At 68.1% G+C, this 115,343-nt stretch carries 105 protein-coding genes and 1 pseudogene (1 of these 106 running past the window's edge); 67 read left to right on the top strand and 39 right to left on the bottom strand.

Features of this window, described 5'->3' with window-relative positions:
* Window positions 1–331, bottom strand: partial view of an NAD-dependent epimerase/dehydratase family protein gene (locus GVY39_RS00525; protein WP_159919328.1) — the beginning only. The gene continues 674 nt to the left of window position 1, outside the view; the window shows 331 of its 1,005 coding nt (coding positions 1–331); it begins with the start codon at window positions 329–331; its stop codon lies off the left edge, out of view.
* A gap of 211 nt (window positions 332–542) precedes the next feature.
* Between GVY39_RS00525 and GVY39_RS00520 the strand changes: the two genes are divergently transcribed.
* Together GVY39_RS00520 and GVY39_RS00515 are read left to right on the top strand one after the other, a co-directional pair.
* Window positions 543–872 (top strand): type VII secretion target, encoded by a 330-nt coding sequence (locus tag GVY39_RS00520; protein WP_195071721.1) that lies wholly within the window; start codon window positions 543–545, stop codon window positions 870–872.
* Window positions 869–2,488, top strand: a complete 1,620-nt coding sequence (locus GVY39_RS00515; RefSeq protein WP_159919326.1) for a hypothetical protein — start codon at window positions 869–871, stop codon at window positions 2,486–2,488. The genes GVY39_RS00520 and GVY39_RS00515 overlap by 4 nt, the downstream gene beginning before the upstream one ends.
* 66 nt (window positions 2,489–2,554) lie before the next feature.
* Here the strand turns inward: GVY39_RS00515 and GVY39_RS00510 are convergent, their stop codons facing one another.
* Together GVY39_RS00510 and GVY39_RS00505 are read right to left on the bottom strand one after the other, a co-directional pair.
* On the bottom strand, window positions 2,555–3,091 hold the full coding sequence (locus GVY39_RS00510; RefSeq protein WP_159919324.1) for a hypothetical protein: 537 nt from the start codon (window positions 3,089–3,091) through the stop codon (window positions 2,555–2,557).
* A gap of 117 nt (window positions 3,092–3,208) precedes the next feature.
* On the bottom strand, window positions 3,209–4,132 hold the full coding sequence (locus GVY39_RS00505; RefSeq protein WP_159919322.1) for a neutral zinc metallopeptidase: 924 nt from the start codon (window positions 4,130–4,132) through the stop codon (window positions 3,209–3,211).
* A 192-nt stretch (window positions 4,133–4,324) separates the two neighbouring features.
* Here GVY39_RS00505 and aspS point away from each other — a divergent pair, with 192 nt between their 5' ends.
* Complete coding sequence (gene aspS, locus GVY39_RS00500; protein ID WP_159919320.1) at window positions 4,325–6,118, top strand: aspartate--tRNA ligase; 1,794 nt, start codon at window positions 4,325–4,327, stop codon at window positions 6,116–6,118.
* Window positions 6,119–6,192: 74 nt separating this feature from the next.
* Complete coding sequence (locus tag GVY39_RS00495; RefSeq protein WP_201295122.1) at window positions 6,193–7,161, top strand: DUF389 domain-containing protein; 969 nt, start codon at window positions 6,193–6,195, stop codon at window positions 7,159–7,161.
* A gap of 8 nt (window positions 7,162–7,169) precedes the next feature.
* Here GVY39_RS00495 and GVY39_RS00490 read toward each other — a convergent pair whose 3' ends face one another.
* Window positions 7,170–8,135 (bottom strand): hypothetical protein, encoded by a 966-nt coding sequence (locus GVY39_RS00490; RefSeq protein ID WP_195071724.1) that lies wholly within the window; start codon window positions 8,133–8,135, stop codon window positions 7,170–7,172.
* A 190-nt stretch (window positions 8,136–8,325) separates the two neighbouring features.
* On the opposite strand from GVY39_RS00490, the gene GVY39_RS00485 reads away from it, so the two are divergent.
* On the top strand, window positions 8,326–9,495 hold the full coding sequence (locus tag GVY39_RS00485; protein WP_159919318.1) for a phosphotransferase family protein: 1,170 nt from the start codon (window positions 8,326–8,328) through the stop codon (window positions 9,493–9,495).
* Between the two features lie 678 nt (window positions 9,496–10,173).
* Here GVY39_RS00485 and GVY39_RS00480 read toward each other — a convergent pair.
* Entirely contained in the window at window positions 10,174–11,844 is a 1,671-nt protein-coding gene (locus GVY39_RS00480) for an alkaline phosphatase (RefSeq protein WP_159919316.1), read from the bottom strand.
* 74 nt (window positions 11,845–11,918) lie between these two features.
* On the opposite strand from GVY39_RS00480, the gene GVY39_RS00475 reads away from it, so the two are divergent.
* The 6 genes from GVY39_RS00475 (at window position 11,919) to GVY39_RS00450 (ending at window position 20,050) form a co-directional block, all read left to right on the top strand.
* Entirely contained in the window at window positions 11,919–13,301 is a 1,383-nt protein-coding gene (locus tag GVY39_RS00475; RefSeq protein ID WP_370523744.1) for a replication-associated recombination protein A, read from the top strand.
* A 95-nt stretch (window positions 13,302–13,396) separates the two neighbouring features.
* A complete protein-coding gene (alaS, locus tag GVY39_RS00470; RefSeq protein ID WP_159919312.1) occupies window positions 13,397–16,066 on the top strand; it encodes an alanine--tRNA ligase in 2,670 nt (889 codons plus the stop codon).
* On the top strand, window positions 16,066–16,629 hold the full coding sequence (gene ruvX / locus GVY39_RS00465) for a Holliday junction resolvase RuvX (protein WP_159919310.1): 564 nt from the start codon (window positions 16,066–16,068) through the stop codon (window positions 16,627–16,629). The genes alaS and ruvX overlap by 1 nt, the downstream gene beginning before the upstream one ends.
* Window positions 16,626–18,128, top strand: a complete 1,503-nt coding sequence (mltG, locus tag GVY39_RS00460) for an endolytic transglycosylase MltG (RefSeq protein ID WP_159919308.1) — start codon at window positions 16,626–16,628, stop codon at window positions 18,126–18,128. Before ruvX ends, mltG begins: the two co-directional genes overlap by 4 nt.
* The gene (locus GVY39_RS00455; protein ID WP_159919306.1) at window positions 18,118–18,945 is read left to right on the top strand and encodes a shikimate dehydrogenase; all 828 of its coding nucleotides are present in this window, start codon (window positions 18,118–18,120) and stop codon (window positions 18,943–18,945) included. The genes mltG and GVY39_RS00455 overlap by 11 nt, the downstream gene beginning before the upstream one ends.
* 625 nt (window positions 18,946–19,570) lie before the next feature.
* On the top strand, window positions 19,571–20,050 hold the full coding sequence (locus GVY39_RS00450; protein WP_236565230.1) for a B-4DMT family transporter: 480 nt from the start codon (window positions 19,571–19,573) through the stop codon (window positions 20,048–20,050).
* 67 nt (window positions 20,051–20,117) lie between these two features.
* Here the strand turns inward: GVY39_RS00450 and aroB are convergent, their stop codons facing one another.
* The 5 genes and pseudogenes from aroB to GVY39_RS00425 all read right to left on the bottom strand — a co-directional run bounded on the left by aroB (window position 20,118) and on the right by GVY39_RS00425 (window position 24,976).
* Window positions 20,118–21,239: a 3-dehydroquinate synthase gene (gene aroB, locus GVY39_RS00445; RefSeq protein WP_159919302.1), complete on the bottom strand. Its 1,122-nt coding sequence runs from the start codon at window positions 21,237–21,239 to the stop codon at window positions 20,118–20,120.
* Window positions 21,240–21,601: 362 nt separating this feature from the next.
* Window positions 21,602–22,120 (bottom strand): annotated as a pseudogene (locus GVY39_RS34185) (shikimate kinase); the annotation flags it as partial.
* Window positions 22,117–23,325 (bottom strand): chorismate synthase, encoded by a 1,209-nt coding sequence (gene aroC, locus GVY39_RS00435; RefSeq protein ID WP_159920207.1) that lies wholly within the window; start codon window positions 23,323–23,325, stop codon window positions 22,117–22,119. The gene aroC and the pseudogene GVY39_RS34185, both read right to left, overlap by 4 nt.
* Window positions 23,326–23,423: 98 nt before the next feature.
* A complete protein-coding gene (locus GVY39_RS00430) occupies window positions 23,424–24,305 on the bottom strand; it encodes a universal stress protein (protein ID WP_159919298.1) in 882 nt (293 codons plus the stop codon).
* 203 nt (window positions 24,306–24,508) lie between these two features.
* Window positions 24,509–24,976 carry an A24 family peptidase gene (locus GVY39_RS00425; protein WP_159919296.1) on the bottom strand — a complete coding sequence of 156 codons (468 nt, stop codon included), beginning with the start codon at window positions 24,974–24,976 and terminating at the stop codon, window positions 24,509–24,511.
* Between the two features lie 225 nt (window positions 24,977–25,201).
* Here GVY39_RS00425 and GVY39_RS00420 point away from each other — a divergent pair, with 225 nt between their 5' ends.
* The 4 genes from GVY39_RS00420 to GVY39_RS00405 are packed head-to-tail and all read left to right on the top strand — an operon-like array spanning window position 25,202 to window position 27,745.
* Window positions 25,202–26,329, top strand: coding sequence for a Xaa-Pro peptidase family protein (locus tag GVY39_RS00420; protein WP_159919294.1), 1,128 nt, complete (start codon window positions 25,202–25,204; stop codon window positions 26,327–26,329).
* 48 nt (window positions 26,330–26,377) lie between these two features.
* Window positions 26,378–26,941, top strand: a complete 564-nt coding sequence (gene efp, locus GVY39_RS00415; RefSeq protein WP_039798939.1) for an elongation factor P — start codon at window positions 26,378–26,380, stop codon at window positions 26,939–26,941.
* Between the two features lie 34 nt (window positions 26,942–26,975).
* A complete protein-coding gene (gene nusB, locus GVY39_RS00410) occupies window positions 26,976–27,485 on the top strand; it encodes a transcription antitermination factor NusB (RefSeq protein ID WP_159919292.1) in 510 nt (169 codons plus the stop codon).
* On the top strand, window positions 27,482–27,745 hold the full coding sequence (locus GVY39_RS00405) for a YciI family protein (RefSeq protein WP_201295121.1): 264 nt from the start codon (window positions 27,482–27,484) through the stop codon (window positions 27,743–27,745). Before nusB ends, GVY39_RS00405 begins: the two co-directional genes overlap by 4 nt.
* A gap of 266 nt (window positions 27,746–28,011) precedes the next feature.
* Here GVY39_RS00405 and GVY39_RS00400 read toward each other — a convergent pair whose 3' ends face one another.
* Entirely contained in the window at window positions 28,012–29,286 is a 1,275-nt protein-coding gene (locus GVY39_RS00400; RefSeq protein WP_236565229.1) for an SLC13 family permease, read from the bottom strand.
* Between the two features lie 225 nt (window positions 29,287–29,511).
* Between GVY39_RS00400 and GVY39_RS00395 the strand changes: the two genes are divergently transcribed.
* From GVY39_RS00395 to GVY39_RS00380, 4 genes are all read left to right on the top strand, one after another.
* Window positions 29,512–30,000, top strand: a complete 489-nt coding sequence (locus tag GVY39_RS00395) for a DMT family transporter (RefSeq protein ID WP_159919290.1) — start codon at window positions 29,512–29,514, stop codon at window positions 29,998–30,000.
* 64 nt (window positions 30,001–30,064) lie between these two features.
* The gene (locus GVY39_RS00390) at window positions 30,065–30,568 is read left to right on the top strand and encodes a DMT family transporter (RefSeq protein WP_159919289.1); all 504 of its coding nucleotides are present in this window, start codon (window positions 30,065–30,067) and stop codon (window positions 30,566–30,568) included.
* A 99-nt stretch (window positions 30,569–30,667) separates the two neighbouring features.
* Complete coding sequence (locus GVY39_RS00385) at window positions 30,668–31,201, top strand: DUF4334 domain-containing protein (protein WP_159919287.1); 534 nt, start codon at window positions 30,668–30,670, stop codon at window positions 31,199–31,201.
* Between the two features lie 120 nt (window positions 31,202–31,321).
* Window positions 31,322–32,548: an FAD-dependent oxidoreductase gene (locus GVY39_RS00380; protein ID WP_159919285.1), complete on the top strand. Its 1,227-nt coding sequence runs from the start codon at window positions 31,322–31,324 to the stop codon at window positions 32,546–32,548.
* Window positions 32,549–32,586: 38 nt separating this feature from the next.
* On the opposite strand, the gene GVY39_RS00375 is transcribed toward GVY39_RS00380, so the two are convergent.
* Both GVY39_RS00375 and GVY39_RS00370 read right to left on the bottom strand, forming a co-directional pair.
* Complete coding sequence (locus GVY39_RS00375; protein ID WP_159919283.1) at window positions 32,587–33,753, bottom strand: serpin family protein; 1,167 nt, start codon at window positions 33,751–33,753, stop codon at window positions 32,587–32,589.
* Window positions 33,754–33,793: 40 nt separating this feature from the next.
* A complete protein-coding gene (locus tag GVY39_RS00370) occupies window positions 33,794–34,777 on the bottom strand; it encodes a zinc-binding dehydrogenase (protein ID WP_236565228.1) in 984 nt (327 codons plus the stop codon).
* Between the two features lie 84 nt (window positions 34,778–34,861).
* Here GVY39_RS00370 and GVY39_RS00365 point away from each other — a divergent pair, with 84 nt between their 5' ends.
* Window positions 34,862–35,437 carry a TetR/AcrR family transcriptional regulator gene (locus tag GVY39_RS00365; protein ID WP_159919279.1) on the top strand — a complete coding sequence of 192 codons (576 nt, stop codon included), beginning with the start codon at window positions 34,862–34,864 and terminating at the stop codon, window positions 35,435–35,437.
* 85 nt (window positions 35,438–35,522) lie between these two features.
* On the opposite strand, the gene GVY39_RS00360 is transcribed toward GVY39_RS00365, so the two are convergent.
* The 3 genes from GVY39_RS00360 to GVY39_RS00350 form a co-directional block, all read right to left on the bottom strand.
* Window positions 35,523–36,236: an HD domain-containing protein gene (locus GVY39_RS00360; RefSeq protein WP_159919277.1), complete on the bottom strand. Its 714-nt coding sequence runs from the start codon at window positions 36,234–36,236 to the stop codon at window positions 35,523–35,525.
* A 44-nt stretch (window positions 36,237–36,280) separates the two neighbouring features.
* Entirely contained in the window at window positions 36,281–36,730 is a 450-nt protein-coding gene (locus GVY39_RS00355) for an SgcJ/EcaC family oxidoreductase (protein WP_159919275.1), read from the bottom strand.
* A 78-nt stretch (window positions 36,731–36,808) separates the two neighbouring features.
* A complete protein-coding gene (locus GVY39_RS00350; protein WP_159919273.1) occupies window positions 36,809–37,435 on the bottom strand; it encodes an alpha-ketoglutarate-dependent dioxygenase AlkB in 627 nt (208 codons plus the stop codon).
* 259 nt (window positions 37,436–37,694) lie between these two features.
* Between GVY39_RS00350 and pyrR the strand changes: the two genes are divergently transcribed.
* From pyrR to GVY39_RS00285, 13 genes are all read left to right on the top strand, one after another.
* Window positions 37,695–38,330: a bifunctional pyr operon transcriptional regulator/uracil phosphoribosyltransferase PyrR gene (gene pyrR, locus GVY39_RS00345; protein ID WP_159919271.1), complete on the top strand. Its 636-nt coding sequence runs from the start codon at window positions 37,695–37,697 to the stop codon at window positions 38,328–38,330.
* 40 nt (window positions 38,331–38,370) lie between these two features.
* Window positions 38,371–39,330, top strand: coding sequence for an aspartate carbamoyltransferase catalytic subunit (locus GVY39_RS00340; RefSeq protein ID WP_159919269.1), 960 nt, complete (start codon window positions 38,371–38,373; stop codon window positions 39,328–39,330).
* A gap of 295 nt (window positions 39,331–39,625) precedes the next feature.
* The gene (locus GVY39_RS00335; RefSeq protein ID WP_159919267.1) at window positions 39,626–40,942 is read left to right on the top strand and encodes a dihydroorotase; all 1,317 of its coding nucleotides are present in this window, start codon (window positions 39,626–39,628) and stop codon (window positions 40,940–40,942) included.
* 33 nt (window positions 40,943–40,975) lie between these two features.
* Window positions 40,976–41,497, top strand: coding sequence for a transporter (locus GVY39_RS00330; protein ID WP_159919265.1), 522 nt, complete (start codon window positions 40,976–40,978; stop codon window positions 41,495–41,497).
* A 152-nt stretch (window positions 41,498–41,649) separates the two neighbouring features.
* The gene (gene carA, locus GVY39_RS00325; RefSeq protein WP_236565227.1) at window positions 41,650–42,741 is read left to right on the top strand and encodes a glutamine-hydrolyzing carbamoyl-phosphate synthase small subunit; all 1,092 of its coding nucleotides are present in this window, start codon (window positions 41,650–41,652) and stop codon (window positions 42,739–42,741) included.
* On the top strand, window positions 42,741–46,049 hold the full coding sequence (gene carB, locus GVY39_RS00320; RefSeq protein WP_159919261.1) for a carbamoyl-phosphate synthase large subunit: 3,309 nt from the start codon (window positions 42,741–42,743) through the stop codon (window positions 46,047–46,049). The genes carA and carB overlap by 1 nt, the downstream gene beginning before the upstream one ends.
* A gap of 25 nt (window positions 46,050–46,074) precedes the next feature.
* Window positions 46,075–46,899 (top strand): orotidine-5'-phosphate decarboxylase, encoded by an 825-nt coding sequence (gene pyrF, locus GVY39_RS00315; RefSeq protein ID WP_159919252.1) that lies wholly within the window; start codon window positions 46,075–46,077, stop codon window positions 46,897–46,899.
* A gap of 570 nt (window positions 46,900–47,469) precedes the next feature.
* The gene (gene mihF / locus GVY39_RS00310; protein WP_028476708.1) at window positions 47,470–47,790 is read left to right on the top strand and encodes an integration host factor, actinobacterial type; all 321 of its coding nucleotides are present in this window, start codon (window positions 47,470–47,472) and stop codon (window positions 47,788–47,790) included.
* Window positions 47,791–47,798: 8 nt separating this feature from the next.
* Window positions 47,799–48,383 (top strand): guanylate kinase, encoded by a 585-nt coding sequence (gene gmk, locus GVY39_RS00305; protein WP_159919250.1) that lies wholly within the window; start codon window positions 47,799–47,801, stop codon window positions 48,381–48,383.
* A gap of 170 nt (window positions 48,384–48,553) precedes the next feature.
* A complete protein-coding gene (gene rpoZ, locus GVY39_RS00300; RefSeq protein WP_236565226.1) occupies window positions 48,554–48,835 on the top strand; it encodes a DNA-directed RNA polymerase subunit omega in 282 nt (93 codons plus the stop codon).
* Window positions 48,836–48,877: 42 nt separating this feature from the next.
* On the top strand, window positions 48,878–50,101 hold the full coding sequence (gene coaBC, locus GVY39_RS00295; protein ID WP_159919248.1) for a bifunctional phosphopantothenoylcysteine decarboxylase/phosphopantothenate--cysteine ligase CoaBC: 1,224 nt from the start codon (window positions 48,878–48,880) through the stop codon (window positions 50,099–50,101).
* 231 nt (window positions 50,102–50,332) lie between these two features.
* Window positions 50,333–51,544, top strand: a complete 1,212-nt coding sequence (gene metK / locus GVY39_RS00290; protein ID WP_159919246.1) for a methionine adenosyltransferase — start codon at window positions 50,333–50,335, stop codon at window positions 51,542–51,544.
* Window positions 51,545–51,560: 16 nt separating this feature from the next.
* Window positions 51,561–54,029: a primosomal protein N' gene (locus tag GVY39_RS00285; protein ID WP_370523742.1), complete on the top strand. Its 2,469-nt coding sequence runs from the start codon at window positions 51,561–51,563 to the stop codon at window positions 54,027–54,029.
* A gap of 121 nt (window positions 54,030–54,150) precedes the next feature.
* Here GVY39_RS00285 and GVY39_RS00280 read toward each other — a convergent pair whose 3' ends face one another.
* Complete coding sequence (locus GVY39_RS00280) at window positions 54,151–54,993, bottom strand: SDR family oxidoreductase (RefSeq protein ID WP_159919244.1); 843 nt, start codon at window positions 54,991–54,993, stop codon at window positions 54,151–54,153.
* Between the two features lie 72 nt (window positions 54,994–55,065).
* Between GVY39_RS00280 and GVY39_RS00275 the strand changes: the two genes are divergently transcribed.
* From GVY39_RS00275 to GVY39_RS00250, 6 genes are all read left to right on the top strand, one after another.
* On the top strand, window positions 55,066–55,644 hold the full coding sequence (locus GVY39_RS00275; protein WP_159919242.1) for a TetR/AcrR family transcriptional regulator: 579 nt from the start codon (window positions 55,066–55,068) through the stop codon (window positions 55,642–55,644).
* A gap of 101 nt (window positions 55,645–55,745) precedes the next feature.
* Window positions 55,746–56,399, top strand: a complete 654-nt coding sequence (locus GVY39_RS00270) for a PadR family transcriptional regulator (protein ID WP_159919240.1) — start codon at window positions 55,746–55,748, stop codon at window positions 56,397–56,399.
* A 60-nt stretch (window positions 56,400–56,459) separates the two neighbouring features.
* Window positions 56,460–57,467 carry a triacylglycerol lipase gene (locus GVY39_RS00265; RefSeq protein ID WP_159919238.1) on the top strand — a complete coding sequence of 336 codons (1,008 nt, stop codon included), beginning with the start codon at window positions 56,460–56,462 and terminating at the stop codon, window positions 57,465–57,467.
* Between the two features lie 156 nt (window positions 57,468–57,623).
* Window positions 57,624–58,202: a TetR/AcrR family transcriptional regulator gene (locus GVY39_RS00260; protein WP_159919236.1), complete on the top strand. Its 579-nt coding sequence runs from the start codon at window positions 57,624–57,626 to the stop codon at window positions 58,200–58,202.
* Window positions 58,199–59,416, top strand: a complete 1,218-nt coding sequence (locus GVY39_RS00255) for an NADH:flavin oxidoreductase (protein ID WP_159919234.1) — start codon at window positions 58,199–58,201, stop codon at window positions 59,414–59,416. Before GVY39_RS00260 ends, GVY39_RS00255 begins: the two co-directional genes overlap by 4 nt.
* 238 nt (window positions 59,417–59,654) lie before the next feature.
* Complete coding sequence (locus tag GVY39_RS00250) at window positions 59,655–59,900, top strand: CsbD family protein (protein ID WP_159919232.1); 246 nt, start codon at window positions 59,655–59,657, stop codon at window positions 59,898–59,900.
* Between the two features lie 102 nt (window positions 59,901–60,002).
* Here GVY39_RS00250 and GVY39_RS00245 read toward each other — a convergent pair whose 3' ends face one another.
* The gene (locus GVY39_RS00245; protein WP_159919230.1) at window positions 60,003–60,230 is read right to left on the bottom strand and encodes a hypothetical protein; all 228 of its coding nucleotides are present in this window, start codon (window positions 60,228–60,230) and stop codon (window positions 60,003–60,005) included.
* 301 nt (window positions 60,231–60,531) lie between these two features.
* Window positions 60,532–61,740, bottom strand: coding sequence for an acyl-CoA dehydrogenase family protein (locus GVY39_RS00240; RefSeq protein WP_159919228.1), 1,209 nt, complete (start codon window positions 61,738–61,740; stop codon window positions 60,532–60,534).
* Between the two features lie 158 nt (window positions 61,741–61,898).
* Here GVY39_RS00240 and GVY39_RS00235 point away from each other — a divergent pair, with 158 nt between their 5' ends.
* Window positions 61,899–62,765, top strand: coding sequence for a TetR family transcriptional regulator (locus tag GVY39_RS00235; protein ID WP_159919226.1), 867 nt, complete (start codon window positions 61,899–61,901; stop codon window positions 62,763–62,765).
* Between the two features lie 134 nt (window positions 62,766–62,899).
* Window positions 62,900–63,847: an alpha/beta fold hydrolase gene (locus tag GVY39_RS00230; RefSeq protein ID WP_159919224.1), complete on the top strand. Its 948-nt coding sequence runs from the start codon at window positions 62,900–62,902 to the stop codon at window positions 63,845–63,847.
* Window positions 63,848–63,879: 32 nt separating this feature from the next.
* Here the strand turns inward: GVY39_RS00230 and GVY39_RS00225 are convergent, their stop codons facing one another.
* Window positions 63,880–64,038, bottom strand: coding sequence for a hypothetical protein (locus GVY39_RS00225; protein WP_201295146.1), 159 nt, complete (start codon window positions 64,036–64,038; stop codon window positions 63,880–63,882).
* A gap of 307 nt (window positions 64,039–64,345) precedes the next feature.
* Between GVY39_RS00225 and GVY39_RS00220 the strand changes: the two genes are divergently transcribed.
* Window positions 64,346–65,221, top strand: coding sequence for an alpha/beta fold hydrolase (locus GVY39_RS00220; RefSeq protein ID WP_159919222.1), 876 nt, complete (start codon window positions 64,346–64,348; stop codon window positions 65,219–65,221).
* Window positions 65,222–65,256: 35 nt separating this feature from the next.
* On the opposite strand, the gene GVY39_RS00215 is transcribed toward GVY39_RS00220, so the two are convergent.
* Entirely contained in the window at window positions 65,257–65,487 is a 231-nt protein-coding gene (locus GVY39_RS00215) for a hypothetical protein (RefSeq protein ID WP_159919220.1), read from the bottom strand.
* A 959-nt stretch (window positions 65,488–66,446) separates the two neighbouring features.
* Here GVY39_RS00215 and GVY39_RS00210 point away from each other — a divergent pair.
* Window positions 66,447–67,046, top strand: coding sequence for an SLATT domain-containing protein (locus GVY39_RS00210; protein WP_159919218.1), 600 nt, complete (start codon window positions 66,447–66,449; stop codon window positions 67,044–67,046).
* A gap of 178 nt (window positions 67,047–67,224) precedes the next feature.
* Here GVY39_RS00210 and GVY39_RS00205 read toward each other — a convergent pair whose 3' ends face one another.
* From GVY39_RS00205 to GVY39_RS00170, 8 genes are all read right to left on the bottom strand, one after another.
* Window positions 67,225–68,967: a GMC family oxidoreductase gene (locus tag GVY39_RS00205; RefSeq protein WP_159919216.1), complete on the bottom strand. Its 1,743-nt coding sequence runs from the start codon at window positions 68,965–68,967 to the stop codon at window positions 67,225–67,227.
* Window positions 68,968–69,016: 49 nt separating this feature from the next.
* Window positions 69,017–70,474, bottom strand: coding sequence for an NAD(P)/FAD-dependent oxidoreductase (locus tag GVY39_RS00200; protein ID WP_159919214.1), 1,458 nt, complete (start codon window positions 70,472–70,474; stop codon window positions 69,017–69,019).
* A gap of 453 nt (window positions 70,475–70,927) precedes the next feature.
* Window positions 70,928–72,151 carry an oxygenase MpaB family protein gene (locus GVY39_RS00195; protein ID WP_159919212.1) on the bottom strand — a complete coding sequence of 408 codons (1,224 nt, stop codon included), beginning with the start codon at window positions 72,149–72,151 and terminating at the stop codon, window positions 70,928–70,930.
* Window positions 72,102–72,764 (bottom strand): TetR/AcrR family transcriptional regulator, encoded by a 663-nt coding sequence (locus GVY39_RS00190; protein WP_159919210.1) that lies wholly within the window; start codon window positions 72,762–72,764, stop codon window positions 72,102–72,104. Before GVY39_RS00190 ends, GVY39_RS00195 begins: the two co-directional genes overlap by 50 nt.
* A gap of 387 nt (window positions 72,765–73,151) precedes the next feature.
* Complete coding sequence (locus tag GVY39_RS00185; protein WP_159919208.1) at window positions 73,152–73,847, bottom strand: hypothetical protein; 696 nt, start codon at window positions 73,845–73,847, stop codon at window positions 73,152–73,154.
* A gap of 108 nt (window positions 73,848–73,955) precedes the next feature.
* Window positions 73,956–74,114: a hypothetical protein gene (locus GVY39_RS00180; RefSeq protein WP_159919206.1), complete on the bottom strand. Its 159-nt coding sequence runs from the start codon at window positions 74,112–74,114 to the stop codon at window positions 73,956–73,958.
* A gap of 38 nt (window positions 74,115–74,152) precedes the next feature.
* On the bottom strand, window positions 74,153–74,779 hold the full coding sequence (locus GVY39_RS00175) for a hypothetical protein (RefSeq protein ID WP_159919204.1): 627 nt from the start codon (window positions 74,777–74,779) through the stop codon (window positions 74,153–74,155).
* Window positions 74,780–74,929: 150 nt separating this feature from the next.
* The gene (locus tag GVY39_RS00170; protein WP_159919202.1) at window positions 74,930–75,250 is read right to left on the bottom strand and encodes a cupin domain-containing protein; all 321 of its coding nucleotides are present in this window, start codon (window positions 75,248–75,250) and stop codon (window positions 74,930–74,932) included.
* Window positions 75,251–75,313: 63 nt separating this feature from the next.
* On the opposite strand from GVY39_RS00170, the gene GVY39_RS00165 reads away from it, so the two are divergent.
* On the top strand, window positions 75,314–76,723 hold the full coding sequence (locus GVY39_RS00165; RefSeq protein ID WP_159919200.1) for a PLP-dependent aminotransferase family protein: 1,410 nt from the start codon (window positions 75,314–75,316) through the stop codon (window positions 76,721–76,723).
* A 103-nt stretch (window positions 76,724–76,826) separates the two neighbouring features.
* Here GVY39_RS00165 and GVY39_RS00160 read toward each other — a convergent pair whose 3' ends face one another.
* A complete protein-coding gene (locus GVY39_RS00160; protein WP_159919198.1) occupies window positions 76,827–77,669 on the bottom strand; it encodes an SDR family NAD(P)-dependent oxidoreductase in 843 nt (280 codons plus the stop codon).
* A 120-nt stretch (window positions 77,670–77,789) separates the two neighbouring features.
* On the opposite strand from GVY39_RS00160, the gene GVY39_RS00155 reads away from it, so the two are divergent.
* Window positions 77,790–78,434: a TetR/AcrR family transcriptional regulator gene (locus GVY39_RS00155; protein WP_159919196.1), complete on the top strand. Its 645-nt coding sequence runs from the start codon at window positions 77,790–77,792 to the stop codon at window positions 78,432–78,434.
* Between the two features lie 225 nt (window positions 78,435–78,659).
* Here GVY39_RS00155 and GVY39_RS00150 read toward each other — a convergent pair whose 3' ends face one another.
* Window positions 78,660–78,992, bottom strand: coding sequence for an ANTAR domain-containing protein (locus GVY39_RS00150; RefSeq protein WP_223513433.1), 333 nt, complete (start codon window positions 78,990–78,992; stop codon window positions 78,660–78,662).
* Between the two features lie 434 nt (window positions 78,993–79,426).
* Here GVY39_RS00150 and GVY39_RS00145 point away from each other — a divergent pair, with 434 nt between their 5' ends.
* The 12 genes from GVY39_RS00145 to GVY39_RS00090 all read left to right on the top strand — a co-directional run bounded on the left by GVY39_RS00145 (window position 79,427) and on the right by GVY39_RS00090 (window position 96,703).
* A complete protein-coding gene (locus tag GVY39_RS00145) occupies window positions 79,427–79,795 on the top strand; it encodes a MerR family transcriptional regulator (RefSeq protein ID WP_223513436.1) in 369 nt (122 codons plus the stop codon).
* A 462-nt stretch (window positions 79,796–80,257) separates the two neighbouring features.
* Window positions 80,258–84,793 carry a HAMP domain-containing protein gene (locus tag GVY39_RS00140; protein WP_159919194.1) on the top strand — a complete coding sequence of 1,512 codons (4,536 nt, stop codon included), beginning with the start codon at window positions 80,258–80,260 and terminating at the stop codon, window positions 84,791–84,793.
* Window positions 84,793–87,177 (top strand): SpoIIE family protein phosphatase, encoded by a 2,385-nt coding sequence (locus GVY39_RS00135; RefSeq protein WP_159919192.1) that lies wholly within the window; start codon window positions 84,793–84,795, stop codon window positions 87,175–87,177. The genes GVY39_RS00140 and GVY39_RS00135 overlap by 1 nt, the downstream gene beginning before the upstream one ends.
* Before the next feature lie 183 nt (window positions 87,178–87,360).
* Entirely contained in the window at window positions 87,361–88,035 is a 675-nt protein-coding gene (locus GVY39_RS00130; protein ID WP_159919190.1) for a PAS and ANTAR domain-containing protein, read from the top strand.
* 114 nt (window positions 88,036–88,149) lie between these two features.
* Complete coding sequence (locus GVY39_RS00125) at window positions 88,150–89,247, top strand: YihY/virulence factor BrkB family protein (RefSeq protein ID WP_159919188.1); 1,098 nt, start codon at window positions 88,150–88,152, stop codon at window positions 89,245–89,247.
* A 232-nt stretch (window positions 89,248–89,479) separates the two neighbouring features.
* Complete coding sequence (locus GVY39_RS00120) at window positions 89,480–90,829, top strand: glycosyltransferase (RefSeq protein WP_159919186.1); 1,350 nt, start codon at window positions 89,480–89,482, stop codon at window positions 90,827–90,829.
* Between the two features lie 9 nt (window positions 90,830–90,838).
* Complete coding sequence (locus tag GVY39_RS00115) at window positions 90,839–91,192, top strand: lycopene cyclase domain-containing protein (RefSeq protein WP_159919184.1); 354 nt, start codon at window positions 90,839–90,841, stop codon at window positions 91,190–91,192.
* A complete protein-coding gene (locus tag GVY39_RS00110) occupies window positions 91,189–91,521 on the top strand; it encodes a lycopene cyclase domain-containing protein (protein WP_159919182.1) in 333 nt (110 codons plus the stop codon). Before GVY39_RS00115 ends, GVY39_RS00110 begins: the two co-directional genes overlap by 4 nt.
* Window positions 91,518–93,113 (top strand): FAD-dependent oxidoreductase, encoded by a 1,596-nt coding sequence (locus tag GVY39_RS00105; protein ID WP_195071748.1) that lies wholly within the window; start codon window positions 91,518–91,520, stop codon window positions 93,111–93,113. Before GVY39_RS00110 ends, GVY39_RS00105 begins: the two co-directional genes overlap by 4 nt.
* Complete coding sequence (locus tag GVY39_RS00100) at window positions 93,110–94,120, top strand: DUF5914 domain-containing protein (RefSeq protein ID WP_201295120.1); 1,011 nt, start codon at window positions 93,110–93,112, stop codon at window positions 94,118–94,120. The genes GVY39_RS00105 and GVY39_RS00100 overlap by 4 nt, the downstream gene beginning before the upstream one ends.
* Before the next feature lie 284 nt (window positions 94,121–94,404).
* On the top strand, window positions 94,405–95,157 hold the full coding sequence (locus tag GVY39_RS00095; protein WP_159919180.1) for a GAF and ANTAR domain-containing protein: 753 nt from the start codon (window positions 94,405–94,407) through the stop codon (window positions 95,155–95,157).
* 61 nt (window positions 95,158–95,218) lie between these two features.
* Window positions 95,219–96,703 carry a PP2C family protein-serine/threonine phosphatase gene (locus GVY39_RS00090; RefSeq protein WP_159919178.1) on the top strand — a complete coding sequence of 495 codons (1,485 nt, stop codon included), beginning with the start codon at window positions 95,219–95,221 and terminating at the stop codon, window positions 96,701–96,703.
* 49 nt (window positions 96,704–96,752) lie between these two features.
* Here the strand turns inward: GVY39_RS00090 and GVY39_RS00085 are convergent, their stop codons facing one another.
* Both GVY39_RS00085 and GVY39_RS00080 read right to left on the bottom strand, forming a co-directional pair.
* Window positions 96,753–97,202, bottom strand: coding sequence for a DUF1360 domain-containing protein (locus GVY39_RS00085; RefSeq protein WP_236565225.1), 450 nt, complete (start codon window positions 97,200–97,202; stop codon window positions 96,753–96,755).
* A 229-nt stretch (window positions 97,203–97,431) separates the two neighbouring features.
* Window positions 97,432–97,848: a hypothetical protein gene (locus GVY39_RS00080; RefSeq protein WP_159919174.1), complete on the bottom strand. Its 417-nt coding sequence runs from the start codon at window positions 97,846–97,848 to the stop codon at window positions 97,432–97,434.
* 202 nt (window positions 97,849–98,050) lie between these two features.
* On the opposite strand from GVY39_RS00080, the gene ligA reads away from it, so the two are divergent.
* Window positions 98,051–100,042 (top strand): NAD-dependent DNA ligase LigA, encoded by a 1,992-nt coding sequence (gene ligA, locus GVY39_RS00075; RefSeq protein WP_159919172.1) that lies wholly within the window; start codon window positions 98,051–98,053, stop codon window positions 100,040–100,042.
* Between the two features lie 205 nt (window positions 100,043–100,247).
* On the opposite strand, the gene GVY39_RS00070 is transcribed toward ligA, so the two are convergent.
* The 4 genes from GVY39_RS00070 to GVY39_RS00055 all read right to left on the bottom strand — a co-directional run bounded on the left by GVY39_RS00070 (window position 100,248) and on the right by GVY39_RS00055 (window position 103,274).
* Window positions 100,248–101,012, bottom strand: coding sequence for a potassium channel family protein (locus GVY39_RS00070; protein WP_159919170.1), 765 nt, complete (start codon window positions 101,010–101,012; stop codon window positions 100,248–100,250).
* 248 nt (window positions 101,013–101,260) lie between these two features.
* The gene (locus tag GVY39_RS00065) at window positions 101,261–101,854 is read right to left on the bottom strand and encodes a TetR/AcrR family transcriptional regulator (protein ID WP_159919168.1); all 594 of its coding nucleotides are present in this window, start codon (window positions 101,852–101,854) and stop codon (window positions 101,261–101,263) included.
* On the bottom strand, window positions 101,851–102,795 hold the full coding sequence (locus tag GVY39_RS00060) for an NADP-dependent oxidoreductase (protein WP_236565224.1): 945 nt from the start codon (window positions 102,793–102,795) through the stop codon (window positions 101,851–101,853). Before GVY39_RS00060 ends, GVY39_RS00065 begins: the two co-directional genes overlap by 4 nt.
* A gap of 32 nt (window positions 102,796–102,827) precedes the next feature.
* The gene (locus GVY39_RS00055; protein ID WP_159919164.1) at window positions 102,828–103,274 is read right to left on the bottom strand and encodes a hypothetical protein; all 447 of its coding nucleotides are present in this window, start codon (window positions 103,272–103,274) and stop codon (window positions 102,828–102,830) included.
* A gap of 119 nt (window positions 103,275–103,393) precedes the next feature.
* On the opposite strand from GVY39_RS00055, the gene GVY39_RS00050 reads away from it, so the two are divergent.
* Window positions 103,394–103,945 (top strand): dihydrofolate reductase family protein, encoded by a 552-nt coding sequence (locus GVY39_RS00050; RefSeq protein WP_159919162.1) that lies wholly within the window; start codon window positions 103,394–103,396, stop codon window positions 103,943–103,945.
* A 1,099-nt stretch (window positions 103,946–105,044) separates the two neighbouring features.
* Here the strand turns inward: GVY39_RS00050 and GVY39_RS00045 are convergent.
* Window positions 105,045–106,451 carry an NAD(P)/FAD-dependent oxidoreductase gene (locus tag GVY39_RS00045; protein ID WP_159919160.1) on the bottom strand — a complete coding sequence of 469 codons (1,407 nt, stop codon included), beginning with the start codon at window positions 106,449–106,451 and terminating at the stop codon, window positions 105,045–105,047.
* 293 nt (window positions 106,452–106,744) lie between these two features.
* On the opposite strand from GVY39_RS00045, the gene GVY39_RS00040 reads away from it, so the two are divergent.
* A complete protein-coding gene (locus GVY39_RS00040) occupies window positions 106,745–107,977 on the top strand; it encodes a flavin-dependent oxidoreductase (RefSeq protein WP_159919158.1) in 1,233 nt (410 codons plus the stop codon).
* Between the two features lie 710 nt (window positions 107,978–108,687).
* Complete coding sequence (locus GVY39_RS34920; RefSeq protein ID WP_255466057.1) at window positions 108,688–108,813, top strand: hypothetical protein; 126 nt, start codon at window positions 108,688–108,690, stop codon at window positions 108,811–108,813.
* 155 nt (window positions 108,814–108,968) lie between these two features.
* Here the strand turns inward: GVY39_RS34920 and GVY39_RS00035 are convergent, their stop codons facing one another.
* The gene (locus GVY39_RS00035; protein ID WP_159919156.1) at window positions 108,969–109,292 is read right to left on the bottom strand and encodes a hypothetical protein; all 324 of its coding nucleotides are present in this window, start codon (window positions 109,290–109,292) and stop codon (window positions 108,969–108,971) included.
* 772 nt (window positions 109,293–110,064) lie between these two features.
* Here GVY39_RS00035 and GVY39_RS00030 point away from each other — a divergent pair.
* The 6 genes from GVY39_RS00030 (at window position 110,065) to GVY39_RS00005 (ending at window position 114,624) form a co-directional block, all read left to right on the top strand.
* Complete coding sequence (locus tag GVY39_RS00030) at window positions 110,065–110,208, top strand: hypothetical protein (protein ID WP_159919154.1); 144 nt, start codon at window positions 110,065–110,067, stop codon at window positions 110,206–110,208.
* Window positions 110,196–110,603: a phage integrase SAM-like domain-containing protein gene (locus tag GVY39_RS00025; protein ID WP_159919152.1), complete on the top strand. Its 408-nt coding sequence runs from the start codon at window positions 110,196–110,198 to the stop codon at window positions 110,601–110,603. Before GVY39_RS00030 ends, GVY39_RS00025 begins: the two co-directional genes overlap by 13 nt.
* A 178-nt stretch (window positions 110,604–110,781) precedes the next feature.
* On the top strand, window positions 110,782–110,982 hold the full coding sequence (locus tag GVY39_RS00020; RefSeq protein ID WP_159919150.1) for a hypothetical protein: 201 nt from the start codon (window positions 110,782–110,784) through the stop codon (window positions 110,980–110,982).
* Window positions 110,983–112,235: 1,253 nt separating this feature from the next.
* The gene (locus GVY39_RS00015; protein ID WP_236565223.1) at window positions 112,236–113,036 is read left to right on the top strand and encodes an alpha/beta fold hydrolase; all 801 of its coding nucleotides are present in this window, start codon (window positions 112,236–112,238) and stop codon (window positions 113,034–113,036) included.
* Window positions 113,037–113,072: 36 nt separating this feature from the next.
* Entirely contained in the window at window positions 113,073–113,594 is a 522-nt protein-coding gene (locus tag GVY39_RS00010; protein WP_201295119.1) for a DUF1330 domain-containing protein, read from the top strand.
* 217 nt (window positions 113,595–113,811) lie between these two features.
* Window positions 113,812–114,624 (top strand): SAM-dependent methyltransferase, encoded by an 813-nt coding sequence (locus GVY39_RS00005; protein ID WP_236565222.1) that lies wholly within the window; start codon window positions 113,812–113,814, stop codon window positions 114,622–114,624.
* The last annotated feature ends 719 nt before the right edge of the window (window positions 114,625–115,343 follow it).

Here is a 115,343-nt window from a genome sequence, read left to right as displayed (position 1 = left end):
TCGAGCTGGCGTGCACCATCCGGCGCGCGCCGACCGCCAGCGCCGCCTCGGCGACCACGCGCACGCCCTCGGTGTTCACCCGCCAGGCGAGATCGTTCTTCTCGGCCAGGGTGATCACCGCGACCAGGTGGTAGACCAGCTCGGCGCCCTCCAGCGCGGCGCGCATGGATGCCGGGTCGAGCACGTCGCCCCGCACCCAGGTGACGCCGGGCGTCGCCGTCTCGGCGGGGATCGCCCGATCGATGGCGGTGACCTGGTGGCCGCGCTCGATGAGGAGGCGGAGCAGATTCGTGCCAAGGTATCCGGCTGCGCCGGTCACTGCGACCTTCATGGGACAGAGAATATAGAACTTGTTCTAATTTGCAACACGTTCCAGTTTCGTTCCGATTGCCCTGCCGTGCGGCGCGTTCGGGCTCGAAACATGCCGGTACGGTCCGCTATATTGAGCGCAACCGTAGCGGCTCTAGCCGATTCGGCAGGAGCCCGGCGGATCACGACAAGTTCAAGACGCAGCTCTGTACGACGATTTGGGGGGCAACTCGATGAGTGATCTCTCGGTAGAGACCGAGGCGGTCCGGGCGTTCGCCGCGACGAACGCGGGCATCGCCGGTGATCTCGCGGGGGCGGGCAATTTCGACGCGGTGAAGAACGTTTCCGCGCTCGTCCCGGTATTCGGCTTGATCGGGGCGGACTACCTGGCGATGTTCGCCGCGGCACAAGTGTTGCAGGCCAAGGACATCAACGATCTGTCGGCCAAGTACGCCAAGCTCTCGGACTCGGCCTTCAGCGCCGCTGCGGCCTACGACGCCGCCGACTGGTCCAACGCCGGCGCGCTCGGCTCGATCACGGGCCAGATCGGGGGCGCGGTATGAGACCGCTGGACAGTGGCGTCATCGCGCCGGAGGACGACGCCGTCGCGCACGCGGCCGAGCAGAACGTCGCCATCGGCCAGCAGACGGTCTTGGACGCGCTGCAGCAGTCGCCGGCCCAGGCGGTGCTCGACCTGCCGCTGCCCCAATTGCCCGAAGACCTGCCGCCCATCGAGCCGCCCGCCTTCGTGCTGTCGCGCAAGATTTCCGAGGAGCAGCATTCGGCGGGCGCCGTGCCTGCCGGTCTGCCCGGACTGAACGGCGCACCGGGCGCACAGGACGTGCCCGGCGTGCCGCACGAGGCGTCGGCGCTGCTCGGCGACATGAACACAGCGGTCGGCCACGTAGCGACGCCGGTGGTGGAGGCGGCGTTCGATCAGGCGCACGGCGTGCTGAACGGCTCGCTCGCCGACGCGCCGAGCGCCGTCGCGAGCACGGTGAATCAGGCGGCGACCGCGGCCGGGGCGCTGCCCCCCTTGCCCGCCGACCCGGTCGCCGCGCTGATGCAGGGCGTCGCGCTGCCCGCGCTGCCCGGCGTGGACGTGCTGATGAAGCCGATCCTGGACCTGCTCGGCAGCTTCGGCACCGGTGTCATCGGCGCGCTCGATCCGACCGCGATCCTCAGCCAGTCCTCCAAGATCATCGAGATGGCCATGCAGGTGGGCAAGGGAAGCATGGGCACCGTCGAGCAGTTGTGGCAGAGCCAGGCCGCCCGCAATGCCCAGGCCGCGAGCCAGCAGGCCAACGTGGAGGGGCAGGAGACCAGCCAGCGGGGCCTCGACATCTCCGAGATCACCCAGCGTGCGGCCGCGGTGGTCCAGCAGGGCAACGCCCAGCTGCTCGGCATCGCGTCCTCATTCGCCACCCAGGCGACCGCGCTCGCGCCGGTGATCCTGACCCCGCCCGCGCAGGCGACGCTGATCGCCTCGGCCACCGAACACCTCGGCCATGCCGTCGGGGTGGTCAACGCCACCCGTGGGGACCTGGCGGGCAAGACCGCCGAACTCAGTGGCATGGTGCAGCAGTTGGTCGCGCCGGGCGGCGGGCCAGCCCCGCAGGAGGTCGCGCAGGCGTTGGCGCAGAACGTCGGCCAGCCCATCCTGGAGCAGGCGCAGTCGACCGCGTCGGACACCGCGACCAAGGCGGCGGGCCTGGACTCCTACACGCCAGGGACGTCGAATCCCACGACCACGCCGTCGTCGGTGCTCAATTCGCACAGCCCCGGTACCAGCCATGGCACGCCGAGCGCGCTTCTCGGCAGCAGCCCAGGTCGGCCCGGAAGTCCGAGCACACCCTCGGTGCCCAAGCCCGGCGGCCTGCCCGGCGCCACGGCTGCTCCGATTCGCCCGGTCGGCGGTGTGCCCGGCACTACTGCATTCGGTACCGGCACACCCGGCAGCACCACCCCGGCGGGATCGAACAGCTTCATGGGCGGTCCGGCCGCCGCGGCGGGGCAGCGCAGCAACGACGAGGAACATTCGCGCAACGTGCAGCCGTACCTGAGCCCGACCGGCAACGACGATCTCACCGGCCCCCTGGGCGAGTCCACCCCCGACGTCATCGGCGCGACGCACTCCGACGAGATCATCAGTTCGGACTACGAGCAGGACCAGTTCTGACGGATGTTTCGCGCCGCACCCGGCCCGAACGGTTCACCGTCGTTCGGGCCGAGTGCAAAGCGAATGTCAGTTGTCCGGGACGAACGAGTCGAGCAGTCTCTTGTAGAGATCGGCGAAGCGTTTGCGCGCGGCCTGCTGTTCGGCGCCGAGTCCTTCGGTGGTTTCCGGCGAGTACACCACCAAATGCACGTCCTCCGAGGGCGACTGCGGCATGTAGTCGATGATCCGGCTGCTCTGATCGGTGGCCTTGGGCACCCCGAGGTCCGTCGTGGCCAGCGCCTTGGTCTCGGCCAGCGCCGCGCTCAGCACGTCGGGCGGGATGTGGCCGTCGATCCGCTTCGGCGGAGTCTCGGGACGACGCTCGGCCGCCACGGCATCGGGACTGCTGGCCGCCCGGCCGTCGGCGAAGATCTCCAACTGCGGGCGTAGATCCGTCCGGGCCTGCCATCCGTCCGGAATGGTGGTCAGCGTGAACAGCGCCAATGGTGCGCTGATCGGCGGTAGCGCACTCGGGCGGTCCAGGGCCGGGTCGCCGGTGGCGGTCCCCGAGCCCACCGCGACGATCAGCATCACAACCAGCAGAACAGCTTTCGTTACTCGCATCGATCCCATCTTCCCGGTGCTGTCCGTGTTCGCCTGCGGCGCAGACGAACTGCCGTAGATCATGACAGCGCGCCGACCCCTGCGGGAATCGGCGCGCTGAGGCGATTCGATCCGGTTCTATCGCAAGGCGGACGGATTGTTCAGATCCTGCGCCGAATAGGTGTCACAAGCACGGACCTGACCGGTCCGGTATCCGGCGAGAAACCACTTCTGCCGCTGGTCGGACGAACCGTGTGTCCACGCTTCGGGATTCACCCGCCCCTGCGCGGCGCGTTGGATGCGGTCGTCGCCGACCGCGGCCGCCGCCGACAGCGCGTCGGCGACGTCCTTGTCCGACAGCGGCTTCAGGAACGGCTGATCGCTGCCGGGCGCAGGCTGCTTGTCCGCGAAGTGTGCCCAGATGCCCGCGTAGCAGTCGGCCTGCAATTCGGTGCGCACCGCCCCGGACTCCGGCCCGCGCGGGTCGCGTTGCGCGCGGCCGAGGTCACCCAGCAGATTCTGGATGTGATGGCCGATCTCGTGGGCTACCACGTATTCCTGTGCGAGCGGACCGCCGCTGGAACCGAAGCGGTCCACCAGATCTTGGAAGAAACTGGTGTCGAAGTAGGCGGTCCGGTCGGCTGGGCAGTAGAACGGCCCCACATCGCTGGTGGCATTGCCGCAGCCGGTCGCGGTCGCGCCGGAGAACAGTACGACCTGCGGCTGGACATAGCGCTTGCCTGCCTGCTTGGGCAGTTCGGCCGACCACACGGCGTCCAGGCTCTGTGCGGTGAGCGCCACCCGGCAGTCGACGTACTTGTTGGCGTCCGCGCCGGTCTTGCAGTGGCTCGGTGTGCCCGCCGTGCCGGGTTGGGTCTGGCTCTGCTCCGGCGCGCCGGTGAAATTGCCGAGGATGGAGCCGGGGTCGCCGCCCAGCAGCAGGGCCAGCACCAGCACGATGAGTCCGCCCGCGCCACCACCCAGCGCGAGCTTGCCGCCCATGCCTGGACCGCCGGAGGAAACCCGGTCGGGATCGATTTGCATGCCCTCGTTGAAGGTCATCGTCGTCGCTTTCTCGCTCGACCGTCGGGGCCGCGCAGCCCCCGCTCGTACGGTTCCCCGATTCACACTGCCTCGGATACAGCTTGGCATGGGCGCGGCGATATCGGTTTCCACTCGGGGAATGTGTCTCACTACGATGGACTCGCACCTGGTCACCCCGCGCCCGGTGCCAGAGTCGTCGAAAGGAACCCCGTGCTGCGCACCCACTTGGCTGGTTCGCTGCGAAGCGAGCATGCCGGTCAGACCGTCACTCTCACCGGCTGGGTGGCCCGGCGGCGTGACCACGGTGGGGTCATCTTCATCGATCTGCGTGACGCGTCCGGCGTGGCGCAGGCGGTGTTCCGCGAGGGCGCGCCCGCCGAACAGGCGCACCGGCTGCGCGCGGAGTACTGCGTGCGCGTCACCGGCACCGTGGAGCCGCGACCGAGCGGCAACGAGAACCCGGAGCTGCCGACCGGCGCCATCGAGGTGAACGTCACCGAGCTCGAGGTGCTGAACGAGAGCGCTCCGCTGCCGTTCCAGCTGGACGAGCAGCCCGGTGAGGAAGCGCGTCTGAAGCACCGCTACCTGGATCTGCGCCGCGAAGGGCCCGCGCACGCCATCCGGCTGCGGTCCAAGGTCAACGCCGCCGCACGCGAGGTGCTTGCCCGCCACGAATTCGTCGAGGTCGAGACCCCCACGCTGACCCGGTCCACGCCGGAGGGCGCCCGCGACTTCCTGGTGCCCGCCCGCCTGCAGCCTGGCAGCTTCTACGCCTTGCCGCAGAGCCCGCAGCTGTTCAAGCAGCTGCTCATGGTCGGTGGCATCGAACGCTACTACCAGATCGCGCGGTGCTACCGGGACGAGGACTTCCGAGCCGACCGCCAGCCGGAATTCACCCAGCTCGACATCGAGATGAGCTTCGTGCGCCAGGAGGACGTGATCCTGCTGGCCGAGGAGATCCTGGTCGCGCTGTGGAAGCTGGTCGGCTACGAGATCCAGACCCCGATCCCGCACATGACCTACGCCGAGGCCATGCGCCGTTTCGGCACCGACAAGCCCGACCTGCGTTTCGGTGTGGAGATCACCGAGTGCACCGACTACTTCAAGGACACCCCGTTCCGGGTGTTCCAGGCGCCTTATGTCGGCGCGGTGGTCATGCCCGGCGGCGCGAGCCAGCCGCGGCGCCAGCTCGACGCCTGGCAGGACTGGGCCAAGCAGCGCGGCGCCAAGGGGCTGGCGTACGTGCTGGTGAACGAGGACGGCACGCTGGGCGGTCCGGTCGCCAAGAACCTCAGCGAGGCCGAGCGGGAGGGCCTGGCCAAGCACGTCGGCGCGGTTCCGGGTGACTGTGTGTTCTTCGCGGCAGGCGCGGCCAAGGCGCAGCGCGGTCTGCTCGGCGCGGCGCGGGTCGAGATCGCCCGCAAGGTCGGGCTCATCGATGAGGACGCCTGGTCGTTCGTGTGGGTTGTGGATGCCCCGCTGTTCGAGCCCACCGTCGAGGCGACCGCGAGCGGCGACGTAGCGGTGGGCCACTCCGCTTGGACCGCGGTGCACCACGCGTTCACCTCGCCGAAGCCGGAGTCGCTGGACACCTTCGACACCGATCCGGGCTCGGCGCTGGCCTACGCCTACGACATCGTCTGCAACGGCAACGAGATCGGCGGCGGATCGATCCGTATCCACCGCCGCGACGTGCAGGAACGCGTCTTCGAGGTCATGGGCATCAGCCATGAGGAGGCGCAGGAGAAGTTCGGCTTCCTGCTGGACGCCTTCGCCTTCGGCGCCCCGCCGCACGGCGGCATCGCCTTCGGCTGGGACCGGGTCACCGCGCTGCTGGCAGGCGAGGACTCGATCCGCGAGGTCATCGCGTTCCCGAAGACCGGCGGCGGCGTCGACCCGCTGACCGACGCGCCCGCGCCGATCACCGAGCAGCAACGCAAGGAAGCGGGACTGGACGTCAAGCCGGAGCAGAAGAAGGGCGCGGACAGCAAGACCGCGCCGTAGCGAGGCGCCCGCCCGAACGGTACCTTCTGGTCAGCCACGTCTCTGCTCGAGGACGCCGACCGCGAGGAAATCCGTTGCTGCACTTGCGCATGATCAGCCCGCCGGAGATCACCGACGAGGTGCTCGCGGTGCTCGCCGCCGACCCGGGGGTCACGCACGTGACCCTGGCACGCGGCGCCGCTCTGGAGCCGAAGGGTGACCTCGTGCAGGCGGACGTGGCTCGCGAGGCCGCCAACGACGTGCTCGACGATCTGGCCGCGCTGGGCGTGTCCCGCTCCGGCGGCCTGACGCTCACGCCGGTGGAGACGATGCTGTCGGAGGCGGGCGAACGTGCGGTTCACGAGGCGCCGGGCGATCCGAGTGACGCGGTGGTGTGGGAGGAACTGCTCGCGCAGACACACGAGGAGTCGAGTCTCAACGCGACGTTTCTCGCCTTTCTCACCATCGCCTGCCTGCTCGCCGCGGTCGGCGTCGCGACCGATTCGTCGGTGACCGTCGTCGGCGCGATGGTCGTCGGTCCGGAGTTCGGGCCGCTGGCGGCCTTCGCGGTGGCTCTGGTGCGCAGGGAATTCCGGCTCGCCCGCCGGTCGGCCATCGCGCTCGCGGTCGGTTTTCCGGTGGCGATGGTGGTCACGCTGCTGGCGACGCTGGTGTGGCAGCAGGCCGGCTGGATCACCATCGACGGGGTCTCCGGTATCGATGAAGTCGACTTCATCTACCAGGTGGGACCATTCTCCTTGGTCGTCGCGCTGCTGGCGGGCGCGGCTGGCATGCTGTCGCTGGTGACCGCGAAATCGGCCGCGCTGGTCGGCGTGTTCATCTCGGTGACCACCGTGCCCGCGGCCGGCTTCGCCGTCGTGGCGGCGACCCTGGGGGAATGGCGGGTGGCGTTCATGTCCGCGGGTCAGCTCGCGGTGAACATGGTGGGTGTCATCGTGGCCGGGGTCATCGTGCTCGCGCTGCGGCCTCGCACGGGTAAGGAGGCCGGACCGCTCGAACGATTCACACAGTGGATCGGGAGGCGCTCACCGATCGGCAGGTGAGGCGGGCTTCACCGCGCGGCGACCGTGCCGCCGGTGAGCGTGCGGTAGGCGTAGGTCACCGCGATGGTGGCGACCGGGCCCGCCACGAGCAGGCCGAAACCGCACAGGAGTAGCCCCAGGAAGGTCACCACCAGCACTGCCAGCGCGAGCAGCAGCACCTGCCAGGCGTTGGACACCACCAGCGTGAAGCTGGACTTCAGCGCCTCGAACGGACCCTGGTCCTGATCGACGACGAAATGCAGCGAGAACATGCACAGCCACCCGGCGATCAACCCGGGAAGCAAGCAGATCGCCGAGCCGAGGAAGGTCAGCAGGAACGCCAGCAGCGCGGTGAGCAGCACATTACCCGCGTTCACGAACCGGAAATAGGCGCCGAACGGTGGCGGAGTGCCGTCGGTCTCGTACAGTGCGCCGCGCACCATCGCCGCCTGCAACAGCCATATCCCGGCCATGACCGCCAAGAAGATGAACAGCAGCGGCAGCATGGTCGTCGGATCGGTGAGTTGGACGACGAGCAGGAACCCCAGATAGATGACCAGGCCCACCGCGGTCACCCCGACCCACGGCCCTGGATTGGCCCGGAACGCCGCCAACCCGTAGCTGAGCGCCTGGCCCACGTCCAGTGTGCTCGGACCGGTGGGGACCTGCTGGTAGCCGTAGACCGGCTCCTGGACCGGCGCGGGGCCTGCCGGGTTCCAGCCCGGCCCGGTGCCCGGCGGGCCGTAGCTGGGGTGCGGGGCGCCCCCGGGCGGGGGCGGTGGTTCACTGCCGTAGTGCGCCGCGCCGGGGCCCTCTGCCTGCGGATATCCGGAAGAACCCGCCATTTCCTGGCGGGCGTGGCCGGTCCCGGGGCCGGGAGCCTCTGGATGCGGGCTCCCGTGTTGGCCCTGCCGGGCCGCGAAGTGTTCGTCGTCGTTGGGGGAGGAAGCGCCGCCAGCTGATTGTTTGGGTGCGGGGGGCGGGGTTTCGGTCACGCGGAGACCTTTCCACTCAACTGGTTTGCGGTGTGGCGCACGGCAGTTGACGATGAGAAAACCCCACGGGTGCAAAGGTGTCAAGCGACCGGCGGCGGCTGTCCAGCCTCGCCGCGGACACGCCGGGCGACGCGGAAAGGTTGTGTAACCGCTCGCTAGAAGTGACCCGATGCGAGTAACTTGAGAGGCGATGACCGCACTATTGGCCGAACGCGCCGCCGAAGTCGTGTCCGCAGCGCAACAGTTGCTCACAAAGCGAATGGGTGCTCCGGTAAAGCTGAGCGATCCGATCGAACTCAGCGGTAGTGGTAGGACGACGGTCCTACGTGTGCGTGTAGCGGAGAACGCGTTCTCGTTGCCGCGAACCCTGATTGTCAAGCAGGTCCGCGGGGCCGCCCAGGATCGCCGGACCGGCGGCTTGGCCCCCGGGGTGGCCAGCATCGATTCCGCCTTCCTACGCGAGGCGGTGTCCTACCAGTTCACCACCGCGCTGAGCCGGGAGCACCGCCCGGGCGCGTACCTGATCGCCCACAGCCTCCCCGACCGACTGCTGATCCTCAGCGATCTCGGTGAGAACTCGCTGCTGACCGCCGTCCTGCACTCGGGCGCCGAGCCGGCCACCCGCAACGCCCTGATGGCGTTCGCCCAGGCGCTGGGCCGCATGCACGCCGCCACCGTCGGGCGCGAGGCGGACTTCGTCGCGTTGCTGCGCCGGGTCGACGTGGTGCACCGGGTGGACGGCATCGCGCAGCAGGCCGAGACGGCGATCGCCGAGGTGCCTGGCATGCTGCAGCGCGAACTGGGCATCGAGGTGCCTGGCGAGATCGCCGAGCGGATCGTGCGCGGCAATCGGCTCTTCTCGGCGGGTCGTTTCCGGGCGTTCAGCCCTTCGGACCTCTGCCCGGACAATGTGATCTTGAACGAGGAGGGCGCTCGCTTCCTCGATTACGAGTGGGGCGGCTTCCGCGACGCCACCCTCGACATCGCCTACGCGCTGGTGTCCTTCCCCGGCTGCCTGTGCGACGTCGAACTCTCCCGGGAACGAGCCCAGCAGATGGTGGAGGCCTGGCGTGCGGAGGTCGTGGGCGTGTGGCCCGCCCTGGCCGACGACGAACAGCTCGCCGAACGCATCCTGGAAGCCCGGCTGATCTGGGTATGGCTGTCCACCTACTGGTTCCTGCCCGCCGATCACACGCGTATCGCGGCCGCCAGGGAGCACGGGTTGTCGGTGCCGCGGTCGGCGGCGCTGATCAACCGCTGGGCAGCGCTCGCCGAAGACGCGCGCTGCACGGGTGACGACATCGTCGGTGACTTCGCCGAGGACGTTTCGGCGATGCTGGAAGAGCGTTGGTCGGAATAGGACTTGCGCCGGTGTCCGCCAAGCTCGGCGCGGCCGTGCGATCGGCCGCGACGAAGCCGGATATGGATGCCGCGCCGCTGCACGATGCGGGCGCTCGAAGCCCGGCGGCGGTGGTCCGCCGTTTTCCGCGGACCTCCGTCCGCTGGACCGCTGGGTGACCTGTGGTCCGGAGTGTCCCGTCAGCCCCGGTTACGGGCAAACCCCGGAAGGGCATGTCGCCGAATGCTTGCGCGTCGTAGCCGGTCGGAACCACCGGAGTGATCGACGTCCGGGAGATATCGTGCGCTGCCGGCTCTCAGCAACCTCCGGCCTGCGCAACCGGATATGAATTGCCCTCTCGCCCAGGCACAATGAGAGGTTCGGAGCGCTCGGTCATCAGAGATGCGAGCGCTGGGAAGAGGGAGTGCCGGGTGGGTCGGCTAGTGCTCGTTTTGCTTGTGATCGTTGTCGTCGCCGCGGTGATCGGCGTCGTGATCTCCCGACGGAACAAGGCACGTCGCCGGGTCGGCGATGACCCGGCGACACGTGCCCGCGCGGCCGGAGCCCAGCTCAGCAGGGAGACGCGCGCCCGTCAGTGGCGGAACAAGCCGCAAGGTAAGAGCGATTACAGCGGCGGTGGACGAGGATGCGGTGGCGGTGGCGGCGGATGCGCAGGCGGCGAGTGATCCGCCGCGAAGGTCAGCCGATCGGGTTCTGCCGCGCCTGGATCCGGTCCCCGGAGCGGACGGCGAACGAAGCGCCATGGCGCACACCCGAATTCGGGTCGGCCACGTTCAGCAGGTAGTACCAGTCCATCTGCGCATGGTCCGCCGTGATCTCCAGGACGCCGTAGCCGTGCGAATCCAGTTCGACGTAGCGCAGATGACGGTTGACCGTCTTGATCGATTCGGCGATCGGAGCGGAGTTCGCCCGGAGCATGTCGCCGATGCTTGTCGAGGTCACCGACGGCACGACGAACTCCGCGCCCGCCGTCGCGCCGCCCGGATAGTTCGCCGCGTCCACGGGTAGGTCGGCGGCCCACGAGGAGTGGATGTCTCCGGTGAGGAACAGCACGTCCGAGATCTGCTGGTCGATGATGGCGCGGAACAGGCGGGCGCGGTCGGCGGTGTACCCGTCCCACTGGTCGCCGTTCAGCGGCAGGCCGGACTGCGGGACGCCGATGGTGCTGGTGAAAGCCGCCGTGGTGGCCGGCTCCAGCGGCGGGAAGACCAGCGGCGCGACCATGACCGAGTTGCCGACCAGCTTCCACCGCACCGGCGCGGACGCCAAGCCCGCCGTCAGCCATTCCATCTGCGCCTTTCCGGTGATGGTGCGCGCCGGATCGTCGGCCGCGCGCCAGTGCGCTCCCGGCTTCGCTTCCTGGTCCCGGTAGCTGCGCAGGTCCAGCATGGTGAGTTCGGCCAGGGTGCCGAAGCGCAGTCTGCGGTATATCCGCACGTCGGCGCCCGATCCCGACGCTCGGACCGGCATCCACTCCAGGTATGCGTGCACCGAAGCCGCGCGCCGGTCCGGCCAGCCGCCCTCGGTCACGGGATCGTGGTTGCCCGCGCCGCCGGACCAGGAGTTGTTCGCGGATTCGTGGTCGTCCCAGGTGCAGATGAACGGCAGCGTGGCGTGCAGGGCGAGCAGGTCCGGGTCGGTTTTGTACTGGGCGTGGCGAATGCGGTAGTCGGCCAGGCCGACGATCTCGTCGGCGGGTTCGTGCGACCGTACGGCGCCGTCGCGCCCGCCGTAATTGCCGCGGCCGTACTCGTAGAGGTAGTCGCCGAGGTGCACGATCGCGTCCAGGTCGGTGCGGGCGGCCAGGTGGCGGTATGCGCCGAAATAGCCCGCTTCCCAGTTCGAGCACGAGACCACGCCGAATCGGAGGCGGTCCGGCGCGTCCGCCGTGGCGGGCGCGGTCTTGGTGCGGCCCACCGGTGAGGTCGAGCCGAGGGCGGTGAATCGGTAGTAGTACTCGACCCCCGGCGCAAGGCCGGAGACGTCGACCTTCACGGTGTGGTCGGACTCCGCCGCGGTCGTTACGGACCCCGATGCGGCGATCGAGAGGAAGCGCTCGTCCGCGGCCATCTCCCAGCGCACGGTCGCCGGGTCGCCCAAGCCCGAGCCGGGCGTCGCGTCGTCGGAGACGGTCACGCGGGTCCAGATGACGACGCCGTCGGGGAGCGGGTCGCCCGAGGCGACGCCGTGCCGGAATATCGGTATCGCGGCTCGCGCGCGTGCGGCGCCGAGCACCGCCGTGGTGGTGGCGGCGGCCGCGCTGCCTTTCAAGAGGGTGCGCCGAGCGAAGCGCCCGGAGTCCGAGGAATCTGAAACGATCGCGTTTTCAGTCACGGGTACCGATCCCATCCGAAGTACCGGCGACTCGCAACTCGGCCGGTCGCTCCGCCGATCGGGGCGTGCCGTCGCGGCGCGGGAACGGTATGCCGGCGCTGTCGGTGCGGCTCGGTAACGTTCTTTCCGTGAGCGATGGTTTGTTCGACGTGCCCGGTGCCGCCGTGCCTCCGGAGCATTCGATCGACACCGTGGTGCGCAGGGACTCGGGTGCGCCGCTGGCCGTGCGCATGCGTCCGGCCGCGCTGGAGGAGGTGGTCGGCCAGCAGCATCTGCTCGGTCCCGGCTCCCCGCTGCGCAGGCTGATCGAGGGTTCGGGCGCCGCCTCGGTACTGCTGTACGGTCCGCCCGGCACGGGCAAGACGACCCTCGCCGCGCTCATCTCGCAGGCCACCGGCCGCCGGTTCGAGGCGCTGTCGGCGCTCTCGGCCGGGGTGAAGGAGGTGCGCGCGGTCATCGACATGGCGCGGCGCAGGCTGTCGGCGGGTGAGCAGACCGTGCTGTTCATCGATGAGGTGCACCGCTTCTCCAAGACCCAGCAGGACGCCCTGCTCGCCGCCGTGGAGAACCGGATCGTCCTGCTGGTCGGCGCGACCACCGAGAACCCGTCGTTCTCGGTGGTGTCGCCGCTGCTGTCGCGCTCGCTGGTGCTGCAACTGCGCTCGCTCACCGAAGCCGACATCCGCCAGGTACTCGGCCGCGCTGTCACCGACCCGCGTGGTCTCGCGGGCGAGTACGCCGTCACCGACGCCGCGCTCGATCACCTCGTCCGTATCGCGGGCGGCGATGCCCGCCGCGCGCTGACCGCCCTGGAAGCCTCGGCCGAGTCCTCCCTCGACGGCACCGTCGACGTGGACCTGGTCGAGGCCAGCGTGGACAAGGCGGCGGTCCGCTACGACCGTGCCGGCGACCAGCACTACGACGTGATCAGCGCGTTCATCAAGTCCATCCGCGGCTCGGACGTCGACGCCGCGCTGCACTACCTGGCGCGCATGCTGAGCGCGGGGGAGGACCCGCGCTTCATCGCCCGTAGGCTGATGATCCACGCCAGCGAGGACATCGGCATGGCCGACCCGACGGCGTTGCAGACGGCGACCGCCGCCGCGCAGGTGGTGCAGCTGGTCGGCCTGCCGGAAGGGCGCCTGGCCCTCGCGCAGGCCACGATCCACCTGGCGACCGCCCCGAAGTCCGGCGCCGTCGTGGCCGCGATCGGCGCGGCCATGGCCGACGTCGCGGCGGGCAGAGGGGGCGCGGTCCCGCCGCACCTGCGCGACGGTCATTACGCGGGCGCGGCGGCCCTCGGCAACGCCCAGGGCTACAAGTACCCGCACGACGACCCCGGTGGCGTGCTGCCCCAGCAGTACCCGCCGGACGAGCTCGTCGGCGTCGACTACTACCACCCCACCGACCACGGCCACGAACGGGAGATCGGGCCCCGGGTCGACAAGCTGCGCCGCATCGTCCGGGGTTGACCTCGGCCGGGCCGGTTCGCCGGCCGTTCACCGGGGCGCGCGGGGACCCCGGTCGATGGAAATTCGGGTGCGCGGCACCGGTAGGCTGGGTATTCGTGCAGACCCACGAAATCAGACGGCGTTTCCTGGACCATTTCCTCCGTGCCGGCCATACCGAGGTGCCGAGTGCCTCGCTGATCCTGGCCGACCCGAACCTCCTGTTCGTCAACGCAGGCATGGTCCAGTTCAAGCCGTATTTCCTGGGTCAGGAGGCGCCGCCCTACCCGCGCGCGACCAGCGTGCAGAAATGCGTGCGGACCGGCGACATCGAAGAGGTCGGCATCACCACGCGGCACAACACGTTCTTCCAGATGGCGGGGAACTTCTCCTTCGGCGACTACTTCAAGGAGGGGGCGATCTCCCTCGCCTGGGAGCTGATCGCCAAACCGCAGGACGAAGGCGGTTACGGGTTCGACCCGGAGCGGATCTGGGTCACCGTGTACGAGGACGACCCGGAGACCGCGGAGATCTGGAAGCGGGTGGCGGGCATTCCCGAACAACGCATCCAGTTCCGCGACGGCAAGGACAACTACTGGGACATGGGCGTGCCCGGCCCGGGTGGTCCGTGCTCGGAGATCTACTACGACCGCGGACCCGAGCACGGCCGCGACGGCGGCCCGGTCGCCGACGAGGACCGCTACCTCGAGATCTGGAATCTCGTGTTCATGCAGGACGTCCGTGGTGAGCTGAGCCCCAAGCTCGGGCATCCTCCGGTCGGGTCGCTGCCGAAGCGGAACATCGACACCGGAATGGGCGTCGAGCGGATCGCGCTGCTGCTGCAGGGTGTGGACAATGTCTACGAGACCGACCTGCTCCGTCCGATCATCGACAAGGCCGAGGAGCTGACCGGGCGCTCCTACGGCGTCCAGCACGAGGACGATGTCCGCTTCCGCGTGATCGCCGATCACGCCCGCACCGCCGCGATGCTGATCGCCGACGGCGTGAATCCGGGCAACGATGGCCGCGGCTACGTGCTGCGCCGCCTGTTGCGCCGCATCGTGCGCTCGGCCCGCCTGCTGGGCGCGGAGAAGCCGGTGATGAGCGAGTTCATGAGAGTCGTCAGCGACCTGATGGCCCCGTCCTACCCGGAGCTGGCCACCGATTTCCGACGCATCGAGACCGTCGCGGTCGGCGAGGAGACGGCGTTCCTGAAGACGCTGAACACCGGCTCCACGTTGTTCGACAACACCGCCGCAGCGGTCAAGGCCGCCGGCGGCGCCACGATCGCCGGATCGGACGCGTTCACCCTGCACGACACCTACGGCTTCCCGATCGACCTGACGCTGGAGATGGCCGCCGAGGCCGGGCTGTCGGTCGACGAAGAGGGCTTCCGCTCGCTCATGGCCGAGCAGCGCAAGCGTGCCAAGGAGGACGCGCAGGCCCGCAAGCACGCCCACGCGGACCTCACCGTCTACAAGGAACTGGTCGACCGCGGCGCCACCGAGTTCACCGGCTTCGACGAGCTCACCTCCGAGGCCACCGTGCTCGCCCTGATCGCCGACGGCGTGCGGGTGCCGACCGCGACCGCGGGGCACGACGTCGAGGTCATCCTGGACCGCAGCCCGCTCTACGCCGAGTCCGGGGGCCAGATCGCCGACCGTGGCTCCATCACCGCCTCATCGGGCCTGAAGCTGCGCGTGAACGACGTGCAGAAGATCGCCAAGAAGGTCTGGGTGCACAAGACCACGGTGGAGCACGGCCAGATCACCGAGGGCGACGTCGTGCTCGCGCAGGCCGACCCGGCGTGGCGGCGCGGCGCCACACAGGGCCATTCCGGCACGCACATGGTGCACGCCGCCCTCCGGCAGGTGCTCGGCCCGAACGCCGTGCAGGCCGGTTCGCTGAACAAGCCGGGCTACCTGCGCTTCGACTTCAACTGGCAGGGCCAGCTGTCCGAGCAGCAGAAGGCCGACATCGAAGCCGTCTCCAACGACGCGGTCGGCGCCGACTTCCCGGTGAACACCTTCGTCACCGATCTGCCGAAGGCCAAGCAGATGGGCGCGCTGGCCCTGTTCGGCGAGAACTACGGCAACGAGGTCCGCGTCGTGGAGATCGGCGGCCCGTTCTCGATGGAGCTGTGCGGTGGCACGCACGTGCAGCATTCCTCGCAGATCGGCCCGATCACGGTGCTCGGTGAGGCGTCGGTCGGCTCCGGGGTACGCCGGGTCGAGGCGTTCGTCGGTTTGGACTCCTACAAGTACCTGGCCAAGGAGCGGGCGCTGCTGGCCGGTGTCGCCTCCGCGCTGAAGGTGCCCTCCGAAGAGGTGCCCGGCCGTGTCGAGCAGCTGGTGGAGCGGCTCAAGGTGGCCGAGAAGGAACTCGAGCGCACCAAGATGGCCGCCGTGCTGTCCTCGGCGGGCAGATTCGTCGAGGAGGCCGAGCGGATCGGCCGCCTGCTGCTGGTCGCCGTGGCCGCGCCCGAGGGCGTACCCGCCGGCGATCTGCGCACGCTGGCCACCGACATCCGCGGCCGGTTCGGCAGCGAGCCCGCCGTGGTGGTGCTGCTGGGCAACGCCGACGGCAAGGTGCCGTTCGTGGTCGCCGTGAACAAGCCCGCCCAGGAGCTCGGCGTCAAGGCGGGCGATCTGGTCGGCAGCTTCGGTCCCAGCATCGCGGGACGGGGCGGCGGCAAGCCGGAGATGGCCCAGGGCGCGGGTTCGGATCCGTCCGGCATCCCGGCGGGCCTGGCCGCGGTCCGCGCGCGGGTGGCCGAACTCGCCGGGTGATGGGCGAGGCCGCGGAACCGGAGAGGTCGGCGCAGCGCGGCGCCGACCGGCCGCATCCCGCCACCGATCCCGGTCGGGGCAGGCGGATCGGCGTCGACGTCGGCAGTGTCCGGATCGGGGTCGCCGCGTGTGATCCCGACGGGATTCTCGCCACCCCGGTGGAGACCGTGCCGCGCGCGAAACAGTCCAGAGGGACGGCTTCCGCACCCGATATCGAAAGAATTGCCGAAATTGTGCGGGAGTACGAGGCAGTCGAGGTAATTGTGGGATTCCCGCGAACATTACGCGGGGAGAAGGGGACTGCCGCTACGCTGGCCAGCGCATTCGCTGAGCGATTGCGGGCCGCCGTCGGGCCGGTGCCGGTCCGGCTTTCCGACGAACGTTTGACTACGGTGTCAGCTGCACGTGCATTGCGGGACAGCGGAGTTCGCGCGCGTGGCCAGCGGCAGGTGATCGATCAGGCGGCGGCCGTGTCGATCCTGCAAGGATGGTTGGACGAACGGAGTGCGGTGTTGAGGTCGGTGGAAGCGGGACGTCCCGCGTCGCCCGGGGACGATGCATGACGGATCGGTGGGCGCGGGCCGAGGAACTGTTCCGACAGCGCGAAGCTGATCGGCGTTACCGGAGAGACGACCGGGCCTGGGACGAACACGAGGGCGACGAGTACGACTACTACGACGACGATACGACCGTCATCCCTCGTTACGTCGACGACGACGAGGAGGAGGAGCCACCCGCGCCGCCACCTCCACCGCGGCGTGGCGGGCAACGCCCGAGGGCCACGAACGCGGAGTCGCCGCGCCGCTCGAAGCGCGGCGAGTCGAAACGCGCCGAGCCCGGGCGTTCCGGCCGCTTGCAGCGCGGGAAGCGATCCCGGGTCGCTTCCCGTAAAGCGGCCGAGCGCAAGAAGCGCCGCCGGAACCTATGGTTCGTCGCGGGCACCTTCATCCTGCTGTTCGCCGGCGCCGTGATCTTCGCCGGGATGAAGCTGATCGGCGGTATGGCTCCGCCGAAGGACTTCGCGGGGCCAGGGGGACCGCTGGTGGTGGTGCAGGTGCATCCGGGCGACACCTCGCAGCAGATCGCCTCGACGATGATGGAGCGCGGCGTCGTCGCGAGCACGGGCGCGTTCTTCCAAGCGGCTGTGCGCAACGCGAACATGAGCACGGTGCAGCCCGGCTTCTACGCGATCCCCAGCCAGAGCCCCGCCGTGGAGGCGGTGGCCGCGCTGGTCGGCAAGGATTCCAGGGTCGGCAACCTGGTCGTCTCCGAGGGACGGCTGCTGCACGACCAGCACGACATGAGCACCGGCGGGCGGTATGACGGCATCTACCGCAAGATCGCCGAGGCCAGCTGCATCGGCACCGGCCCCAACCAGAAGTGCGTGACCTACGAACAGCTCGACGCCGCGGGCGCGGGCTTGGACCTGGCCGCGCTGGGGGTGCCCGCCTGGGCGATGCAGGGTGTCAAGGACTGCCCGGACCGCACGCGGCAGCTGGAAGGCTTGATCGCCGCGGGCACCTGGGATTTCGATCCCAGCGGCACACCGGAGCAGATCCTGCGGCAACTGGTGAGCGCGAGCGCGAAGAGCTACGAGTCCACCGGCCTGCTGCAGTCCGGCGCCGACACGAAACTGACGCCGTACGAGACGCTGGTGGCCGCCTCGCTGGTGGAACGTGAGGCGAAACCCGAGGACATGGGCAAGGTCGCGCGGGTGATCGTCAACCGGTTGCGGGTCGATCAGATGCTGCAGTTCGACTCGACGGTCAACTACACCCTCGATCGCACCGAAGTGGCGACCACCGACGCCGACCGCGCCCAGGAAACCTCCTGGAACACCTACGCGATGCGTGGCCTGCCCAAGACTCCGATCGCGGCCCCGTCGTTGAACGCGCTGCGGGCCATGGAGAATCCGGAGCCGGGGCCGTGGCTGTACTTCGTCACCGTCGACAAGCAGGGCACCACCCTGTTCACCGACGACTATCAGGAGCATCTGCGCCTGATCGCACGGGCGCAGCGCAGCGGCATTCTGGACAGTTCCAAGGACAGTGGTGGCCGCTAGTCGCAAGGCGGCGGTGCTCGGCAAGCCGATCGCGCACTCGCGATCGCCACAGCTGCACCTGGCCGCGTATCGCGCGCTCGGGCTGAACTGGACCTACGAGCGCATCGAGTGCTCGGCCGAGCAGCTGCCCGGGTTGGTCGACGGGCTCGGCCCGGAATGGGTCGGGCTCTCGGTGACCATGCCCGGCAAGGAAGCGGCACTGGCCTACGCGAACGAGCGCACCGAACGCGCCGTGCTCGTCGGGTCGGCCAATACGCTGGTCCGCACCGAAGGCGGCTGGCGCGCCGACTGCACCGACGTGGACGGCGTGCTCGGCGCGCTGCGCGGCGCCGGGGTCGAGGAGCTGACCGAGGGCGTGGTTCTGGGGGCGGGCGGCACCGCGCGGCCCGCGCTGCTCGCGTTGTCGGAACTGGGGGCCAAGACGGTCACCGTGGTCGCGCGGGATCCGGGCCGGGCGCGCGGCGCGCTGGAACTGGCCGAGCGGCTCGGAATGATCGCCGCACTGGCCGCCTTCGAGGCCGGACCTCTCCAGGGGATCTGCGCGGCGGCAGGCGCCGTGGTCAGCACCGTTCCCACCCCCGCGGCCGCGGTGGTCGCCCCCGCGGTGGCCGAGGCTCCGGTGGTGCTCGACGCGATCTACAACCCGTGGCCCACTCCGTTGGCGGAGGCCGTCGAACGCGCGGGCCACACCGTCGTCAGCGGATTGCAGATGCTGTTGAACCAGGCGTACGGGCAGGTCGAGCTGTTCACCGGGCAACCTGCGCCGCGCGCGGAGATGGCGGCGGCGATGGGCGAGGGGCATCAACCCGGGAATTGAAACCAGTTCTGTTCGTGGTGGCGGTCCGTGTCGGCGTTGGGCGCTCGCAGGACAGGATGGCCCAGCTTCCGAGTACGGTGCCGGGGTGACACTGCTGCGTGGGTGCAGGCCGGGGTCGACATCAGCTCGGTGCGGGGCTGCCCGCGTTCGACTTTCGGGACGACTTGGAGGCGGCGACTCTGCCAACTTGCAGTACCAGTGCGTCCACGCTCATTCCACTGCGGTGGTCGCCGTATTATGCTGTTGTTCAATGCGTTCCCACGGATTCCAAGGGTAGGGAACGCATTTCAAGGGGACATTTCAAGGGGAGGGGTAGCGTTATGTTCACTCGAATCGGTATCGCCGCCGCGATGGCGATCGCCGCGTCCGCGTTCGTGTTCGGCGGACAGTCGGCGGCCGCAGCCTCTGGCTGCGCATCGGCGCAGCCCAGCTGGGGGTTCCACTGTGTGGCGTCGGCGTCGAACGTCTCGCTGGCAAGCTGCCGAAAAGACGCGCCGCTCTGGAATGATCGGGCGCGGTGCGTTCGGCGCGATGACGGCAGTGGTAGATACGACCTCTGGGTTCCGTCCAACTGAGCCACGCAGCGCCATAGGCGATGCCGAAAAACACGGCTATGGTGTTTCGCATGAATGCTTGGTGGTTGCGGGCCGTGGTGCTCGGCGCGCTGGTGGTGGCGTTGCGTGCCGTACTCGGGTTCGCGATGGTGTACTGGCCGACGCACGGGGCGCTGATGCGCATTTTGTGCCTGATCGTGCTGGTCGCGGCCATCGTGTCCTGGGGTGTGCTCGACGGTCGCAACGACCGCGCGGCCAGCGGGGACGCGGAACGAGGCGCCGATCTCACCATGATGTGGCTGAAGGCCGCGGTCGCGGCCGGTATCGGCAGCGGCCTCGTCGCCTGGATCCTGGACTTCGTTCCCCGGTTCGATCTCGGTGACAACGGCCTGCTGTTCGAAGTGACGGCGGGCGCCTCGTTCATCATCCTGCTGATCTTCGTGCCCGCGCTGATCGGCGTCGGTATCGGCCGGATGCTGGTCGAGCGGCGCAACGGCAAGAAACGCTCCACCCCGCCGTCGATGTACTCCGCCGCGGGTATCGCGATCTGATTCGACGAACGAACGGCGCGCCCGGCCACCCGGGCGCGCCGTTTTCGTGTCTCGAAGTGCTGCGGGTCTACAGCAGGACCGCACCACCGCTCGGGCTGTCCTCCCGAGCGATCGCCGAGTAGGCGGCGGCCAGCAGGGTGGGATCGGGTCCTTCCAGGCGACCGGGCTTGGCCAGGCCGTCGAGCACGACGAAGCGCAGCACGCCGGAGCGGGTCTTCTTGTCGGTCTGCATGGCGTCCAGCAACTGGGGCAGCGCGTCGGCATCGTAGCTGGTCGGCAAGCCGACCGCGGACAGGATCGCGCGGTGACGGTCGGCGGTGGCGTCGTCGAGACGGCCCGCGAGACGCCCGAGCTCGGCGGCGAAGACCAGTCCCACGGAGACCGCCGCGCCGTGCCGCCAGCGGTAGCGTTCCCTGCGCTCGATGGCGTGGCCGAGCGTGTGGCCGTAGTTGAGGATCTCGCGGAGGCTGGACTCCTTCAGATCGGCGGCCACAACGTCGGCTTTCACCTGGATCGCGCGGCGGATCAGCTCCGGCAGCACCTCGCCGGTCGGGTCGAGCGCGGCCTCCGGGTCACGCTCCACCAGGTCGAGGATCACGGGGTCGGCGATGAATCCGGCTTTGATGATCTCGGCCATGCCCGCGACGATCTCGTTGCGCGGCACCGTTTCCAGCGTGGCCAGGTCAACCAGCACGGCGGCGGGCTCGTGGAAGCAGCCGACGAGGTTCTTGCCCGCCTCGGTGTTGATTCCGGTCTTGCCGCCGACCGCGGCGTCGACCATCGCCAGCAGCGTGGTCGGCACGTGCACGATGCGCACACCGCGCATCCAGGTGGCGGCGACGAAACCGGCCAGATCGGTCGCAGCGCCGCCGCCGAGGCTGACCACGACGTCGTTGCGGGTCAGGCCGATGCGACCGAGCACCTCCCAGCAGAACCCGGCGACCGCGAGATCCTTGCCCGCCTCGGCGTCCGGGATCTCGATGCGGTGTGCGTCGATACCGGTGTCGGCCAGCGCCTTTCGCACTGCCTCCGCGGTCTCGGTGAGCGGCGGCTGGTGGAAGACGGCCACGGTGCGCACGCCTTTGGTCGCGCCGCTGACCGACTCGACGAGTTCGCCGAGCAACCCGCGGCCGATGATCACCGGGTACGGGTCGGCGGTCCGGACTTCGAGACGACTCGGCTCTGTCACGTGGCTTGCTCCGATTCTGTTGGTGCTGTTGTCGACTGCTGACGTGCCCGGGAGCGGGCACGACGTGCGCGGGCGCGCCGGGATCGGCTGCCTGCCGTCTCAGCGCTGCCCGCCCCGTTCGCGGCGTCGGGTTCGCCCGCGCCGCCCCTGCGGGCGCGGCGGGATCGAACGGTGGCGGTCACGGCGGATTCCGGTGCGGGGCCTGCCGCGGTGTCGGCGGTCTCGTCCTGATCGGTGGCCTTGCGCCGGGCCGCGGTTCTGGCCCGGGCGCGCCGGCGGGCGCGAGAGCGGCTGCTGCCCTGCGGGATCCCGCTCGGTGGCGGCCGCAGATCCGCTTCGGCGGGCTCCACCGGCTCCATGCCCAGTTTGGTCATGATCATGCGCACCACCCGGCCGGGGCTGCGGCCGTCGGTGCGGACCCGCACGGTGGCCACCTCCCGGTAGAGCGGACGGCGGGTGCGCATCAGCTCCCGGTACTTCGCGCTGGGGTCGGCGCCGTTGAGCAAGGGGCGCTGAGTGCTCGCCCCCGTGCGCCGAAGGCCTTCGGCCACACTGATCTCCAGATAGACCACGGTGCGGTTGCGCAGCAAGGCTCTGGTATTCGCCGACAGCACGGCGCCGCCACCGAGCGAGACCACACCGCGCTCGGCGAGGACGGCGCGACGCACCACCCGCTCCTCGATCCTGCGGAATTCGGGCTCGCCGTCTTCGGCGAAGATCTCCGGGATCGTGCGACCGGTCTCCCGCTCGATGCCGGCATCGGTGTCGTACAGCTCGACACCGAGTTCCCTGGCGAGTTTGCGGCCGATCGTGGACTTCCCCGCCCCCGGCGGTCCGACCAGCACCACGCGCGGGGCGCGCGGATCGGTCTGCACGATCATTGCGACCGACTGTCCGCGGGCACGTGGGGGCGGGTGCTGATCCGCTTGATGTAGCTGGTGATGTTCTCGGCCGTCTCGGTGAGCGAGTCGCCGCCGAACTTCTCCAGCGCGGCCTGCGCCACGACCAGCGCCACCATGGATTCGGCGACCACGCCCGCCGCGGGCACGGCGCACACGTCCGAACGCTGATGGATGGCGACGGCTTCGTCGCCGGTGGTCATGTCGACCGTGGACAGCGCGCGCGGCACCGTGGAGATCGGCTTCATGGCCGCGCGCACGCGCAACGCCTCGCCATTGGTCATGCCGCCCTCGAGGCCGCCCGCGCGGTTGGTGGAGCGCAGCACGCCGTCGGGGCCGGGGCGCATCTCGTCGTGTGCCTGGCTGCCGCGGCGGCGCGCGGTCTCGAAGCCGTCGCCGACCTCGACGCCCTTGATGGCCTGGATGCCCATGAGCGCGGCCGCGAGGCGGGAGTCGAGCCGGTTCTCGCCGCTGGTGAAGGAGCCCAGGCCGACCGGAAGTCCCTCCACGACCACCTCGACCACCCCGCCGAGGGTGTCGCCGTCCTTCTTGGCCGCCTCGATCTCCGCGATCATCGCGGCTTCGGCGTCCTTGTCGAACGCCCGCACCGGGCTCTCGTCCACCGCGGCGAGGTCGGCGGCGGTCGGCACGATCCCCGAGGTGTTCTGGGCCGTTCCGATCGACACGACGTGCGAGACGACCTCCGCGCCGAACGCCTGGCGCAGGAAATTGCGCGCGACGGTGCCGGCCGCGACGCGCGCGGCGGTCTCCCTGGCGCTGGCGCGCTCGAGCACGTTGCGGGCGTCGTCGAAGTTGTACTTGAGCATGCCGGAGTAGTCCGCGTGTCCGGGCCGGGGCCGCGTCAGCGGGGCATTGCGGGCCAAGTCGGCGAGTTCGGCGGGATCGACCGGGTCGGCGGACATGACCGTGGTCCACTTCGGCCACTCGGAATTGGCCACCTCGATGGCTACCGGGCCGCCCATCGTGCGCCCGTGCCGCACGCCGCCGACGATGGTGACCTTGTCGGCCTCGAACTTCATCCGGGCGCCGCGACCGTATCCCAGCCTGCGGCGGGCCAGCTGCGTGGAGATCTCGTCCGACGTCACCTCGACGCCTGCCACCATTCCCTCGAGGAGGGCGACGAGAGCGGGACCATGGGATTCTCCGGCAGTTATCCAACGCAGCACGTCGTTCATCTTCCCATGTCGACGCCGGTGCCCGGGAACGTGGCCCGCCGTGACGACGCGAACGCCAGGGCAGGGCCGGATACCGCGACCCGGCGCGCTCAGCGAGCTATGACGATGGTGCGATCCACCGACCGCAGCAACGCGTCACCGACGGAGCCGAACAGCAGCCGTCCCAAAGTCCCTCGGCCACGACTGCCCACCACCAGCAGCTGTCCGTCCCGCGAGCGCTCGAGCAGCCGCCGCTCCGGACGGTCGCGGACGACCTCACGCCGGATGGTCACCTCCGGGTACTGTTCCTGCCAACCCGCCAGGCTCGCGGCCAGCGCCGCTTCCTCGGTCCGGCGCAGCGCGGCCCAGTCGGTGCCGATGGCGGCGAGCGGCTCGACTTCGCCCCAGGTGTGCACGGCCACCAATTCGACCCCGCGCAGCGACGCCTCGGTCACCGCCACCTCGATCGCCGCCTGCTCGTCGGTGGAGGCGTCCACCCCGACGATCACCGGGCTGGTGCCGGCCCGGTCCCACAGTGGCGCTTCGGCGGGTACCACCGCCACCGGGCAGCCCGCATCCCGGGCGACGGTGGCGCTGACCGATCCGAGAAGGACACGCTGGACTCGCCCGATGCCGCGGGTGCCGACCACGAGCATCGCCGCGCTCCGGGAGCGCTCGATCAGGGCGGTGGCCACGTGCGCGGTGCGGATGTCGGTGCCGATGGCGATGTCGCGCACCACATGTGCGGCCGTTACGGCGGCGTCCGCGGCGCGCTCGATCGCCTCGTCCGCTTCGCGCACCCGCAGCAACGCCGCGGGCCGCGGCGGATCGTCGTTGTCTGAGCCGAGCGACGACTCGACGACCAACGAGATGTGCAGGGGCGCGTCGTGCAGCGCGGCGGTCTGCGCGGCCCAGCGCACCGCGACCATCGACTCGGCGGAACCGTCGGTTCCCACCACGATCGGCTTCCGCGACGGATGCCTCGGATTCACTCGGCGGCTCCTTCTCGCTGCATCGCTGGTCTGGCGCACTCGCGGTGGCGATCGCCGAGGTGCCGCACGCGAGCGCGGTTCCGGCGGCTGCTCGGGAAAGTCGTGGCTCGCCATTGATGCTACCGATGAATTGCGGCATATTTGCTGGGTTCGCCGTCCGGTCGATGGCGCGCGGCGGGTTCGCTGTGCGGCAACTGCCCGCCTCAGGTCGAATCCAAGGTCGACGACAGCAAGGCGAGCAATGTCGCCAGGCACATCGCGGGACCGTGCGGCACGGTGACCGCATGGTTGCCGGGCTCGTCGCGGATGAAAAGCATCCGGCACGTCAGCACGCCGACGGCCCCGCATGCCGTGAGCGCCGGTGCTCCGATCGCCGCCGACACCCACGTCTGCGCGCCGCCGAGCGCGGCCGCCCCGCCCAGCGTCACCGCGAGCTTGACGTCCCCCGCGCCCAGCGCGGGGGGCGCGACGAGGTGCACCAGCAGGTACGGCGCCGACAGCAGCAGTGCGCCCAGGAGCGCGTCGGCGAATTGCCCTGTGATCTGCGCATATCCGAGGATCGCCACCATCCCCGAACCGGTCAGTCCGTTCGGTAGCCGCCGTTCACGTAGGTCGAACACTGTCAGGGCCGCGCACCACACGGTGAGCACGCCGCCCGCGAGAGGAGTCATGGCTCCACTCTCGCCCGTCCGCGGCGCGGGAAAGCTGTCGCTGCCCGGAATGTGTACAACGCGATCGAATGTGAACAGGTGACTGTTCAGCAGTCGTCCGGAAGACGAAACATCCTGAGCGCCAGAGTATTAGCGCGTTTCCATGCGCTTCGACGACGACGACGCGCGGCGCGCTGGGTACGTGTTGCCTGTCGGCCGGAGGTGTGTCGGCGGTAGTTTTGACACATGTGTGCTGATCACCAGGGTCATGTGCCGGACTACGCGGCGCGGCGGGCTGCGCTACGCAGCCTGCTGGTGGAGAACAGGGTGGACGCCCTGCTGGTCACCGATCTGGTGAACATCAGATATCTGACCGGGTTCACCGGCTCGAACGCGGCGCTGCTGGTGCACTCCTGGGACACGCGCACCGCCGAGGAGCGCAGCGTGATCGGCACCGACGGCCGGTATCGAACCCAGGTCGCCGAGCAGGTCCCCGACCTGCGCGCGGAGATCGCGCGGGCTACCGCGCGGCGGATCGTGCAGTTGGCAGGGGAGTGGCAGGTCGGCCGGGTGGGTTTCGAAAGTCACGTCGTCACCGTCGACCAGCACCGCGGCTTCCTCGAACAGCGCACCGGCCTGGAGTTCGTCGCTTCTCCCGGCCTGGTCGAGCAGTTGCGCATGGTCAAGGACGCCTACGAAGTGGAACAGTTGCGCGCGGCCTGCGCGGCGGGTGATGCCGGTCTGGCCGCGCTGCTCGAGCGTGGCGGACTGCGTCCCGGCCGCACCGAGCGCCAGGTGGCCAGGGATCTGGAGTGGGCCATGTTCGAGCACGGCGCGGAAGCGGTGTCGTTCGAGACCATCGTGGCGACCGGAGCGAATTCGGCTGTCCCGCACCATCGTCCGACCGAAGCCGTGTTGGCCGCCGGTGATTTCGTCAAGCTGGACTTCGGCGCGGTGGTCGGCGGCTACCACTCCGACATGACCCGCACCTTCGTGCTGGGCACGCCGACCGACTGGCAGCGCGAGGTGTACGCCCTGGTCGCCGAGGCCCAGCGCGCCGGGCGCGAGGCGCTGCGGCCAGGGGTTCCGGTGGCGGACGTGGACGCCGCGTCGCGGGCGGTGATCGAGGCCGCCGGGCACGGCAAGTTGTTCGTGCACGGTCTCGGCCACGGGGTCGGTCTGCAGATCCACGAAGCACCCGGAATCGCGAAAACCGGAACCGGTACACTTCTGACTGGCGTGGCGGTGACCGTCGAACCAGGTGTGTACTTTCCCGGCCGCGGCGGGGTCCGGATCGAGGACACGCTCGTGGTGCGCGAAGGGGGCCCGGAGTTGCTCACCCACACCAGCAAAGACCTGACCGTCGTCGACTGACGCCGGTCTGCCCGAGACCAAGCGGTAGAACGAGGAGATCCGAAGACAGTGGCGGACACCAGCGACTTCAAGAACGGCCTTGTGCTGAAGATCGACGGTCAGCTCCAGCAGATCATCGAATTCCAGCACGTCAAGCCGGGCAAGGGCCCCGCGTTCGTGCGGACCAAGCTGAAGAACGTCGTGTCCGGCAAGGTGGTCGACAAGACCTTCAACGCCGGTGTGAAGGTGGAGACCGCGACCGTCGACCGCCGCGACATGACCTACCTCTACCACGACGGCTCCGACTACGTCTTCATGGACGGCGAGACCTTCGACCAGATCTCCATCTCCGAGGCCACCATCGGTGACGGCGCCCGCTTCCTGCTGGAGAACATGACCGTGCAGGTCTCGATGCACGAGGGCGCGCCGCTGTACGTCGAGCTCCCGGTCTCGATCGAGCTCGTGGTCCAGCACACCGACATCGGGCTGCAGGGTGACCGCTCCACCGGCGGCACCAAGCCCGCCACCTTGGAGACGGGCGCCGAGGTGCAGGTCCCCCTGTTCATCAACACCGGCGACAAGCTGCGTATCGACTCGCGCGACGGCAGCTACCTCGGCCGGGTCAACGCCTGATACCGCGGCCGGCCGATTCCGGGATGATGTGACCGTGGCTGAACAGCCCGTGGACAAGAAGTCCACGTACAAGAAGCTCGGCGCGCGGCACAAGGCCCGCCGCCGGGCGGTCGACCTGCTGTTCGAGGCGGAGGCCAGGGACGTCGACGCAGCCGACCTGGTCGACGAGCGCGCCGAGCTGGCCGCCCGCGACCAGTCGGTCGCGCCGGTGCACGCCTACACCCGCACCTTGGTCGAGGGCGTCGCCGACGACCTCGACCGGGTCGACGGCACCATCGAGTCGTATCTGCAGGATTGGACACTCTCGCGCCTCCCGGCCGTGGATCGCGCGATTCTGCGCATCGCGGTCTGGGAGCTGTTCCACGCGAGCGACGTCCCTCCGGTCGTCGCCGTGGACGAGGCGGTCGAGCTGGCCAAGGAGCTGTCCACCGACGACTCCCCGTCCTTCCTCAACGGCGTGCTGGGCCAGGTCGTCCTGGTGGCGCCGCAGGTGCGCGCCGCCGCGGCGGCGACGAGGGCGCCCCGTCCGGAGCCCGAACCGTGAACAGGTATCTCGTGATGGCGATGCGTACTCCGCGTTTCGACGCCGCCGTGATCGAGCCGCACCGGCAGTTCCTGAAGACACTGCACGACCGGGGACAATTGCAGGAGAGCGGCCGTTTCACCGACGGCACCGGCGGCGCGTACGTGATCTACGCCGAAAACCTCGACGCCGCCCGGGAAATCGTTTTCACCGATCCCGTGCACACCACCGGGGCCTCCGAACTCAGCGTCTACGAGTGGGAAATCACCGCAGTGGACTGAGTTCGTCTCTGTGCCTCGAATTCTCGGACTCTCCCCCGATTCCGGCAGAAGGCTCGAAACTCCCGCTGGTGGGTGTACGGATGACCAGCGGGAGCCCAACAGAGCCGGAGTGACTCCGCGTTCTGAGATCGGATCGAGACGAGCTTTTCGATCCTGCCTCGTTCGGATCCTCTGACCTCGACCGCACTCGAGGTCAAGCGGGAGTCGGTCCCAGAGATTCGGAAGTGGCCCTGTTCACTGACGCGCCTCGTCGGCGGTCTCGACGGCTAACCCCAGATCAACAGCGCCGCCACCGCCCCTGCGGTGGCGACCACCGCGAGGACGAGGCCGGTCAGGACAAAACGCCGCATGGGTACCCGCACGTCGTGCGTGCGGCAGAACTCCAAGCACAGCAACGTGGCAAGCGAAGCCCAGGGCGTGACGATCGAGCCCACATCGGTGCCGATCAACAACGCGAGAAGCTGATCGCCGTTCTGCGCGGGAATCACCGCCTCGCCCGCGGTGTAGGCCGGCAAGTTGTTGGCGATATTGGACAGGGTCGCGCCCGCGGCGGCGGCCCGGAACGCGCCGGAGGCACCCGGGTCGGTGCCGATCACAGCGTGCATCGCATCGGCCAAGCCGAATCGGCTCAGCGTGGGCACCACCAGGAACAAGCCGACCACGAACACGAGCAGCCGCCAGGGGATGAGCGACAGCCGCAAGGCGCTGCGGTCGAAGACGGCGAACGCCGCCACCGCGATGAGCGCCGCGAGTGTCGCCGCGATACCGATCCGGTCGCCGACCATGGGGATGGCGACGATGAACAGCAGACAGGCCCCCGCGGTGACGAACAATAGCGAGCGCTCTCGGAAGTTCGCGGGGCGGATCGGCTCGGGGGGCACATAGCGCTCGGTTTCCCGCTGTCCGCGCCGCCAGTACCACACCCACAGGCACACCATGGTCGCGACGATCGAAACCAGTTGGGGCGCCCACATCTTCGCTGCGAACTCGGTCGAGGTCAGCGCCACCCGATCGGCGGCGAGCAGGTTGGTGAGATTGGAGACCGGCAGCAGCAGGCTCGCGGTGTTGGCCAGCCAGAGGGTGGTCATGGCCAGAGGGAGCGGCGGAATCCGGGCAGGCGCCGCGAGTGCCAGCATGACCGGGGCGATCAGTACCGCGGTGGTGTCGAGGTTCAACAGAATCGTCGTGGCGGAGGCGAACAGTACGCAGAGGCCGAACAGTGCCGGGTAGTGGCCTCGACCGAGGATCGCGAGGCGATGGGCGATGACGTCGAAAACCCTGGCTCGTCTGGTGAGTTCGGCCAGCACGATCACGCTGGCGAGAAACAGCAGCAACGGGGCGACGCGTCGCATATTCGCCTCGGCTTCGTCGCGGGGGAGCAGGCCGGTGAGTACACACAGCAGACCGGCCGCCAGTAAGGAGAGACGAACCCGGTCCAGGACGCTCAGCCGCACTCTCCGCCCGGACGTCGGTGTGGCCGCGGCGGCCGTGGACGGGTTCCGAGGGGAAGAATCGACCAGATCGGGCACGAGTGCCATCATGGCAGCCCTTCCTCCATATCCCTTCCCTGTCGGTGCGGGCCTTACTGTGCGATGGAAGGGCGGCGACAACCCGTTGAACGTGCCGTTAGACGATGGTACGTTATCCGGGTCACAGCGGTCGGACGTCGGCTCGGACACCGTACCGGCCCTATCGCCGGAGCGAAACCATTGTGTCCGAGGCGATCTCGGTGTTCGTCCGCCGCCAAGCCAAGGATGTGTTTGCTCATGACCATCGTCGTCGGACTGGTATTCCTGTTCATACTGGTCGGAGGCGCCTTACGGTCGGCAGAAGCCGGCTGTCAGAACACGCTGATGAACCACATGCGGAATATGTGGCTGTGCGCGGTGATCTCGTATGCCGTTGCGCTGACCGGATTTTTGATCTTCCTCGCCGTATCGTCGAAGACGCCGTGGCCGAGCCTCGATGACGTGCGGAACATGCCGTGGTGGGCGCCGTTCGGCGGCCTGCTGGGCGGCGCGGCGGTGATGGGCATGATCGCCGTAGCCCGGTACGTCGGCGTGGCGACGTTCAGCGCGCTCGTGATCATCGGCGAAATGGTGGTCGCCGTGATCATGGATCACTTCGGACTCATGGGATTCGAGGAGCGATCCGCCAGCCTTCCCCGTTTGCTGGCCTGCGGGTTGATCACACTCGCGATCTACCTGATGACCGACGAACCCGCAGAAGGCGAGCGCACGGCCAGCGTGACCTGACGACGAGATCTACCTCAGCTGCCGGTCAGCCATCCACTTCTCGCACCCCTCCGGAGGGTTCCCGATGACGGTTCGCACCGCCGAAACCCGTACCACCCTGCCGCGTGTCACGACGGCACTCATCTTCGTGTTCATCCTGGTCGGCGGCGCACTGCGCTCCGTGGAAGCGGGCTGTCAGAACTCCTTGAAGCTGGCGTTGAAGAACGTCTGGCTGTGTGGCGTGATCTCCTACGCCGTGGCGTTCACCGGCTTCGCGATCTTCCTCGCGGTGGCGCTGGCCGTCTCCTCCAACCGGCCTTGGCCGACGCGGGCCGACATCCGGACTATGCCCCGGTGGGCGCCGTTCGGCGGTCTGCTGGGCGGTGCGGCGATCCTGGCGATGATCTCCGTGGCGTCCGATGTCGGAGCGGGCACCTTCAATGCGCTGATCATCGCCGGACAGATGTTCGGCGCCCTTGCCATCGACCACTTCGGGCTGATGGGATTCCCGCGGCGCGCGGTGAACCCCAAGCGCGTCGCCGCCTGCGTGATGATCATCGTCGGCATCTATCTCATGGCGACCTACTGAACACCGGGACGAAGCCCCGCAGGCCGCCGCTGGACGCGTTCCTCTGAGAGACAGATAGGGTGTCTATCGCAACGTTGCCTCGGTGAGGAAGTAGGAGAGATGGCCGCGAACGAGCTGACCATGACGGATGTCCACACCGCGCAGGAGGCGTGGGCTCTGTTCGACCGCCTCCCCGCAGCGCGGGTCGAGGAGATCACGACGGGCCGCTGGCGGGGCGAGGAACTGCCCACCGGGCACCCGATGGATGGCGTCCTGGTGGCTTCGGGCTGGTACGGCAAGCAGTTCGACGGCTCGGACAGTGTGCATCCGCTGCTGTTCACCTCGGGCGGCACGGTATTTCCGATCGACCCGCGCCGGGTCCCTCTTTCGCTGGCGGGGAAGGTGCCGCTGCCCGGAGTGCGTGCCGTGCGCAAGATGCTGCCGGTCGTGCGCCCCGCGCTGCGCACGAACAAGCCCACGGCGCGTCTGCGCGAGATCGAATACCGCGGCGTGACCAGTGCCGCGATGGTCTACGACCACCTGCCGATCATCGATCACTTCCGGCGCGCCGACGAGCACACCTTGCTCGGCGTGATGGACCTGCGCGGCATGACCGAACCGTACTTCTTCGTGCTGCACAGGGATATCGGCTGAGGTCCGCCGTGGAATCGGTCGGCCATCGCCGATCCGGTCCGGTGCTTCGCCCGCCACACTAGGATTCGCGCAAACAGGCGACACCTTGCGGCGATGCGGCGACCGAGGGAGACACAGTCGATGGAACGCACGACATGCCTGGTGGTTGGTGGCGGGCCGGCCGGAATGGTGCTCGGGCTGCTGCTCGCGCGAGCCGGTGTCGAGGTCACGGTGCTGGAGAAGCACAAGGACTTCCTTCGCGACTTCCGCGGCGACACCGTGCATCCCACCACCCTCGACCTGCTCGACGAACTGGGCCTCGGCGCGGAATTCGCGAAACTGAACGCGCGCAAGGTGGATCAGGTACAACTGCCGATAGCGGGGGGCTTGCAGACCCTCGCGACGCTGAAGAACCTGCCCGGCAAGCACAAGTACGTCGCCATGGTCCCGCAGTGGGACCTGCTGGACCTGCTAGCGCGTGCCGCGCAAGCCGAGTCGACCTTCCGGCTGCGGATGAACACCGAAGCCACCGACTTGATCTGGGTCGACGGCAGGGTCGGCGGCGTGGTCTACCGCAGCGCCGACGGCACGACCGGTTCGATGGAAGCCGACCTCACCGTCGCCTGCGACGGACGCGGCTCGCTGCTGCGCCGCGCCGCGGGACTGCCGACCCGCGAATGGCCCACGCCGATGGACGTCTGGTGGTTCCGCCTGCCACGCACCGGGATCGACCCGGCGGGCGCGCTGCCCATCGTCACCGCCCGGCGGGTCGCGGTCCTGCTCGACCGCGGCGACTACTGGCAGTGCGCGACCCTGATCGCCAAGGGCGCCGACGAATCCGCCCGCCGCGGGCCGGTCGAGGACATCATGCGCGGCCTGGCCGAGGCCGCGCCCTGGCTGCACGACCGGGTCGACGCCCTGACCAGCTGGGACGAGGTCAAGCTGCTCGAGGTCGAACTCGACCGGCTGACCAAGTGGTACACCAACGGTCTGCTCTGTCTCGGCGACGCCGCCCACGCCATGTCCCCGGCTGGTGGCGTCGGCATCAACCTGGCCGTCCAGGACGCCGTCGCCGCGGCCCGAATTCTGGCCCCGCGGCTGCTTTCGGGCACGCTCGGTACCAGGGACCTGGCGAAGGTCCAGCGGCGGCGCAGATTTCCGACCGTCGTGACGCAGGGCATACAGCGGCTGCTGCACGCCAGGGCCATAGCTCCCGCTCTCGACGGACGAATCGACATCGCACGTGCTCCCCGAGCACCGCTGCCGATCCGCGCCCTGCGCCGGATCCCCGTCCTGCGCAGCGTCCCGCCGTTCTTGCTCGCCCGCGGCGTCTTGCCGGAGCACGCTCCATACTTCGCCCGGCGGTAGGTGACGCCGTCGGCTTTCTCGGGTTCCGCTCGGAGCGGTCAGGCTGGGGCGAATGGTGTGGAGGTGGGAGGAGTGGCGATCCATCCTGCGACGATCGCGAGACCTGTCGGGCGGTGTACGGCGATGAATCCGAAGGGGCGGTCGAAGCTCACCGAGACGACGGGCGCGTGGTTGCGCCGCAGTGCCGCTGCCGCCGCACGCAACGCGAAGGCCGTGACGGCGGCGGCCTCGAAACCTTCGTGGCTGAACCGGGCGAGCACCTCTTGTGCTCCTTGGCCGACGCAGAGGGGGAAAGGCGAGATCGCCGGAAAATGGCCGCGGCCGCAGTCGGTCGCGGCGGCCAAGCCGAACAAGTCGGATCCGCCGAGCAGGTCGTGGGTGGATCGGATCTCGAAGGGAGGAAGCCGGACCCGTAGCTGACCGCTGCCGGACAGCACCGGCTCGGTGCGTACGGTCAGTCCCGGCCCCACGGTCCCGACCGGCAGGCCGGTGCGGATCGGCGCGTTGCCGGACAACGCCGCAAGTCCCGTGCCGAGCACGGCGCCGGGTGTTCCGGTGCCGAGCAGAAGGTGGACGTCGAGGTCGGCGACGCCCTCGACGACGACGCGCGTGATCGGTTCCGGTGCGTCCAGAATCGCGGCCTTCGTCAGGTCGGTGCTCGTGCGAGTCAATCCGGGCCCGCGATGTCCCTGCCACGGACCTTCGTTCGGTGCCAGCGTCCCGACCTCGAAAGGCACGTGCCATTTGGTCTTCGCGACCAGCGCGGTGGCGAGCACCAGCAACGTGTCGGGATCGACAGTGAGCGGGAACCGCTCGATGAGGCCGGCGGTGTGCCGGGCCGCCCAGCTGTCGAGCTCGGCCTGCCCTGCCAACCGTGCGAGAACGCCGTCGGGGAGCGCCCGCGACCACGCCTCGCGCAGCGGAAGATCGCGACGCACCCACACGCCGAGCGCCGCCGACGTCGCTTCCGCGTGCTCGAGATCGCGCAGCAACCGGAGCGCTCCGTCTAGCCCCTCCGCCGCGGGCACTCCGATCGCTGACGCCAATTCATCCCGCGCCGGACCGTCCGCCGCGGAGGCGAGCAAGGCCAGCAGTGGCCAGACGCCGGCCCCCGACACCACGAAGTCTCGCTCGCCCACCGCCGCGCACCACCGTGCGGTGAGCGCGTTCGCGGAGCCGACATGGGTTTCCGGGGAAGTCCGCACGCCACCCACCCTAGCCACGGTCCCGTCGGCCTCGTGCTGCTCACGACATGATCGGACATGGGCTCAGCACTATTTTGCCCAGCGGCGCCCGATCCTCCAGCAGCCGGTGCGCGTGGCTCGCCTGGTCCAGCGGCAGCACCGCCTCGACCAGCGCGTCGAGCCCACCCGCCGCTGCTCGGGCCAGAACGGTGCTACCCGCCTGGGCGACTCGGTTCGACCAGGCCGGTCCCGCGCAGCCGGTGAAGGTGAGTCCACGCATGATCAGGTCGGTCGCCGTTATCCGCGCGGGTTCTCCGGACAACCACCCGTAACCGAGCAGCCGACCGCGCAACGGCGTTATGAGATCGAGCAGGCCCGACGAGCTGTCACCACCTATCGAGTCGAACACCACGTCCACCGTTGCGCCGCCGAGTGCCTCGCGCAACCGCGTGGTCCACGCCGGGTCGTTGTGGTCGATCACCTCGTCGGCTCCCAGCTCGCGGGCATGGGCGGCCTTGTCGGGACCACCGGCCGTGCCGATGACGCGACCCGCCCCGAATTCTTTGGCGAGCTGGGTCAGGGCGCTGCCGACGCCGGTGGCGGCCGCCTCGATCAGGACGGTCTCGGCCCCGGTCAGCGCGGCGGTCTCCAGCAATGGGATCGCCACCGAACCGTTCATCAGTACCGCCGCCGCGTCCACCGAGGACAGGCCGTCCGGGATGAGCGTCACGGAATCAGCCGCAGCGGCGACGAATTCGGCGTAGGCGCCGGAACCATTGGTGGACACGACGACACGTCGCCCGGTCAGCGCCGGATCGACATGCGTGCCGACCTCGGTGACGACTCCCGCGGCCTGGAAACCGAAGACCAGCGGCAGCGGCGCACCGATCGGGAACTCGCCGGAACGCAGTTTGGTCTCCGGGAACAGCACCGGAATCGCCTCGGCGCGGATCACCACCTCGTCCGCCGCCGCCCGCGGCGTCGGGACCTCCTGGGCCACCAGCACGTCCGGGCTGCCCTGTGCCGTCATTACGATTGCCCGCATCACTAACTCCATAAGTTGACTGTCGGTCCAATTAGCCCCTCGATGATATGGACCGTCGGTCAACTTGTCTAGAAAGCGGGTGCGATGGGCGAGGAACGGCCCAGGGAACGGGCGGACGCGGCACGTAACCGGCAGGCGATCCTGGATGCCACCTTCGCGCTGCTCGCCGAGCACGGCGCCGAGGCGATCACGATGGATCGCGTCGCGGCCGCCGCCGGAGTGGGTAAGGGCACGATCTTCCATCGCTTCGGCAGCCGCGCCGGGCTCTTGCACGAGATGGTGGCGCAGAGCGCGCTGACGCTCATGGACGCGATCAGCAGCGGCCCGCCGCCGCTCGGCCCCGGCGCGCCCGCCGATGCGCGCCTGATCGCCTACTTCGACGCGATGGCCCGGCTGGTGATCGACAACTCCGAGCTGATGGCCGTTTATCGCACCGAGCCGCCGCATCCGCGGACCGCCGAGTTCCACGCGTTCTGGGACAACCACATCACCACGTTGCTGCGCGAAGCCCGCCCTGACCTGGATGCCGAAGTGGTCGGGCGGCTGCTGCTGGGGGCGCTGAGCGCCGAGTTGGTGTCGAGCATGGTGCGGGCGGGTCGGACCGACCGGTTGCTGGCGGCGGTGCGCGAGCTGGTCGAGTCGGTGCTGCGCGCGCCGTGACCACTCACCGCTTCCTGGAAGGGTGCGGGTTGGCGCCGATACTTCTGTGCCGCAGGCACAGTCGCGTCGCCGACCCGCCCGGCGATCAGTCGCGCGACAGGATCGCCTCGAACCGCTCGTCCGCGCGGTCGAGCTGATCGAGAATGTGCTGCCGGACGTGGTCGGCCAGCGGCGTGTCCGGCCGGGTGACCAGGTCGCGGTACACGGCGGTGAGCGGACGGTATTTGGCGGCGAGTTTGCCCATTGCGGGACCGGTGGCGTAAAGGATGCCTACGCCGTTGTCGGTGAAGTCGGAGAGCTTGATCACCCGGGCCCATGGGTCGCGGTCCAGGTTGGTCGCGACGTGCTCGCGGTACTGTGCCTGCCGGTCGCGCGCCGGATCCGGTTCGGGATTGGTCACCGCTGCGACGAGATCGGCCACTCGTTCACCGAACCGGTCGGTGAGCGCGCCGAGAGCGGCGTCGACGGTCGGGCCGGGGCGGTCGGCGGCCAGCTCGGCGGCGTGGTCCTCGACCGAGTCGTGCAGCAGGCCCGCCGCGACCACGTCCGGGTCCTTGACCTCGTAGTGGCTGATGATCCGAATCGTCACGCGCAGTAGATGACTGAGGTACGGCTCGCGGCCGTAACGATCGTCACGATGCAGGTCGGCCGCGAGATCCAGCGCCGCGGTCAAGCGCGGCGTGTCGGGCAGCTCGGCGATTTCCAGCAGTAATCGTTCCTGCAGCCCGGCCACGCCGTAGACTTCGCTGATCGTGTGCAGCGGCATCACGGCCAAGACCCCCGCCCCTGGATTGCTCATGATGCCAGGCTAACCGGCCCGGGTGACACGCGCCGGTCGGCGGATCATTCGGCTGCGGGCACCAAAGTGTTCTGCCGGGCGGCGGTGTACCAGCGATCGCCCTGCTTGACGAGCACGTAGAGCGCGATCATGGCATGGTCGTTGTCGAGCAGTTCTCCGTCGGCCGTCGTCGCCCATGCCCGCTTGTGCGCGATCGCGACGTCCGGTCGTAGAAACGTGATGTCGGCGATCTCGTAGCGCGCGTACTGGTCTTTCAGGAATCCCGCCAGACCTCGGCGGTTCGCGTCGAGCAGCGCCTCGAATCCGGTGATCAGCGTGCCCATCGCGTTGACGACGGCGGCGTTGGCGGTGAAATCGGCGGACAGCAGCGCGGCGTCGTTGGCGTTGAAACCCGCCTCCGCGTTGGCCACGATCTGCCGGATCGCGGCGATGTCGTCGGTGTGGTCGACCGTTGTGTCCTCGACCAGGGGCGGTGTGGAAGCTGTCGTACTCATGCCGACGAGCTTCCGACCTCAACGGCGGTTCAGGTCAAGCCGGCGCGCTGTCGGGTGGAGCACAGTGCGGGCACGGCGTCAGCGGACGCCGCGCGGGCGGTACTGGATGCTGATCCGTGGGCCGGTGGGTTTGCGTGTCTTCGGTATCGCGTGCTCCCATGTGCGCTGGCAGGAGCCGCCCATGACCAGCAGATCGCCATGGCCCACAACGTATTTGATGCTCGCCCCACCACCACGGGGGCGTAGCAGCAGCGCCCTCGGCGCCCCGACCGACACGATCGCGACCATCGTGTCGTGGGTGGCGCCGCGGCCGATGTTGTCGCCGTGCCAGGCGACGCTGTCGCGCCCGTCCCGGTAATAGCACAGGCCTGCGGTGCGGAACGGTTCGCCGAGCTCGTGACGATAGTGGTCGCTCAGCGCCGCGCGGGCGTCGGCCAGGGCCGGATCCGGCAGTGGTTCGTGCTCCGCGTAGAACCGCAGTAGCCGGGGCACGTCGACCACGCGGTCGTACATCGGCCTGCGCTCCGCTTTCCAAGGCACACAGGTGACCAGTCGGTCGAACAGCGCGTCCGCGCCCGAAAGCCAACCGGGCAGCAGATCCACCCAGGCTCCGTGGTCGAGCACCGTCCGGCGCGCATCGCGAAGCGGCGCGAATTCGGTATCACCGAATCCGTCGAGCAGCGATCCCTGGAGCGGTGTGGACATGAGGGGAGCGTACCGCTGATCGAACATACGTGCTAGCGGATTTCGGTCAGGATTGTCGGGAGCTTCGTCCGGCTGTCGGCGTGGCCGACCGGACGGGTCCGCGCGGTGCGCTTGGAGCGGCGTCCGCGTCCGCTCGGCTGCAGTGGCCCCGCTCACAGCGGGATATGCCTGGTGAAACCGGGGGTTGCGGCGCTGCTACGCTGCTTGCCGTAAGACATCCTTTAACGGACCGTCCGGTGAGGCGGGGAAGGAGGTCGGCATGGCCGTGCCCGAAGAACGGGCCGCCAAGTCCGGCGGCGCTGCCGAGACATCGCAGCGACACACCCCGGAATGGGTGGCGGTGGGGCGGGAGCTGTTGTCGGCTTCGGATGTCGGGCGGACCATCGCGCGCATCGCGCACCAGATCATCGAGAAGACCGCGTTGGACGCGGGAGAGCCGGACGCGCCGCGCGTAGTACTGATCGGCATTCCCACCCGTGGCACCACCTTGGCCGCGCGGCTCACCGAGAAGATCGAGGAATTCTCCGGCGTCCGCCCGGCTCTGGGCTCGCTCGACATCACCCTCTACCGCGACGATCTGCGTAGCCGGCCGCACCGGCCGCTGGAACGCACCTCCGTCCCGGACGGCGGCATCGATGACGCGCTGGTGGTTCTCGTCGACGACGTCCTGTTCTCCGGTCGTACCGTCCGCTCCGCGCTCGACGGCCTGCGTGATCTGGGCCGCCCCCGCGCGGTGCAGCTGGCGGTGCTCATCGACCGCGGCCATCGCGAACTGCCGATCCGCGCCGACTATGTGGGCAAGAACGTGCCGACCAGCCGATCCGAGGACATCTCGGTGCTGCTGACCGAACACGACGGCCGCGACGGCGTCTACCTGCACCAGGAGGAGGCGTGATGAATCCGACGCACGCCGCCTCGCGACGGGAGGTACGCCGGTGAGGCATCTGCTGTCGGTCGCCGCGCTCGATCGCGCCGCCGCGACCGAACTGCTCGACGAGGCCGAACGGTTCGAACAGGCCCTGCTCGGCCGTGAGGTGCACAAGCTGCCCACGCTGCGCGGGCGCACCGTGATGACGGTCTTCTACGAGAACTCCACCCGGACCAGAGTGTCGTTCGAAGTCGCGGGCAAATGGATGAGCGCGGACGTGATCAACGTGAGCGCGAGCAGCTCGTCGGTCGCCAAGGGGGAGTCGCTGCGCGACACCGCGCTGACCTTGCACGCTGCCGGAGCCGACGCGCTGATCGTGCGGCACCCGGCCTCCGGCGCCGCACACCAGATCGCACGCTGGATGGACGAGTGGGCGGTCGCGGCAGGGCACAACTCCGGCCCGGCGGTCGTCAACGCGGGCGACGGGACGCACGAGCACCCGACTCAGGCCCTGTTGGACGCGCTGACCCTCCGGCAGCGGCTCGGCGACATCGAGGGCAAGCGCGTCGTGATCGTCGGCGACATCCTGCACAGCCGGGTAGCGCGGTCCAATGTCTTCCTGCTGGCCACCCTCGGCGCGGAAGTCGTGCTGGTCGCGCCCCGCACGCTCATGCCGGTCGGCGTCGAGACCTGGCCGGCCCGCGTGTCACATCATCTGGACGCCGAACTGATCGGCGCCGACGCGGTGCTGATGCTGCGTGTGCAAGCCGAGCGGATGAACGGCGGGTTCTTCCCGTCGGCCCGCGAGTACGCGATCACCTATGGACTGTCCGAGCGTAGGTTGGCCCTGCTGGAGGACCACGCCGTCGTGCTGCACCCCGGCCCGATGCTGCGCGGCATGGAGATCGCGTCCTCGGTCGCGGACTCCCCGAAAGCCGCGGTGCTGCAACAGGTCACCAACGGTGTGCACATGCGCATGGCGGTCCTGTTCCGCCTGCTCGTCGGCACACAGGAGGCAGTGGCATGAGCGGTCAGGGCCGGAGGAGGCAGCGGAGCGTGACCACGCAGGTCCCCGCTCGTGCCGGAGAGGGACCCGGCATGAGCGGTCGGGGCCGGAGGAGGCAGCGGAGCGTGACCACGCAGGTCCCCGCTCGTGCCGGAGAGGGACCCGGCATGAGCGGTCGGGGCCGGAGGAGGCAGCGGAGCGTGACCACGCAGGTCCCCGCTCGTGCCGGAAAGGGACCCGGCATGAGCGGTCAGGGCCGGAGGAGGCAGCGGAGCGTGACCACGCAGGTCCCCGCTCGTGCCGGAAAGGACACAGCATGAGTGCGAACACGCCCGTTCTGATCAAGGGCGCGCTGCTGTACGGCGAAGGCGAGCCGGTCGACGTGCTCGTCGCCGACGGCGAGATCCGCCGGATCGGCGCCGATCTCGACGTGGTCGACGCCGAGATCATCGACGCGCAGGGGCAGATTCTGCTGCCCGGCTTCGTCGACCTGCACACCCATCTGCGTGAGCCGGGCCGGGAGGACACCGAGACCATCGAGTCCGGATCCGCCGCGGCCGCGCTCGGCGGCTACACCGCGGTGTTCGCGATGGCCAACACCAGCCCGGTCGCCGACTCGGTGGTCGTCACCGACCACGTATGGCGCCGCGGCCGGGAGGTCGGCCTGGTCGATGTGTACCCGGTCGGCGCGGTCACCGTCGGTCTGGAAGGCAAGCAACTCGCCGAGATGGGGACGATGGCGGCGGGCGTCGGCGCGGTGCGCATGTTCTCCGACGACGGTCACTGCGTCTACGACCCGCTGATCATGCGCCGCGCCCTGGAGTACGCCAACTCGCTCGGCGTCCTGATCGCCCAGCATGCCGAGGAGCCGCGACTGACCAAGGGCGCGATCGCGCACGAGGGGCCGACCGCTGCCCGGCTGGGCTTGGCCGGCTGGCCGCGCGCGGCGGAGGAGTCCATCGTGGCGCGTGACGCTCTGCTGGCGCGCGACGCGGGCGCCCGGGTGCACATCTGCCACGCTTCCACCGCGGGCACCGTGGAGCTGGTGAAATGGGCGAAGTCGCAGGGCATCGCCATCACCGCCGAGGTCACCCCGCACCACCTGCTGCTGGACGACTCCCGGCTGGAGACCTACGACGCGGTCAACAAGGTCAACCCGCCGCTGCGCGAGGCGTCCGATGCCGCGGCGCTGCGGCAAGCGCTGGCGGAGGGGATCATCGACTGCGTCGCCACCGACCACGCTCCGCACGCGGAGCAGGACAAGTGCTGCGAGTTCGCCGCGGCCCGGCCCGGCATGCTCGGCCTGGAGACAGCGCTGTCGATCATCGTGCGGACCATGGTCGAGCCCGGGCTGCTGGACTGGCGCGGCGTCGCCCGCGTCATGAGTGAGCGTCCGGCGGCGATCGTCGGCTTGGACGAGCACGGCAGGCCGCTCGAGGTCGGCGAGCCGGCGAATTTGACGCTGGTCGACCCGAAGGCGAGCTGGACGGTGCGCGGAACGGAACTGGCCAGCATCGCGAACAACACCCCGTTCGAGGCGATGACCTTCCCGGCGCGGGTGACGGCGACGTTGCTGCGCGGCCGGGTCACCGCCCGCGACGGCAAGGCGCTGGGCAACCGGGCGGAGGCGTAGATGAACGAGCGCGGTGTTCGAGGAGGTTCTTGAGTGGAGAGAACGCTGTGGGTCGTCGGGCTGCTGGTCCTGTTCGTGGCCTGCCTCTGGCTGATGTACCGGGGCTGGCGCAACCGCGCCGCGCGTCAGGCCGAGCGCATCGGCACGTTGCCTGCCGTGCCTGCCGAACTCGGCGCGCAGGTGCTGGAGCCGACCACCGGCCTCTACCTGGGCAGCACGATCGCGCCCAGCTGGCAGGACCGGATCACGGTCGGTGACCTGGGTTTCCGGGCCACCGCGGAACTCACGCGGTTCGAACGGGGGATTCTGCTCGAACGCGACGGCGCGACCGTGATCTGGATTCCACAGGAATCCATCACCGCGGTGCGCACCGAACGCGGACACGCGGGCAAAGTGATGACGGAAGATGGTGTGCTGGTCATTCGCTGGAAGCTGCCGACCGGAACCGAGATCGATACGGGTTTCCGCGGCGACGACAAGTCGGTCTACCCGGCTTGGCGCGGGCTTACCGCGGCGGATCAGAGCGGGACGATGACGGGAGATGACGAGGGATGACAGTCGACACGGGCGGGAGCAGGGCGGGGACGGACACGGGCGGGAGCAGGGCGGGGACGGACACGGGCGGGAGCAGGGCGGGGACGGACACGGGCGGGAGCAGGGCGGGGACGGACACGGGCGGGAGCAGGGCGGGGACGGACGCGGCACTCGTGCTGGAGGACGGCCGGGTTTTCCGCGGCCGCGCCTACGGCGCCGTGGGCCAGACGCTCGGTGAGGCGGTTTTCTGCACCGCGATGACCGGGTATCAGGAGACCCTCACCGACCCGTCCTACCACCGCCAGATCGTGGTCGCGGCCGCGCCGCAGATCGGCAACACCGGCTGGAACGACGAGGACGACGAGTCCGCGAAGATCTGGGTGGCCGGGTACGTGGTGCGCGATCCGGCGCGGCGCGCGTCGAACTGGCGCGCCACCACCACGCTGCCGGAGGAACTGGAGCGTCAGCGGGTCGTCGGCATCGCGGGCATCGACACCCGCGCGCTGGTGCGCCACCTGCGCTCCCGCGGTTCGATGAAGGCGGGCATCTTCTCCGGCGACGCCCTCGCGGCCACCGACGAGCTGGTGGCCAGGGTGAACGGCCAGCCGTCGATGCTGGGCGCCGACCTGGCGGGCGAGGTGAGCACCGACGCGCTGTACACGATCGAGCCGGACGGTGAGCACCGGTGCACCGTCGTCGCGGTCGACCTCGGGATCAAGACCAACACCCCGCGTATGTTCGCGCAGCGCGGCATGCGGGTGCACGTGGTGTCGTCCTCGACGACGCTGGATCGGATCCTCGAACTGAAACCCGACGGCGTCTTCCTGTCCAACGGCCCCGGTGACCCCGCCACCGCGACCGACGCGATCGAGCTGACCCGCGGCGTGCTGGGCGAAGGCCTGCCGCTGTTCGGTATCTGCTTCGGCAACCAGATCCTCGGCCGCGCGCTCGGCCGGGACACCTACAAGATGAAGTTCGGCCACCGCGGCATCAACATCCCGGTGGTGGAGCACGAGACCGGCCGGATCTCGATCACCGCGCAGAACCACGGGTTCGCGCTGGAAGGCGAGCGGGGCGAGCGGTTCGACACACCCTTCGGCACGGCCGAGGTGAGCCACGTCTGCGCCAACGACGGCACGGTGGAAGGCGTCCGGCTGGTCGACGGCCGCGCCTTCTCGGTGCAGTACCACCCGGAGGCCGCCGCAGGCCCCCACGACGCCGCATATCTGTTCGACCGTTTCGCCGGTCTCATGGAAGGAGCCTGATGCCTCGCCGCGAGGATCTCGAGCACATCCTGGTGATCGGTTCTGGCCCGATCGTCATCGGCCAGGCGTGCGAATTCGACTACTCCGGCACGCAGGCGTGCCGGGTGCTGCGGGCCGAGGGCCTGCGGGTGTCGCTGGTCAACTCGAACCCGGCGACGATCATGACCGACCCGGAGTTCGCCGACGCCACCTACGTCGAGCCGATCACGCCGGAGTTCGTGGAGAAGGTCATCGAGAAGGAGCGCCCCGACGCGATCCTGGCCACTCTCGGTGGCCAGACCGCGCTGAACACCGCGGTCGCGCTGCACGAGCGCGGAGTGCTGGACAAGTACGGCGTGGAGCTGATCGGCGCCGACTTCGACGCCATCCAGCGCGGTGAGGACCGGCAGAAGTTCAAGGACATCGTGGCCAAGGTGGGCGGGGAGAGCGCCCGCTCGCGGGTCTGTTTCACCATGGACGAGGTCCGCGAGACGGTCGGCGAGCTCGGCTTCCCCGTGGTGGTGCGCCCGTCGTTCACCATGGGCGGCCTCGGTTCCGGCATGGCGTACAACGACGAGGACCTCGATCGCATCGCCGGCGGCGGTCTGGCCGCTTCGCCCACCGCGAACGTCCTCATCGAGGAGTCCATCCTCGGCTGGAAGGAATACGAGCTCGAGTTGATGCGCGACGGCCGCGACAACGTCGTGGTGGTCTGTTCGATCGAGAACGTCGACCCGATGGGCGTGCACACCGGCGACTCGATGACCGTCGCGCCTGCGATGACGCTCACCGACCGCGAGTACCAGAAGCTGCGCGATCTGGGCATCGCCATCCTGCGCGAGGTCGGCGTCGACACCGGCGGCTGCAACATCCAGTTCGCGGTGAACCCGCTCGACGGGCGCCTGATCGTCATCGAGATGAACCCGCGCGTCTCGCGCTCGTCCGCGCTGGCCTCCAAGGCGACCGGCTTCCCGATCGCGAAGATCGCCGCCAAGCTGGCCATCGGCTACACGCTCGACGAGATCGTCAACGACATCACCAAGGAAACCCCGGCCTGCTTCGAGCCGACCCTGGACTACGTGGTGGTCAAGGCGCCGCGGTTCGCGTTCGAGAAGTTCCCCGGCGCCGACGGCACGCTGACCACCACCATGAAGTCGGTGGGCGAGGCGATGTCGCTGGGCCGCAACTTCGCCGAGGCGCTGGGCAAGGTGCTGCGTTCGCTGGAGACCAAGGCCGCGGGTTTCTGGACCCAGGAAGACGGCGCGTGGACCGACGCCGAAGCGATCCTGGAGGACCTGCGCACTCCCACCGAAGGGCGCATCTACCAGGTCGAGCGGGCGCTGCGGCTGGGCGCGAGCATCGAGGACGTCGCCGCCGCCTCCGGCATCGACCCGTGGTTCGTCGCGGAGGTGGCCGGACTGGTCGAGCTGCGTCAGGAGATCCTCGACGCGCCCGTGCTGGACGAGCCGTTGCTGCGCCGGGCCAAGCACTACGGCCTGTCCGACCGTCAGCTGGCCGCGCTGCGGCCCGAGCTGGCGGGTGAGACCGGAGTGCGCGCACTGCGGCACCGGCTCGGTATCCGCCCGGTCTTCAAGACCGTCGACACCTGCGCCGCCGAGTTCGAGGCCAAGACCCCGTACCACTACTCGGCCTACGAACTCGATCCCGCCGCCGAGTCAGAGGTGGCGCCGCAGCGCGAGCGCGCGAAGGTGATCATCCTCGGTTCCGGGCCCAACCGGATCGGCCAGGGTATCGAGTTCGACTACTCGTGCGTGCACGCGGCGCAGACGCTGTCGCAGGCCGGGTTCGAGACGGTGATGGTCAACTGCAACCCCGAGACCGTCTCCACTGACTACGACACCGCCGACCGGCTCTACTTCGAGCCGCTGACCTTCGAGGACGTCCTCGAGGTCTACCACGCCGAATGCGAATCCGGCACCGTCGCGGGCGTCATCGTGCAGCTGGGCGGGCAGACCCCGCTCGGCCTCGCGCAGCGCCTCACCGAGGCGGGGGTGCCGGTGGTCGGCACCAGCGCGGCCGCCATCGACCTGGCCGAGGATCGCGGCGAGTTCGGCGACGTGCTGGTCGCGGCGGGGCTGCCCGCGCCGAAGTACGGCACCGCGACCACGTTCGCGCAGGCGCGCAAGATCGCCACCGAGATCGGCTACCCGGTGCTGGTGCGCCCGTCCTACGTGCTCGGCGGTCGCGGCATGGAGATCGTGTACGACGAGCAGTCCCTCGAGGGCTACATCTCCCGCGCGACCGAGCTCAGCCCGGAGCACCCGGTGCTGGTCGACCGGTTCCTGGAGGACGCGATCGAGATCGATGTCGACGCGCTGTGCGACGGCGAGGAGGTCTACCTCGGCGGCGTGATGGAGCACATCGAGGAAGCGGGCATCCACTCCGGCGACTCGGCCTGCGCGCTGCCTCCGATCACGCTGGGCCGCAGCGACATCGAGGCGGTGCGCCGCTCCACCGTCGCGCTGGCCAAGGGCATCGGCGTCCGTGGCCTGCTCAACGTGCAGTACGCGCTCAAGGACGACGTGCTCTACGTGCTGGAGGCCAATCCACGGGCGAGCCGGACGGTCCCGTTCGTGTCCAAGGCCACCGCGGTGCCGCTGGCGAAGGCCGCCGCGCGGATCATGCTCGGCGCCACCATCGCCGAACTCCGCAAGGAGGGGATGCTCCCGGGCGAGGGCGACGGCGGGCACGTCGCGCTGGACGCTCCGGTGGCGGTGAAGGAAGCCGTGCTGCCGTTCCACCGGTTCCGCCGCGCCGACGGCAGCGGCGTGGATTCGCTGCTGTCGCCGGAGATGAAGTCCACCGGCGAGGTGATGGGCATCGACGCCGATTTCGGCACCGCCTTCGCCAAGAGCCAGACCGCCGCCTACGGCTCGCTGCCCACCGAGGGCACCGTGTTCGTCTCGATCGCCAACCGGGACAAGCGCGCGATGGTCTTCCCGGTCAAGCGCCTGTACGACCTGGGCTTCCGCATCCTCGCCACCGAGGGCACGGCGGAGATGCTGCGCCGCAACGGGATTCCGTGCGAACAGGTGCGCAAGCACTCCGAGGTGCGCCCGGACGACGAGCCCACCATCGTGGAGCAGATCCGCGACGGCGAGGTGGACATGGTGTTCAACACGCCCTACGGCAACTCCGGTCCCCGCGTGGACGGCTACGAGATCCGCAGCGCGGCGGTCGGGGTGAACATCCCGTGCATCACCACCGTGCAGGGCGCCGCTGCGGCGGTGCAGGGCATCGAGGCCAGCATCAACGGCGGAATCGGTGTGCGGTCCCTGCAGGAACTGCACTCGGTGCTGCGTGGGTGAGCCGCGGCAGGACGGAACGGGCGAGATGAAGACCTTCGGCCGACGGTTGCGGCACGCGATGGGGCAGTTCGGGCCCGTGTGCGTCGGCATCGACCCCCATCCGGAACTGCTGCGGTCCTGGGACCTCACCGAGGATGCCGAGGGGCTCGAGCGGTTCGCCGAGATCTGCGTGGAGGCTTTCGACGGCCTGGTCGCGCTGGTCAAACCGCAGGTCGCGTTCTTCGAGGCCTACGGCTCCGGCGGTATCGCGGTCCTGGAGCGGACCATCGATGTGCTGCGCGCTTCGGGAACTCTGGTGCTCGCCGACGCCAAGCGCGGCGACATCGGGTCCACCATGGACGCCTACGCCCGGACGTGGCTGGCCGACGGTCCACTCGGGTCGGACGCGGTGACGGTCTCGCCGTACCTCGGATTCGGTTCGCTGGCTCCGGCGCTGACGTTGGCCGAGGCCAACCACCGCGGCGTCTTCGTGCTCGCCGCGACGTCGAATCCGGAAGGGGCGCAGGTACAGCGGGCGGTCGGCACGGACGGCCGCGCGATCGCGCAGACGATGGTGGACGAGGCCGCGGCCCGCAATCCGGGCGGTGAGTTCGGTTCGGTGGGCGTGGTGGTGGGCGCCACGCTGAGCGAGGCGCCGGACCTCTCCGCGCTCAACGGGCCGATTCTCATGCCCGGGGTGGGCGCCCAGGGCGGTGGCCCGGAAACCATCCGCGACCTGGTACCCGAGGCGGTGCTCGGGGCCGTCCTCCCGAACGTCTCGCGCGAGGTGCTGCGGGAGGGCCCCACCGTCCCGGCACTGCGTGCCAGAGTGCACGAACTCCAGGACGCGTTCGCGTTCCTGCAGAAATGACCCGGAAGGCCGGCGCACCCCGCGCCGGCCTTCCGTCATTTCGGCCATCTGCGCGTGCAAGTGCACGCACACAGGTGCCGTTTACTGGGGCCTGGGCGCGTCACTGGGTCGATTTCGGGTCCTGAGCGGTGCGCGGGGTGGCGCATCGCACCTGGACGCCGTACAGGGCTCACAAATCGACACCGAATGCCGCGCGGGAGTGCACGGCATACCTCGCTGTGACGCCCGACACGCGGAAAGAACTCGCGACACGCGGGAAATTTCCAGAAAGTTCCTGGTAGGGCGGGTGAGGGGTTGCTGGAACGATGCGCTGCGGTCCAGCAACCCTTTCGCAAACCACTCGGTCTGTCGAAAAAGCCCTGCTGGCGGCGTATTTCGCGACGTCCGCCGGGTGATCGGAGCGGTGGCGCGGACCGGCCGCTCGACGCACCACCCCGGTGCCTGCGATATCCGGAATCATGCGCTGACCTGGGGGGTGGGTTCGCAATCGGCGGACGTCGTGGGTACGGTCGCTGAGACTGCCGGGTTACCGGCAGGAGTTGATGCAATGAACGATGAGACGGAGGAACCGTGGCCCTTCCCCAGCTGACTGACGAGCAGCGCGCCGCTGCTTTGGAGAAGGCGGCTGCCGCTCGCCGCGCTCGGGCGGAGCTCAAGGAGCGCTTGAAGCGTGGCGGCACCAACCTGAAGCAGGTCCTCACCGACGCCGAGACCGACGAGATCCTCGGCAAGATGAAGGTGTCGGCGCTGCTGGAGGCCCTGCCGAAGGTGGGCAAGGTCAAGGCGGCGGAAATCATGAGCGAGCTGGAGATCGCCCCCACCCGGCGGCTGCGCGGACTCGGCGACCGGCAGCGCAAGGCGCTGCTGGCCCGGTTCGACTTCGACGCCTGACGACGAGGGTGATCGAACACACGCGGAAGGGTCGACTGGTAGTACTGGTCGGCCCCTCGGCCGTGGGCAAGTCCACCGTGGTCCGCTGTGTCCGCGAACGACTGCCCGACCTGGTCTTCAGCGTGTCGGCAACGACCCGGGCCCCGCGGCCCGGGGAGGTCGACGGCCTCGACTACCGCTTCGTCTCCCGCGCCGAGTTCGACGCGATGATCGAGGCGGGTGAGCTGCTCGAGTGGGCGGACATCCACGGCGGATTGCAGCGTTCGGGCACCCCCGCCGGGCCGGTGCGCGCCGCCTTGGCGGAAGGCCTTCCGGTGTTGGTCGAAGTGGATCTCGAGGGCGCGCGATCGGTGCGCCGGGCGATCCCGGAGGCGATCCTGGTGTTCCTGGCCCCGCCGAGCTGGGAGGAATTGGTGGCGCGGCTGACCTCACGCGGCACCGAATCCCCCGAGGTGATCGAGCGCCGCTTGGAAACAGCCAGGACGGAACTGGCGGCATGTGACGAGTTCGACATCGTTATCGTGAACGACGAGGTGACCAGCGCCTGTGAGCAGTTGGTATCGTTGTTCGTTAGCACAAATTCGAGTTCGTGACCCCCACCTGCGCATGAGCGATCCGGCCCGCGGAGGAGCCTGCCTGACCTCGTAGGGCCCGTCGCGCATGCGCCATCCACTACGGCATGAGCGAGCAAGCCCGGAGGCGGCAGCGCGCCGCACCGCGACGGGCTTCGTTCATGCGACACCCGACACCAGGAGTTCCCCTAGTGAGCAGTACGGACATCAAGGCCGCGCCCGCCTACGACACCCCGGTCGGCCTCACCAACCCGCCGATCGATGAGCTGCTCGAGCGCACGTCGTCCAAGTACGCCCTGGTGATCTACGCGGCCAAGCGGGCCCGTCAGATCAACGACTACTACAACCAGCTCGGCGACGGCATCCTCGAGTACGTCGGCCCGCTGGTCGAGCCGGGCCTGCAGGAGAAGCCGCTGTCGGTCGCCCTGCGCGAGATCCACTCCGACCTGCTCGAACACTCCGAAGGCGAGTGAGGCGACCGAGTTCGCTGTGACCACGACTAGGCCGGAGGCGTAGTGACCACAAGGATCGTCGTCGGCGTAGCCGGAGGAATCGCCGCCTACAAGGCGTGCTCTCTGGTCCGGCGGTTCACCGAGACCGGACACGACGTCCGGGTGATCCCCACCACGTCGGCGCTGGAGTTCGTCGGCAAGGCGACCTTCGAAGCACTGTCCGGGAACCCGGTGCACACCGGCGTGTTCTCCGACGTGCCCGAGGTTCCGCACGTTCGACTGGGCCAGGAGGCGGACCTGGTGGTCATCGCCCCGGCGACTGCCGACCTCATGGCGCGCGCCGCGTCCGGCCGCGCCGACGACCTGCTCACCGCCACGTTGCTGACGGCCCGATGTCCGATCCTGTTCGCGCCCGCGATGCACACCGAGATGTGGGAGCATCCGGCGACCGTCGCCAACGTCGCGACGCTGCGCGCCCGCGGTGCGATCGTCATGGAGCCCGCGGCGGGCCGGCTCACCGGCGCCGACACCGGCCCGGGACGACTGCCCGAGCCCGAGGAGATCTTCGGCCTCGCGTCGCTGCTCATGGAGCGCGCCGACGCGATTCCGCGCGATCTGGAGGGCCGCCGGGTCGTCATCACGGCGGGCGGCACCAGGGAACCGCTGGATCCGGTGCGTTTCCTCGGTAACCGCAGCTCCGGCAAGCAGGGCTACGCGCTCGCGCGGGTCGCGGCCCAGCGCGGCGCCCACGTCACGCTGATCGCGGGCAACACGATCGAGATGGCGGCGCCCGCCGCCGTCGATCTGGTGCACATCACCACGGCCGAACAGCTGAAAACCGCCGTCGACAAGCACGCCGTCGGCGCCGACGCGGTGATCATGGCCGCGGCGGTCGCCGATTTCCGGCCGACCAACGTCGCCGCCGCCAAGATCAAGAAGGGCGCGGGCGAGCCCGACGTCATCGCGCTGACCAAGACCGACGACATCCTCGCCGGACTGGTGCAGGCGCGACGCGACGGGCAGTTGCCCGGCACCGCGATCGTCGGCTTCGCCGCCGAGACCGGTGACGAGCACGGCGACGTCCTCACCCATGCGCGGGCGAAGCTCGCACGCAAGGGCTGCGACCTGCTCGTGGTCAACGCGGTGGGAGAGGGCAAGGCGTTCGAGGTCGACACCAACGACGGCTGGCTGCTCGGCGCGGACGGCACCGAGCAGGCACTCGATCACGGCTCGAAGGCGCTGTTGGCCAGCCGCGTGCTCGACGCGCTGAGTGTGTTGCTGCGCTGAGCCGACGGGTGCCTGCCAGGATTGCTGTCTGATCGGTCGTTCGTTCGCGACGCCGTCATCATTTCGGCACCGACGAGACACCGTGCGTTCGGCTGTCTGGGATGGCTGGGTAGTTGGCGCCCGTTCTGTCGGTGATTTGGAATAGTCTGAGATCTAAGGGTTGCGCGGTCGCGACATCGCGTTACTGTCGCAAGCCGATACGAGTAACCCGTTGAGGGAGAGGGAAGAACTGTGCGCACGTCCGGGAGCCGGCTTTTCACCAGTGAGTCCGTGACCGAAGGTCATCCGGACAAAATCTGTGATGCCATCAGCGATTCCATTCTCGATGCGTTGCTCGCGGAAGATCCGCGCAGCCGGGTCGCGGTGGAAACCCTCGTGACGACCGGCCAGGTCCATGTCGCGGGTGAGGTCACCACGTCGGCGTACGCCGATATTCCGCGCATTGTCCGGGAAAAGGTCCTGGAAATCGGATATGACTCTTCGGCAAAGGGATTCGACGGGAATTCCTGCGGTGTGAATATCGCGATCGGCGCGCAATCGCCGGATATCGCGCAGGGTGTGGACACCTCGCACGAGGCGCGCGTCGGGGGCTCCGACGACGAGATCGAGCGGCAGGGCGCAGGCGACCAAGGCCTGATGTTCGGGTACGCCACCAAGGACACCCCGGAGCTGATGCCGCTGCCGATCGCGCTGGCGCACCGGCTGTCGCGCCGCTTGACCGAGGTGCGCAAGTCCGGCGTGCTGCCCTACCTGCGTCCGGACGGCAAGACCCAGGTCACCATCGAGTACGACGGCGACCGCCCGGTTCGCCTCGACACGGTGGTCATCTCCACCCAGCACGCCGCCGACATCGATCTGGACAACCTGCTCGCGCCCGACATCCGCGAGAAGGTTCTCGACGCGGTGCTCGCCGACCTCGACGTGCCGTCGCTGGACACCTCGAACATCCGTCTGCTGGTCAACCCCACCGGCAAGTTCGTGCTCGGTGGCCCGATGGGCGACGCGGGCCTGACCGGCCGCAAGATCATCGTCGACACCTACGGCGGCATGGCACGCCACGGCGGCGGCGCCTTCTCCGGCAAGGACCCGTCGAAGGTGGACCGTTCGGCCGCCTACGCCATGCGCTGGGTCGCGAAGAACGTGGTCGCGGCGGATCTGGCCGAGCGCGTCGAGGTCCAGGTGGCCTACGCGATCGGCAAGGCGGCCCCCGTCGGCTTGTTCGTCGAGACCTTCGGCACCGAGAAGGTCGACCCGGCCCGCATCGCCACCGCGATCACCGAGGTCTTCGATCTGCGCCCCGGCGCGATCATCCGCGACCTGGACCTGCTGCGCCCGATTTACGCGCCGACCGCCGCGTACGGCCACTTCGGCCGCACCGACGTCGATCTGCCGTGGGAGCACACCGACCGCGCGGACAAGCTGCGCGCGGCCATCGGACTCTGACCCCGATCGGGTCGGAGTGAACGAACCCGCGGCGGATACCTCCGCTACCGAAGCGGACCGTACAGCCGCGGGTCCCGCACCTGTCGCGCTGCCGATCGCCCGGGTCCTCCCGCTGCTGTCGCCCGCGCATCTCGACCGCGACTTCGACTACCTGGTGTCCCCCGAGCTGGACGAAATCGCCCAGCCCGGGGTCCGGGTGCGTGTCCGTTTCGCGGGCCGCCTCGTCGACGGTTACCTGCTCGCGCGACTGGCGCACAGTGACCACGGCGGCAAGCTGGTCAAGCTCGAACGCGTCGTCTCCGGCGAACGCGTGCTGACCCCGGAGATCCTCCAGTTGGCCGGTGCGGTGGCCGCCCGCTACGCGGGCACTCGCGCGGATGTCCTGCGCTTGGCCATCCCGCCGCGTCACGCGCGCACCGAAACCGGTGGCGGCAAGAAGTCCGCTGCGGCGCAACCTGTTTCCACCGAAGCCCCGGTTTCCGCTGCCGATCCTGCCCTGGTCCACGGCGTTGACGAGCATGCCGTTGAAACCGAAATCGACGGTGGCTCAACCTCTGCGCAGTCGCCTGCCGTGAATTCCAGCCCTGCCGAGCCGATTTCGCAGTCGATGTCCATGAGACCTTCTGTCGGGCAGTCCGACTCGGTAGTACACGGTGCGAAAGCGGTGCGCGCGGATATCGGACCGGCCAGGGCAGCCGGACCCGGTGGTTCGAGCCCGGCGAACGGGGAGAGCGCCGTGCGGTCGCCCGTTGAAGGGGCAGATGGTGGTGAGCCTGATACGGACCCTCACTCCGCCGCCGCGACCACGCACCCGGCCGCCCCCGCCGACTCGCCCGTTCCACAGGACCTTCCGGCCGTAGCGGTAGATCTCGCTTCCTGGGAGCGTTACGTCCACGGCGCGGCGTTCGTCGGTGCGCTAGCGGAGGGAAAAGGCGCGCGGGCGGCTTGGCAGGCGCTGCCCGGGGAGGACTGGCCTCGCCGTCTGGCCGAGCTGGCCGCAGTGGTGGCCCGGCACGGTCGCAGCGCGATCCTCATGGTGCCCGACCAGCGGGATCTCGACCGGGTGCTGGCGGAATGTGTTGCGCTGGTGGGAGACTCCGCGGTCGGTCTGGCGGCGGGCCTCGGTCCAGCGGCCCGGTATCGGCGTTGGCTCGCGGTGCTGCGAGGTTCGGCGCGGGTGGTGGTCGGCACGCGCAGCGCCGTGTTCGCACCGGCGGCGCGCCTCGGGCTGATCGCGCTGTGGGACGACGGCGACGACACCTACGCCGAACAGCGCGCACCGTATCCGCACGCGCGTGAGGTGGCGATGTTGCGGGCGCACGAGACCGGTGCGGCGTTCGTCGCGGCGGGTTTCGCGCGCACCGCGGAGATCCAAGCCGTGGTCGAATCCGGCTGGGCGCACGATCTGGTCGCCGACCGTGCCGTCCTGCGCAAGGTCACTCCCCGCATCAGCGCCCCCGGCGACAGCGACATCGCACTGGAGCGCGATCCGGTGGCGCGGGCCGTCCGGGTTCCCGGTGTCGCCTTCGCGGCCGCACGGGCGGCTCTGAAAGAGGGGGCGCCGGTACTGGTCCAGGTGCCGCGTCGCGGATACATTCCCGCGCTCGCCTGCGGGAAATGCCGCACGCCTGCCCGATGCAGGCACTGCAACGGACCGCTGGCGCTGCCGGAGGCCGGCGGACCGCGGGGATCGGCGGCCGAATCCGGCGCGGCAGCACACAGCCCCGCTTGCCGCTGGTGCGGGATCACCGAGGCCGCGTTCCGCTGCGGCACCTGCGGGTCGCGCGCGCTGCGCGCCGTGGTGATCGGCGCGACGCGTACGGCGGAGGAACTCGGCCGTGCTTTTCCCGGTGTGCCGATTCGTGGTTCCGGCGGCGGCGCGGTACTCGACACCGTGGAACCGGGCGCGCAGGTGGTCGTCGCGACGGTCGGCGCCGAACCCGTGGTCCACGGTGGATACGGTGTGGCCCTCTTGCTCGACGGCTGGGCCTTGCTCGGCCGTGCCGACCTGCGAGCTGCCGAGGACGCACTGCGCCGCTGGATGGCCGCCGCGGCGCTGGTCCGCGCGCACGGCCAGGTCATCGTGATGGCCGAGCCTTCGATTCCCACCGTGCAGGCGCTGGTCCGGTGGGATCCGGTGGGCGCCGCGCGCGCCGAGGTCGCCGCCCGCGCGGAGGTCGGCTTCCCGCCGGCGGTTCGTCTGGCCGCCATCGATGGCACCGCCGACACCATCGCCGAACTGCTCTCGGCAGCGGACCTCCCCGACACCGTCGATCGCCTCGGACCGGTACCGCTGCCGGACGGCGCCCGCAAACCGTTCTCCTCCGGCGATTCCCCCGCCGCCGTCGAACGCTTGCTGCTGCGGGTCGAGCGCCGCTACGGAGGAGCGCTCGCGCGTGCGCTGCGCGCCGCCCAGGCGGTGCGCAGCACACACCGCACCGATGCCCCTCTCCGCGTCCAGATCGACCCGGTCGACATCGGCTGACGAGCCCCGGTGCGGCGAGTGCGTGGTTCGAGTCCGAGAAGACCGGCGAAGTGGTCCCTATCCGAGCCGGAGACGATGACGTCACCGACCGTCCGACTTGTGGCGCGGTGTTCTTCGGGCGTCAGGCGAAGACCGCTCGATTGCGCATGGCCCACTCGGCGTACTTCGTAGCGGGGCGTCCGAGCACGCGCGGTACATCGGGGCTGATCCGCTGTTCTGCGGGTGTCGGCTCGCCGAGGATCGTCAGCGTGTGCTCGACCACCGGCTCCGGCATGAAACCGAGCATCGCCGAATGCGCCTGCGCCCGAGTCAGTTCCACGAATCGGAGCCGCTCGTCCAGTGCCTCGCCGAGCGCCTGGGCCTGGGTTCGTGGAGTGGACAGTTCGGGTCCGGTGAGGGTGTAGACCTGCCCCGCGTGCCGGTCGTCGCGCAACGCTGCCGCTGCGACCGCGGCGATGTCGGCCGGATCGATCGAGGGGAGACCGACGTCACCGAACGGCGCGGCGACCAGACGTTGCGTGCGCACCGATTCCACCCATGCGTAGGTATTCGAGAAGAACCCGGCCGGTCGCAGGAAGGTCCAGTCCAACCCCGACTCCCTGATCGACTGCTCGTAGGCGATGAGCCGGGCGTAGCCGGCCGCCTCGGGCCGGGTCGCCACGCCCTGTGAGGACACGAAGACCACGCGCCGCACGCCGCCCGCCGCGGCGGTTTTCAGCACCCGCTCTGGTTCCGGACCCGCCACCAACTGCTCGCCGGTGATCAAGAGAAACAGGGTATCGGCTCCGGTGAAGGCGGAGGAGAGGCTCTCCGGCTCGCCGAGATCGGCTTGAACCGATCGGACTCCCGCGGGCGGTGGGTGGCCGGCATGCCGTGCGACGGCCGTGACCTCTTCCCCGGCGTCGGCCAGCAAGCGCACGAGGGGCGCGCCGATATTTCCGGTGGCTCCGGTGACCACGATCATGACAACTCCTAAGTTAGTTGGCTGACTTAATGAACGTAGCCGGTCGTACCCGCATTGTCTACAGTTAGTTGTATGACTGACTCAGGGACGGCAACCCGGATGGGCAAGCGGGAGCGGCTGGTCGAAGCTGCCGTGCGGGTGTTTTATCAGCAGGGCGTGGAGAAGACGACCATCGCCGACATCGCCCGCGCCGCCGAGGTGCCCGTCGGCAACGTCTACTACTACTTCAAGACGAAAGACCAGCTCATCGAGGCGGCCATCGGCTCGCACGCCCGCATTCTGGAAGCCGTGATCGCCGCGAGCGACCGGCATGAGAAGCCTTCGGAGCGGCTGAAGGCGCTGATCGCGGGTTGGGTCGCCGAGCGTGACCAGACCGTGCGTTACGGCTGCCCATTCGGCACCTTGTCCTCGGAATTGGACAAGCGGGGTGACGGGTTGGATACCGCGGCCGCGGATGTGATGCGCGTGCTGGTGGACTGGGCCGAACGACAGTTCGCGGAGATGGGGCGCGCCGACTCCCGTGAGCTCGCGGTCGCATATGTCGCGGCTTATCAAGGTATTTCCCTGCTCACCAACACTTTTCGGGACCCCGAGCTCATGGTCGACGAAGGGGCGCGGCTGGCGCGCTGGATCGACTCGCTGGTGATCTGAACCTTTTCTCGCGCCCGCGTCGGAGAACTCCCTTGCACTCGATGCATTGCCGATATATCGTCGATAGCGTGAAACGAACACGAGAGCCCTGGGAGGCTGACATGGAACACCGAGAACATCGAGAATTCGGCCGACGTGGCCGCGGGCCTTTGCCCGGCTATGAGGGCTTCGAACACGGCTCGCGCTTCCGCAGGGGCGGACGTCACGGCTTCGGTCCCGAGTTCGGTCCGGGGTTCGGCCCCGGCTTCGGCCCGGGTTTCGGCCCGCACTTCGGTCGCGGGCGGGGTCGCGGCGGCCGGGGCAGGCGCGGTGACGTACGCGCCGCCGTGTTGCTGCTCCTGGCCGAGCAGCCCATGCACGGATACGAACTCATCCAGCAGATCCGCGAGCGCAGCAACGACATCTGGCGGCCGAGTCCTGGCTCGATCTATCCTGCGCTGGCGCAACTGGAGGACGAGGGTCTGGTCCTCATCGAGAAGGTCGCCGGGCGCAAGACCGCTAAGCTCACCGAGACCGGTACCGAGTACGTCGCGGCGAACCGGGACGAGCTGGGCGATCCCTGGGCGGACGTGCGGGAGGACGTCGGAGCGCAGGCGATGGACCTGCGCGGGCTCGCCGCGCAGCTGATGGGCGCGGTGGCGCAGGTCGCCGCGGCGGGTACTCCGCAGCAGGCGGCGCGTGCGGCGGAGTTGCTCACCGAGACCCGCAAGTCTCTTTACCGCATCCTCGCCGAGGACGAGACCCCCGAGAAGTAGGGGAGGCGAAACACCCCGATACGGCGAGCATTTCGAGCCGATCGGAGAGATCATTGTGAGATGCGACAGCCGACTGCAGCGGGAGCTTGGAGTATTTCACACTTGCGTGGCGCCGTGCTGGCCTTGGTGGTCGCCGGCGCCGCCGCGCTGGGCCCGGGCGTGGCGGCGGCCGAGCCGCCCGGTTTGCGTCCGGCCGATGTGCCGACCCACCCCGCGCCGCCGCAGTCCGACCACCTGGCCGCCGCGTGGTATCAGAAGAGCCACCCGAACGCGGTACCGGCCGGTACCAACAACTTCGGCTGCGTCCCCAGTGCCGAGCATCCCCGTCCGGTGGTGCTCGCGCATGGTACCGACTCCTCGGCCTATTCCGACTGGGCGGGGATCGCGCCGCGGCTCACCGCGGCCGGATTCTGCGTCTTCGCCCTGAATTACGGCGGTAAACCCGGTGCGGAGAGCTACGGCACCGAGGATCTGGTGCTCAGTGCCTACCAGATCGGCGCGTTCGTCGATCAGGTGCTCGCGGCGACCGGCGCGGGCAAGGTCGACCTGGTCGGGTTCTCGCAAGGCGCCAACGTGACCCGCTACTACGTCAACAAGCTGGGTGGTGCGCCCAAGGTCGAGCAGTGGGTCGGCCTCGCCTCGCCCAGCTACGGCGGTGTGATGTACGGGCTGGTGCCGGTCGCCCAAGCGATCCCCGGCGCGTTGCAGGCGTTCGCACAGGTGACTTCGCTCGCCGCGGTGCAGCAGGCGGAGGGGTCGCCGACCATGCTGGCTCTCAACGCGGGCGGCGACACGGTGCCCGGCGTGGGGTACGTGACCATCGGCAGCCGCGTCGACGAGATGATCCAGCCGTTCGAGAACATCGCGCTGCGGGGGCCGGGTGCGCGGAACATCGCCCTGCAGGACTTGTGCCCGGTCAACCACACCGGGCACTTCCACATGGTGTACGACCCGTTCGTACAGGAGTTGCTGCTGACCGTGCTGGATCCGGGCAGTCCCGCGCCGGTGTGCCGGGCGGTCCCGATCGGCACTGGTATTCCCGAGGTGATCATCGCGGGCAACTCCTGAGCCGGAGGTCGCCCGAAGACCGCTCCGCGGAGGCGGTGAACAGCCCCGAGCGGAGCTACTACGACCGCAAGGCACGAGGCATACCTAGGGTCGCTTGCGTAAACGATAGTTCAATCACTGATTGAACCGTCGATGGAAACGTGTTTCACTGGTCGCATGCCGAAACAGGTCTCCGAATCGGTGAACACTCGCGAGCGTCTACTGACAGCCGCCGAACGGCTGCTGCTCGAGGGCCGCTACGACGAGGTGTCGGTGCGGGGGATCTGCGCGGAGGCCGGAGCGAATCCGGCGGCGGTGCACTACCACTTCGGATCGAAGGACGCGCTTGTCGCGGCGTTGCTGGAGGCGCGCCTGGGGCCCGTGTGGGAGGACCGGTTGTCAGCTGTCACCAGCGGACCGGGGTCGATCACCGACGTTGTCGACGCGGTGATCGAGCCCTTCGTCGAGTTGTCCGCCGATCCGGTGGGGCGCATGCACCTGAGGTTGCTGGCGCAATTCGTGCTCGGCAGGCAGGTGACCGAGTGGCGTCAGCCGTGGTTCCGCATGGATTCGTGGGTGAGCCTGTTGCCGGGGTTGAGCGAACGGGAGAGCAGGCGTCGGTGGATGTTGGCGTTCGACCTCCTCATCATGCGATTCGGCAGTGCGGAGCACCGAGAGATATCGCAGGAGGCGGTCGCCACCCTCCGGGAATTCGTGGTCGCCGGATTGACCGCGCCGACAGGAGAGAAACGATGAACGACGTATTCGCCCCGGCCCAGCTCGGGCCGATCACCCTGCGCAATCGGGTCATCAAGGCCGCGACATTCGAAGGTCGTACCCCGGACGCCGTCGTGACGGACGAATTGATCGAGTTCCACCGGGAGGTCGCAGCCGGTGGAGTCGGGATGACCACCGTCGCGTACTGCGCCGTCGCGCCCGGCGGCCGCACGGACCGGCACCAGATCTGGATGCGTCCGGATGCGGTACCCGGGCTGCGGAGGCTGACCGAAGCGGTGCACGGGGAGGGTGCGGCGGTGAGCGCGCAGATCGGTCACGCCGGTCCGGTGGCCAACGCCGCCTCCAACCGGGCTCCGGCGCTGGCGCCGAGCCGGATGCTCAGCCCGCTCTCGATGCGCATGATGCGAAGCCCCGACGAGAACGGGATCCGCGAGCTGGTGACCGCCCATGCCGACGCGGCGAAGCTGGCCGAACAGGCCGGTTTCGACGCGGTCGAGATCCATTTCGGGCACAACTATCTCGTGAGTGCGTTCCTGAGCCCGAAGCTCAACCGCCGTGCGGACCGGTACGGCGGGAGTTCGGCCAACCGTGCGCGGTTGGCGCGCGAGATCGCCGCCGCGATACGGCGAGCCGTCGGCGGCAGGCTGGCGGTGACCGCGAAGCTGAATATGGAGGACGGCGTGCGGGGCGGGCTCACGGTGCCCGAATCGGTGCAGGTCGCCGCCTGGCTGGAGGCCGACGGCACCTTGGACGCGTTGGAACTGACGGCGGGTAGCTCACTGCTCAACCCGATGCTGCTGTTCCATGGCGACGCGCCGCGGCAGTCGTTCGCCGAAGTTCTTCCAGTGCCTGCGCGATGGGGATTCCGAGCCGTGGGCAAGGCTTTCCTGAAGGAGTACCCGTATCGGGAGGCCTACCTGCTCGAGCGGGCACGGCACTTCCGGCGGGAACTGTCGATGCCGCTGATTCTGCTCGGCGGCGTCACGAACCTGGACACCATGCGGCTCGCGAGGGCGGAAGGCTTCGAATTCGTCGCCATGGGGCGTGCTCTGCTTCGGGAACCGAATCTGTTGCATCGCATCCGGTCGGATGCCTCCACCCGGTCGGCCTGCGTCCACTGCAACGAATGCATGCCCACGATCTACACGCGTACACGCTGTGTATTCCGTCCCGACTTGCCGGGGGATCCCGTCGACCTGACACTGTCGGGCGACGGTGGTGTGGAGACGTAAGCTCGCCGCACCCGCCCGGCTCGTCCTGTCGCCGGTCCAGTAGACGGCGATCAATGGCGGAAGCTCGGAGAATCCCGCCATCGCGGGTGAGGACGGCGTCGATCTCCGCTGAAGCACCCCGCCTGTGAGCGGGCCGGATACGCGCGCGAGGGCGATCTTTATCGCTGGAGACGGTTCGAGGCCGGTCTCCCGGGTATGCGCGTTGTGTCAGCTTGTTCCGATATTCCAGGAGGTTGTTGTGGCTGAACATGGAAGCGGTGCTCGTGAAGGCGTCGAAGGCGTCGTCGAAGATGTCAAGGGCAAGGTGAAGGAAGCAGCCGGTACCGTCGCCGGCCACGAGGACTTGAAGGACGAGGGCCGCGCGCAGCAGGACAAGGCGGAATCGCAGCGCGAGGCGGCCGGGAAGGAAGCCGCCGCCGAGAAGGCGAGGGCCGAGGCGGACGTCGACGAGGCGCGCCAGTCCGCGCATCAGCACGGACGCTGATTCCCCTGGGTTCATCTCCCCGTGGGTATCCGCCGCCGTCAGCCGCGCTGACGGCGGCGGATCTGCGCGGGGGTCGATGAGGCACCGGCTGATCCGACGCCGCTATGCGAATGGCTCGACACCGGCCACGAAATCGAGGTTCGTGGCTTGTTCGGCTACCTCCGGCCCCGAAGTGATGACCACTCGATTGGCGCCGCCGTCCTGAACGACTTCGGCGCGGGTTTCCCTCAGCCAGTCGAAGAACTTCTCTCGGTTCGCCGTCAGCGTGACCTCGTCGCCGGGACGCCCTGGATCCAGAAGAATGATGTATCGGCGGTCTTGCGCCGGCATCCGGCTCTCCTTTCGATCATCCTCGACGCAGTCCGATCACTGTGTCCGCCGCACGACTCGGGGAGTCGCTCTCGCCCTCGCATAGCCTCGACCGCGCGGGCGGACATGAAGTCCGGATGTTACGCGGAGACTCGTCACCATGACGGCACACGCGGCCGAAGTCGGCGCGTCCTCTTCGTCATGTCGGTCGGCGGCATTCGTCAACGGAACGTTCGCCGAACTGGTCCGCGCTGAAGCCGCCCCCGGCTGCGGTCGTTCCTGTCCGGTGTATGGCGCGCCCGGCGGCGAACGCGAAGCCGGATCACGCCCGGTCGGTTCCCGCCCGGCGCGCGGCACTGACCGCTCGCTTGGCGATCGCCCATCGGTGCACCTCGGAGGGGCCGTCGTAGATACGGAAGGGCCGAACTTCGCGGGAGAGGCGCGCCAGGGGCAGGTCGTCGGAGACGCCCAGCCCGCCGCACAGCTGAATGCTGCGATCGACGATGCGGAAGATCGCCTCGGCGGCGAAAGTCTTCGCGATGGAGGTGGCGTTGCCGGCGTGCTCCCCGTTGTCGAGTTCCCAGCAGGCGCGCACCAGTAGCGCGCGGGTGGCGGCGATGTCGATCTCGTTGTCGGCGATCATCTTCTGCGCCATGCCGAGATCGCCGATGCGCGCACCGAAGCCTTCCCGCTGAGCGACTCGCTCGACGGCGATGTCGTGGCCGCGCCGCGCCGCGCCGAGCCATCGCATCACGTGCGTCATGCGGGCGGGACCCAGCCGCACCTGGGCGTATTGGAAGCCGCGGTCGACGGCGCCGAGTACCGCTTCGTCGGGGACGAACATGTCTTCGAAGAAGACCTCGCAGTGGCCGCCGATCATGGCCCGGTCCAGCGTGGTGATGTGCCTCCCCACGCGCAGGCCGGGAGTATCGGCGGGGGCCAGGAACATGGTCGCGCCGCCACGTTGCCCCGGTTCGCCGGAGGTGCGTGCCATCACGATGAAGAAGCCGGCGCCGTCGGCGCCGGTGATGAAGTGCTTATGGCCGCTGATGCGCCAGCCACCGGCCGCGCGCACGGCGCGAGTGGCCAGCGCCGCCGGGTCGGAGCCGGCGCCCGGCGCGGGTTCTGTCATCGCGAAGGCCGAGCGCACTTCACCGCGGGCCAGCGGTTCCAGATAGCGCGACTTCTGCTCCGGGTCGGCGATGTGAGCGAGCATGTGGACGTTGCCCTCGTCGGGCGCCGCGATGTTGAGCGCTGCCGGGCCGAACAGGGAGTAGCCCGCCTCCTCGAAGACCGGCGCGCGATCCGACATCGACAGCCCGTGACCGCCGTACTCGATGGGCGCGTGCGGTGCGAAGACTCCGGCATCGCGCGCCCGCTCGTTCAGCGTGGCGCGCAATGCGTCCCCACCCGCGGCGGTGATGTCGCCGTGGTGTTCGTCCTCGATCGGCAGCACCGTCTTGCGCACGAATGCACGGGTGCGGTCGGTCAGCGCCCGAACCTCGTCGGAATAGGTCAGATCGATCGGCATCGCATTCCTCCTCGACATCCGGAGCCAGGGCGGAGAACCGATCGATCGGTCCGCCTGAACACTGTCCCACTGGTCAGCTGCGGTGTCAAAATACCAGGCAGAGCCTATATCCCCGATTGGGAAGCGATTCTCCACAGCGTTCAGTTATTCTGAACAACATGCCGAACGAGGCCGAGTACGCGACACCGCACGAGGCGATTCGCCGCGCGCGCCGCGCCGCGGGTCTGTCGCTGCGCGAAGTGGCGCGGCGTCTCGAGGTGAGCCCGGCGACGCTCAGCGCGGTGGAAACGGGAAAGACCGGAATCTCCCTCGCTCGGCTCACCCGCCTGTCCGACGTGCTCGGTGTGCCGGTCACCCACTTGCTCGGCGCCACGTCTTCCGCAGCCCGTCCGGTCACCGACCGGCCCGGGCCTGGGCCGGGTGCGCCGGGCGGTTGGCGTGTGTTCGCCCCGTTGGATGTCGACCCGGTGCTGGCGGCCGCCCTCGCCTCGTTCGTCGAAATCGGCTATCACGGCACGACCGTGCGCGCCGTCGCCCGGCGGGCGGGAACCAGCGTCCCCGGCCTCTACCACCACTATCGCGACAAGCACGACCTGCTGGTCCGAATCCTCGATCTGACCATGGACGAACTGCACTGGCGAGTTCGCGCCGCCCGCGCCGAGGGCCGCGACAGCGTCCACCGGGTGCGCCTGATCGTCGAAGCCTTGGCCCTGTTCCATACCCACCGCCGCGACCTCGGTTTCATCGGCGCCAGCGAGATGCGCAGCCTCTCGCCGGGCGAACGCGCGCGCATCGCCCGCTCGCGCAGGGACATCCAAGCCATCCTGGACGACGCGATCGCCGAGGCCCACGCCGAGCGCCGGATCCGCACAACCGATACCCGGGCCGCGGGGCGCGCCATAGCCACCATGTGCACCGCCATCCCGCAGTGGTTCCGCGAGTCCGGCCCGGCTACGCCGGAGGAGGTGGCCGCACGATACGGCGATTTCGCTCTGGGCATGCTCGGAGCCGATCCGGCGAGTTAGCCGCGGCAGCTCCTCCACCTTGGGTGGGGATCGGCTCCACCTCGGGGGGCGGACCTCAGCACTCGGGGGCCTGATGCCAGCGGCGAATCCGGCGCAGAGTTGGACAAGTCACCATCAGCGAACCGGAGCCGCCCATGTCGATCCTCAGCACAATCCCCACCTCGGCGGAACGACGTGCCACGGTTTCGACCGAAGACGGCGTGGCGCTCGCGGTCCGCGAATACGGACCGCGAGACGCCGATCTCACCGTCGTCCTGCTGCACGGACATTGCCTGCGCACCGAGTCCTGGACCTACGTCCGCGACGCGCTGCTGCGCCGCTACGCCGGCGCGCGGGTAGTCTGCTACGACCACCGCGGCCACGGAGAGTCCGCCGCGGCGTCCCGGCGGACCTACAACCTCGAGCAACTCGGCCGCGACCTGCGCGACGTTCTCGACGCGGTGGCGCCCACCGGACCGGTCGTCCTCGTCGGACACTCGATGGGCGGCATGACCGCGCTGACCTACGCCAGCCGCAATCCGCACGAGATCGGCACCCGTATCGTCGGCGTCGCACTCTTGGCGACCGCCGCGAGCGGCCTTGCCGACGCCGGTTTCGGCCGCCTCCTGCGCAACCCGGTGGTCTCGCTGTTCCAGGCGGCCGTGCGTCGTGCCCCAGGCGTGATGCACCACGCGAAGCTCATGGCCTGCAAGCTTTTCGCGCCGGTCATCCGCACCGCCGAATTCGGTGATCGCAAGGTGAGTCCTCGGGTGCTCGCCCTGGCCAACGCGATGCGCAACGAGACGCCGATCGTGACGATGGCGAGCTTCTTGAGCGACTTCATGGTCTATGACCGGACCGACGCCCTTCCGGTTCTGTCGCAGATCCCCACCTTGGTGCTGTGCGGCTCCGCCGATCTCATGACACCGCCGTCGCATTCCGTCGCCATGGCCGCCGCCGTCGAATACTCGGATTTCGTGATGGTCGATGGCGCGGGCCATTCCGTGATTCTGGAGCAGCCCGGCCAGGTGGCGGCAGCCATCGCACGGCTGATGGCGCGGGCCGACACGGTGAGCGACGATCTGCTCACCTTCGCCGCGTAGCTCGTCATGCTCCGTCGCGGTGCTTTCACGCTTCACACGCAGCGTTGGCGGAGTTTGCCGTTGACCAGCTTGCCGGTGGGGGTCCGCGGCAGGTCGTCTGCGAAGTCGAAGCTCCGGGGCACTTTGTAGCGCTCGACGCGGTCGCGCAGATACGCGCAGCTGCCCGGCGAGTTCCGAGCCGGGCTCGGCATCCGGCGTCGGCATCCGAAATCGCCGGCACGCCACTCGACTCCGGGTTCACGCTGCTGCGACTGGAATCGACGGTCATCGACTCGGGCGACGTGTTCCAGCCGCCCACGGTCACCGAGGCCGGATCCGGTCTGCCTGCCGTGCGCGGCCGCTATGACGCCAGGGTCTCTCGGCCTGATGGCGTTCGGGGCCCTGTCGTTCTTCGAAGCGAAACACCGGCGAACCTATGGAGGGGTCCCGGTATAGAGCCTTCGCAGTTTCGGGACAGCGCCGAGTTCAGAGCGTCTCGATCGGGGTAGACGCCAGTACATGAACGCAGCGATTCGCCATCACACAGTCGACATCGACGGAATCGAGATCTTCTACCGGGAGGCCGGTCCCGAGGACGCACCGGTGGTGCTGTTGCCGCACGGATATCCCTCCTCGTCGTTCCAATATCGCCATTTGATGGCCGCACTCGCCGACCGCTGGCGTCTGGTCGCTCCCGATTTTCCCGGCTTCGGGTACAGCGCCACACCGGACCGCTCTCGTTTCGCCTATACCTTCGAGGCTTACGCCGAGTTGCTCGATCGGTTCGTCACCACGCTGGGCTTGTCCCGCTACGCGCTGTACCTGTTCGACTACGGCTCGGCGGTGGGCTTCCAGTTGGCTATTCGCAACCCGGACCGGGTCACCGGCTTGGTGATCCAGAACGGCGACGCGTATGAGCAGACGCTGGGTCCGAAGTACCGGACATTGCAGGAGTACTGGGCCGACCCGACGCAGACCCGCCGGGCCGCGCTGGCCGAAGCGGTCACCGAAGGCGGTCTGCGTGAGGAAGTGCTCGGCGAGGTCCCCGCACACGTCGCGGATCGGATCAGCCCCGATCTCTGGCGGTTGTCGTGGGCGTTGATGGAACCGCGGCGGCGGGAGATCATGGTCGATCTCTTCGCGGAGGTCGGCCGGAGTGTGGCGATGTTCCCGAAGTACCAGGCGTACCTGCGCGAGCATCGCCCGCCGACCATGATCGTCTGGGGTCCATGGGACGGCTATATGCCGGAACCCGCCGCCCGCGCCTACCTGGAGGATCTACCGGACGCCGAACTGCATGTCCTCCAAGACGCGGGGCACTGGGCCCTGGAGACGCACCTGTCGGAGGTCGTCGGGCTGCTGCGGGACTTCCTGGAGCGGGTAGCGGTCGGGTGAACCGTTCCGGGGTCTGTCGCTGCCCGGCCTCGTGTCTACTCGTGCGGTTCGACGTCGAGGACGTATTCGAGGTCTTTTATTTCATCGGCCCGTTCCGGGGAACAGGAGATCACCACTCGATCGGCTCCGCAGAGTTGAACGACCTCGGTGTCGGCTGTGATCTCCAGCCACTCGAAGAACTGCGTGCGGATTCCCGTCGTGGTGGCGCTCTCGCTCAGGATCCAGGGATCCAGACGGACGAGATAGGTGCGGCGGCGTGCCGGCATGAAACTCTCCTTCGATCGTCCTGGGCTGGAGCAGTGCCTTCGGGGCCGTCGGTCGAGAAGTTCCTCGGCCCTTGTCGTCGAGTGGTCGTAGCGCGGGTCGGGGATCGCTGCTATGGGGGAGTTACCCCACCCGGTCGAGAGCACGCGCGTGCGAGGTTCGCCTGTGGTCGACCAGCGCTCCGGATCGTCCGTCCGCCGACGCACGGTTCGGTCGCCGGCCACTTGTTCGTATAGATAGCTCGCCGAAAGCAAAATCGGGCGGTGGTATGCACGAATGCAGGCATCGAAAGCTCGGATTACCGGTTTCCGGATGCTTGTGATTGAGCGATCCCTTGGTTATCGCGACATCAAGGCGTCACGGTTTTTCATCGGGAATCCTGTACGTGGCCGCAACAGTGCGTCGAGATTCACCCGAAAGGGGTGAATCAACGCGGGAAGCGAACTGTTGGAAAGGTTTTGGGAGCCATTTCCGGCTGCGGGTCCGCCGCGACTCGGCCGGTCGGGGTTGCCGGAAAGCGGCGCCACGGTAGCCCGCAGTGCGCGGCGTGGCCCACCGCTTCATCCATTCCGACGAGCGCCGTCTCACTGCCGGGTCGTGCTGCGCGTCCGGGCGCGGACGCTGAAGCTCTGCGGCGCGGGCTCGGCCGGCCGGAGGCCGGGGCGGATCGGTGGGCGGGTCGGGTGGTGCGGTACCTGGTCGACAGGCCTGACCTCGGCTCGATCGGAGCCGGATCGGCAGCTGTGCCGCAACCCGCGGAGACACCGACGGCATCACTCCCGTGCGCACGGCGGGCAAGCGGTGGTGTGGAAATCGCCACAGGTCCGAATCCCATTGTGGCACCGCGTCGCACGTGTCGCAGGCGCGATCGGGCGCGGGGGACGTCGGCGGCGGCGCTCGCTCCACCGGCGGTACAGTCGATCGGGTGATCATCGAGGCGAGTGGGCGATACAGTACGGCCGTGACAGAGCACCGATCGCCCTTCGGCGGGGATCGCTCGCAGGACCTCGGGGTGCCGCCTTCGCTGGACCTCCGCTCCGCCGACTGGTCGAGTTCCGATGAGACCCTTGCCCGGCTGTTCCAACGTGTCGAGTCGTATGCCATAGACGCACGCGATTGGTATTCGAGGGACAGACTGACGAAGCGGCGGACGAGCCTAGCCCTCACCGCGGCGATGCTCGGGCTGGGCTTACTCGGCATTCTGGTGCCACTGCTGACGACCGCCGGGGTCTCGGCCGTCGACCCGAGTTGGGGATACGCTTTGCTCACCCTCGCCGCCGGTTGTGCGGCGATCGACCGATTCTTCGGCATTTCGACAGCGTGGATGCGTGACATGCGAAGCGCGCAGTCGATCAACGCGATGTTGTGCGATTTCCAGCTCGAGTGGGCATCTGTTTCCAGGGCGCCCGCCAATTCCAACGGGGAGATAGACCGGCGGATGGTCCTGCTCCGAGATTTCTCGCACAGGGTCAACGAGGTGATCGCACGCGAGACCGATATCTGGACAGCGCAATTCCAGGTTTCGGCGGAATCGCGGATGAGCAGAGCCGACCACAGATAGAGCCGGTAGCCTCCGCCGTCCGATCGCGGGAGAGCTCTGAGGCACGCCCGGGTCACATAGCTGCACTGGCTGCCGTCGTCGCGACTCGGCGCGTGGGCGGCTCGTGACCGGGATGGCCGTGCGCGAGCAGCCACCGCGGCAAGTCGCGGCGACGGAAGCCGGTCGACCGGCTGGTCGGTCAGCCGCGTGTCTCGGCGGCCGGCTCGGGTCGATCGGCCGGCCCCTTGATCTCGACGATGGGCAGCCGCAGAGCGGCAGGCGCACCGGTCGGGACCACCGGGTTGCGCGGCGGCACCGGGGCGATGCGGCGGTAGGGCGCGCCCTGTTCGGGACGCGGATCCGGCTCACCCTTGTTCGGCCAGAGGGCAACGGCTCGCTCGGCTTGCGCGGTGATCGTCAGCGAAGGGTTCACACCCAGGTTGGCCGAGATGGTCGAGCCGTCGATGACGTGCAGCCCCGGATATCCGTGCATCCGGTGGTACGGATCGACGACCCCGGCCTCCGGGGAGTCGCCGATGACGCAGCCGCCGATGAAATGCCCGGTCATCGGGATGTCGAACAGAGCGCTCCAGCCCGCGGTCGGGATGCCGTCGATCTTGTCGGCGACCCGGTGGGCCACCTCGTGCCCGGCGGGCAGCCAGGTCGGATTCGGTTCGCCCGCGCCCTGTCTGGTGGTCATCTTGCGACCGAACAGACCACGTTTGGTGTAGGTGGTGATGGAGTTGTCGACGGACTGCATCACCAGTAGCCCGATCATCTGCTCCGACCAGCGGTGCGGGTTGTGCACGTGGAGGGCGTCGCGGCCGAGTTCGCGCATCGTCCGCGCCCACAGGCGCAGCTTCGGGGTACGCCCGTCGGGGTCGACCATGGCGGTGCCGATCAGGCCGATGGCGTTGCTGCCCTTGCCATAGCGCACCGGCTCGATGTGGGTGTCGTCATCCGGGTGAATCGATGAGGTGATCGCGACGCCTTTGGTGAAATCGGAGTCCTTGCGGCGGCTGCGTATGGACAGCAGCTCCTCGGAGTTGGTGCGCGAGAGCTCCCCCAGACGCGGAGAAATGTTCGGCAGCGACCCGCGGTCACGGAGTCGGTGCAGCAGCTTCTGGGTCCCCAGCGCGGCGGCGGCGAACACGACGTGCTCGGCGGTGAACGTCCGGCGGGCTTTGCGGATCAACCGGCCGGTGCGGGCGGTGGAGACCGCGTAACCGCCACCGGGCAGCGGTCGCACATTGGTCACGGTGGTGAGTGCGTGGACCGTCGCGCCGGCCTGCTCGGCGAGGTAGAGGTAATTCTTGACGAGGGTGTTCTTGGCATTGTGACGGCAGCCGGTCATGCATTCGCCGCAGTGCGTGCAGGTGCTGCGGGCGGGGCCGACCCCGCCGAAGAACGGGTCGGGTACATCCTGGCCGGGCCGCGCGCCGTTGCCGCCGAACAGGACGCCGACGGGGGTGCTGCGGTAGGTCGATCCGACGCCCATCTCCTCGGCCACCTGGGCCAGTACCCGGTCCGAGGGTGTGGTCGCGGGGTTGGTCGTCACGCCCAGCATCCGCTTGGCCTGGTCGTAGTGCGGGGCGAGCTCGTCCTTCCAGTCGGTGATGTGAGCCCACTGGCGATCCCGGTAGAACTTGTCCGGCGGCTCGTAGAGGGTGTTGGCGTACACCAGCGAGCCGCCGCCGACGCCCGCGCCCGCCATGATGAAGGTGTCTTTCAGCAGTGTCAGCCGCTGGATGCCGAAGCAACCCAGTGCGGGGGCCCACAGGTACTTGCGGGCGTCCCAGGAGGTCTTGGCGAATTCGTCGTCGGCGAAGCGCCTTCCCGCCTCGAGCACGCCGACCCGGTAGCCCTTCTCGGTCAGTCGCAGTGCGGTCACGCTGCCGCCGAAGCCGGAACCGACGACCACCACGTCGTAGTCGAACGTCATCTGATCTCCACCAGTTGTCGAAGTTGTTGTCGTGAGGAGGTTTGCCGGGTCAAGCGACGGGCCTGAGTTCGAAGTCTGCGACGTCGAGCTTGCGGGTGCGCAGCCGGTAGCTGGTGACGGTGCCGGGCCAGTTGTTGGTGATCCGTCCGGCGGCGTTGCGGTACCAGCTCGAGCAGAAGTTCCACGGGGTGCGGTCGAGGCGCTGCTGCAATGCGCGATCGAACCGGGCCTCGATCTCGGGACGCACCTCGAGTACGTGGCCCGGGCGTTCGGCCAGGCGCTCGACGGCTTGGCGGATATAGCGCGCCTGGGATTCGATCATGTAGACGATCGAGCCGACGCTGAGGTTGGTGTTCGGGCCGTACATCAAGAAGAGGTTCGGGTAGCCCGGAATCGTGATGCCCTGGTATGCCCGGGCGCCCTGCGACCACTCGTCGGCCAGCTTGCGCCCGGCCCGGCCGCAAATGCGCATCGGCCACAGGAACTCGGTTCCCTTGAAGCCCGTGCCGTAGATGATCGCGTCCACTTCGTGCAGCACGCCGTCGGCGGTGCGCACGCCGGCCGGGGTGATCTCGGTGATCGCGGTGGTTTCCACGGTCACGTCGGGACGGGTGAGCGCGGGTAGGTAGTCGTTGGAGAACAGCGCCCGCTTGCACCCGGCCGGATAGTCCGGGGTCAGCTCTGCCCGCAGTCGCGGGTCCGCCACCTGACGCTTCAGATGCCGCAGACCGATCCGGGTCACCAGCTTGCGGATGACCGGCACGTCGACGATTCCCAGGGAAAGGAATTCGCACAACAGCCAGAACGCGAAGCGCTCGGTGAGCCGGGTGACCGGCAGCAGCCGGAAGGCGCGGTGATGCCAGGGTTTGTACTCGACGTCGGGCTTGGGCATGATCCACGCGGCCGAGCGCTGGAACAGCGTCAGGTGCGCAACCGAGGGCGCGATCGCGGGCACGAACTGCACCGCGCTCGCGCCGGTGCCGATCACCGCTACCCGCTTGCCGGTCAGGTCGGCCTCGTGATCCCACTCGGCGGAATGGAAGGCCGTCCCGGCGAAGGTGTGCACGCCGGGGATGTCCGGCAGCGCGGGCCGGGAGAGCTGTCCGACCGCGGAGACCAGCACATCGCAGGTCAGCTGGGCGCCGTCGGCGGTGCGAACGGTCCACCGTCCGGTGGCCTCGTCGAACTCGGCGTCGGTGACCTCGCTGCGGAAGCGGATCTTGGACATCAGATCGTGATCGCGGGCGATGCCACGCAGATAAGCCAGGATGTCCGGCTGCTGGGAGAACCGCTTGGGCCAATCGGTGCGCGGCGCGTAGGAGTAAGAGTACAGCGGCGAAGGGATGTCGCAGCCCGCACCGGGGTAGGTGTTCTCCCGCCAGACGCCGCCGACCTCCTCGGCCCGCTCCAGGATCGTGACATCGTGCAGGCCGGCACGCTGGAGTTCCATCGCCATGCCGAGCCCCCCGAATCCGGTGCCGATGATGACGATCGAAGGTGTGCTCATGGACCCAACGCTATGACCTGGGCAAAGTCCGATGCCAAACACCTGAGGTCAGAAATCGACACTTTCGGCCATATCTGCGGGTGGAGCGGCCTTCACCCCGGGGTTCGGCGCGCGGAGGTAGGGTGCCGGGCACTCGCGCAGGTCTCCCTGTGACGGTGGCGCACTCCGCTACCGTCGCTGAAAGCGACTCTCCTGTCCGGCGACTCGCGCGGCGCGGTCGCCGGATCAGTGTCCCATCAGGCAGTTACAAGGTCATGCCGGATGATCACATCATCATCGGCATGCCGGGGAACATTTGGTTCCACCAGGAACGAGCCATCGCCATGATTTGATCCAAGGTCATCATTTTCTTTCGTCCTCTGCGGTATACGGCCCCGACCCATGAGTCGCCCTACCCGGTCGTCGGCACTTCTAACAACGAGAACTGCTGAAATTCTGTCCGTTCTGTCTGGGTCATGCGATTCGTCCCAGTGGTGGTGCGGATCGGCCGATGGTGGCGCTGCTTTCGCCGATGAGGCGTCGGAGGAACGCTTCTTGTTGTCGGCGGCCGTGGACAGCGGCGCGGTCCAGGCCTCCGGGAGTCAGGTGCCGGTAGGCACTGCGGGCGAGATTGACGGGGATGCGCAGGGCGGGATACCAGGGGAAGACGTAGGCGGGCAGTCCGAGGATCCGCATCGCTTTGGGTCCGAGGAATGCGCTGGTGACCGACAGGTGCTTGGCGCGGGCGAGCCGGCCGCGCAGAGCGGGCAGGTTGGGGTAGGACCAGTGCAGCGGATCGTCGGCCATGGGCAGGGCGAGCTGACGACTGGTCTCGTCGGGGTTGGTGATGGCGGTAAGGCAGTGGTCCAGAATGGCGACCCCGTCGCGGAAGCCGGTGGGAAGCCATTGTTCTTCGACGCCGATGAGCCAGCCGACGTAGCGGGTGAGGTGGGCGGCGGCGGCCAAATCGCGGGGCGAGGGGATGACGCCGAGCGCCATGCCGCCGACGACGGGTGCGAGCAGGGCCCCGACGAGAGTGGCGGCCATATCGGTCTGGTTGATCGGCAGGCCCCATTCCTCGGTGCGCCAGTCGGGCATGGCGGCGACGTGCCTGCGGACCAGGGAGTGGATGAGCCGGACATGCAGGGTGGAGCGGTAGCCGACACCGTAGCGATCCATGCCGTTCTCGGTGGACACGTCCATCGCCCATTGCAGGGTTTCGGCGAACCGGCGAGCCGGTCCCTTCTCCAAAGCGCCGGTGCGCAGGAGGGTCTTGTTGAACCCGGATGCCAGGTAGCCGCCGATGAAGGAGACGTCGCGAGCGAAGTACAGCCCGTCGTTGCCTCCGGAACGGAACACGCGCTCGCCATCGCGCAGCAGATGTGGGTCGACCCATGCCGGGGTGTCCTCGACGACGGTGAAGAACGCGCGCAGCGAGTCCGGAGCGTCGGGAACGCTGTCGACGCCCGACCGCAGCGCCTGTTCGAACAGCGGCCGCGTGGCGGCCATGCCTTCGGCGTACATCCACTCCACGAGGCGGTCCATCGGCTCGTCGCCGACCAGCAGTGATTCGCCGAGCGACTGCCAGCGCTGGGGGGAGGGCTTCCCGATGCGCAGCAGCGCGGCGATCGGAGCGAGGCCGGGTGCTTTACGGGGCCGGTCGGGGTGGCGAGCCGGAATTGTCGCGGACGCGGTCATGGTTTGGCTCCTCGTCGAGGCGGGTGATGCCGTGTTTCATCAGCGGCACGATGGTGGTGCGAATGAAGACGCGGGCGCGCTCGTCGTCGGTGAAGTCGACACTGCCGCCGCCGGGTGTGAGCATCAGCGAGTGGGCGAGGCGGGCTACGAGTTCGGCGACCGGGCGCGGGTCGTAGTCGTCGACGAGCCCCGAGGACTGGGCGCTGGTCAGCATGCCGACGATGTAATCGATACCGATGGACACCAGGCGTTCACCCTGCACAGTGGAGAACCGCAACGCTTCGTCGGGCGCCACCTGCAGCAGTTGGGTGACCAGCCGGTGGATGCGGGTCTGCAGCAGGACGTACCGCATCGTCTCCTCGATCTGGGCGTCCACACCGGCGGCGGTGGCGGCGATCGCGGTGACTTCGGCGAGCATGAGGCGGGTCTCGCGGGCGAGTACCGCTTCGATCAGGTTGTCCTTGCCCGCGAACCGGCGGTGGATTGTGATGCGGCTGAGACGGGCCACGCGGGCGATGTCCTCCATGCTGGCCCGGCGGATCCCCACCTGCAGGATGCGCTCCAGCGCGGCATCCAGGATCCTCTCGTCCACCTCGTCGGGCCGCTCCATCATGATATAAAAGTACAAAGCTTGTATCATTGTGTCAATGAATCATTCGAAGCCGCGTACTGCGACCAGTCGACACCGCTGGTCGCTGAACCGACCTCTGAAACCGCTGCTGTCCGACCGCGACGCACTGCCCGCGGCGTGAACGAGCCGCTCCGAGCGGTAACCATTTCGGCGAATTGGGTACCTCCACCGATCTCCGCCATGACTACGGTCGCGGAGGCGAACGACCCACCCGCACAGGTAATTCACACGGACGGTGACTCAGACGGCGGCGATGCCGGTTCACCGCCTGCGGATGCCGTTCTTCTGATCGTGCGCGGGCGAACGATGTGCTCAGCTCCAGGCAGGGCGGTGTAGGAGTCGTCCGCTTCTCGACAGCGCGTCTGCGGGTCAGCCGATTCCCAGGTCCTCTCGGGCCTGGTCGAGGAAGGACGTCAGGAAGTCCGTGATCCCGGCGATCATCCGGTCGACCTCGGCGAGCAGCGGCGGGCCGCTCTGACGCAGGCCCTCATCGGTCTCCGCGGCCCCGCCGCGCGCGAGGAATGGACTGAGGTGATCCTTCGTGAAGGGCACGTAGTACTCGTAGGTGAAGCTTTCCAGCGCGGGCACGAACGCAAGGTTCCCGACCAGGAGGACAGTGGTCAACGTTCGCCAGATCAGCTGTCCCTTGTCCAGGAGTTCGAGTACTTGCGCACGGACTTCCGCACGGTCGGGCGGGTTCTGGGTCAATTCACCCTTCAGGCCGCCGAGTTCCTCGACGTACGCCATGAGCGTGGCAGCGAGCTCGGTGTAGACCGTCTGCCGGTTGTCACGCACCACTTGGGCGGCCTCGGCGTGTTCTCTTCTCTCCAGCTGGCTTTTGCTGACATAGATCGCCGATCCCGCCGAGACCCCGCTGGACAGTATCGCCACGCACAACGCGGTGATCAGGGCGTAGCGGCTACTGCGGGTCACGGCCCGCACGTCTCGTTCCAGGTTCGCCGCCGACGCGGCCGCCCGTGCCGTGGCTTCACCCGGCGGCGTGGCCGAATCTTCCGTCTCGGGGTCCGAGATGCTCTCGGGCTGGGGTTTCCTCTCGGTATCCATCGGCTGCACCGATCCTGTTCCGACCTGGGTTCACGCTGGCTGGTGCTCGAACCCAGCGTCTCCGGGTGACCGGCGCCGCGACAGAGTAGTGGGCTACTCGATTCGGAGCTATGTGTCCGGGTCTTCGTCCTGGTCGGCGTGCGGTCCAGGGCCTGCCAGGTTGCGAGGGGCATTGCCGGACCGCTCGGCGGACCGGCCGCCGAGGATGCTCTCTTCTCGGGCATCCTCGGCAGTGTCATCGGCGGAGATGTTGTCGGGTCGGGTCATAGGTGGCTCCCTCGGGTGAACTGCTGAGTATCGACCGATCAGCTCGCGGCGCGGTCGCGGAAATCGAGTACGAGACCCGCGTCCCACGCTCGCTCGATGATGTGGGCGATATCGATATCTCGTACGTCGCTGAACTCGGGGCCCGCGAACAGGTCATCGATGTAGCGCAGGATGTACTCGGCCACCATGGAGTCGACCCGCCCGACGCCTCCGACGACGCGGGAAGTGAGGTCGCGGGCGCGCATCCTCACGGTGAGGTCCTCGGCGCGGACATCGTCGGTGCGTATGAACAGTCCGCACGGTTCGCGGGGGATCAACGCGAGCCGGATCAGTACCCGTACCGCGCCGATGTATCGCAGCGTCCGTCCCGGCAGGCGGACGCGCAGGCGCAGCAGGATCGGTACCGCGATCGTCATATCCCAGGCGCCCGAATCGCATCGCGTGGCGTGCACGGGTCCGGTTTCGCCGATGGCGGTGGCGTGGACGAGTCCGTTCAACGCCACCGGTATCGGGCCGATCTCGATCCGCTCACCCACGATCTGCGCGACAACGTCGGCGATTCGCTCGGGTGTCGCGGCGGCACGCAACACTCGATCGGCGAATTCCGTGCGCGACAACACCTCCGCCGGCACGCTGCCGGCTACGGTCTCGCGATGTTCGGCCATGTCGCTACCTCCGTCGTCAGCGGTCACCCGGAGTCGGGCGGATGCACACCGCACGTAGGTGACAACTACCCCGCCATCGCGATCTCAATCGAGAAAGCCGCCGCTGACGAGCCGCGGCCGACCGGCTTGCATCGGCCGAACCTGCCGTGTTCAGTTGCCGTACTGTTTCGTCTCAGGTCGCTCGATCATGAGCCCGTGAGCCGGTTGCTCTGCCACCGGCCGATGCTCGACTCCGCGCGGAACGACGAAGATATCGCCGGGACCGAGCGTCACCGGTTCGCGGTCCTGCAATTCGATGCGGAAGGTACCGCTCCAGCACAGGAACAGCTCGTCCTCGTCGTGGTGATGCCAGGGGAACGCACCGTGGAAGCGGGCGATGCGTACCACGGCGTCGTTCGCCGTGGCCAGGTCCCGCGGCTGCCACGGTCCGGTCAGGTCGTCGATGACATCGGTGATCGAAATCTTGCTCACGGCTTCATCCTGGCGACGGTTGGGGCTGGACCCTAGAGCCAATCGGGGCAGAATGGTTTGCTTATGGAGCCAATCGAACTCGCCGACCGTCTCGGTCGCTGGTCCGCCGACCGAGGGCCGTTGTATCTGTTGTTGGCCGGGCGATTGCGGACGTTGATCGATGACGGCGAGCTGCGGTCGGGCACGCGATTGCCGCCCGACCGCAGGCTGGCGAAAGCACTTGCGGTGGGCCGCAGTACGGTCGTGACGGCCTACGACCTGCTCAGCGCGGAGGGGCGAGTGGTGCGCAGGCAGGGGAGCGGCACCCGGGTCGCGGGGCCCGCGGCGATCCCGGCCCGGGAGACCACCCATTCTCCGGCCTTCTTGCAGCTGCTCGAACCGGACGGCGATGTCATCGCGCTCGCCTGCGCGGCCCCTACGACACCGCCGCCCGAGGTGATACTCGCGTATCAGCAGATCCTCCCCGAACTCGCTGCGGCCGACGGCGACATCGGGTATCGGCCGACCGGGCATCCGCTGTTGCGCAGGGCAGTCGCCGAGCGATACCGAGAACGTGGCGTGCCGACCGATCCGGAGCAGATTCTCGTCACCGGTGGGGGACAGCACGCACTGTCATTGCTCGCCCGCGCTCTGCTGCGGCCCGGCGACCGCGTACTGGTGGAGGCGCCCACCTATCCCGGTGCGCTGGAGGCGTTCCGGGAGGTGGCGGCGATAACGCGGACAGCTCCGCCGGGCCTCGGTGCGGTGACCCCTGCGGCGCTCGCCTACGTCGTAGCGACCTACCAGAACCCCACGGGCGCGGTTCTTCCCGCGCTGGCCCGGCGGACGCTGGTCGAGTCGGCGAGAACGGCCGGGGTGCCGCTGATCGACGACGAGGTGCTGACCGACCTCGGATTCCCGGGCACCGATCCGCCGCCCCCGCCGTTGGCAGCCTACGACGAGTCCGTGATATCCATCGGTTCGCTCAGCAAGATCGTCTGGGGCGGACTGCGCGTCGGCTGGGTGCGGGCACCGAGTCCTGTGATCGCCCGGTTGGCCCGGGTGCGCGCCGTGCACGATCTCGGCGGCAACATCCCGGCTCAATTGGCCGCCGCCTGGCTGCTTCGCGACCTGCACACGCTGCGCGAGCGAATCGCGCAGCAGCGCAAGGACAGTCATGATGTCCTGGTGACCGAGCTGACCGAGCGACTACCGGGATGGGAGGTTCCCACGGTGTCCGGCGGTCAGACACTCTGGATCCGCCTGCCCTACGGGGACGGCACCTCGTTCGCCCAGCGCGCCTTGCGGCACGGTGTCGCGATCCTGCCCGGCGCCGGTCTCGACGCCTCCGGCGGCAGCATCGACTACGTCCGGATCAGCTTCGTCGCCGATCCCGGCTCCTTGCGCGAGGCCGCGCGACGCTTGGCCGAGGCATGGCGGAGCTATGAACCACCTGACCGGCCCGCTCCGGCGCCGCCGCCACTGGCTGTCTAGGCCGCTGCTCATGTCGCGGTTCATTCGTGCTGCCGCTCGCCTTTCGACACGCGGACCGCGCTCGGCCCAGCCGACACCGGAGATCGGACAGCCCTCGCTGTGCTCATGTACCGCTGATGGTTGCCGCGTTCAGCAGGGTCGCGGTCAGTCGGGACAGGCGGTCGGCGGCTTCGGGATCGAATGGTTCGCCGTGGACGTCGATGGGATCGTCCTGCATGAATGCGCTCAGCGGCGCGGTCGGCGGGTGATCGAGGTGGCGGAGGATCCGGGTGAGAGCAGCTTCCACCGGTTGCCCGCGCTTTCGCATGTCAGCGACCAATTCAGCGCTGGCGGCATCGTATTGCCCGGTGAATCCGGTCGCCGTCAGCCCAGGGTGGAGCAGTATGTAGCGGATTCGGCTGTCGGGGTAGCGGCGAGTGAAACCGACCGCCAGGAGATCGCTCAACTTCCCGCACTGCCTCATGACCGCGTCGGGATCGTAGGCGCCGGCGAACTGCAAATCGTCCCAACGGATTCCGTCGAGGTCGCCGCCGGGGCCTGCCAGGTCGAGAATCACTGGTGAGGCGGCCGTCGCCATCTGTGTCACGAGCCCGTGTCCGAACAGGTACCTGCTCGAGTAGAACAAGGCGAAATTCGCTTCGAAGCCTTCGGAAGTGACGAACCGGGTGGCGCGGTAATACCGCGCGCCGAGCACGAGTCTGTCGACTACCGGGTAGGTCGCCGTGATCTGCTCGATCACCCGCCGGTTCTCCGCTATCAGGCTCAAGTCCGCTCGAATGAATTCGATCCGCGCCTCAGCGCCGAGTTCGGCCGCGGCGTTCAGGACCGCTTGTCCCTTGGACGCGTCGGTGCCGATGACGACTACCCGGTCGCCACGACGCAGGTAGGTCGACGCGAGCGCTTTCCCCATGCCATCGGTCCCGCCGGTGATCACAACCGTCTTCACGAATCTTCCTCCTGATCGAACTGATGAGATCAGTCAACTAGACTGAACAGTCTATGTCAATCAGTATGATCTAGTAGACCGGCGAGTTCACATAGCTGCCCGTGCGATTACGATGGGCTGATGATCGTGTCGCAACCCCCTTCGTCCCGGCAGCTGCCGCCGCGGGGGCGTATCGACAAACGGCAGGCCATCATGGCCGCGGCGTTCACCGTTTTCGCCCGTGTGGGATACGCGCAGGCCCGGATGGATGACATCGCTGCCGAGGCCAAGGTTGCGAAGGCCACCGTCTACCACCACTTCCACGACAAGGAGTCCTTGTTCCGTCAAGCGGTGCAGTCGCTTTCGGAGACCGCGCTGGCCGCCAACCTGGCCGCTGTCGAGCGGCTGGCATCGCCCGGTGATGATCTGGGCATCGGATTGACGGAGGTCGGGCTACAGCTGGTCCAGTGCTATTGCGCCGCGGAATCGCGTGCGTTGCGGCGCCTGGTCTGCGCGGAAGCCGCGCAATTCCCAGATCTGGTCGAACTCGTCACCGAGGTTTCCCGCCGGGCTACCGCGGCCCTTGCCGATCGGCTCGCACGCCTGTCACTGGCGGGCCGCCTCGACATCGATGATCCGGACATCGCCGCTGCCCAGTTCACAGCGCTGCTCGCCGGTCCCGCCGACGGTATGCTCCGGCTCGGCGCGAGCCCGGTCGCTGATGCGGAACTGCACGCCCTCACCCGCTCCGCGGTGACAACCTTCCTCAAAGCATTCGGCCGATGAACTTCGACCCTGTGGAATCCTCCGCCGAACGGCCTCAGCGCCTATAAATGTCGGCGCAGGCGGCGCCCGCGCGCACAAGCGGAGGCTGACGTCGGCTGGGGGCTACCGCACGTAGCGGCGGACGACTATCGCGGCTCGAATACACCGCACCGCCGACACGCCAGATCTAGGCACCGCCGTGCCCTCGGAGCGTCCGCGACTCCACCGTGGGCGACCCGGTGTGGTTCACCGAGCATCGCGGGTGGGTCCCAGCGGTGTGGTCGAGCTGGAGTCGCGCGGGGGCAGCGGTCCGAGCATGATCCGGTCCAATTCGGCGCGCAGTTGCCCTACCGTGCGCTGACCACCCGAGCCCGGGAGTTCGGTGACGATCCGCTGGGCCAAGTCGCGCACGCGCACGTTGGTGTTCTGCGAGCAGGACCGCATCAACGCGAACGCTCGCTCGTCGCCGATTCCGTACAACAGCATCACGATGCCTTTGGCCTGCTCGATCACCGCGCGGGTGGCCTCGAACGCGAACCGTTCGACATCGTCTGGCGGCGTGGGCTCTGCGGTAGTCACACCCCACGCCTACCCGGCATCCGCCGTGATGTAAACACCATGCGCCGGACGAAAAAAATCTGCACTGATGGTTGTAGACATTTTTAGAGACGCGGTATACAGTCACTGTCGTTGGAGATGAAGAGTCCAGTGGCCGGGCAGGTGAACTGCCCGGAATGCAACATCCACCATCCCCTCCGGCGGAGAAGAGAATCCGGTGCAGTCGGCCGGACCGCCGGAGGGGATGACGAAATACCGCAGACAGGTCCGTCAACCCGGGAGGTGGTCGCTGAAACCGTTACCTACTCGCTGCGTGCCAGGGAAGTATCGGGCGCGGTGGCAAACGCCGACCCTGTCGGTCGGCGGATGGATTTGAAATCAAACCCCCTTCGAAAGATCTCGGGCCCCGGCGCACTGTGCGCCGGGGCCTGACGGCGTTGACCCCGAGAGGTGTTGTGGACCAACCGAACACGAACCCGACCAGCGGCTCCAGTGCCGCGGACCGGCTCGCTGACGACGACTACCCCGCTTACAGCATGGGCCGGGCAGCGGAAATCCTCGGCGTCACCCCGGCCTTCCTGCGTGGCCTCGACGCCGCCGAGTTACTGACGCCACAGCGCTCCGAGGGCGGGCACCGCCGCTACTCCCGCCACCAATTGCGCCTCGCCGCCCGCGTCCGCCAGCTCGTCGACGACGGCAACACCCTCGAAGCAGCCGCCCGCATCGTCATCCTCGAAGATCAACTCGCCGAGGCTCGACGCCGCAACACCGAACTCCAGCACACCCTCGACCAGCGCGCCGACACCGCCGCCCACCCCGAATGAGCTGGGATAGCGGTTACCGCGCACCTTCCCACTGAGCACAACAGACAGTGGGATCACCGGGGCCGCCATATGCATCTTCGTCGATGCGGCGGGGCAGAGGCTTCAGGGCAGAGCCGTACCCGACGAAGACGCTATCGCGACGATCGTGGCGGCCCTCAACCGCTCACTGGGCACCTGCATCGGCATCTCTCGGGCGCATTCCTGACGAGAACGGCGTGGCCGGGAACATCGACCCTCGATGCCGACCGGTCTTTGTCGGGGCCGTGGTCAGCCCGAGGCCGGCCCTGGATAGAAGTCGGTCAGGCGAAAACCGGATGCCGAGCGGTGCGCCTCGTCAATGATACTTTCAACAGATGTAGTCGCCGGTGTCTCCGTGTTCAGCAGCCAGCACAGCACCGATGGTCAGCGACCCGTCGTACGCGGTGTCGCGTCCGAATCGGGTGGGGCAGAACGAGGATGAGCATGACGGATACGGCGGCAGCTGCCCGCATCGGAACCGAGCAGACAGTGACGGCCGCGGGCCAGGTCGAGTTGCGCCAACTGCTGGCCGGGTTGACGGCGGTGCGCGACGGTGATTTCGGCACCCGGCTACCGACGGACGCCGACGGGCTACTCGGTGAGATCGCGACGGTGTTCAACGGCATGGTGGACCAGCTGTCGCTGTTCACCTCCGAGGTCACCCGCGTCGCGCGCGAGGTCGGTACGGACGGGCGGCTGGGTGGTCAAGCCGAGGTGCCCGGCGTGTCCGGCACCTGGAAGGACCTCACCGACTCGGTGAACGCGATGGCGGGCAACCTGACCAGCCAGGTGCGCGACATCGCCCAGGTCGCGACGGCCGTGGCGCGCGGCGACCTCTCCCAGAAGATCGACGTGGACGCGCGCGGTGAGATCCTGGAGTTGAAGGACACCGTCAACACGATGGTGGACCAACTGTCCGCGTTCGCGGACGAGGTCACCCGCGTGGCGCGCGAAGTGGGTTCGGAGGGCCGGCTGGGCGGTCAGGCGGAGGTGCCCGGCGTCGGCGGCGTGTGGCGCGATCTCACCGCCTCGGTGAACTTCATGGCGGGCAACCTGACCGACCAGGTCCGCAACATCGCCCAGGTGACGACCGCGGTGGCCCGGGGCGATTTGAGCCAGAAGATCACGGTGAGCGCCCGCGGCGAGATCCTGGAGTTGAAAAACACCATCAACACGATGGTCGACCAGCTGTCGTCCTTCGCCGACGAGGTCACCCGGGTGTCGCGCGAGGTGGGCACGGAGGGCATCCTCGGTGGTCAGGCGGATGTCAAGGGCGTCTCCGGTACCTGGCGCGACCTCACCGACTCGGTCAATTTCATGGCGGGCAATCTGACAGCGCAGGTGCGTTCGATCGCTCAGGTCGCCACCGCGGTGGCCCAGGGTGATCTGTCCCAGAAGATCAGGGTGGACGCGCGGGGCGAGATCCTGGAGTTGAAGAACACCATCAACACGATGGTCGATCAGCTCTCGGCGTTCGCCGACGAGGTCACCCGCGTCGCCCGCGAAGTGGGCACCGAGGGCCGGCTGGGCGGTCAGGCGGACGTCAAGGGCGTCTCCGGCACCTGGAAGGACCTCACCGAGTCGGTCAACGTGATGGCCGACAACCTCACCGCGCAGGTGCGTTCGATCGCGCAGGTCACGACCGCGGTCGCCCGCGGCGACCTGAGCCAGAAGATCCGGGTGGACGCGCGCGGTGAGATCTTGGAGCTCAAGGAGACCATCAACACGATGGTCGATCAGCTCTCGGCCTTCGCCGACGAGGTCACCCGCGTCGCCCGAGAGGTCGGCACCGAGGGCAACCTCGGCGGCCAGGCGACGGTGCGGGGTGTGTCGGGCACCTGGAAGGACCTGACCGACAACGTCAATGTCATGGCCTCCAATCTGACCGGCCAGGTGCGCTCGATCGCTCAGGTCGCCACGGCGGTGGCGCGCGGCGATCTGAGCCAGAAGATCACCGTGGAGGCGAAGGGCGAGGTCGCGGCGCTCGCCGGTGTGATCAACACGATGGTCGACACGCTGTCCGCGTTCGCCGACGAGGTCACCCGTGTCGCCCGGGAGGTCGGCACCGAGGGCATGCTCGGCGGTCAGGCGCGGGTACCGAACGTGGCGGGCACCTGGAAGGACCTGACCGACAACGTCAACTCGATGGCGAACAACCTGACCAACCAGGTCCGCAACATCGCCCAGGTCACCACCGCGGTGGCGCAGGGCGATCTGACCCGCAAGATCGACGTGGACGCTCGCGGCGAGATCCTCGAGTTGAAGACCACGATCAACACGATGGTCGACCAGCTTTCCGCGTTCGCGGCCGAGGTGACGCGCGTCGCCCGCGAGGTGGGGTCGGAGGGCCGGCTGGGCGGGCAGGCCGAGGTCGAGGGAGTCTCGGGCACGTGGAAGCGGCTGACCGAGAACGTCAACGGGCTGGCGGGCAACCTGACCCGCCAGGTCCGCGCCATCGCCGCGGTCACCAGCGCCGTGGCCGAGGGCGACCTGACCCGCTCCATCACCGTGGAGGCCTCCGGCGAGGTCGCGGAGCTGAAGGACAACATCAACGCGATGGTGGAGTCGCTGCGTGAGACCACCATGGCCAACCAGGATCAGGACTGGTTGAAGACCAACCTGGCCCGCATCTCCGGTCTCATGCAGGGACAGCGCGACCTGCATGTGGTGGCCGGGTTGATCATGGACGAGCTGGCGCCGCTGGTCTCCGCGCAGTTCGGTGCGTTCTACCTTGCCGACGACAGCGACGAGCAGCCGGAGCTGCGGCTGATCAGCTCCTACGGCAGTCCGGAGGAACCGGGCAGCCCGACGCGGTTCGCCTTCGGCCAGTCCCTGGTAGGCCAGGCCGCCCGCAGTCGCCGCACGATCGCCGTGGAGAACGTGCCCGGCGACTACGTCACCATCTCCTCCGGACTGGGACAGATCGCGCCGCTCAACCTGCTGATGCTGCCGATCGTGGTGGAGGATCAGGTCCTCGGTGTGATCGAGCTGGCTACGCTGCACCGCTTCACCCGCATCCACCGGGACTTCCTCGACCAGCTGATGGAGACGGTGGGCGTCAACGTCAACACCATCATCGCCAACGCCCGCACCGACGAGCTGCTGGTCGAGTCCCAGCGCCTGACCACCGAACTGCAAGCCCGTTCCGAGGAGTTGCAGGTGCAGCAGGAAGAGCTGCAGCGATCCAACGCCGAGCTCGAGGACAAGGCGGCTCTGCTGGCCATGCAGAACCGCGACATCGAAGCCAAGAACCTCCAGATCGAGCAGGCCAGGCAGGAATTGGAGACCCGCGCCCAGCAGCTCGCGCTCGCTTCGAAGTACAAGTCGGAGTTCCTGGCCAATATGAGCCACGAACTGCGCACCCCGCTGAACAGTCTGCTGATCCTCGCGCAATTGCTGGCCCAGAACCCGAGCCGCAACCTCACGCCCAAGCAGGTCGAGTACGCGGGCATCATCCACTCGGCGGGCTCGGACCTGTTGCAGCTGATCAACGACATCCTCGACCTGTCCAAGGTGGAGGCGGGCAAGATGGACCTCACACCCGAGCGCGTGTCGTTGCGTCAGCTGCTGGACTACGTCGAGGCCACCTTCCGGCCGATGACCACCCAGAAGAGTCTGCGCTTCCGCGTCACGACTTCGCCCGGCCTGCCGTTGGACCTGCTCACCGACGACTCCCGGCTGCGTCAGGTGCTGCGCAATCTGCTGTCCAACGCGGTGAAGTTCACCGAGACCGGGTCGGTGCAGCTGCGGATCGAGCCCGCGGAGGCGAGCGAGCTGCCCGCCGCCGTGCGCCAGCACGGCCCCGCCGTCGCGTTCCGGGTGATCGACACCGGTATCGGCATCGCCGAACACCAACTGGAGTCGATCTTCGGCGCGTTCCAGCAGGCCGACGGCACGACCAGCCGCAAGTACGGCGGCACCGGCCTCGGCCTGTCGATCAGCCGGGAGATCGCCTACCTGCTCGGCGGCGCCATCAGCGCCGAAAGCACGCTCGGCCAGGGCAGCACGTTCACGCTGTATCTCCCGGTCGCCCGGCCGGACTTCCAGGACGCGCCGCCCCGTGAGCGGGAGGACGACGCACAGCAGCCCGACAGCCGCCCGGCGCAGATTCCGGCTCCCGCCACGCCCCAGCAGCACCGCCGATTGCTGGTCGTGGAGGAACGCCCGCAAGGCCTGCTGTCGCTGGTCGCGCAGAGCGCCGTCGCCGAACTGGCGGACAGCAACGACCCACGCGGTCCGGTCCAGGTCGTCACGACGGTCGGGGTGGAAGAGGCGGCGGCGGCGCTGGCTGCCGAAGCGTTCCACTGCGTGGTGCTCGAGATGGACATGCCCGACGGCGCCGCGCTGCGATTCCTGGAGACGATGGACGGAGACGCCGCGTTGAGCGGCGTGCCGGTCCTCGTCCACAACCGCAGGCTCGACGCCGAGCAGGAACGCGTGCTGCAACGTCGCGCCACACGCCAGCCGTTGGAGTTGCTGTCCAGCCTGGACGATCTGCGGGAACGGATCGTTCTGCACGTCACCGCCGAGGCGCCCGGCGACATGGTGCCCCTGGTACGTCGCGAGGACGCACCGGCCGCCGCGCCGCACCATCCCGACGGCAAGCTCGCAGGCCGCACGGTGCTCATCATCGATGACGACGCCCGTAACCTTTTCGCGCTCAGCAGCATCCTCGAACTGCACGGCATGAGCGTGCTGCACGCGGAGGACGGGCGCGAGGGCATCGAGAAGCTGCTCGCTCACCCGGAGACGGACCTGCTCCTGATGGACGTGATGATGCCCGAGATGGACGGTTATACCGCGACGGCGAAGATCCGCGAGATGCCGCAGTACGAGAACCTGCCGATCATCGCCGTGACGGCCAAGGCGATGCTGGGCGACCGCGAGAAGAGTCTCGCCGCAGGCGCCAACGACTACGTCACCAAGCCGGTCGACGCGGACGCGTTGATCGCGTGCATCCAGCACTGGCTGGGTGTCTGATGACCGACCTGGAAAGCCCCGGCACAGAGACCGATACGACACCGAACGAGCCCCCGGGCGCCGGGGCCACCGTCCACCGCCTCGCGGCCACCGTGGAGCGGTTGCGCCAGCAGATCCAGCAGGCTCAGGCGACCGCCGACGGACGCGCGCTGATCGAGATGGCCAAGGGCGTACTGGTCGAACGGCTGCGCTGCGGGCCCGCGCAGGCGGTGCGGCAGCTCGAGGCCCTCGCCGAGCAAGCGGGCATCACTCCCCTGGAGTTGGCCGCCGACCTGGTCAACCAGGCGGCGCAGGACAAGGTCAGCGCGGTGGTGGGGGAGTTCCTGCTGCGTACCGCCACGCCGGAGGAGCCATCGGCGGCTGTGCGGTTGCGCACCGCCGAGAGCGGGCTGCTCGCCGCCGGCGACACGCAACGCGTGGCGGAGTCGGTGCTGGAGCACGCCGTGACGCCGCTGGGCGCCACGGCAGTGGCGATCTGGTCCGCGGGAGCAGACGCGTCGCTGACCCTGGCGGGTTTCGCCGGCATCGGCCCGCACGAGGCCGAGCGATGGCGGTATGTGCCGCCCGGCGTGGCCACCCCGGCCCGGCAGGCACTGGTGGAGCGCAACGCGGTGTGGATCGAAGACCTGGGCCGGTCCGGCCTGCCGTCGATCGGTGACCGCGACGGCGGCCGCGCGGCGATCCCGGCGGCCGCTGGGGGCAAGCTGCTCGGCGTGCTGGAGGTGTGCTGGCCGCAGCCGCTCGAGCCGCAGCCGCCGCAGGTGCACCGGCAGTTGGAGGCGCTGGCCGAGTTGTGCGCGCACACCTTGGAGTCGGACCTGGCCCCTGTGCGCACACCGGTCCAGCCCGACGTCGCGGAACTCGTACGGCTCGCGGACGGACTTTTCGACCCGGCGCTCGTGCTGCTGCCCCACCACGACGACAGCGGCACGCTCGTCGACTTCTACATCCACCACGTCAACAGTTGCTTCGTCGATCCGGCAGGCCGTCCCCGCGGCCTGGTCAACGGCGCACTGCTGCTCGAGGCCTACCCGCTGGCCGCGGGCGAGGGGCAGTTGTTCGGGCGGATCGAGCACGTGTTCGCCACTGGCGAGTCCTACCGCACCGACCGAGCGATGCTGACCGAACTGGTCGATCAAGTGCCGCTGACCGTTTCGACCGCGCTCAGCATCAGCCGCCATGGCGACACCGTGCTCGTGGTATGGCGGGTGGAGGACGAGACAGCGCGGCTTGCGACCCTGTTGCAACACGCGCAGCGCCTGGGCCGGGTCGGCGGGTTCGAGGAGAACGCGGCCACCGGCGAGATCACTTGGAGCAGCCAGCTTTTCGCCCTCTACGGGCTGGCCCCGACCGCGACCCCGATTCCGCTCGCGCAGTTGCCCGGGCACGTCCACGCCGACGACGCCGATGCGGTGGGACGGTTCCTGCGGACTCTGCTGCGCTACCGTCGCTCGGCCTCCACCGCGTTCCGCCTGATCCGGCCGGACGGCGTGACCCGGCACATCCGGATCGTTGCCGAACCGGTCCTGGAGGCGGGGCACCTTGCCGTCATCCGCGGCGCCTATCAGGACATCTCCGCCCAGCACTGGACCGAGGTCGCGCTGTCGGCGACGCGCGACCGGCTCGCGCACACCGAGCAGCACGCCGCCGAACAGAGCCTGCTGGCGCGGCAGCTCCAGCAGGCGATCATGCCGGACGCGCAGCCGTCCATCGAGGCGTTCGGGCTGCGCATCGCGGTGCGATACCGACCCGCCGAGCAGGACCACACCGTCGGCGGCGACTGGTACGACGCGGTCGTGCTGCCTTCCAAGCAGATCATGGTGTCCGTCGGCGACATCACCGGCCACGGCATCAAGGCGGCCACCGGCATGGTCGTGCTACGCAACGCCCTGCGCGGCCTCGCCGCCACGGGCGCAGGACCGGGTCAGATGCTGACCTGGCTGAACCAGGTGGCCCACCACCTGACCGACAACATCTTCGCCACCGCCATCTGCGGGCTCTACGACCCGCACACCCGGGTGCTGCGCTGGGCCCGGGCGGGCCATCTACCCCCGGTGCTGATACGCGACGGCCAAGCATCCAGCCTGCCCATGCTGGCGGGGATGCTCCTCGGCGCTGTCGCGGAAACGACGTTCGAGGAGGCCGAACTCCAACTGGAACCCGACGACACACTCCTGCTCTACACCGACGGGCTGATCGAGCGCCGGGATCGGCTGCTCGACGAGTGTGTGGAACGGCTGCTCGCGACGTCGGCACAGCTCACCGGTAGCTTGGACGACCGTCTCGACGAATTGCTCGACGGTAGCGACGCCGACACCGACGACGACACCTGCGTGGTGGGCATCCAAGTGGGACCTGGCCAGGACTCGTCGAGCAACTGCTAGCAGCCCTACGCACCCGGCTCCACGGCGACGTACGGCGCTGCACCCGGGAGGGCCTTCATGCAGGCGTCGCCGTCGGCGCGAGCCCGCCCGGTTCGGCGGGACGCCGGCCTGCTCGCGGAGCCAGGTCCGTGGGCGCGGTGAATGTGCTCCTAAGTGGCGGCGGCAGGGAGCATGATGGGACAGATGAGTGATGCCAGTGGGCCGGACGCCGCGGCCGGGCCGGACAGCGCCGGGCCGGAAGCGGAGGGCCGTGACCGGGTCGGCAGTTTCCGGTTCTGGTTCGACGATCAGCGTTGGGAATGGTCCGACGAGGTCGCCGAGTTGTACGGCTACGTCCCTGGTCAGGTGCATCCGACCACCGAACTGGTGCTGTCCCACAAGCACCCCGCCGACCGCGCCGCGGTGGCCGACGCTTTGGCCATCGCGGTGCGCGATCACGGTGCGTTCTGCAGCCGCCACCGCATCATCGACACGGCGGGCCGCCTCCGCCACGTGCTGGTGGTCGCCGACCATATCTTCGACGCCACCGGTGCGGTCGTGGGCACCTCCGGTTATTTCATCGATCTGACCGCCACCGTCGACCAGCAGCGACGCGAAGCCATCGATGAAACGCTGCCGGAAGTGGTCGAGGCCCGCGCGGCGATCGAACAGGCCAAGGGAATGCTGATGCTCGCCTACGGGCTGACCGCCGAGCAAGCTTTTCAGGTCTTGCGGTGGCGGTCGCAGGAAACCAACACCAAACTGCGGGTGCTGGCGACCAAACTGGTCACCGTGGCGGCGGCGGGCGGTGGTGGCCCTGTCCAGCTACGTACCCAGCTGGACCATCTCCTGCTGACCATCCACGAGTATCCCGACTGACCTCGGCAGCGCCCCCGGCGTTTGAGCACCGTCGCTCCGGGCACAACTCGTTCAACGCGGAGCACTGGCATTCCGCGTGTGATCGAGAGACGCGTTCGAGCGAGGCGAAACGAGATGGCGACAGATCGCGGCGGACTGAACCGGTACGAGAGCAGCGCCGAAGATCCGGCGAGTACGCAGGATCACGTCCAGGCGCGAGGTCGGGCGACCGATACCGGAGCCCGGCCGGATCTCGACTCGAACGAGCCGAGCAGCCCGGCCGAACTGTCGAAACCGTCGTTGCTCGCGGTCGTCAAACGCGCGGCCTCCGAATTCCAGCGCGACAACCTGACCGACTTGGCCGCCGCACTCACCTACTACGCGGTGTTGGCTATCGTGCCGGGCCTTATCGTCCTGGTGTCGCTGCTCGGGCTGCTGGGGCCCAACGCCGCCGACGAGCTCGTGAGGCAGGCGCAGCAGATCGCGCCGGGCTCGAGCGCCGACTTCGTGCACACACTCATCACCCAGGCTCAGGCCAACAAGCAAGGCGCGGGCCTCGGGGCGATACTCGGTCTCGCCGTTGCGTTGTGGTCGGCGTCGGGCTATGTCGCCGCGTTCATGCGCGCATCGAACGTGGTGTACGGCATCGGGGAGGGGCGCCCCATCTGGAAGACCACGCCGATCCGGCTCGGCGTCACCATCGTCGCGGTGATCCTCCTGGTGATCAGCACGGCCATAGTCGTGGCGAGCGGTCCGGTCGCCCAGCAGATCGGCGACTTCCTGGGTGTCGGGAACACCGCGGTGACGATCTGGAACATCGTGAAGTGGCCGGTGTTGTTCGTCCTGCTGTCGGTGCTGCTGGCCATCCTGTTCTGGGCCAGCCCGAACGCCCGACAGGGCGGGGTGAAATGGATCAGCCCTGGCGGCGTTGTCGCAGTCCTCATCTGGCTGATCGTCTCGGTGTTGTTCGCCGTCTATATCGCCAACTTCTCCTCCTACGACAAGACGTACGGGTCGCTGGCGGGTGTCGTGATCTTTCTCGTGTGGTTGTGGCTGAGCAACATCGCGCTGTTGCTGGGCGCCGAGATCAACGCCGAGCTCGATCACGGCAAAGCCATCGCTCAGGGCTTGCCGGAGGACGTTGAGCCTTTCGCCGAGCCGCGTGATACCCGCAAGCTCGGCGCGGCGGAAAAGGAAGCAGCACAGGCCGCGAGGTCCGCTCGGCGCGAGTGAAACGCGGGGTGTATCTTCGGCGCGTTCCAGTCCGATGAACTGCCGATATTTGAGACAATCAGGGTGGACGCGTACTCGGTGCGCACAGGATCTTTTCATGCGCGTCAGGCCTCCAATTGTTCCGCCGTGAGCATTCACGGTGCGGGAGTCGGCGATATCGAACAAACGACTTCGTACGGCGAGCACGTTCGATTCATTGCGATGCATCAAGAGATCAGCGAGGACTCTCGGCATGGCTCGATACCTGTTGGCAGCGAGTCCCATACCCGGGCATGTGGCGCCCATGCAAGCCGTCGCGGCCGACCTGCGGCGGCGTGGTGATCAGGTGCGCTTGGTCGCCGGAAAGGCGTTCGGCGCATCCACCCGAGCGCAGGACGTCGAATTCGCGGTGTTGCCGCGAGACGCGGAGATGGCGCGGGCCGCGCCGCCACGGGGCCGATCGTCGGATCTGGTCCGGCGGTGGCGAACCGGCCGAGCGGAACTGCGGTCGGCTTTCCTCGCCCCGATCTCGGCGCAGTACCGCGCGCTGGTCACCGAACTGGATGGAACGGAATACGACGCCGTTCTCGTCGATGTGATGTTCACCGGGGCCATTCCGCTGTTGCTGTCGCGGCGGAAACGGCCGCCGGTGATCGTCTGCGGCGTCGTTCCGTTGATGCTGTCCAGCGCGGACTGTGCGCCGTTCGGGATCGGCTGGCAGCCGCGTGCGGGTCGTGATTACACGGCTATGAACCGGTTCGTGCAGCAGGTCTTGTTTCGTGGTGACCAGGCCGGGCTGAACTCGATTCTGCGTGCGCTCGACATCGGGCCCGCACCGGTATTCCTGCTGGACTGGCCCCTGCTCGCCGATCGAATCCTGCAGTTCACTGTGCCCGGATTCGAATATCCGCGCAGCGATCTGCCGCCCTCGGTTGTCTTCACCGGGCCGATTTCGAACCCTGCCTCCGAAAATGTCGACTTGCCGAGTTGGTGGCCCGACCTGGAGGGCGCGAAAAAGATCGTTCATGTCACACAGGGCACATGGGACAACCGGTGTTTCGAGCAATTGCTCCGCCCGGCCTTATCCGCGCTGAGCCACCGCTGCGAGGTAGTGGTCGTCGCGTGCACCGGTGGCTCGCGCGCACCCGTCGGGCCGCTGCCCGCGAACGCGTATGTCACCGAGTTCATTCCCTATGCACAGCTCTTGTCCCGCGTCGACGTGATGATCACCAATGGTGGCTACGGTGGCGTGAACCGAGCACTGAGCTACGGCGTGCCATTGATCGTCGCGGGCGATACCGCCGACAAACCGGAGACCGCGGCCCGTGTGGCATACACCGGAGCAGGCATCGATCTCGGCACAGCATGGCCGCGGCCCGCAGCGATCGCGACGGCGGTCGACAAGATCTTCGAATCCGGCACCTTCCGGCAGGCGGCAAGCCGGTTGGCATCGGAAATGGCGAAGCGGTCACCCTTCGACGTGATCGCTGCCGTACTGACGGAGGTTTCCTCGGGCCCGCGGCGCCACGCACCCGCATCCGCCGCCACACCGGCCGATTCCGAATCACCGCAGCATTCCGCCGATCCGCGCGAACACATGTGAGGTGCTGGTATGGACCATTGGCGCTATCTCCTCGTTCTCGTCGTCTGCCTGGTGCTGACCGCTCCGCTGGAGTTCCTCGGTCCTGGTGTCTACCGCAGGCCGCGGCTCCTGCTCGGCGCCTTGCTGCCCACCGTCATGTTGTTCGTGGCCTGGGACCTCGTGGCGGTTGCCGCCGGCGTGTGGGATTTCAATCCCCGCTATCTGCTCGGTGTGTTCCTGCCCGGTGCGATTCCGCTGGAGGAGTTGCTGTTCTTCCTTGTCGTCCCGCTGTGTGGGCTGCTGACCTATGTCGCGGTCGAAACACTGCTCGGCACGGTCCGCCGCCGCGGCAGCAGAAGCGCGACAAAAGGGCTGCGACGATGAGCGTCGTGGGTCCGGGGTACACGCTGCCCGCCGTGGTGGCGGTCGTCGGGGTGTGTCTGGTCGAGTGCGCGCTGCTGCGGACCGGGCTGTTCCGGCGACCCGGCTACTGGCTGACGATGCTGATCGTCCTGGGGTTCCAGATTCCCGTCGACGGCTGGTTGACCAGGCTCGACGCACCGATCGTGCGGTACAACCCGGAACACATTCTCGGACTTCGATTCCCATGGGATATCCCGGTGGAGGACTTCCTGTTCGGTTTCGTTCTGGTGACGTCGGTGCTACTGGGCTGGGAGCGGGCACGGCAGCGGCAGGGGGGTGTCCGGCAATGAGGCTCGGTGCGCCGGTTTCTCGGCGCGGCGGGGATCCCCGGCGAGTGCGCTATCCCGCGGCCGCGGGGCACATGGACGTCGGCCGTGGCGGCCGGCGCCCGCGCGCCGTTGTGGTCGGTGCCGGGATCGCGGGCTTGGCGGCCGCGACGGGGCTGGCCGAACGGGGATTTCACGTCGAGGTCATCGAACGCGAGCGGTACCTGGGTGGACGTGTGGGCGCCTGGACCGAACAGCTTCCCGACCGCAGCACGGTCGGGATGAACCGTGGCTTCCACGCTTTCTTCGCGCAGTACTACAATCTCCGGAAACTGCTGGCCCGCACCGATCCGCAGTTACGCAGGCTGCGCCGGCTCGACGACTACCCGCTCATCGATGCCGAGGGCCGCCGCGACACCTTTCGTCATCTGCCCAGCGCCCCGCCTTGGAATGCGCTCGCCTTCGCGCTGCGCAGCCCGACGTTTCGACTGCGCGATCTCATTCGTATGGACCCACGCGCTGCCGCGCCGCTGGCCGCGGTCTCGGTTCCGGACATCTACCACCGAATCGATCACTTGGATGCGGAAACGTTCCTGCGTCGCGTCAAGTTTCCCGACGCAGCCCGCCACCTCGCGTTCGAGGTCTTCTCGCGTAGTTTCTTCGTCGCTCCCCAGCACATGTCCGCCGCCGAGCTGGCGACGATGTTCCACATCTACTTCCTGGGTTCCAGCGAAGGCCTGCTGTTCGATGTGGCAGAAGACAATTTCGACGTCAGCTTGTGGACACCGCTCGCGGACTACCTCACCGCGCCGCGACTGCCCCAGCGGCCGGGCACGGTCCGCTTCCACCTGGGTGTATGTGTCGACCGAATCGAGACCGACGACGCGACCGGGTTCCGAGTGGTCGACGACACCGATGCCGAGACGGCCGCCGACGCGGTGGTCCTGGCCGTCGATGTCACCGGGCTGCGCCGGATCGTCGCCGCGTCTCCCACGCTGGGCAATGCCCCGTGGCGTTCGCAGGTAGCCCGTATGGCCGTCGCGCCATCCTTCGCCGTGCTTCGTCTGTGGCTGAACCAGCCGGTGCGCGCCGACCGTCCGAGCTTCCTCGGCACCGGAAATCTGGATCCGCTCGACAACATCAGCGTGGTGAACACCTACGAGAAGCAAGCGGCGGACTGGGCACGCGGAAACGGTGGAAGTGTCGTCGAATTGCACGCCTACGCCGTCGCGGACGAGATACCGCGCGACGGGGCACGTCAGGAGGTGCGCGACCGGTTGCTGACACGGCTGTACGAGATCTATCCCGAGACCGCCGAGGCCCGCGTCGTGGGGGAGAGCATGCTGTGGCGGCAGGACTGCCCACGGTTCGCGCCCGGCGACTTCGCTCGGCGGCCCGGTGTGCCGACTCCGCACCCGCGGTTGGTCCTGGCAGGCGACGGCATACGCGTCGACCTGCCGGTAGCGCTGATGGAACGGGCCGCGACCACCGGCTGGGTCGCGGCGAACACGCTGGTGCGTCAGTGGGGCGGTACCGGCCACTCTTTGCAGACGGTCCCCAGCCATGGCCGATCGGCGATTCTGCGCACCCTCGCCACTCGCGGGGGGACACCGTGAGCAAACGCGCCGTGTTCGGCAGGTGGCCGAAAAATGTTCCACTACAGCGCTTCTCGCCTGAGGAATGGTCCCGCCAGCGGCCGACTCACTCGGACGCGGACCCCGGTCTGATCGCGGCCGCACTGCGATGGTCACAACAGCGGCCCTCAGGTAACTGGTACACCTTCGCCGCCAGTCGCGAGATCGGGCGCGACCGTCCGTTCGGCACGAGCATCGGCGGGGTAGAACTCGTCGCATGGCGAGACGAGCGGAACAGTCTGCATGTCGGTCCGGGAGCGTGTCCGCACCTGGGAGCTCCGCTTGCCGAGGCGCAGGTCGACGACGCCGCACTGATCTGCCGTTGGCACGGTCTACGGGTAGAAGCGACCGGGCGCGCTCGATGGCGTGCGTACCCTAGTTACGACGATGGCGTGCTGGTCTGGGTGCGGCTGGACACGATCGGAGAGCAGCCACCGACCGACGCACCGATCATCGGCTCCCGCCCTGCCGATACCACCGTGCACGCGGTGACGAGCGTGACCGGCGTATGCGAGCCTCGCGACATCATCGCCAACCGGCTCGACCCCTGGCACGGCTCCTGGTTGCATCCGTACTCGTTCACCCGCCTGGAAGTGGCGCAGGCCCCGCCACGGCACGACATCACCGAGGAGAATCATCGGTTCCTGCTCACCGTGACCTTCCGCGTGACCCGCCGGCTCGGCGTGCCGGTCGAAGCCGAGTTCACGTGTCCGGATCCGCGCACCATCGTCATGCGCATCGTCTCCGGTGAGGGAACGGGAAGCGTGATCGAAACCCACGCGACACCACTGGGTCCCGGCTCCGACGGCCGTCCGCGCACCGCGGTGATCGAGGCAGTGATCGCGAACTCGCAGCGGCCGGGATTCCGGCACGCGCGTCGGGCACTGCCGGTGTTGCGCCCGCTGATGACTCGCGCCGCGACCCGGCTGTGGCGTGACGACCTGGCGTACGCCGAGCGCCGGTATCGACTGCGTACCCACCAGCTGTAGAGAGCGGTCGAACCGCAGGTGCGCGGCGAGCCGCCGCCGAGCGTGATGTCAGGGCTTCCCGCGTGCCGGTGTCTGTTCAGCGACGCCATGTCGCAGCGGAGTGGCGTCCTCGGGAGAGTGCGATGGGTCGACGGATTGCAGGGCGTGAGCCGATCGGCTGCGCGATCCGGTGGGCGGAGCCGAGGTCGCGGAACGCGACCTCGATGGTGGGCTTGAACGGGGGCAGCGTGGGTACCGCCGGAACGGGCGGAAGCGGGCGTGCAGCCGGAGGAGAGGTGAGCGCTATGTCCCCAGAGGCGCGGCCTGCGGAGGTTCTCGCGGAAGACCGCATGGTGCTGGAGCAGCTCGGGGCGGTGTTCGCGCGTATGTCGGGCTTGTTCTTGTCGGCGGAGACGGTGAATACGGCGCTGACCTTGATCAGCTCGCTGGCCGCTGAGGTCGTGCCCGGCACGCTGGGAGCCGGGATCACCCGGTCGGACCCTACGGGCGACCGGGTGACCGCGGCGGCTACCGACGAAGTTGTCGAGCGCGCCGATGAGTTGCAGTACCAGCTGGGTTTGGGCCCGTGCTTGACCGCTTGGTCCGACCGCGTCGTGGTGCGTGTCGACGACCTCGGCGCCGACGATCGCTGGTCGGCCTGGTCGAAGAAGGTGGTCGAGCTGGGGCTGGGTTCGTCGCTGAGCGCACCGCTGGTAGCGGGGAAGCGATCGTTCGGTGTGCTGAAGGTCTACGCCGGGCACCCCGGCGCCTACGGGCGGCGTGAGGAGCACCTGTTGAGCATGTTCGCCACGCAGGCGGCCATGCTGCTCGCCAACTCGCGGGCCGCCGAGAACGCCGAGCGCCTCAGCGCGCAGATCGCCGACACCTTACGTGCGCGTGAGGCGATCACCTTGGCCAAGGGCATCGTGATGGCTCGCGACGGGGTCGATGAGCGGACCGCCTTCCTCGCATTGGTCAGCGCCGCTCAGCAACAGCACCTCACCGTGCGACGGATCGCCGAACAGCTCGCCCGGTCCACGGTGCGGCTACGCCGGTGACCTCCATGTGCTGTCCGGAGAGACGTGGTGACGATGCCGCCGGCGCCCCAGGCTGGGCGCAATGAGTGACGACTTCGCCGCCGACCGCGGCCGGGAGCAGCAGCGCAGCCTGTTCCTCGCGTTGAAGGGCGCTGAGCTCTCGCTCGAGCAGCTGTGGCTGCGTTACTTCGGCCTGGGTGGCGTGGCGGGCTACCTCGACATCGACGCCTACGCGCATTCGACCGGCGAGCTGCCACCGCTCGAGCGCGACATCCTTGCCCAAGCGGCCAACGAACGACTCGATGAATTGACCTGGTCGAAGCACGCCACCTTCAGCCGACCGATCCGCGACGGCGAAGCGCCCAACGCGGCATTGTCCGCCCTGTTACAGCTGTTGAAGGGCACCGACCTCGCCCCACCGGACCGGCTCCCCGCCGTCACCGACGCCGCCGGTCAGGCGCTCGGCGTCCACATCACGATCTACCTCGCCGACTACGACCAGCGATACCTGCATCCCATCCCGCCCGGCTTCGCCAACGGCCACGCCGCAGCCACCGAGGTCGAACTCGACATCGACAGCACTCTGGCCGGTCGGGCCTTCCGGCAGGTACAGATGCTGCCCTCCCATACTTCCGGCGGGGCCCGGCTGTGGGTACCGCTGGTGGACGGAGCCGAGCGGCTCGGTGTCCTCCGCGTCGCGGTCGACGACCCCGACGACCTCTACGACCCCGGCCTGCGGATGCAATGCCGGTGGGTGTCGCAACTCGCGGGTCACATGGTCACCTTGGTGTCGCAGTACGGCGACGCCTTCGACCGGATCCGGCTGCGTACGCCCCGCACGGTCAGTGGGGAGCTGATCTGGTCACTGCTACCACCGCTGACCGCGGGGGTGGACAGCTTCGTCGTCACCGGCGTGGTGGAGCCCCGCCACGATGTCAGCGGCGACGCCTTCGATTACGCCCTTTCCGAGGGCACCGCCTCCCTGCTCGTACTGGACGCTGTCGGCCACGACCTGCGCAGTGGCCTGATCACCGCCACCGCGCTGGCCGCCTATCGCGGCGCCCGCCACGCCGGGCGCGGTCTGTTCGAACAAGCGCGCACGATGGACGAGCACATCAGCGACCAGTTCGGCAGCACGGTGTTCGCCACCGCCGTCCTGACCGAACTCGACTTGCGAAGCGGCCGCCTCCGCTATATCAACGCCGGCCACCCCGACCCACTGCTGATGCGCGAGGGGAAGGTCGTCAAACCCCTGCATGCCGGCCACTGCCGTCCGCTCGGGTTGGGTCTGGGAGACCTGCGCGTCGGCGAAGAGGTCCTGCAACCGGCGGACTGGCTGGTCCTCTACACCGATGGCATCACCGAAGCCCGCGACCACACCGGCGAATTCTTCGGTGAGGCGCGGCTGTTCGACTTCCTCCGCCGCGAAGCCGCCGCCGGTTACCCACCTCCGGAGACCGCTCGCCGGCTCATCAAAGCCGTGTTGAGCCATCAGAACGGAGAACTCCAGGACGACGCCACCGTCCTGCTCGCCCGCTGGACTCAACCCCGGCAACTCACTCCATGATCACACCGCACACTTTCGGTCACGAAGGTCGCGGCGAGCCACCGCTTCATCATCGGCCCGCCGGAAATTCTCCCTGGGCGATCTGCTGAGCAGTGGCGTACGCCAGGTGCAGGAAATCGGCGCCGGCCAAAGCCGCCGCGGCGTCTGCCAGCACTCGCGTCGCCCGCGGCGCGAAGACGTGGCCGATGGTCAAGCCGGTGATCGCCCACACGTCGAAGCAGAACGGGCAGCTCAGCAACTCACCGATGCTGTGCTTGATCCCCTCGGTCCCTTTCGGCTCCTCGGCCACTTCTCCGGGCCCGCCGTCGTGCGGGACCGGCTGCATGAACAGGGCACGCACCGGCGCCGTGATCGCGGCCTTGGTCCCCAGACGCGACAGCTTGTGGGCGGCGAACGCGGTCACCACCAGATCGCCGACGCTCATCGCGCGCGGGAGTTTGCGGCCCGTCGCGCTCCCCAGCAGCACGACCGCCAACACCACGGTCGCGTAAGCCACCATCGTGACGACATATCCTCCCAACGGACGACGGTTGGCGGTCATAACCGAGATACCGCCGTCACGTCGTGCACGATTGGAAACGCGTGTCCCACCACTGCCTCCTCCTACACCGAACCGATTCCCTCCCGGCCTACCCTCACCGTGACCCAGCAAACTGCGGTCCGCTCCTCGGCCGAATCACAAGATCGTCGCTGATCGTGACCCGGCTCCGGGTGGGCGGTTCAGCGAGTCAGCCGCAGGTCTTCGCCAGGTGGTCCGTCGCGGCCCGGACTGCGGGGCTCTCCAACGTTGTGGACGATTCCTCCATCAGTTTGGCGGCCTCCTCCAGGCGCGACGGGTTCTTCATCAGCTTGCTGCCCTCGACGAACTTTTCGTAGCCCTCGGCATAGGCGGTCCATCCCGCTTTGGCCTCCGCGGGGGCGGCTGCCTCGATCGCGCGAACTGCGGCGAGCGTCTGCTCGGTGGAGGTGTTCGTGGCTGTGACCGTTGGGCTGAAGTTCTTCCCCGCCGCACAGTAGGCGCTCGTGTCGCCCGAGGAACTGTTCGACCGCCCCGGACTCGACGTCTGCTGGTCGTCACTACTGCCGCAACCGGTCAGCGCGCCGATTACAAGACCCAGAACCACCAGCGTGACTGCGCTACGCATGTACTGTCATTCCTCCCGATCGATGCGGCAGACAGTGGATGATCTTGCCGCGCGGGCGTCACAGTATCGGCACGCGGGACAGGGCCTCAAGGCCGTACATTCAGGGGGTCGGCACGATCTCGTTGTACGAACCCAGCGCCGAGTTCGCCGACTCGGCCGTAGGGACACCGAGTGTCGGTGGGTGTCGGTAGCGTCAGGTGCTGTGGAAGCTGGGGAACGTATCCGGGTGCTCGCGGACCGCATTGTGGCACTGCGCGACGCTTACTATCAGGGCTCGCCGCTGGTCGCGGACGCCGAGTACGACGCGATCGAGGACGAACTGCGTGGCCTGATCGAGGCGCACCCCGACCTCACGCCCGACCCGAATCCGCTGGAGCAGGTCGGGGCGCCCGCAGTGCTGCACGCCCCGGTCCGGCATTCGCGTCCGATGCTGTCACTGGAGAAAGCGACCAAGCCCGAACAAGTCGCGGCGTTCTTCGACCGCTTCCCCGGCCAGCCCGTCGTGGTGATGCCCAAACTCGACGGCCTGTCCCTCGCACTGATCTACGAGCACGGGCGGCTGGTGCGAGCCGTGACCCGAGGTGACGGCACCACCGGCGATGACGTGACCGTGCTGGTCCGCGCGTTGGTCGACGGCGTCCCCGAACGGATCGACGTTCCCGGGCGGGTGGAGGTGCGCGGCGAGGCCGTGATGCTGCGCTCGACCTTCCTCACCTACAACACCGCCCATCCCGACAAGCCGCTGATCAATCCGCGCAACGCCGCCGCGGGCACACTGCGGGCGAAGGACCCGGCCACAGTCTCCGAGCGTCGCCTGCAGTTCTTCGGTTTCGACTTGGACACCCCGGCCGACTCCGCCGCGCTCGACCTGCAGGAGGGCCTGGCGGCACTGGGGATCACAGGCGCGGACATGCGCCACTGCGCCGATGCCGAACAAGCACAGGCCGTGATCACCGCGATCGAGCAAGGTCGCAACGAGTTGGACTACGACCTCGACGGCGCGGTGCTACGGCTGGCCGACCGAGATGCCTACGCTGCGGCCGGGACTCGGTCGAACTCCCCACGTGGCGCGCTGGCATTCAAGTTCGCCGCCGAGGAGAAGACCACGTTGCTGTCCGAGGTGGTCTGGGACGTCGGCAAGACGGGCAAGATCGTCCCGGTCGCGTGGCTGCAGCCGGTGTTCGTGGGCGGCACGACGGTGACGAAAGCGACGCTGGCCAACCAAGAGGTGATCCGCGCCCGCGACATCAAGGTCGGTGACACCGTGCTGGTGCGCCGCGCGGGCGACGTGATCCCGTTCGTGGCGGGCGTGCTCGACGCCTCTCAGCGCACGGGCGAGGAGCGCGAGATCGTGCCGCCCACCGCCTGCCCCTCGTGTGAGCAGCCGGTGACCGAACAGGGCAACAGCCGAGAACTGTTCTGCACCAACGTTTCCTGCCCCGCGCAGACGGTGCGGAGGCTGATCCACTGGGCGTCGCGGGCGGCGGCCGACATCGACGCCATCGGGCAGGTGTGGATCGAACGCCTGGCCGAGGCCGGCATCCTGGAGCGCCCGTCGGACTTCTACACACTGACGAAGGAGCGCCTGCTCGAGTTCGACCGCATCGGCGAGGTCTCGGCCGCGCGCATGATCGACTCGATCGATGCCAGCCGCCGAGTAGGCCTGCGCCGCGCGCTGATCGGCCTGGCGATCCCGATGGCCTCCGACGGCACCGCCGCTCGACTGGCCCGAGCGGGATTCGGCTCCCTCGAGGAGGTCGCCGACGCGGGCGAGGAACGGCTCCTGGCGGTGGAGGACATCGGACCGAAGGTCGCCGCCTCCCTGGTCACGCACCTCACTCGCCTGCGTCCGGAACTGGAACGCCTGCGAGCGGCGGGCGTCTGCCTGGACGTGCGCGAGGAAGACCCTCCCCCGGTCATCGCGGCCGGCGCGCCACTGGAAGGAAAAACGGTGGTGATCACCGGCGCGATCAGCGACCCGCGCTCGGGCGAAAAGGTCGCCCGCCCGACATTCCAACGCCTGTGCGAGAAAGCGGGCGCGACGGCAGCGTCCTCGGTCTCGGCGAATACCGACCTTCTCATCACCGGTGCGGGAGTCGGTGACAGCAAGCTGGCCAAGGCGCGGAAGCTCGGCGTCGAGGTCGTCGATCAGGGCGAGATCTGGAACCTGCTCATCGCTGCCACGATCGTCTAGACCTCGGCGCGCCCTGCCGGGCCGCGCCGTCCGATATGTCGAATGCTCCGGTCATCGGATGGCGGGGGTACGTACGCTCGTTTCGATAGTGAGCCTGCGCCGCAAGCGATCAGGCCCGTCGCTGGATCCTCGGCATCGATGTCGTCGGGCACTCCGAAGCGGGTCGGGATGAGGCACCCGCGGGCAAGAACGGTGAGCCCTACGCTCATTCGGTCGGCACGGCAGCCGGCGCAATCGCAGTGGAGCGCAGCGCGGCCACTTCTGCGCGCAGGGCTTTGATCTCGGCGATGAGTTCGGTGATCTCCCGGTCGGTATTCTCCACATTCGCCTCGACACTCTTCAGCTGATCCATCACCCAGCTGGTGGTGGTGCCGATCGCGAAACTGATCAGGCCGATACCCAAGGTCATCAGGATCAACGAGATCAAACGGCCTTCGGTGGTCACCGGATACACATCGCCGTAGCCGACGGTGGTCACCGACACCATCGACCACCACAGCGCGTCACCGAAATCGTGGATCTTGCTGTCGGTCGCCCCGTACTCGGCGTCGAAGAAGGCCAGGCTGCACAGCAGCAGCAGGAGTATCGAACTGGCCCCGACGAACACCGCGAGCCTGGCTCTGGTCGTCGTGTTCCGGTTCAACGTGCCGATCACGAGCATGGCGGCCCGCAGCAGCCGCAGCGGGCGAAGCGGCGGCAGCACCACGATCAACAAGTCGACCGGGTGGGTGCGCAGGAACCGCGACCGGTTCCCGGACAGCCACAACCGCACCGCGAAATCGAGCGCGAACGCCGCCCAGATCGCCACGTCCACCCGGGTGAGCCAGGCGTCCAGACGAGGTGAGGCCCCGGTATCGAGCACCTGCCAGGCGTAGACGCCGAGGAATACAAGGGCCAGCGCCATCATGGGGATGCCGGCCATCCGCTCCCAGGACTGTCTGCGGGTGAACTCGGCATGTGTGTCGGGCATCGAACTACCTGTATCGCTCTGCTGCGGAATCGGCGACACCGCAGGTCCGGCCGCTCTCAGAGGAGACCGGCCGATCTCACGCTGATTCTCACACGGAACCGCAGCCGCCATGCCGGCCCGCGTCGGCATTACGACGAGGGGCATAGCCGCTGATGTCGACCAGGTCGAGGTCGTCGATCACCAGGAACGCCGTCGCTTGTTCGACCTGATCATGGGTGGGACGGCGGCAGGCCGGGCGACTCGACGAGTCAACGTCCCGCTCGCGCTCGCGATATCAGATCCTCGGCCAATGCCTCGAGCCGGACGGCCGGACCACCTGTCGGGTAAATCCCGCCGACCGCGAAGGCGCCGACGATGGCGAGGTGGAGCTGATCGGCAAGTCGGTCGTCATCGGTGACGTCGAGTCGTGCCGTCAGTGCGCGTAGCCGTCGCGCGAGTTCGTGTTCGTGCTCGGCGCAACGCTGCCGAATTCGCTCCGATTGCTCACTGCTGAATTCCGCGGCTGTGTTGACGAAAGCGCAGCCGCGATAGCCCTCACGCGTCGCCAGTTCCTGGATCCAGGCGAGCTGGGCATCGAGTTCGGACCGCGCGTCGGCGTAGCGCGCCGCGGTCGCGTCCCACTTGGCCCAGAAGTTGTCGTCGCGCCGCTGCAGCACAGCGAGGACAAGGTCGTCCTTGGTGGGGAACCATCGATACAGGCTCGCCTTCGCCATCCCCGCCCGTCGCACGACCTCATCGACACCGATGGCGCGTACACCGTGGTCGTAGAAGAGTTCGGTCGCGATGCCGACGAGCTTGTCGCGCACCGCGATACCGCGTAGCTGCTTGGGCTTCTCGCTCACGCACGCTCCTGCGTGTTCACCACGATCGCGGCCTTGCCGAAGCCGCGGCGATCCTGGACCCATCGCTGGGCATCGGCAGCGTGGGAGAGGTCGAACTCGGCGCCGACCACGACGCGAACCGCGCCCGAATCGACCAGCTCCGCGATCCCCGCGAGTGCCGCGGGGTCGGGTTCCACCAAGCATGAGGCCGCGCGGATACCCCGCTGCGCCGCAACGGCTTTGTATCCCTTGATCGACCATGCGGTCGCCAAGGCGATCGCGCCGCCGGTCGTCACGCGATCGAACAGCGAGGCGCCGAAATCGTGTCCCACCAGATCCAGCACAGCGTCGACCTTCCCGATCGCCGTGACAGCATCCCGATCGGTGTAGTCCACGCAGGTGTGCGCGCCCAATTCGTGCAGTGTGGCGTGGTGATCGGGGCTCGCCAGGGCGGTGACCGTGGCGCCGCGCGCGAGGGCCAATTGCACCGCGACGTGACCCACGCCGCCGGAAGCTCCACCGACCAGAACGTGCCGACCGGCACGTGCCCCGACAGCGTCGAGCATCTGCCACGCCGTCAGCGCGGCCATCGGCAAGCACGCCGCCTCCACGAAGGACGCCGACCTCGGCATCGGCACCAAGTGATACGCGGGAACGGTCATGTATTCGGCGTACGTGCCCGCGGGATAGGGAAACCAGGCCAGTCCGTAGAGGCGGTCGCCAACGGCATGGCGGGTTACTCCGTAGCCCACCGCATCCACCACACCGGCGACGTCCCATCCGGGGATGCAGGGCAGCCGCATGGACTGCTCGTAACCGGCGTTACGGCCGGTGTGCATGTCGATCGGATTTACGCTGGTCGCCCGCACCGCGATGCGGACTTCCCCGGCGGCAGGCTCCGGCCGTGGGACGTCGGCGATCTCCAGTGGGGATCCCCAGTGCTCGTGCCGGGCCGCGCGCATCGTTGTCCTGCTCGGCCGGCGAGCACCGACGATCATGACGCCCGAACCAGGGCGGTAGCGTCGACGCCGCACTGGCGCGCGACGCCGGCGACGTCGAAGTGGAAGCTCTCCCAGCTCACCCGACCGTCGCGGAACCGACACAGGATGAAGACCGGCACCGAGACCCGGTTGCCGTTCGGCACCGCGCCACCGAAGGTGAACGCCGCAGTGAAGGCGATCTCGCCCCAGCAGCACCGCGTCTCACCATCGAGCCCGTGACCATCCAGCCGGACCTCGTAGTCCGGAGCGAACGCGAACCGCCCCGTGATCGCGCCTTCGATCTCGGCGCCGGCATCGCCTACCTTCGCCCCCTGCCTCGATGGGCACTCCACCCGCCGGCTGTCGCGCTGCGGCCGGAATGGGCGCGTGGATGGTTCGATGTCTGGCCCGGCGGGATCTAGGTGATCATCATCCGCGGGGAATGCCGCGACGACATCCACGGAGCCTTCCCCGGCCGCGCCACCTGTGTCATCTGCTACCGCCATGTCCGATGATTTCGTGGATAAGTTCTGTCCGATGAGCGCCGATGAGTTTCGAGCGTGTAGGAGGTCTACCCGTCATGAGGAAACTGATCTACGGGTTCAGTGTGTCCCTGGACGGCTACATCAACGATCGCGACGGCAGCATCGACTGGACCAACCCGGACGAGGAGCTGCACCAGTTCCACAACGACCGCTACCGCGAGATCGAGGTGTCGCTGCACGGCCGTCGCCTGTACGAGCTGATGGCCGAGTACTGGCCGCACGTGCCCGAGGACGCGCCGCGCATCGAGCGTGAGTTCGCCACGCTCTGGACGGAGAAGCCGAAGGTCGTCTTTTCCCGCACACTCACCGAGGTCCACTGGAACAGCACGCTGGTCAGCGAGAACGCGGTCGAGGAGGTCCGCAGGCTCAAGGCCGGAGGCTCTGGCGTCATGGAGGTCGGTGGCGCGAGCCTCGCGGCCTCGCTGATACCCCACGGGCTCATCGACGAGTACCAGCTGTTCGTCTTGCCCGTGGCACTCGGCGGCGGCACACCGCTCTTTCCACCGTTGGACAAGCGCATCCAGCTCCGATTGGTAGAGACGAGGCACTTCGACACCGCGGTGATGCTGCGCTATATCGCCGGCTGAGGTTCTTTCGACCGCAGCAGCCCCACTACCGGACACACGCGGCGCCGGCTCTTTCCCGAGTGCGAAGGTGTGGTGCCGCAATGGGTGTCCAGCATCCTCGAAGCCGATTCATCGACATCACGCGAGGGTCGGTGGAGAATAACGCCGATGCCACGGTCCGTATGTGCACCGAGTAGGGCGGCCGCGGAGGCTCCGACTACCTCAACTGTGGAAACCAACACCTACATCACAACAACTATCGAAGCTGCGTTTTCACAACCTTGCTCGCAGGGCCCGAACCGCGCATCGCCGGGGTAGATCGCGGTTCTAATCGTCGACTCAGGGTGTGGGTATGAAGTCGAGGTCGCGGAGGAGGTTTCGGAGCAATCCGTTGGCGCCGACGCCGAGGGCTGAGCTGAGCAGCATTCCGACTCCGACATCCTGTGGTGTGGCTGTCGGTAGCCAGGAGATGGTTTCGGGTGGGTGATTGACCTTCGACGTCCTGAACTGCCCTACGGGGGACTCTCCCGCGAAGAGGGTGGCGCGCTTGGGTCCGATTGGGATAAGCCGGTACGTGACTCCTCGCACGAGCGCTTCGCATCGGTACGTGCGTCGTCGCAGGCCGCGCTTACCCGCCGAGATGACCGCCCGATCGCTCTCGACCATGAGCGTCACGCTGCGTCGGTTGGTCGCAAGGATCCTTGGTGGCGCCACGCTCGTAGCGAGTCGGCGCGGCAGGCCTTCGTCTTGTACGGTCAGCCGCGGCGCGCCGACAACTTCGACCGTGATACTTCGCGGATACCACAGCTCGGTGAATCGTGCGGCACCGAACCGGCTATGGGTCGGAACCGACCGCAGTGTCGGCTCGGAGGGTAACTCCGGCCCCGTAACCGCCCGTTTCAGGCTCTTCCACATTCAGCGCTCCTGCAATCGAGAACTTTGATCGGCACTGCCGAGCAAGTATTGACATCGACGGTATCCCAACTATCGGGAAGGCTCCGGGGCTCGATGCTGGGCGGGAAGGTACGTCCCCTGCTAGAAGCACTCGGCGGTGCTAGTGAGTGCACCGATGCCTCGGGGCACGGATTCGCGAACTCATAACACGGGACCGCCCCACCTGCTATGTCCGATCGGTTTTGTCGGCCGCGTTGGCGCGGTTGGCGGTGACGGCCCGTTCGAGCAGCGTCGGGTCGGCGAGCCTGTCAGGGTGTTCGAGCATGAACGTTACGTCCCGGAAGGCTTGCGCGACATGCTGGTCGGTGACGGTGGCGGCCGTGATCTGCTCGAGCGCCCACCGCTGGCGCCGTACCTCTTCGGGCACCTCGGCATTGTCGAGAGCGTCGAGCCGGGCAGCGTCGCTTCCGGCCGAAACCTGCCATGCCGCGTCTACCACGACTTGTTGCAGGTCGAAGAACTCTCTCGCGGGCAGGTCGAGGTCCGGCCCTGCCCGCAGATACTCGTTCAAGCAAGAACTGTGCAATGCCGCCGAGGACATACCTTGTCCGAATGCCGGGTTGAACGCGGCAACGGCATCGCCCACACTCACCAGGCGGGCAGGCAGGTTCAGTGGTCCGGCGAAATCCCTTCGGCGACTGTCCCTCTGGTGGTAGGTGACGATCTCGCGGACGAGTGCCCCGCCGACTGCCTCTGGGAACGGATGCGGCATGTGCGCGCACAACTCGCGGAACTCTTCGACGGTTCGCGGCGGTTTGACCGGGTGGTGCGCCATCAACATCACGATCCAGCGCCCGCTCTCGACAGCGCTGGTCACCGACAGCGCGATGCCTCGCGGCCCCCGGCCGGGGGAGTGCTGCACCAGCGTGGTGGCCCAGGAGGGTTCGTCGTCGCGTACGCGATCGAACAGCGCTGTGGCGTAGTTGATTCCGCTGGGTAACCGCTGCAGCGGCGGGCGGTCGAACCCAGCCTGCTCGAGCCAGGCTGAAAGCTGGCTGCCACGCCCCATGGCATCGATGGCGAAGTCGGTCTCGAGCAGGTTCTCGGCGTCATCGACCATGTACCGAACACCGGAGACCGCGCCCTTGTGACTGTCGAAACCGACCGCCCGCCCCCGCTTGATCACCACGTTGGGCAGCGCCAGCACCCGAGCACGTATCCGAGCCTCCAAGAACGGCCGGGTCGCCAGCATCAGCGGCTCGTGCCGGGTCTGCAGGCATGGGTGGGTGTCGAAGTACAGGCTGGCTCTCTCCGGCGCGGCGGGCACTGCGCCCAGCGCATACGCCTCCTCGGCGAAGCCGGGCAGCAGGCGCTCGATCCGCACCAATCCGGCGGGCAAGAGCACATGCACTTGCTGGCCATGCGGGACACCAGAGCTCACCGAGTCGTTCCCCGCGACCTCGTTCCGCTCGATCACGACCACCCGCCGCGCATAGTCGGCGAGCACACGTGCGGCAAGAAGACCAGCGATACTGCCGCCGATCACGCACGCGGTGCCGAAGCGACTTTCAGGTGCGTCCGGTGGGTTCGCCCACAACAGATGCTCGAAGACATCACGGGCAGAGCCACTCACGCAAGTACCCTATGCCCACCGCAGCAGTAATTGCACGACATCACTTCCCAACGCGGGGCAGCTGGATAACTGGAGCCGGCCCCGATCGAGGGCACTGCGCAGGATAAGTCGTCGGTTCACTGACGGCCCACCCTTGGGTGAGGATTCACCCACCGCTGGGGGTGCGCCGACCAGCACCGGGGTTGCTATCGCAAGGGCACCTGCTGGAGGAGGTTGGAACGACCACAGTTGATCTTCTCCCAACCCTCCGAGGAACACGATATGAACCCCTGCACCAACTCGAGTGCCGACTCATGAAAGTGCTGATCGTCGGAGCCGGAATCGGAGGACTTACAGCGGCCTTGAGTCTGCACGCCGCCGGCGTCCGGGCCGTCGTGATCGACAGTGCCATCGAGCTGCGCCCACTCGGGGTCGGCATCAATCTCCTACCACACGCAACCGGCGAACTGGCCGAGCTGGGCCTACAGGAGAGGTTGGCCGAGATCGCCATCCCCACAGCTGAATGCCTGCACCTGGACCGGTTCGGCAACGAGATCTGGCGTGAACCACGCGGACTTGCCGCAGGCCACCCTTGGCCGCAGTACTCGGTTCATCGCGGCGAGCTCCAGATGCTGCTGTTGAACGCGGTTTACGAGCGCATCGGTCCGGCTGCGGTGCGCACCGGCATGCGATTCGAGAACGCGACTCAAAACGCCGACGGCGTCCGTGTCCGGATCCACGATCGCATCCGCGACCGCATCGTCGAGATGCGTGCCGACGCGGTGATCGGTGCCGATGGACTACATTCCGCTGTGCGCGCGCAGCTGCAACCAGGCGAAGGTCCGCCTCTGTGGAACGGCATCCGTATGTGGCGTGGCGTGAGCGAGGCTCGGCCCTTCCTGTCCGGCGCATCCATGGTGATCGCGGGAAGCAACCATGCCGCGAAGTTCGTCGCCTACCCCATTTCCGCGGCGGCCCGACAGCGCGGGCGCGCGCTGATCAACTGGGTGGCAGAGGTCAAGGTTACGGATATGGCCGAGCAAATTCCGGACTGGAACCGGACCGGCCGACTCGAGGACGTGCTGCCGCACTACCGGGGCTGGCAGTTCGACGGCCAGGACGTGGGTGAGCTGATGGCGGCCAGCGACACCATCCTCGAATATCCCATGGTCGATCGGAACCCTTTGACAAGCTGGACCTATGGCCGGATAACGGTCCTCGGCGACGCTGCGCATCCGATGTATCCGGTCGGCTCCAACGGTGGATCCCAGGCCATCGTCGACGCACGCGTGCTGGCGCGTGAATTGGCTGCGAGAAGCGATGCAGTCGCAGGACTCGAGGCCTACGAGGCGGCACGGCGAGAGGTGGTGAACGCCATCGTCCTCGCCAACCGGGACATGCCGGTCGACCACATCCTCCGAAAAGTTGCCGACCGCGCTCCCCATGGCTTCGACCGGATCGAAGAGGTGCTGACCGAATGCGAACTCGACGAGATCGGCAAGGGATACCAACACACCAGCAGGAAGGCGACCCCGATACACCAGTAGATGACCTTGTCGGTAACTCCTGTAGAAGGGTTTCACGAGTTGTCGACAACTTCTCATCGGGTCCACTCGGCCCCGCAACCACGCATGTCGTTGCCACGGACACTCCAGCCGGGAGTCGAGATAGCCAGTGCTGAGTCCAGCCGGGGGGCTCGGCCCGGACAAATCGCGGCCGCTGATTGGAGGGATGAGCACTTATCTCGCCGCCACCTCGATGGGACGGGTCCGGTGATCCGGCCGACCTGTGCGGACCGGCACAGCAGCAGGAGCGGACCTGCGAGGTCAGAGCACGCTGCTGCCGAGGGACAATACGCTACTTCCGGCGCTGAGAAGCAGCGACAGAATCGATAGGAAATTCACTTCGGACTCTCTTTCTCCTGGCCACCGCCAGAGCTTCATTGTCTGGTCCGAGAGGTTTCGGGCACTTCAGCCCGTTGGCGAACCGCTCCGCTGCAGCGTAAGCGCACTCCGGTTCGGTGGTCGCGTTGCACTCCCCACGTCTGACAACAACGGACACCGAGCCATTTCCTGGGCGGCGCATTCCGCACGACCAGTGAACCTGCGGGTATCCAACTCACGCAGAACGCTGTGATTCCGTAGCGGTGACAGCGCAATACGGCCCGTGGGTGCGACGGCACACGGGCCGCTTCGAATGGACAAGCCGAATCCGCGCTCTCGGGGGTCGCAATAGCTTTCGCGCAAAATCATTGGATATGGACATACCCCCGGGTTACCCGGTCCGGAGGTATGACTACTTTCTCGGTGGCGAAGATTTCCATGAGGCCCACCCGGCCGCCGCCGAGCTGCCGCAGTGGGTTCGGCTGCATGTCATCGACTGACCGCCCGAGCCGATACTCACGCCCTGCGGAATACCGGCATTGATCGCCGGTGTCTGTCGTGCTGCTGTGCCTGGGCCCTGGCTGCCCAGGCCTGGTTACAGGTGTAAGTGGGTACGCGACCACGGTGGGTTCTCGCCGTCGCCTGGTTGTGAGGTTCAGTGCGCGACTTCGTGGACGACGGCTTCGGCGCGTACGTGCAGGACCTCCTGCAGAACCATCCTCGACATCGCCATGTTCGACAGGTGTCCCTGCAAAGTGATCACCACGTGCGCTGCGGCGCGGCGGCATTCCTGGATCAGATCGGCGAACGCCGGTGGAAGCAATCCGCCCTGCGGCGGCGGTTCGTGGAACACGGCGGCCAGCTCGTAGCCCAGCGACCTGGCGGCGGCGCGCAACGTGTCCTCGCCAAGGTCGCGGTCGCGGTCGACGATCAGGTCATCGCGTAGATACCCGTAGGCAAGGGGGAGCAGTGCAGTCATCATAGGAACCAGTTCTGCATCGACGACCACCGGAAGGCACCCGCCTCCACCGGCCGAATGGATATGTTCGCCGCAGCCTCGCCCGCAAAGCCGGGGCCCGGCACCCGGGACACCACGTATCCGATCGACGACCGCGACCCCCTGGGCGTCGTTGCCCGATCGGCTCCACTGCGCTGTGCACCACAGGGTCGCTATCGTCCCCGACGGGCATCGACCACCCGATGGAATCCTGCCCACCGGCACCCGTACCCACCGACACCTCCAACCGTCCTCGCATAGGTAGACAACCCACATCCGAAACTCTCAGACCACTACCTACCGGCAGCTGCCGCAACACGGACACCCGTCGAACGTGCGTGCGGAGACTGCTCGTCCGGGTGCTCCTCACACATCGGGTTGCCGCGATGCCGGCGAACTGGCCTGGCAGGTAAGTGATGACGCCGTCCCCGATTCAATGGTGACGGCATCACCAACGTGGGAGCGAATGTGGCCTCGAGCTGGAGTGCTGACGCCGCGGCCACAATCCTGTTACGTCCTCTCGTGGAATGTGTCGACGTGTTGTGAACCTGCAGGTGTCACCGACAGGTCGCTGACCAGGGCTTTTCCGGGCGGCCGGGCGGAGGGATCGACACCCCGCTCGGCTGCAGGGAACGCCCAGGTCATCAGTCCTTTCGGTACACTGGCCTCAGTGCCGCGTCACCACCGCGGTCACCACTTCGCTTCTCGAGGCACCAACGCGTCGACCGACGTCGACCACCGAGGAGCTTCTTGGATGCCCACACCTCGCCCCCGGCCGCGCAAGGACGGCACGGTCAACTGGCAGGTCCCCTTCCACTACTACGACACCGACGGCACCCGCCGGCAGTCCTCGCGATCCTTCGATGACTACGCCAAGGCCCAGTGGTGGCCGGCCTGATCGACCGCGTCGGGATCGATGAGGCGCTGAAGGTCGTCGAGACCGAACAGGAAGCCGAGTTCGGCACGGTGCTGCTGGTCGAGTGGCTGACCAAGTACGTCAACAGTCTGACCGGTGTCCAGGACGACGGCCGCCGTAAGTACCTGGCCTACATCCGCAACGACATCATCCCGTTCTTCGGTGAGCGCGCACCGTTGGACGCGGTCACTCAGGACACCGATGCCGCCTGGATCGTCTATCTGCAGCAGGACAAGGGCAACGCACCCAAAACAATCTCCGACAAGCACGCCATCCTCAGCGCGATGCTACGCGCCGCGGTCGAACAACGACCCGTACCGCTGCTGCCCTACAACCCCTGCGCGGGGATGCGGCTTCCGCGCCACGACTGGGCGTAGATCGACGTCTTCGACAACGACGAATGGGGAACTGTTCGAGCAGCTGCTGCTGGCGCGCAGAGACCTCCGGCTCCTGCGTAACAAAGCACTATGGCGTGGCGCCGACCCCGACGACCTGCTGGCCGGGTACGGCCCCGGGATCCGTACGCTCAGCGGCAAGGTTCTGACCCCGTACACTTTGCGCCACACCGGCATCTCGTGGAAATTGCAGGACGGTGTCCCGATCTTCGTCGTGTCCCGCGACGCCGGGCACGAATCGGTCAATACGACCGACCGCTACTACGGCCACAACGATCGCAAGGCCAGTGAGTCAGCCGCCCAGGTCATCGCGGGCCGACTGCCCAGAGTGCGCGCCAGCATGCTCAGGATCGCCGCCTGAGCGGCGCCGACGTCAAACCTTCTGGCGCCACAGCGGATTTCTCAGATGCAATGCACGCGGGATAGATTCGAGTCGTCAACTGTTTGAGCGATCGGACGGTAGGCGCGAATACCCCTGAACGAGCCCCGAACCGCCGCAGACCGGTTCGGGGCTCATTCGGATTCTGCAGCCCTGATCGGTAGTCGCCTGGTCGGGTAATCGCTCGATAACGGCTGACTGGTGACTTTTGGTGGAATCGTTCGAGGCCCGACCCCCGGACACGCCGAAAGGTGGGGCCCTACCCGAAGACCGAGTGAGTTCTTCTGCCACAGCCACAAAGGCTGCACCCCGGACCCACTCGTCACCCGGATACGGTGGCGGTACCGCGATCGACCAGGCATTGGCGATGGCCCCGGAACTCGCTCAGGCGGGTGTTCCGGGGCCGTTTGACTGTAGTGGTGCTGCAGTCGCGGCTCGAAGGCGGTTATCGGGTTGTGGGGTGCGGGGACGAGGGTGATGCCCAGGTCGACGGTGCTGCCGCCGTCGGCGAGATGCTGGGTGACGACTCCGGATGGGGTCCTCTCCGCGCCGGATCGCCGGGTGTGCAGGGACACGTGGGGAGGTTGGGAGCGCGGGCCGGAGAGACCAGCACCCACAGCGGGATGTCGTCGAGGTGGGTGGGGTCCTGGTTGTTGTGGGTGTATCCGATGGGGCCGATGCGGTCGAGGATTTCTTGCTGGCCGGCGACGAGTCCGCGTCGTTTGAGCCGCTGCGCCATTTCGCGTTCGGTGGCGCCGGTCGCGGCGACCAGATCCTCCCAGATCGCCCGCCCAGCACTCCGATCACCGCGCCGGAGGCGAAGACCAGCAGCAGCGCGTCGCGCCGTGCCACGGCCATCGATCCTGTCGGCTCCTCGACTACCTCGCTCACACGCCGAGACGGTACGGATCTGAAGCGGCCTCACCGCCCCCGGCCCGGGGGAGGTCAGGATCCGCCGACACCAGAATCCAGACAACTCGGGGTCGACGTGGTCGATGTGTATCCACGTTCAGTCGGGCGGGCGCGCCCCGCCGCACACGACTACATCGCCGGGTATCTCGGTACACACCAACCTTCCGGCCTCGCCTCGAACCAGCTGTTCCAAGGACCGTCTCATTACCAGGGTTTCGAGACGCTGCCGGGTATCGGTCGCTGTGAGCGCGCGACACCGTGTGTCAGGTGGCGTGTCAGACCGATGTCAGGCCGATGTCAGCCGGTCCGGCGACTGTATTCCCATGAGCAACGCAGCGACCAGCAGCAACACGACCGAATCGATGTGGACCGGCATGGTGCCGGTCGAGGACACTGCACTGGCGGTGACCGACTCCGGTGGCTCCGGCCGGCCGGTCGTCTACCTCAACGGCGCCTACGCCGACCAGTCGCACTGGAAGAAAGTGATCGCCGAACTCGGCCCCGGCTACCGACACATCACCTTCGACGAGCGGGCCCGCGGCAAATCGAAGCAATCCGCGGATTACTCCTTCGAGGCATGCCTGCGAGACATCGATGCCGTGCTCGCGGCCCGGGGTGTGCAGCAGCCGATCATCCTGGTGGGCTGGTCCTACGGCGGGGTGCTGAGCTGGCACTGGGCCGACCGGAACCCCGGCCGCGTCCTGGGAGTGGTGACCGTGGACGCCTTCCCGTACGGCCTGACCGGCGAGGAAGGCGCCGAGCGGATCCGCAAACTGTTCCACAAGATGCGTTTCCTGCTGCCACTGGCGCGCCCGTTCGGTATGGCCGCGCGGATGAGCGCCGCCCAGCATGCCGAGTCCAATATCGAACTCAACGAGATCGCCGCCGCCAGCGTGCCGGTCCTCGAACGCGCGGCCCGCCCGGTGCGGTTCGTTCTGGCCACCGGACAAAGCCTCGGTAGCGAGAAGGACGAGATGGAACAGGGCCGGGCCATACTCGACCCGGTCATCGCGCACAACCCGAACGTCACGATCAGCGCGAAAGTCGCCAGTAACCACTCCAAGATCCTGCGCAAGGATTCCCCCGCGGTCGCCGATGCTGTCCGCGAGACCGCAGCGGTCTGACCGTCATCCGCTCGACGGGCATCCGCGGAACTGCGAATGCCCGTCGAGCCGGCGCAGCGCGTGGAGCAGGCATCCGAGGTGCTGAGCCGGCACTGGGCCGACCCGTGCCCAACAATTGATCATTTTATGGACATCGGGGGAAGTCGCAGCCATGGCGACGACACGACGAGCTGTTTCGCCGCCGAGCTGGTGCTATCCAGCGGCGGGCACTCGCTCGGACACCGCAGCGCGCCGCTTGGGGGCCCGGTACGCGCGAGCCACGCACGCAGGGAGCCGTCGGCCGCCGCATGCCGCGCGACCTATGCCCCGGCGGCCCAAAAGTCGATCCTCAGCTATAGCGGCCGCTATCTGGTCGCAGGCCCCACGCCCGAACCAGTGGAGGGAACCTGGGACTCACCTCGATTCCTGGTCATCGAGTTCCCCGACATGGATCGGGTTCGGCAGTGGTACGACTCGCCGGAATACCGGCAAGCCCGTCAGATACGAGAAGGCAAAGTTCGGGTGCAGATGTTGTTCGCCGAGGGCGCGCCGCCCAAGGGCTTCTCTCTCCTAGCCTGATCGCGCCCCACACGACCCTCAGCGATTACCTGCCCCTTTGACCGACAACCCGCGTGCGGCGGCGGTCGCGTGGGGGTGTGCTGACGCCTTCGGGTGTCTGTCTCATGTTCGGAAGGTTGTGCGAGCATGCGTTTTTCATTCCTCGAACAAGTGGTTGAAGCTTGCGGTATACCTGCGGGGTACTGACCGAGCTCGACCCCACGAGGAGAACCCTGCTGTGTCCGACGGCTTCATCGATCTGCGTGCCGATGTGGCGCACCCGGCCCGGATGTATGACTACTTCCTGGGCGGTAAAGATTTCTATGAGGCCGACCGAGCCGCCGCTGAGCAGGCACTGCGGGAGTTTCCGGCGGTTCGGTTGACGGCGCGCACCAACCGCGAGTTCATGCGCCACGTCACTGGCTTTCTCGTCGGGCAGGGGGTTCGCCAGTTTCTCGATATCGGCACCGGTATCCCCACCGAGCCCAACCTGCACCAGGTCGCCCAAGGCCTGGCACCGGAATCGCGGGTGGTGTATGTCGACAACGACCCGGTCGTGCTCGCGCATGCGAGGGCGCTGCTGGTGAGCACGCCCGAGGGCCGCACCGCCTACATCCAGGCCGATGCCGCAGACCCGGCGGCCATCCTCGCCGCGCCGCAACTGCAAGCGACGCTGGATTTGTCGCAACCGGTGGCGGTGTCGCTGATGGCCGTGCTGCACTTCGTGCCCGGCGATGTTTACGACGTCGTCAACACTCTGATGGCCTCGCTGGTGCCGGGTTCTTATCTGGCGATGTCGCATGTCACGACGGACTTCGACGCCGGGTCTGATGATCCCGAAGGAATGGCACGGCTGTTGCAGGTCTATGCCGATCGCGGGATTCCCGTGCGGCCGCGCACCCGGGGGGAAGTCGCACGATTCTTCCAGCATCTGGAACTGGTGGATCCCGGTGTCGAGGTGATCCACCGATGGCGCACCGGCGGCATCCAGCCTCCGCGAAGCCACGACAAGAAGGTATCGCTCTACGGCGCCGTCGGCCGCAAACCCTGATAGCGACGTCAACCCATTGCCCAGGGGCACTGGTAAGGGCTGGTGGACCGTCCCGGCACCCACACGCGCCGCCGAACTGACCCAGTCCGCCGCCGCGGTCCACATCGAGGGCGACCTCGTCATCGCCCACGGCCCGAGTGTCGGTGGGGGTAGGGGCTGAAAGTCACAGTCTGACGCCTGGCTGAAAGCCGCGGTGCCGTCACAGGTGGATGGGTTGCTGGGTTGGGGCAGTCCAGAATGGTGGAGTGGTTTTCTCCAGGAGGTGGGAGGAGTTCTTCCGTAGCTTCGTTCGGCGGGTGGGTTCTGTGGGCCCGGGCGTGGGGAAGGCTACAGCGCTGAAACCCAACGCGGTGAACAAGGTCAAGAGGTGCTCGGCAACCCTCGCGCCGGTAACCCCGTGCCTCAGAACCCGCACCTCGAGCGTTTGCAAGCGCTGGCAGAGGCACAGGGTGTCAAACTCGCCGCGACCGAGGTCCGGCGACTAGTTGTACTGACCACGGACGTTGGTAGCGGCGTGTCGGGCTGACATGGCGAAGACCTCCGGGTGAAGTGCGAGCTGTCTAGGAACGCATTCACCTGCCGGAGGTCTTCGTGAATCTCCTATGTCAAGCTGCGGCCTCGTGGCAAGTGGTGTGGGGCTTGGTTTGCTGGAGCCGGTGGTAGACGACGTCGGCGAGATGACGTTTGAGTACTCGCAGTGCTTCGGTTTTGGAGTTGCC

Source organism: Nocardia sp. CY15, assembly GCF_009829295.1.
GTDB lineage: Bacteria > Actinomycetota > Actinomycetes > Mycobacteriales > Mycobacteriaceae > Nocardia > Nocardia sputi.
Note: the sequence above shows the minus strand (reverse complement) of the source record. Positions and strands in the feature narration are given on the sequence as shown.

Excerpts from the sequence above, each read along its gene's own strand:
- GVY39_RS00520 (WP_195071721.1), top strand. The coding sequence starts at position 543 with ATGAGTGATCTCTCGGTAGAGACCGAGGCGGTCCGGGCGTTCGCCGCG.
- GVY39_RS00515 (WP_159919326.1), top strand. The coding sequence starts at position 869 with ATGAGACCGCTGGACAGTGGCGTCATCGCGCCGGAGGACGACGCCGTC.
- GVY39_RS00510 (WP_159919324.1), bottom strand. The coding sequence starts at position 3,091 with ATGCGAGTAACGAAAGCTGTTCTGCTGGTTGTGATGCTGATCGTCGCG.
- GVY39_RS00505 (WP_159919322.1), bottom strand. The coding sequence starts at position 4,132 with ATGACCTTCAACGAGGGCATGCAAATCGATCCCGACCGGGTTTCCTCC.
- GVY39_RS00485 (WP_159919318.1), top strand. The coding sequence starts at position 8,326 with ATGACCGCACTATTGGCCGAACGCGCCGCCGAAGTCGTGTCCGCAGCG.
- GVY39_RS00480 (WP_159919316.1), bottom strand. The coding sequence starts at position 11,844 with ATGGGATCGGTACCCGTGACTGAAAACGCGATCGTTTCAGATTCCTCG.
- GVY39_RS00475 (WP_370523744.1), top strand. The coding sequence starts at position 11,919 with ATGCCGGCGCTGTCGGTGCGGCTCGGTAACGTTCTTTCCGTGAGCGAT.
- ruvX (WP_159919310.1), top strand. The coding sequence starts at position 16,066 with ATGGGCGAGGCCGCGGAACCGGAGAGGTCGGCGCAGCGCGGCGCCGAC.
- mltG (WP_159919308.1), top strand. The coding sequence starts at position 16,626 with ATGACGGATCGGTGGGCGCGGGCCGAGGAACTGTTCCGACAGCGCGAA.
- GVY39_RS00450 (WP_236565230.1), top strand. The coding sequence starts at position 19,571 with ATGAATGCTTGGTGGTTGCGGGCCGTGGTGCTCGGCGCGCTGGTGGTG.
- GVY39_RS00425 (WP_159919296.1), bottom strand. The coding sequence starts at position 24,976 with ATGACTCCTCTCGCGGGCGGCGTGCTCACCGTGTGGTGCGCGGCCCTG.
- GVY39_RS00420 (WP_159919294.1), top strand. The coding sequence starts at position 25,202 with ATGTGTGCTGATCACCAGGGTCATGTGCCGGACTACGCGGCGCGGCGG.
- GVY39_RS00400 (WP_236565229.1), bottom strand. The coding sequence starts at position 29,286 with ATGATGGCACTCGTGCCCGATCTGGTCGATTCTTCCCCTCGGAACCCG.
- GVY39_RS00395 (WP_159919290.1), top strand. The coding sequence starts at position 29,512 with ATGACCATCGTCGTCGGACTGGTATTCCTGTTCATACTGGTCGGAGGC.
- GVY39_RS00390 (WP_159919289.1), top strand. The coding sequence starts at position 30,065 with ATGACGGTTCGCACCGCCGAAACCCGTACCACCCTGCCGCGTGTCACG.
- GVY39_RS00385 (WP_159919287.1), top strand. The coding sequence starts at position 30,668 with ATGGCCGCGAACGAGCTGACCATGACGGATGTCCACACCGCGCAGGAG.
- GVY39_RS00380 (WP_159919285.1), top strand. The coding sequence starts at position 31,322 with ATGGAACGCACGACATGCCTGGTGGTTGGTGGCGGGCCGGCCGGAATG.
- GVY39_RS00370 (WP_236565228.1), bottom strand. The coding sequence starts at position 34,777 with ATGCGGGCAATCGTAATGACGGCACAGGGCAGCCCGGACGTGCTGGTG.
- GVY39_RS00365 (WP_159919279.1), top strand. The coding sequence starts at position 34,862 with ATGGGCGAGGAACGGCCCAGGGAACGGGCGGACGCGGCACGTAACCGG.
- GVY39_RS00360 (WP_159919277.1), bottom strand. The coding sequence starts at position 36,236 with ATGAGCAATCCAGGGGCGGGGGTCTTGGCCGTGATGCCGCTGCACACG.
- GVY39_RS00355 (WP_159919275.1), bottom strand. The coding sequence starts at position 36,730 with ATGAGTACGACAGCTTCCACACCGCCCCTGGTCGAGGACACAACGGTC.
- GVY39_RS00350 (WP_159919273.1), bottom strand. The coding sequence starts at position 37,435 with ATGTCCACACCGCTCCAGGGATCGCTGCTCGACGGATTCGGTGATACC.
- pyrR (WP_159919271.1), top strand. The coding sequence starts at position 37,695 with ATGGCCGTGCCCGAAGAACGGGCCGCCAAGTCCGGCGGCGCTGCCGAG.
- GVY39_RS00335 (WP_159919267.1), top strand. The coding sequence starts at position 39,626 with ATGAGTGCGAACACGCCCGTTCTGATCAAGGGCGCGCTGCTGTACGGC.
- carB (WP_159919261.1), top strand. The coding sequence starts at position 42,741 with ATGCCTCGCCGCGAGGATCTCGAGCACATCCTGGTGATCGGTTCTGGC.
- pyrF (WP_159919252.1), top strand. The coding sequence starts at position 46,075 with ATGAAGACCTTCGGCCGACGGTTGCGGCACGCGATGGGGCAGTTCGGG.
- GVY39_RS00280 (WP_159919244.1), bottom strand. The coding sequence starts at position 54,993 with ATGATCGTGGTCACCGGAGCCACCGGAAATATCGGCGCGCCCCTCGTG.
- GVY39_RS00275 (WP_159919242.1), top strand. The coding sequence starts at position 55,066 with ATGACTGACTCAGGGACGGCAACCCGGATGGGCAAGCGGGAGCGGCTG.
- GVY39_RS00270 (WP_159919240.1), top strand. The coding sequence starts at position 55,746 with ATGGAACACCGAGAACATCGAGAATTCGGCCGACGTGGCCGCGGGCCT.
- GVY39_RS00265 (WP_159919238.1), top strand. The coding sequence starts at position 56,460 with ATGCGACAGCCGACTGCAGCGGGAGCTTGGAGTATTTCACACTTGCGT.
- GVY39_RS00260 (WP_159919236.1), top strand. The coding sequence starts at position 57,624 with ATGCCGAAACAGGTCTCCGAATCGGTGAACACTCGCGAGCGTCTACTG.
- GVY39_RS00255 (WP_159919234.1), top strand. The coding sequence starts at position 58,199 with ATGAACGACGTATTCGCCCCGGCCCAGCTCGGGCCGATCACCCTGCGC.
- GVY39_RS00245 (WP_159919230.1), bottom strand. The coding sequence starts at position 60,230 with ATGCCGGCGCAAGACCGCCGATACATCATTCTTCTGGATCCAGGGCGT.
- GVY39_RS00240 (WP_159919228.1), bottom strand. The coding sequence starts at position 61,740 with ATGCCGATCGATCTGACCTATTCCGACGAGGTTCGGGCGCTGACCGAC.
- GVY39_RS00235 (WP_159919226.1), top strand. The coding sequence starts at position 61,899 with ATGCCGAACGAGGCCGAGTACGCGACACCGCACGAGGCGATTCGCCGC.
- GVY39_RS00230 (WP_159919224.1), top strand. The coding sequence starts at position 62,900 with ATGTCGATCCTCAGCACAATCCCCACCTCGGCGGAACGACGTGCCACG.
- GVY39_RS00225 (WP_201295146.1), bottom strand. The coding sequence starts at position 64,038 with ATGCCGAGCCCGGCTCGGAACTCGCCGGGCAGCTGCGCGTATCTGCGC.
- GVY39_RS00220 (WP_159919222.1), top strand. The coding sequence starts at position 64,346 with ATGAACGCAGCGATTCGCCATCACACAGTCGACATCGACGGAATCGAG.
- GVY39_RS00215 (WP_159919220.1), bottom strand. The coding sequence starts at position 65,487 with ATGCCGGCACGCCGCCGCACCTATCTCGTCCGTCTGGATCCCTGGATC.
- GVY39_RS00205 (WP_159919216.1), bottom strand. The coding sequence starts at position 68,967 with ATGACGTTCGACTACGACGTGGTGGTCGTCGGTTCCGGCTTCGGCGGC.
- GVY39_RS00200 (WP_159919214.1), bottom strand. The coding sequence starts at position 70,474 with ATGAGCACACCTTCGATCGTCATCATCGGCACCGGATTCGGGGGGCTC.
- GVY39_RS00195 (WP_159919212.1), bottom strand. The coding sequence starts at position 72,151 with ATGACCGCGTCCGCGACAATTCCGGCTCGCCACCCCGACCGGCCCCGT.
- GVY39_RS00190 (WP_159919210.1), bottom strand. The coding sequence starts at position 72,764 with ATGATGGAGCGGCCCGACGAGGTGGACGAGAGGATCCTGGATGCCGCG.
- GVY39_RS00185 (WP_159919208.1), bottom strand. The coding sequence starts at position 73,847 with ATGGATACCGAGAGGAAACCCCAGCCCGAGAGCATCTCGGACCCCGAG.
- GVY39_RS00180 (WP_159919206.1), bottom strand. The coding sequence starts at position 74,114 with ATGACCCGACCCGACAACATCTCCGCCGATGACACTGCCGAGGATGCC.
- GVY39_RS00175 (WP_159919204.1), bottom strand. The coding sequence starts at position 74,779 with ATGGCCGAACATCGCGAGACCGTAGCCGGCAGCGTGCCGGCGGAGGTG.
- GVY39_RS00165 (WP_159919200.1), top strand. The coding sequence starts at position 75,314 with ATGGAGCCAATCGAACTCGCCGACCGTCTCGGTCGCTGGTCCGCCGAC.
- GVY39_RS00155 (WP_159919196.1), top strand. The coding sequence starts at position 77,790 with ATGATCGTGTCGCAACCCCCTTCGTCCCGGCAGCTGCCGCCGCGGGGG.
- GVY39_RS00140 (WP_159919194.1), top strand. The coding sequence starts at position 80,258 with ATGACGGATACGGCGGCAGCTGCCCGCATCGGAACCGAGCAGACAGTG.
- GVY39_RS00135 (WP_159919192.1), top strand. The coding sequence starts at position 84,793 with ATGACCGACCTGGAAAGCCCCGGCACAGAGACCGATACGACACCGAAC.
- GVY39_RS00130 (WP_159919190.1), top strand. The coding sequence starts at position 87,361 with ATGAGTGATGCCAGTGGGCCGGACGCCGCGGCCGGGCCGGACAGCGCC.
- GVY39_RS00125 (WP_159919188.1), top strand. The coding sequence starts at position 88,150 with ATGGCGACAGATCGCGGCGGACTGAACCGGTACGAGAGCAGCGCCGAA.
- GVY39_RS00120 (WP_159919186.1), top strand. The coding sequence starts at position 89,480 with ATGGCTCGATACCTGTTGGCAGCGAGTCCCATACCCGGGCATGTGGCG.
- GVY39_RS00115 (WP_159919184.1), top strand. The coding sequence starts at position 90,839 with ATGGACCATTGGCGCTATCTCCTCGTTCTCGTCGTCTGCCTGGTGCTG.
- GVY39_RS00110 (WP_159919182.1), top strand. The coding sequence starts at position 91,189 with ATGAGCGTCGTGGGTCCGGGGTACACGCTGCCCGCCGTGGTGGCGGTC.
- GVY39_RS00105 (WP_195071748.1), top strand. The coding sequence starts at position 91,518 with ATGAGGCTCGGTGCGCCGGTTTCTCGGCGCGGCGGGGATCCCCGGCGA.
- GVY39_RS00095 (WP_159919180.1), top strand. The coding sequence starts at position 94,405 with ATGTCCCCAGAGGCGCGGCCTGCGGAGGTTCTCGCGGAAGACCGCATG.
- GVY39_RS00090 (WP_159919178.1), top strand. The coding sequence starts at position 95,219 with ATGAGTGACGACTTCGCCGCCGACCGCGGCCGGGAGCAGCAGCGCAGC.
- GVY39_RS00085 (WP_236565225.1), bottom strand. The coding sequence starts at position 97,202 with ATGGTGGCTTACGCGACCGTGGTGTTGGCGGTCGTGCTGCTGGGGAGC.
- GVY39_RS00080 (WP_159919174.1), bottom strand. The coding sequence starts at position 97,848 with ATGCGTAGCGCAGTCACGCTGGTGGTTCTGGGTCTTGTAATCGGCGCG.
- GVY39_RS00070 (WP_159919170.1), bottom strand. The coding sequence starts at position 101,012 with ATGCCCGACACACATGCCGAGTTCACCCGCAGACAGTCCTGGGAGCGG.
- GVY39_RS00060 (WP_236565224.1), bottom strand. The coding sequence starts at position 102,795 with ATGCGCGCGGCCCGGCACGAGCACTGGGGATCCCCACTGGAGATCGCC.
- GVY39_RS00050 (WP_159919162.1), top strand. The coding sequence starts at position 103,394 with ATGAGGAAACTGATCTACGGGTTCAGTGTGTCCCTGGACGGCTACATC.
- GVY39_RS00040 (WP_159919158.1), top strand. The coding sequence starts at position 106,745 with ATGAAAGTGCTGATCGTCGGAGCCGGAATCGGAGGACTTACAGCGGCC.
- GVY39_RS34920 (WP_255466057.1), top strand. The coding sequence starts at position 108,688 with ATGGACATACCCCCGGGTTACCCGGTCCGGAGGTATGACTACTTTCTC.
- GVY39_RS00035 (WP_159919156.1), bottom strand. The coding sequence starts at position 109,292 with ATGACTGCACTGCTCCCCCTTGCCTACGGGTATCTACGCGATGACCTG.
- GVY39_RS00030 (WP_159919154.1), top strand. The coding sequence starts at position 110,065 with ATGCCCACACCTCGCCCCCGGCCGCGCAAGGACGGCACGGTCAACTGG.
- GVY39_RS00015 (WP_236565223.1), top strand. The coding sequence starts at position 112,236 with ATGAGCAACGCAGCGACCAGCAGCAACACGACCGAATCGATGTGGACC.
- GVY39_RS00010 (WP_201295119.1), top strand. The coding sequence starts at position 113,073 with ATGCCCGTCGAGCCGGCGCAGCGCGTGGAGCAGGCATCCGAGGTGCTG.